The 112,194-nt window shown below is 63.6% G+C and carries 104 protein-coding genes and 2 tRNA genes (2 of these 106 running past the window's edge); 53 read left to right on the top strand and 53 right to left on the bottom strand.

Going from position 1 to position 112,194, the window contains the following annotated elements:
- Together ACFELO_RS13515 and ACFELO_RS13520 are read right to left on the bottom strand one after the other, a co-directional pair.
- Nucleotides 1-510, bottom strand: partial view of a parallel beta-helix domain-containing protein gene (locus tag ACFELO_RS13515; RefSeq protein ID WP_440958295.1) — the beginning only. The gene continues 723 nt to the left of window position 1, outside the view; the window shows 510 of its 1,233 coding nt (coding positions 1-510); its start codon is at nucleotides 508-510; the stop codon falls past the left edge of the window.
- Between the two features lie 20 nt (nucleotides 511-530).
- Nucleotides 531-2,957: a TonB-dependent receptor gene (locus ACFELO_RS13520; RefSeq protein WP_440958296.1), complete on the bottom strand. Its 2,427-nt coding sequence runs from the start codon at nucleotides 2,955-2,957 to the stop codon at nucleotides 531-533.
- A 130-nt stretch (nucleotides 2,958-3,087) separates the two neighbouring features.
- On the opposite strand from ACFELO_RS13520, the gene ACFELO_RS13525 reads away from it, so the two are divergent.
- Nucleotides 3,088-3,777 carry a TetR/AcrR family transcriptional regulator gene (locus ACFELO_RS13525; RefSeq protein ID WP_440958297.1) on the top strand — a complete coding sequence of 230 codons (690 nt, stop codon included), beginning with the start codon at nucleotides 3,088-3,090 and terminating at the stop codon, nucleotides 3,775-3,777.
- Between the two features lie 7 nt (nucleotides 3,778-3,784).
- Here the strand turns inward: ACFELO_RS13525 and ACFELO_RS13530 are convergent, their stop codons facing one another.
- Entirely contained in the window at nucleotides 3,785-4,450 is a 666-nt protein-coding gene (locus ACFELO_RS13530) for a hypothetical protein (protein WP_440958298.1), read from the bottom strand.
- 147 nt (nucleotides 4,451-4,597) lie between these two features.
- The gene (locus ACFELO_RS13535) at nucleotides 4,598-5,350 is read right to left on the bottom strand and encodes an SDR family NAD(P)-dependent oxidoreductase (RefSeq protein WP_440958299.1); all 753 of its coding nucleotides are present in this window, start codon (nucleotides 5,348-5,350) and stop codon (nucleotides 4,598-4,600) included.
- Between the two features lie 107 nt (nucleotides 5,351-5,457).
- On the opposite strand from ACFELO_RS13535, the gene ACFELO_RS13540 reads away from it, so the two are divergent.
- Nucleotides 5,458-6,369 carry a LysR family transcriptional regulator gene (locus tag ACFELO_RS13540; RefSeq protein WP_440958300.1) on the top strand — a complete coding sequence of 304 codons (912 nt, stop codon included), beginning with the start codon at nucleotides 5,458-5,460 and terminating at the stop codon, nucleotides 6,367-6,369.
- Nucleotides 6,370-6,518: 149 nt separating this feature from the next.
- The gene (locus tag ACFELO_RS13545; protein ID WP_440958301.1) at nucleotides 6,519-6,959 is read left to right on the top strand and encodes a hypothetical protein; all 441 of its coding nucleotides are present in this window, start codon (nucleotides 6,519-6,521) and stop codon (nucleotides 6,957-6,959) included.
- A 103-nt stretch (nucleotides 6,960-7,062) separates the two neighbouring features.
- Here ACFELO_RS13545 and acs read toward each other — a convergent pair whose 3' ends face one another.
- Nucleotides 7,063-9,015, bottom strand: coding sequence for an acetate--CoA ligase (gene acs, locus ACFELO_RS13550; RefSeq protein WP_440958302.1), 1,953 nt, complete (start codon nucleotides 9,013-9,015; stop codon nucleotides 7,063-7,065).
- Between the two features lie 151 nt (nucleotides 9,016-9,166).
- Between acs and ACFELO_RS13555 the strand changes: the two genes are divergently transcribed.
- Both ACFELO_RS13555 and ACFELO_RS13560 read left to right on the top strand, forming a co-directional pair.
- Entirely contained in the window at nucleotides 9,167-9,904 is a 738-nt protein-coding gene (locus ACFELO_RS13555) for a creatininase family protein (protein ID WP_440958303.1), read from the top strand.
- Nucleotides 9,905-10,001: 97 nt separating this feature from the next.
- The gene (locus tag ACFELO_RS13560; protein ID WP_440958304.1) at nucleotides 10,002-10,547 is read left to right on the top strand and encodes a hypothetical protein; all 546 of its coding nucleotides are present in this window, start codon (nucleotides 10,002-10,004) and stop codon (nucleotides 10,545-10,547) included.
- A 14-nt stretch (nucleotides 10,548-10,561) separates the two neighbouring features.
- On the opposite strand, the gene ACFELO_RS13565 is transcribed toward ACFELO_RS13560, so the two are convergent.
- Genes ACFELO_RS13565 through tsaD form a run of 4 tightly spaced genes read right to left on the bottom strand, consistent with a single transcriptional unit; the run spans nucleotide 10,562 to nucleotide 13,334 of the window.
- Nucleotides 10,562-10,912, bottom strand: a complete 351-nt coding sequence (locus tag ACFELO_RS13565) for a Rieske (2Fe-2S) protein (protein WP_440958305.1) — start codon at nucleotides 10,910-10,912, stop codon at nucleotides 10,562-10,564.
- Nucleotides 10,913-11,203 (bottom strand): YciI family protein, encoded by a 291-nt coding sequence (locus tag ACFELO_RS13570; protein WP_440958306.1) that lies wholly within the window; start codon nucleotides 11,201-11,203, stop codon nucleotides 10,913-10,915.
- A 14-nt stretch (nucleotides 11,204-11,217) separates the two neighbouring features.
- Nucleotides 11,218-12,219 carry an NAD(P)H-dependent glycerol-3-phosphate dehydrogenase gene (locus tag ACFELO_RS13575; protein WP_440958307.1) on the bottom strand — a complete coding sequence of 334 codons (1,002 nt, stop codon included), beginning with the start codon at nucleotides 12,217-12,219 and terminating at the stop codon, nucleotides 11,218-11,220.
- A gap of 20 nt (nucleotides 12,220-12,239) precedes the next feature.
- Nucleotides 12,240-13,334, bottom strand: coding sequence for a tRNA (adenosine(37)-N6)-threonylcarbamoyltransferase complex transferase subunit TsaD (tsaD, locus tag ACFELO_RS13580; RefSeq protein ID WP_440959924.1), 1,095 nt, complete (start codon nucleotides 13,332-13,334; stop codon nucleotides 12,240-12,242).
- 145 nt (nucleotides 13,335-13,479) lie between these two features.
- Here tsaD and hemC point away from each other — a divergent pair, with 145 nt between their 5' ends.
- The 6 genes from hemC to ACFELO_RS13610 all read left to right on the top strand — a co-directional run bounded on the left by hemC (nucleotide 13,480) and on the right by ACFELO_RS13610 (nucleotide 18,829).
- Nucleotides 13,480-14,442 (top strand): hydroxymethylbilane synthase, encoded by a 963-nt coding sequence (gene hemC / locus ACFELO_RS13585; RefSeq protein ID WP_440958308.1) that lies wholly within the window; start codon nucleotides 13,480-13,482, stop codon nucleotides 14,440-14,442.
- Between the two features lie 3 nt (nucleotides 14,443-14,445).
- Complete coding sequence (locus ACFELO_RS13590; RefSeq protein WP_440958309.1) at nucleotides 14,446-15,171, top strand: uroporphyrinogen-III synthase; 726 nt, start codon at nucleotides 14,446-14,448, stop codon at nucleotides 15,169-15,171.
- 69 nt (nucleotides 15,172-15,240) lie between these two features.
- On the top strand, nucleotides 15,241-16,503 hold the full coding sequence (locus ACFELO_RS13595; RefSeq protein WP_440958310.1) for a hypothetical protein: 1,263 nt from the start codon (nucleotides 15,241-15,243) through the stop codon (nucleotides 16,501-16,503).
- A gap of 3 nt (nucleotides 16,504-16,506) precedes the next feature.
- A complete protein-coding gene (locus ACFELO_RS13600; RefSeq protein WP_440958311.1) occupies nucleotides 16,507-17,970 on the top strand; it encodes a heme biosynthesis protein HemY in 1,464 nt (487 codons plus the stop codon).
- A gap of 15 nt (nucleotides 17,971-17,985) precedes the next feature.
- Nucleotides 17,986-18,654 (top strand): uridine kinase, encoded by a 669-nt coding sequence (udk, locus tag ACFELO_RS13605; RefSeq protein ID WP_440958312.1) that lies wholly within the window; start codon nucleotides 17,986-17,988, stop codon nucleotides 18,652-18,654.
- Between the two features lie 99 nt (nucleotides 18,655-18,753).
- Nucleotides 18,754-18,829, top strand: a tRNA-Thr gene (locus ACFELO_RS13610).
- Between the two features lie 223 nt (nucleotides 18,830-19,052).
- On the opposite strand, the gene ACFELO_RS13615 is transcribed toward ACFELO_RS13610, so the two are convergent.
- On the bottom strand, nucleotides 19,053-21,113 hold the full coding sequence (locus tag ACFELO_RS13615; protein ID WP_440958313.1) for a response regulator: 2,061 nt from the start codon (nucleotides 21,111-21,113) through the stop codon (nucleotides 19,053-19,055).
- A 194-nt stretch (nucleotides 21,114-21,307) separates the two neighbouring features.
- Between ACFELO_RS13615 and ACFELO_RS13620 the strand changes: the two genes are divergently transcribed.
- The 6 genes from ACFELO_RS13620 (at nucleotide 21,308) to ACFELO_RS13645 (ending at nucleotide 26,828) form a co-directional block, all read left to right on the top strand.
- A complete protein-coding gene (locus ACFELO_RS13620; protein WP_440958314.1) occupies nucleotides 21,308-22,069 on the top strand; it encodes a cysteine hydrolase in 762 nt (253 codons plus the stop codon).
- A gap of 118 nt (nucleotides 22,070-22,187) precedes the next feature.
- A complete protein-coding gene (locus ACFELO_RS13625; protein WP_440959925.1) occupies nucleotides 22,188-22,598 on the top strand; it encodes a nuclear transport factor 2 family protein in 411 nt (136 codons plus the stop codon).
- A 29-nt stretch (nucleotides 22,599-22,627) separates the two neighbouring features.
- Nucleotides 22,628-23,290 (top strand): hypothetical protein, encoded by a 663-nt coding sequence (locus ACFELO_RS13630; protein WP_440958315.1) that lies wholly within the window; start codon nucleotides 22,628-22,630, stop codon nucleotides 23,288-23,290.
- A gap of 20 nt (nucleotides 23,291-23,310) precedes the next feature.
- Entirely contained in the window at nucleotides 23,311-24,660 is a 1,350-nt protein-coding gene (locus tag ACFELO_RS13635) for a dihydrolipoyl dehydrogenase family protein (RefSeq protein ID WP_440958316.1), read from the top strand.
- A gap of 24 nt (nucleotides 24,661-24,684) precedes the next feature.
- A complete protein-coding gene (locus ACFELO_RS13640; RefSeq protein ID WP_440958317.1) occupies nucleotides 24,685-26,211 on the top strand; it encodes a PAS domain-containing sensor histidine kinase in 1,527 nt (508 codons plus the stop codon).
- Nucleotides 26,208-26,828 (top strand): response regulator transcription factor, encoded by a 621-nt coding sequence (locus ACFELO_RS13645; RefSeq protein WP_440958318.1) that lies wholly within the window; start codon nucleotides 26,208-26,210, stop codon nucleotides 26,826-26,828. Before ACFELO_RS13640 ends, ACFELO_RS13645 begins: the two co-directional genes overlap by 4 nt.
- A 1-nt stretch (nucleotide 26,829) precedes the next feature.
- Here the strand turns inward: ACFELO_RS13645 and ACFELO_RS13650 are convergent, their stop codons facing one another.
- The 7 genes from ACFELO_RS13650 to ACFELO_RS13680 all read right to left on the bottom strand — a co-directional run bounded on the left by ACFELO_RS13650 (nucleotide 26,830) and on the right by ACFELO_RS13680 (nucleotide 31,348).
- Nucleotides 26,830-27,249, bottom strand: a complete 420-nt coding sequence (locus ACFELO_RS13650) for a DUF1330 domain-containing protein (RefSeq protein ID WP_440958319.1) — start codon at nucleotides 27,247-27,249, stop codon at nucleotides 26,830-26,832.
- A gap of 61 nt (nucleotides 27,250-27,310) precedes the next feature.
- Nucleotides 27,311-28,066 carry an SDR family NAD(P)-dependent oxidoreductase gene (locus ACFELO_RS13655; RefSeq protein WP_440958320.1) on the bottom strand — a complete coding sequence of 252 codons (756 nt, stop codon included), beginning with the start codon at nucleotides 28,064-28,066 and terminating at the stop codon, nucleotides 27,311-27,313.
- A 54-nt stretch (nucleotides 28,067-28,120) separates the two neighbouring features.
- Nucleotides 28,121-28,564 carry a response regulator gene (locus tag ACFELO_RS13660; RefSeq protein ID WP_440958321.1) on the bottom strand — a complete coding sequence of 148 codons (444 nt, stop codon included), beginning with the start codon at nucleotides 28,562-28,564 and terminating at the stop codon, nucleotides 28,121-28,123.
- A gap of 50 nt (nucleotides 28,565-28,614) precedes the next feature.
- Nucleotides 28,615-29,547 carry a bifunctional methylenetetrahydrofolate dehydrogenase/methenyltetrahydrofolate cyclohydrolase FolD gene (folD, locus tag ACFELO_RS13665; RefSeq protein ID WP_440958322.1) on the bottom strand — a complete coding sequence of 311 codons (933 nt, stop codon included), beginning with the start codon at nucleotides 29,545-29,547 and terminating at the stop codon, nucleotides 28,615-28,617.
- Nucleotides 29,544-29,864: a DUF167 domain-containing protein gene (locus tag ACFELO_RS13670; RefSeq protein ID WP_440958323.1), complete on the bottom strand. Its 321-nt coding sequence runs from the start codon at nucleotides 29,862-29,864 to the stop codon at nucleotides 29,544-29,546. Before ACFELO_RS13670 ends, folD begins: the two co-directional genes overlap by 4 nt.
- Before the next feature lie 4 nt (nucleotides 29,865-29,868).
- Complete coding sequence (locus ACFELO_RS13675; protein ID WP_440958324.1) at nucleotides 29,869-30,189, bottom strand: YggT family protein; 321 nt, start codon at nucleotides 30,187-30,189, stop codon at nucleotides 29,869-29,871.
- A gap of 82 nt (nucleotides 30,190-30,271) precedes the next feature.
- Nucleotides 30,272-31,348, bottom strand: coding sequence for a sensor histidine kinase (locus tag ACFELO_RS13680; RefSeq protein ID WP_440958325.1), 1,077 nt, complete (start codon nucleotides 31,346-31,348; stop codon nucleotides 30,272-30,274).
- A 139-nt stretch (nucleotides 31,349-31,487) separates the two neighbouring features.
- Here ACFELO_RS13680 and ACFELO_RS13685 point away from each other — a divergent pair.
- Nucleotides 31,488-31,563 (top strand) — tRNA-Ala (locus ACFELO_RS13685).
- A 76-nt stretch (nucleotides 31,564-31,639) separates the two neighbouring features.
- On the opposite strand, the gene ACFELO_RS13690 is transcribed toward ACFELO_RS13685, so the two are convergent.
- A complete protein-coding gene (locus ACFELO_RS13690; protein ID WP_440958326.1) occupies nucleotides 31,640-32,458 on the bottom strand; it encodes a MipA/OmpV family protein in 819 nt (272 codons plus the stop codon).
- Between the two features lie 101 nt (nucleotides 32,459-32,559).
- On the opposite strand from ACFELO_RS13690, the gene ACFELO_RS13695 reads away from it, so the two are divergent.
- Complete coding sequence (locus ACFELO_RS13695; protein WP_440958327.1) at nucleotides 32,560-33,042, top strand: hypothetical protein; 483 nt, start codon at nucleotides 32,560-32,562, stop codon at nucleotides 33,040-33,042.
- A 13-nt stretch (nucleotides 33,043-33,055) separates the two neighbouring features.
- Here ACFELO_RS13695 and ACFELO_RS13700 read toward each other — a convergent pair whose 3' ends face one another.
- Nucleotides 33,056-33,352 (bottom strand): 4a-hydroxytetrahydrobiopterin dehydratase, encoded by a 297-nt coding sequence (locus ACFELO_RS13700; RefSeq protein ID WP_440958328.1) that lies wholly within the window; start codon nucleotides 33,350-33,352, stop codon nucleotides 33,056-33,058.
- Between the two features lie 136 nt (nucleotides 33,353-33,488).
- Between ACFELO_RS13700 and ACFELO_RS13705 the strand changes: the two genes are divergently transcribed.
- Entirely contained in the window at nucleotides 33,489-33,761 is a 273-nt protein-coding gene (locus ACFELO_RS13705) for a histidine kinase (protein ID WP_440958329.1), read from the top strand.
- Here the strand turns inward: ACFELO_RS13705 and queG are convergent.
- The 3 genes from queG to ACFELO_RS13720 are packed head-to-tail and all read right to left on the bottom strand — an operon-like array spanning nucleotide 33,758 to nucleotide 36,568.
- Entirely contained in the window at nucleotides 33,758-34,876 is a 1,119-nt protein-coding gene (gene queG, locus ACFELO_RS13710) for a tRNA epoxyqueuosine(34) reductase QueG (protein ID WP_440958330.1), read from the bottom strand. The genes ACFELO_RS13705 and queG overlap by 4 nt on opposite strands.
- A gap of 2 nt (nucleotides 34,877-34,878) precedes the next feature.
- Nucleotides 34,879-35,556 carry an FtsZ-binding protein FzlA gene (fzlA, locus tag ACFELO_RS13715; protein WP_440958331.1) on the bottom strand — a complete coding sequence of 226 codons (678 nt, stop codon included), beginning with the start codon at nucleotides 35,554-35,556 and terminating at the stop codon, nucleotides 34,879-34,881.
- Between the two features lie 31 nt (nucleotides 35,557-35,587).
- Complete coding sequence (locus ACFELO_RS13720) at nucleotides 35,588-36,568, bottom strand: cation diffusion facilitator family transporter (protein ID WP_440958332.1); 981 nt, start codon at nucleotides 36,566-36,568, stop codon at nucleotides 35,588-35,590.
- Between the two features lie 100 nt (nucleotides 36,569-36,668).
- Between ACFELO_RS13720 and ACFELO_RS13725 the strand changes: the two genes are divergently transcribed.
- Nucleotides 36,669-37,469 (top strand): undecaprenyl-diphosphate phosphatase, encoded by an 801-nt coding sequence (locus ACFELO_RS13725; protein ID WP_440958333.1) that lies wholly within the window; start codon nucleotides 36,669-36,671, stop codon nucleotides 37,467-37,469.
- 3 nt (nucleotides 37,470-37,472) lie between these two features.
- Here the strand turns inward: ACFELO_RS13725 and ACFELO_RS13730 are convergent, their stop codons facing one another.
- On the bottom strand, nucleotides 37,473-38,183 hold the full coding sequence (locus ACFELO_RS13730; RefSeq protein WP_440958334.1) for a LolA family protein: 711 nt from the start codon (nucleotides 38,181-38,183) through the stop codon (nucleotides 37,473-37,475).
- A 105-nt stretch (nucleotides 38,184-38,288) separates the two neighbouring features.
- Between ACFELO_RS13730 and ACFELO_RS13735 the strand changes: the two genes are divergently transcribed.
- The 6 genes from ACFELO_RS13735 to ACFELO_RS13760 all read left to right on the top strand — a co-directional run bounded on the left by ACFELO_RS13735 (nucleotide 38,289) and on the right by ACFELO_RS13760 (nucleotide 42,089).
- Nucleotides 38,289-39,116, top strand: a complete 828-nt coding sequence (locus ACFELO_RS13735) for a thioesterase family protein (RefSeq protein ID WP_440958335.1) — start codon at nucleotides 38,289-38,291, stop codon at nucleotides 39,114-39,116.
- A gap of 127 nt (nucleotides 39,117-39,243) precedes the next feature.
- The gene (locus ACFELO_RS13740; RefSeq protein ID WP_440958336.1) at nucleotides 39,244-39,732 is read left to right on the top strand and encodes a DUF2244 domain-containing protein; all 489 of its coding nucleotides are present in this window, start codon (nucleotides 39,244-39,246) and stop codon (nucleotides 39,730-39,732) included.
- A gap of 22 nt (nucleotides 39,733-39,754) precedes the next feature.
- Nucleotides 39,755-40,627, top strand: coding sequence for a methylated-DNA--[protein]-cysteine S-methyltransferase (locus ACFELO_RS13745; protein ID WP_440958337.1), 873 nt, complete (start codon nucleotides 39,755-39,757; stop codon nucleotides 40,625-40,627).
- A gap of 10 nt (nucleotides 40,628-40,637) precedes the next feature.
- Entirely contained in the window at nucleotides 40,638-41,195 is a 558-nt protein-coding gene (locus ACFELO_RS13750) for a hypothetical protein (RefSeq protein ID WP_440958338.1), read from the top strand.
- Nucleotides 41,196-41,216: 21 nt separating this feature from the next.
- Entirely contained in the window at nucleotides 41,217-41,681 is a 465-nt protein-coding gene (locus ACFELO_RS13755) for a VOC family protein (RefSeq protein ID WP_440958339.1), read from the top strand.
- Between the two features lie 102 nt (nucleotides 41,682-41,783).
- Entirely contained in the window at nucleotides 41,784-42,089 is a 306-nt protein-coding gene (locus ACFELO_RS13760) for a hypothetical protein (protein WP_440958340.1), read from the top strand.
- A 2-nt stretch (nucleotides 42,090-42,091) separates the two neighbouring features.
- On the opposite strand, the gene ACFELO_RS13765 is transcribed toward ACFELO_RS13760, so the two are convergent.
- From ACFELO_RS13765 to ACFELO_RS13790, 6 genes are all read right to left on the bottom strand, one after another.
- Nucleotides 42,092-43,132 (bottom strand): hypothetical protein, encoded by a 1,041-nt coding sequence (locus ACFELO_RS13765; protein WP_440958341.1) that lies wholly within the window; start codon nucleotides 43,130-43,132, stop codon nucleotides 42,092-42,094.
- Nucleotides 43,125-43,943 carry a 4-hydroxy-tetrahydrodipicolinate reductase gene (gene dapB / locus ACFELO_RS13770; RefSeq protein WP_440958342.1) on the bottom strand — a complete coding sequence of 273 codons (819 nt, stop codon included), beginning with the start codon at nucleotides 43,941-43,943 and terminating at the stop codon, nucleotides 43,125-43,127. Before dapB ends, ACFELO_RS13765 begins: the two co-directional genes overlap by 8 nt.
- A gap of 79 nt (nucleotides 43,944-44,022) precedes the next feature.
- Nucleotides 44,023-45,210: a molecular chaperone DnaJ gene (gene dnaJ, locus ACFELO_RS13775; RefSeq protein WP_440958343.1), complete on the bottom strand. Its 1,188-nt coding sequence runs from the start codon at nucleotides 45,208-45,210 to the stop codon at nucleotides 44,023-44,025.
- Nucleotides 45,211-45,302: 92 nt separating this feature from the next.
- Nucleotides 45,303-47,216 (bottom strand): molecular chaperone DnaK, encoded by a 1,914-nt coding sequence (dnaK, locus tag ACFELO_RS13780; RefSeq protein WP_440958344.1) that lies wholly within the window; start codon nucleotides 47,214-47,216, stop codon nucleotides 45,303-45,305.
- Nucleotides 47,217-47,577: 361 nt separating this feature from the next.
- Nucleotides 47,578-48,003, bottom strand: a complete 426-nt coding sequence (locus tag ACFELO_RS13785; protein ID WP_440958345.1) for a hypothetical protein — start codon at nucleotides 48,001-48,003, stop codon at nucleotides 47,578-47,580.
- Between the two features lie 67 nt (nucleotides 48,004-48,070).
- Nucleotides 48,071-49,570 carry an FMN-binding glutamate synthase family protein gene (locus tag ACFELO_RS13790; protein WP_440958346.1) on the bottom strand — a complete coding sequence of 500 codons (1,500 nt, stop codon included), beginning with the start codon at nucleotides 49,568-49,570 and terminating at the stop codon, nucleotides 48,071-48,073.
- Between the two features lie 93 nt (nucleotides 49,571-49,663).
- Between ACFELO_RS13790 and ACFELO_RS13795 the strand changes: the two genes are divergently transcribed.
- From ACFELO_RS13795 to ACFELO_RS13805, 3 genes are all read left to right on the top strand, one after another.
- Complete coding sequence (locus ACFELO_RS13795) at nucleotides 49,664-50,284, top strand: alpha-ketoglutarate-dependent dioxygenase AlkB (RefSeq protein ID WP_440958347.1); 621 nt, start codon at nucleotides 49,664-49,666, stop codon at nucleotides 50,282-50,284.
- A 114-nt stretch (nucleotides 50,285-50,398) separates the two neighbouring features.
- A complete protein-coding gene (locus ACFELO_RS13800; RefSeq protein WP_440958348.1) occupies nucleotides 50,399-50,767 on the top strand; it encodes a YMGG-like glycine zipper-containing protein in 369 nt (122 codons plus the stop codon).
- Between the two features lie 136 nt (nucleotides 50,768-50,903).
- Nucleotides 50,904-51,629, top strand: coding sequence for a hypothetical protein (locus tag ACFELO_RS13805; RefSeq protein ID WP_440958349.1), 726 nt, complete (start codon nucleotides 50,904-50,906; stop codon nucleotides 51,627-51,629).
- 67 nt (nucleotides 51,630-51,696) lie between these two features.
- On the opposite strand, the gene grpE is transcribed toward ACFELO_RS13805, so the two are convergent.
- Complete coding sequence (gene grpE, locus ACFELO_RS13810) at nucleotides 51,697-52,311, bottom strand: nucleotide exchange factor GrpE (protein WP_440958350.1); 615 nt, start codon at nucleotides 52,309-52,311, stop codon at nucleotides 51,697-51,699.
- A gap of 61 nt (nucleotides 52,312-52,372) precedes the next feature.
- On the bottom strand, nucleotides 52,373-53,440 hold the full coding sequence (hrcA, locus tag ACFELO_RS13815) for a heat-inducible transcriptional repressor HrcA (protein ID WP_440958351.1): 1,068 nt from the start codon (nucleotides 53,438-53,440) through the stop codon (nucleotides 52,373-52,375).
- 122 nt (nucleotides 53,441-53,562) lie between these two features.
- Here hrcA and rph point away from each other — a divergent pair, with 122 nt between their 5' ends.
- A complete protein-coding gene (rph, locus tag ACFELO_RS13820) occupies nucleotides 53,563-54,279 on the top strand; it encodes a ribonuclease PH (protein ID WP_440958352.1) in 717 nt (238 codons plus the stop codon).
- Between the two features lie 22 nt (nucleotides 54,280-54,301).
- Here the strand turns inward: rph and ACFELO_RS13825 are convergent, their stop codons facing one another.
- Nucleotides 54,302-54,532, bottom strand: a complete 231-nt coding sequence (locus ACFELO_RS13825; RefSeq protein ID WP_009802488.1) for a helix-turn-helix domain-containing protein — start codon at nucleotides 54,530-54,532, stop codon at nucleotides 54,302-54,304.
- A gap of 18 nt (nucleotides 54,533-54,550) precedes the next feature.
- Complete coding sequence (locus ACFELO_RS13830) at nucleotides 54,551-55,102, bottom strand: DUF2975 domain-containing protein (RefSeq protein WP_440958353.1); 552 nt, start codon at nucleotides 55,100-55,102, stop codon at nucleotides 54,551-54,553.
- 437 nt (nucleotides 55,103-55,539) lie between these two features.
- Here ACFELO_RS13830 and rdgB point away from each other — a divergent pair, with 437 nt between their 5' ends.
- Nucleotides 55,540-56,145, top strand: coding sequence for an RdgB/HAM1 family non-canonical purine NTP pyrophosphatase (gene rdgB / locus ACFELO_RS13835; protein WP_440958354.1), 606 nt, complete (start codon nucleotides 55,540-55,542; stop codon nucleotides 56,143-56,145).
- Entirely contained in the window at nucleotides 56,142-57,302 is a 1,161-nt protein-coding gene (hemW, locus tag ACFELO_RS13840; protein WP_440958355.1) for a radical SAM family heme chaperone HemW, read from the top strand. The genes rdgB and hemW overlap by 4 nt, the downstream gene beginning before the upstream one ends.
- Here the strand turns inward: hemW and ACFELO_RS13845 are convergent.
- Nucleotides 57,299-58,747, bottom strand: a complete 1,449-nt coding sequence (locus ACFELO_RS13845) for a penicillin-binding protein activator (RefSeq protein WP_440958356.1) — start codon at nucleotides 58,745-58,747, stop codon at nucleotides 57,299-57,301. The two genes, hemW and ACFELO_RS13845, sit on opposite strands and share 4 nt — an antisense overlap.
- 111 nt (nucleotides 58,748-58,858) lie before the next feature.
- Between ACFELO_RS13845 and ACFELO_RS13850 the strand changes: the two genes are divergently transcribed.
- The 5 genes from ACFELO_RS13850 to ACFELO_RS13870 all read left to right on the top strand — a co-directional run bounded on the left by ACFELO_RS13850 (nucleotide 58,859) and on the right by ACFELO_RS13870 (nucleotide 64,969).
- Entirely contained in the window at nucleotides 58,859-59,245 is a 387-nt protein-coding gene (locus ACFELO_RS13850) for a YraN family protein (RefSeq protein ID WP_440958357.1), read from the top strand.
- 100 nt (nucleotides 59,246-59,345) lie between these two features.
- A complete protein-coding gene (locus tag ACFELO_RS13855; RefSeq protein WP_440958358.1) occupies nucleotides 59,346-59,954 on the top strand; it encodes a BON domain-containing protein in 609 nt (202 codons plus the stop codon).
- 199 nt (nucleotides 59,955-60,153) lie between these two features.
- Nucleotides 60,154-61,707, top strand: coding sequence for a YifB family Mg chelatase-like AAA ATPase (locus tag ACFELO_RS13860; RefSeq protein ID WP_440958359.1), 1,554 nt, complete (start codon nucleotides 60,154-60,156; stop codon nucleotides 61,705-61,707).
- A 23-nt stretch (nucleotides 61,708-61,730) separates the two neighbouring features.
- On the top strand, nucleotides 61,731-63,578 hold the full coding sequence (locus ACFELO_RS13865; protein ID WP_440958360.1) for a response regulator: 1,848 nt from the start codon (nucleotides 61,731-61,733) through the stop codon (nucleotides 63,576-63,578).
- A 17-nt stretch (nucleotides 63,579-63,595) separates the two neighbouring features.
- A complete protein-coding gene (locus ACFELO_RS13870; protein ID WP_440958361.1) occupies nucleotides 63,596-64,969 on the top strand; it encodes an AmpG family muropeptide MFS transporter in 1,374 nt (457 codons plus the stop codon).
- Here the strand turns inward: ACFELO_RS13870 and ACFELO_RS13875 are convergent, their stop codons facing one another.
- The gene (locus ACFELO_RS13875; RefSeq protein ID WP_440958362.1) at nucleotides 64,970-67,258 is read right to left on the bottom strand and encodes an NADP-dependent malic enzyme; all 2,289 of its coding nucleotides are present in this window, start codon (nucleotides 67,256-67,258) and stop codon (nucleotides 64,970-64,972) included.
- Nucleotides 67,259-67,379: 121 nt separating this feature from the next.
- On the opposite strand from ACFELO_RS13875, the gene mutS reads away from it, so the two are divergent.
- From mutS to ACFELO_RS13900, 5 genes are all read left to right on the top strand, one after another.
- Nucleotides 67,380-70,067 carry a DNA mismatch repair protein MutS gene (gene mutS, locus ACFELO_RS13880; RefSeq protein ID WP_440958363.1) on the top strand — a complete coding sequence of 896 codons (2,688 nt, stop codon included), beginning with the start codon at nucleotides 67,380-67,382 and terminating at the stop codon, nucleotides 70,065-70,067.
- A gap of 37 nt (nucleotides 70,068-70,104) precedes the next feature.
- Entirely contained in the window at nucleotides 70,105-72,921 is a 2,817-nt protein-coding gene (locus tag ACFELO_RS13885; protein WP_440958364.1) for a [protein-PII] uridylyltransferase, read from the top strand.
- A gap of 3 nt (nucleotides 72,922-72,924) precedes the next feature.
- Entirely contained in the window at nucleotides 72,925-74,541 is a 1,617-nt protein-coding gene (gene murJ, locus ACFELO_RS13890; RefSeq protein WP_440958365.1) for a murein biosynthesis integral membrane protein MurJ, read from the top strand.
- A gap of 61 nt (nucleotides 74,542-74,602) precedes the next feature.
- Nucleotides 74,603-75,646 carry a tryptophan--tRNA ligase gene (trpS, locus tag ACFELO_RS13895; RefSeq protein WP_440958366.1) on the top strand — a complete coding sequence of 348 codons (1,044 nt, stop codon included), beginning with the start codon at nucleotides 74,603-74,605 and terminating at the stop codon, nucleotides 75,644-75,646.
- A 106-nt stretch (nucleotides 75,647-75,752) separates the two neighbouring features.
- Entirely contained in the window at nucleotides 75,753-76,325 is a 573-nt protein-coding gene (locus ACFELO_RS13900; RefSeq protein ID WP_440958367.1) for a copper chaperone PCu(A)C, read from the top strand.
- 58 nt (nucleotides 76,326-76,383) lie between these two features.
- Here the strand turns inward: ACFELO_RS13900 and ACFELO_RS13905 are convergent, their stop codons facing one another.
- Together ACFELO_RS13905 and lepA are read right to left on the bottom strand one after the other, a co-directional pair.
- On the bottom strand, nucleotides 76,384-78,294 hold the full coding sequence (locus tag ACFELO_RS13905; protein WP_440958368.1) for a GmrSD restriction endonuclease domain-containing protein: 1,911 nt from the start codon (nucleotides 78,292-78,294) through the stop codon (nucleotides 76,384-76,386).
- Between the two features lie 142 nt (nucleotides 78,295-78,436).
- Nucleotides 78,437-80,245 (bottom strand): translation elongation factor 4, encoded by a 1,809-nt coding sequence (lepA, locus tag ACFELO_RS13910; RefSeq protein ID WP_440958369.1) that lies wholly within the window; start codon nucleotides 80,243-80,245, stop codon nucleotides 78,437-78,439.
- A 163-nt stretch (nucleotides 80,246-80,408) separates the two neighbouring features.
- On the opposite strand from lepA, the gene ACFELO_RS13915 reads away from it, so the two are divergent.
- Both ACFELO_RS13915 and ACFELO_RS13920 read left to right on the top strand, forming a co-directional pair.
- Nucleotides 80,409-81,032 carry a DUF1134 domain-containing protein gene (locus ACFELO_RS13915; RefSeq protein ID WP_440958370.1) on the top strand — a complete coding sequence of 208 codons (624 nt, stop codon included), beginning with the start codon at nucleotides 80,409-80,411 and terminating at the stop codon, nucleotides 81,030-81,032.
- A gap of 102 nt (nucleotides 81,033-81,134) precedes the next feature.
- Nucleotides 81,135-82,469 (top strand): hypothetical protein, encoded by a 1,335-nt coding sequence (locus ACFELO_RS13920; protein WP_440958371.1) that lies wholly within the window; start codon nucleotides 81,135-81,137, stop codon nucleotides 82,467-82,469.
- A gap of 311 nt (nucleotides 82,470-82,780) precedes the next feature.
- On the opposite strand, the gene gyrB is transcribed toward ACFELO_RS13920, so the two are convergent.
- Both gyrB and ACFELO_RS13930 read right to left on the bottom strand, forming a co-directional pair.
- Nucleotides 82,781-85,183, bottom strand: coding sequence for a DNA topoisomerase (ATP-hydrolyzing) subunit B (gene gyrB / locus ACFELO_RS13925; RefSeq protein WP_440958372.1), 2,403 nt, complete (start codon nucleotides 85,181-85,183; stop codon nucleotides 82,781-82,783).
- 76 nt (nucleotides 85,184-85,259) lie between these two features.
- The gene (locus ACFELO_RS13930) at nucleotides 85,260-85,892 is read right to left on the bottom strand and encodes a LysE family translocator (protein ID WP_440958373.1); all 633 of its coding nucleotides are present in this window, start codon (nucleotides 85,890-85,892) and stop codon (nucleotides 85,260-85,262) included.
- A 179-nt stretch (nucleotides 85,893-86,071) separates the two neighbouring features.
- Between ACFELO_RS13930 and ACFELO_RS13935 the strand changes: the two genes are divergently transcribed.
- Nucleotides 86,072-87,253, top strand: coding sequence for an acyl-CoA dehydrogenase family protein (locus tag ACFELO_RS13935; RefSeq protein WP_440958374.1), 1,182 nt, complete (start codon nucleotides 86,072-86,074; stop codon nucleotides 87,251-87,253).
- Between the two features lie 129 nt (nucleotides 87,254-87,382).
- Here the strand turns inward: ACFELO_RS13935 and ACFELO_RS13940 are convergent, their stop codons facing one another.
- Together ACFELO_RS13940 and ACFELO_RS13945 are read right to left on the bottom strand one after the other, a co-directional pair.
- Nucleotides 87,383-87,850: a low molecular weight protein-tyrosine-phosphatase gene (locus tag ACFELO_RS13940; protein ID WP_440958375.1), complete on the bottom strand. Its 468-nt coding sequence runs from the start codon at nucleotides 87,848-87,850 to the stop codon at nucleotides 87,383-87,385.
- A gap of 93 nt (nucleotides 87,851-87,943) precedes the next feature.
- The gene (locus ACFELO_RS13945; RefSeq protein WP_440958376.1) at nucleotides 87,944-88,870 is read right to left on the bottom strand and encodes an acyl-CoA desaturase; all 927 of its coding nucleotides are present in this window, start codon (nucleotides 88,868-88,870) and stop codon (nucleotides 87,944-87,946) included.
- A gap of 265 nt (nucleotides 88,871-89,135) precedes the next feature.
- Here ACFELO_RS13945 and ACFELO_RS13950 point away from each other — a divergent pair, with 265 nt between their 5' ends.
- Nucleotides 89,136-89,960 (top strand): enoyl-ACP reductase FabI, encoded by an 825-nt coding sequence (locus ACFELO_RS13950; RefSeq protein ID WP_440958377.1) that lies wholly within the window; start codon nucleotides 89,136-89,138, stop codon nucleotides 89,958-89,960.
- Between the two features lie 3 nt (nucleotides 89,961-89,963).
- Here the strand turns inward: ACFELO_RS13950 and ACFELO_RS13955 are convergent, their stop codons facing one another.
- Both ACFELO_RS13955 and ACFELO_RS13960 read right to left on the bottom strand, forming a co-directional pair.
- Complete coding sequence (locus tag ACFELO_RS13955; RefSeq protein WP_440958378.1) at nucleotides 89,964-91,520, bottom strand: sulfotransferase; 1,557 nt, start codon at nucleotides 91,518-91,520, stop codon at nucleotides 89,964-89,966.
- 148 nt (nucleotides 91,521-91,668) lie between these two features.
- Entirely contained in the window at nucleotides 91,669-92,832 is a 1,164-nt protein-coding gene (locus tag ACFELO_RS13960; protein WP_440958379.1) for an acyltransferase family protein, read from the bottom strand.
- Between the two features lie 185 nt (nucleotides 92,833-93,017).
- Between ACFELO_RS13960 and ACFELO_RS13965 the strand changes: the two genes are divergently transcribed.
- Together ACFELO_RS13965 and ACFELO_RS13970 are read left to right on the top strand one after the other, a co-directional pair.
- Nucleotides 93,018-93,839 (top strand): LytR/AlgR family response regulator transcription factor, encoded by an 822-nt coding sequence (locus ACFELO_RS13965; protein ID WP_440958380.1) that lies wholly within the window; start codon nucleotides 93,018-93,020, stop codon nucleotides 93,837-93,839.
- Between the two features lie 105 nt (nucleotides 93,840-93,944).
- Complete coding sequence (locus ACFELO_RS13970; RefSeq protein WP_440958381.1) at nucleotides 93,945-95,486, top strand: porin; 1,542 nt, start codon at nucleotides 93,945-93,947, stop codon at nucleotides 95,484-95,486.
- A gap of 75 nt (nucleotides 95,487-95,561) precedes the next feature.
- On the opposite strand, the gene ACFELO_RS13975 is transcribed toward ACFELO_RS13970, so the two are convergent.
- On the bottom strand, nucleotides 95,562-98,012 hold the full coding sequence (locus tag ACFELO_RS13975; protein WP_440958382.1) for a S9 family peptidase: 2,451 nt from the start codon (nucleotides 98,010-98,012) through the stop codon (nucleotides 95,562-95,564).
- A gap of 180 nt (nucleotides 98,013-98,192) precedes the next feature.
- On the opposite strand from ACFELO_RS13975, the gene ACFELO_RS13980 reads away from it, so the two are divergent.
- Together ACFELO_RS13980 and ACFELO_RS13985 are read left to right on the top strand one after the other, a co-directional pair.
- Complete coding sequence (locus tag ACFELO_RS13980; protein ID WP_440958383.1) at nucleotides 98,193-98,510, top strand: metalloregulator ArsR/SmtB family transcription factor; 318 nt, start codon at nucleotides 98,193-98,195, stop codon at nucleotides 98,508-98,510.
- Complete coding sequence (locus tag ACFELO_RS13985; RefSeq protein WP_440958384.1) at nucleotides 98,507-99,493, top strand: acyl-CoA desaturase; 987 nt, start codon at nucleotides 98,507-98,509, stop codon at nucleotides 99,491-99,493. Before ACFELO_RS13980 ends, ACFELO_RS13985 begins: the two co-directional genes overlap by 4 nt.
- Before the next feature lie 64 nt (nucleotides 99,494-99,557).
- Here ACFELO_RS13985 and pnp read toward each other — a convergent pair whose 3' ends face one another.
- The 6 genes from pnp to ACFELO_RS14015 form a co-directional block, all read right to left on the bottom strand.
- Entirely contained in the window at nucleotides 99,558-101,687 is a 2,130-nt protein-coding gene (gene pnp, locus ACFELO_RS13990) for a polyribonucleotide nucleotidyltransferase (protein ID WP_440958385.1), read from the bottom strand.
- A 105-nt stretch (nucleotides 101,688-101,792) separates the two neighbouring features.
- A complete protein-coding gene (gene rpsO / locus ACFELO_RS13995) occupies nucleotides 101,793-102,062 on the bottom strand; it encodes a 30S ribosomal protein S15 (protein ID WP_009802454.1) in 270 nt (89 codons plus the stop codon).
- 14 nt (nucleotides 102,063-102,076) lie between these two features.
- Nucleotides 102,077-103,030, bottom strand: coding sequence for a tRNA pseudouridine(55) synthase TruB (truB, locus tag ACFELO_RS14000; RefSeq protein WP_440958386.1), 954 nt, complete (start codon nucleotides 103,028-103,030; stop codon nucleotides 102,077-102,079).
- Entirely contained in the window at nucleotides 103,030-103,452 is a 423-nt protein-coding gene (rbfA, locus tag ACFELO_RS14005; protein ID WP_440958387.1) for a 30S ribosome-binding factor RbfA, read from the bottom strand. Before rbfA ends, truB begins: the two co-directional genes overlap by 1 nt.
- A gap of 72 nt (nucleotides 103,453-103,524) precedes the next feature.
- A complete protein-coding gene (locus tag ACFELO_RS14010) occupies nucleotides 103,525-103,986 on the bottom strand; it encodes a DMT family transporter (RefSeq protein WP_440958388.1) in 462 nt (153 codons plus the stop codon).
- A 21-nt stretch (nucleotides 103,987-104,007) separates the two neighbouring features.
- Nucleotides 104,008-105,462 (bottom strand): TrkH family potassium uptake protein, encoded by a 1,455-nt coding sequence (locus ACFELO_RS14015; RefSeq protein ID WP_440958389.1) that lies wholly within the window; start codon nucleotides 105,460-105,462, stop codon nucleotides 104,008-104,010.
- Between the two features lie 174 nt (nucleotides 105,463-105,636).
- Between ACFELO_RS14015 and ACFELO_RS14020 the strand changes: the two genes are divergently transcribed.
- Nucleotides 105,637-106,278: a TetR/AcrR family transcriptional regulator gene (locus ACFELO_RS14020; RefSeq protein WP_440958390.1), complete on the top strand. Its 642-nt coding sequence runs from the start codon at nucleotides 105,637-105,639 to the stop codon at nucleotides 106,276-106,278.
- Entirely contained in the window at nucleotides 106,275-107,108 is an 834-nt protein-coding gene (locus ACFELO_RS14025) for a phytanoyl-CoA dioxygenase family protein (protein ID WP_440958391.1), read from the top strand. The genes ACFELO_RS14020 and ACFELO_RS14025 overlap by 4 nt, the downstream gene beginning before the upstream one ends.
- 69 nt (nucleotides 107,109-107,177) lie before the next feature.
- Here the strand turns inward: ACFELO_RS14025 and infB are convergent, their stop codons facing one another.
- From infB to nusA, 3 genes are all read right to left on the bottom strand, one after another.
- Nucleotides 107,178-109,781, bottom strand: a complete 2,604-nt coding sequence (infB, locus tag ACFELO_RS14030) for a translation initiation factor IF-2 (protein ID WP_440958392.1) — start codon at nucleotides 109,779-109,781, stop codon at nucleotides 107,178-107,180.
- A gap of 137 nt (nucleotides 109,782-109,918) precedes the next feature.
- Complete coding sequence (locus ACFELO_RS14035; RefSeq protein WP_440958393.1) at nucleotides 109,919-110,560, bottom strand: RNA-binding protein; 642 nt, start codon at nucleotides 110,558-110,560, stop codon at nucleotides 109,919-109,921.
- A protein-coding gene (nusA, locus tag ACFELO_RS14040) for a transcription termination factor NusA (protein WP_440958394.1) crosses the window boundary here: on the bottom strand, nucleotides 110,557-112,194 show its 3' portion. 99 nt of this gene lie beyond the right edge of the window; 1,638 of the gene's 1,737 nt are visible here — the last part of the coding sequence; its start codon lies beyond the right edge, outside the window; the stop codon is at nucleotides 110,557-110,559. Before nusA ends, ACFELO_RS14035 begins: the two co-directional genes overlap by 4 nt.

Genomic DNA, 112,194 nt, shown 5'->3' on the forward strand with positions numbered 1-112,194 from the left:
GGCGTCCGACGCGCCGATCGCCACGGCGCCGTCAATCAGCACATTGGTGGACTGGACCGGATAGAGACCATATGCGCCATTGTCCGTGGACGGACCATTAGTCCATTCGGTGCGCACATTGCGGATCACGACATCGGTAGAATCGGAGATTTTCACCGAATCCCCGACCGTGTCCTCAAAGCCGATATTCTCGAGCGTGAAGCCCTGAACCCCGGACACCAGAAGGCCTTCGGCGCCCTGGCGCTGTTCGGCGAAGGACAGCACGGTGTGGTTCATTCCCGCACCGCGAATGGTGACATTGTCCACCGTCAGCGACAGGCCACGTTCGATGATGAACTCACCCTCGGGGATCTCGATGACATCGCCGGGCTGGGCATCCAGAAGCGCGTTCATCAGAACGGTCTGATACTCCCGGTCAAAACCGGAGACATCCCGGCTCTCTTCAGGCGCGCCGCAGGCCGCCAGCGTCAGAAGGCTGGCGCCGATCAGCGCCGTCTTGATCTGTTTCATGGGTTTCTCCTCCCCGGGGATCAGTACCGGACCCGCAGGTCCACGCCCCACATACGCGGCGGGGTGATCTGGGCGTGCACGGTGCCGAACGTATCCGCCGTCAGCGTGCCCACACCGTCGATATATTGCTCATCAAAGACATTGTTGACGTAGGCGCCAAGCTGGAACCGGTCTTCGCTGTCACGCCAGTACGCGCGCAGATCAAGGCGCTGTGTGGCCTCGCCATTCTGCACGCCGCCGATCACGGCGCAGCCCAGTTGCTGGCGGCTTTCATCATTGCAGCGACGCTCGCTGGTATAGGCGTACGCGCCCAGAAGCTCGAATTCGGAGCCGTTGGGCAAGGCCCAGGTCTGGCTGGCGCCGGTCGAGATCGACCATTCCGGCGTCCCCGTGGGCTGACCGGACAGATCCGTGCCCGAGCGGGTGATCCGCTCATCAAAGGTCACGTCGATATACTGAAGGTTCAGATAGGCCTCGAACCCCGGCAGCGGCGCCCAGTCCACCTGGAAGTCCATGCCCGTTCCGGTCTCGTCAGACGTCTCCACCACATATTGGGGAACGCCCGAACCGCCCACATTGGCGACAAGACGAACCGCCTGCTTGTCCTTGTAAAGATAGTGGAAGACCGATGCGGCGATGCGCATGGTGTTGTCCGGAGCGGTCCATTTCAGACCGGCTTCGAAATTGTCCACATCCTCGTTCTCGAACCGGGAGCCGACCTCGACAGAATTGTAGCCGCCCGCCTTGTAGCCCTGGGTGTAGGAGGCGAAGAGCAGAAGATTGTCCATGGCCCGGTAGTTCGCCACCAGACGCGGGCTGATATCGTTCCAGCTGTCAGAGCGCTCGCACAGAACGCCTTCCGCCACGGTGACGCCGTTATCACAGGCGAGCCCCGCAGCGCCGGACAGGTCAAACACCACGTCAAAGCCGAAATCGGCCGGGCTGACGCCCGCCAGCGCCAGAACGCCCAGCGCATCAAGCTCGGCCAGCGCCTGATCCAGCTCTGGCGCGCTGCGCGGACCATTGAGCCAGCTGAAAGTTTTCTCGTCACGCGTATAGCGTGCGCCGCCGATCAGCGAGAACCGGTCAGTGATGCGCCATTCCACGTCGGCGAAGGCCGCAAAGGCGGAGAAGTCGCCGCGATTGTGCATGGACTCATCCCAGCTCAGCCCCAGAAGGCGTTGCGGCAGATTGTAGGGGATCAGGAGACCATACTGCAGGTCGGTGAACGGCGTGCCCGCGCCCAGATTGAACAACACGGTCTCGATGGAATCCGTGAAGGCGTCGGTTTCGCTCACCTGGGTGGCGTTCTCGTCGTAATAGCTCACCCCTGCGACCCAATCGAGGCGGTCATTCGCGCCGGACAGGCGGAACTCCTGATACCAGCTCTGGTTCTGCTCGATATTGTTGGTGTCGAAATACAGATCGATCCGGTTGGTGCCGTCCTCGTCCTGACGGTTGGAGGTCTCGAAATACCGGAAGGCCGAGATCGACTGCAGGGTGAAGGACCCGAAATCATGGGTGACGTGCAAGGACGCCTCATCCAGGTCGCGCTGTTCGAGATTGCTCGTCACATCATTGTAGATGGGCGTATCGAACGGGTTGAGCAGGGTAGAGGTGTCCACCGGCACGCCCGGGCGCGCCGGCGCCGCGGGCAGCGGCGTGATGCCGATGGCCGGACGGGCATCTTCATCCAGCTTCTCGCGCGTGTAGCGGAAAACCACATCGGTCAGCGCCGTGGGCTCCCAGCCCACCGCCGCGCGCACCGCCCAATTGTCCTGACGGTCATAATCCTCGCCTGTCCCCGCATCGATCAGAAGACCGTCGCGCTGGTTCACCACCATGTTCAGGCGCAGGGCGAAGGTCTCGGCGAAGGGAATGTTCACCAGCCCTTCAAAGCGACGCAGATTGTTCTCGCCCACACGCAGGGCCAGCTCGGCTTCGACCTCATCGATATTGGGATCGTTGGAAGTGACCGAGATGGCGCCCGCCGCCGAGTTGCGGCCAAAGAGCGTGCCTTGCGGCCCCTTGATCACCTCGACCCGTGACACGTCGTTAAACGCCAGAAGCGAAGCGCCCGAGCGGGCCGCATAAATGCCGTCCACATAGACGCCAACCGCCGGATCGGTGCCCACGCCGAAATCGGAAGTGGATACGCCGCGGATCGAGAATCGCGGCTGGGTCGGGCTTCCGCCGCTGACATCCAGACCTGGCACAAACTGATCCAGATCGCTCAGGCTGGTCGCCGCAATGGCGTCGATATTGTCCGCGGTGACCACTTCGATGGCCAGCGGAACGTCCTGAATGCTTTGGGTGCGTCGCTGTGCGGTGACCGTGATCGTGTCCACGCCCGTATTGGCCACGCCTTCCTGTGCAGACGCGGGCGCCAGCGGAGCCGCCAACGCCAGTACGCCTGCAGATACGCCGATAAAAAGCGCCTGTTTCATGATGATGTCTCCCCCAGAGACCGGCGGGGATGTTTCCCTCATCCCGGTTTTAGAAACAGAATACTATTCTCATTTTGCAAATTCGATCAAGCCGCTCTAGTTAGACCCCCACGTAATCAAGGATCACCCTGTGCCCGGAACACCCGCCAACGACGCCCTGCCCCGCCAATCGCGCCTGCGTGACAAGCCGCAGCAACGCAGGGCCCGCCAACGGCTGGACGCCATCCTGAATGCGGCTGAAATGCTGGTTGAGGACATGGAGGCGGAAGCGATCACCACCAATATGATCGCCGACCGCGCGGGTGTCCCGGTCAGTTCAGTTTATCGCTATTTCAAGAATGTCTCGGCGGTGTTCGCCTATCTGTTCGAGGATCTCAATGAAGAGATCATCGCCGTGATCGAGGAATGCCTGGCCAAATCCCAGCCCGGCTGGGATGACTGGCGCGAGGTGACCGGCATGATCATCATGCGCCTGCATCTGTTCCTGATGGAGAACCCCGGCTACTGGAAACTGCTGCTGGTCATGCAGACCAGCCATGAGCTGCGCGAAGCCAAATCCGTCATGATCAGTCAGGTCGCCGACATGCTGAGTGCGCGCTGGCGAGACGGGCTGGACGGCTTTGCCGGCGGCGATCCGGACCTTGTCGCCCGGTTCACGGTCGAGATCTTCATGTCGATCGAGACCCGCTGTGCGCAGATCCGCGACCCCAAGCTTCTCAGCGAAATGTTTGCTGAGCTTGTCAAGGCGCTCGAGGCCTATCTGTCGCTCTACCTCAACAAGGTTCCACCCGCAGACGCCGGAAGCGAGACTGCGGGCTGAGGCCTTGCTAGCCTGACGCCAGCACCAGAAGCACGTAGAAGACAAAGGGCAGCGCCAGAAAGGCCGGGATCACCAGGACGGAGAACCCGAACAGCGCCACCAGCACGCCCAGCAAGAGCGCCAGATTGAGCAGCAGCATTGGCACGCCGCGGTGCGGGTCGCGCCCCGCTTCTCTCAAGAGACCGCCCAGCACCGGCACATGCAGAAGCGCACGGCCGAAGCCCATCACGGCGGCGTCCAGCCATTCGCCCGGTCGCACATGCAGGACCGCCGAGCGGGTGGGACGACGCGCTGCGACCATGACGCCCGCCATCACGAGGCCGCCCAGACCGACCGCCAACGCGGTGAGCCAGCCTTCTCCCGCCTGCGTGAGGAACACCACTGCCAGCACCGACAGCACCACCGTCAAAGGCGCCATGGCCCGCTGCACCCAGCGCGCGGGGCCCCAGACGGGCAGAACTTCACCGGCCTGACCACTCATGGAATTGGCCACAAAGCCCAGCCCGGCGATGTAGTGAAACATCACCAGCGGCAGGGACACCGCCACCAGCGAGGCCGTGAGCGGGGAGTCGGTGATGCCGGGTTTGTCGCCCGGAAAGGCCAGGAACAAACCGGCCCAGAGCACGAAAGGCAGCAGCATGAAGCCGCCGATCCAGTAGGGGAGGTGTCGCATGGGATCGTCCAACATCTGTTCTTGTGTGGCGATGTATCTAGACGGCGCACGCGCGCGCGGGGATGCGACCCCCGCGCGCTTAAAATTTATAGGGATATGGCAGGTAGGGTTTTAAGCGCTGCTGCGCGCCCGCCCCAGGTCCGCCTCCTAGAGCAACATGCCGCCAGAGGCTTCGATCCGGACGCCAGTGATCCAGCGCGCCGCATCCGAGCACAGGAAGGCGACTACGCCGCCAATATCCTCGGGCAATCCCACCCGGCCCAGCGCCGTATGCTCGGCGATGGCGCTGTTCATCTGCGGGGTGTCGCGCACGACACCGCCATTGAAATCGGTTTCGATGGCGCCCGGCGCCAGCACGTTGACCCGAATGCCGCGTGAGCCGAGAGCTTGCGCCATGTATCGGGTCAACACCTCAACCCCGCCCTTCATCGTGGCGTAGGCGTCATAGCCGGGGAAGCTGAAGCGGGTCAGTCCGCTTGAGATATTGACCACGCCGCCGCCATTATTCAGCAGCTCCAGCGCGCCCTGGGTCAGGAAGAACGCCGATCTCAGATGCACATTCAGCATCGTGTCGAACTCTTCCAGCGTGGTTTCCTGGAAAGGCTTGTTCAGTCCCACCCCGGCATTGTTGATGAGATAGTCAAAGCGTTCGGCGCCGAATTGCGAATGCAGGGCCGCGCGAACCGTCTCGAAGAAGGCCGGGAACGACTCCGCCTTCGCCACATCCAGCCGAAGGGCGTGCGCGCGTTGGCCCATGGCCATGATCTCGGCGACCACATCTTCTGCGGCTTTGGTGTTACTGACATAGGTCAGAAGAACGTCATGGCCTGACTGCGCCAGTTTCAGCGCCATGTCCCGACCCAGACCCCGGCTGCCGCCGGTTACAAGTGCGATGCTCATTGGTGTGCTCCTGAAAAGCGTTGCGAGGGCTCCGATGTAAATCGGTCGACTTTTCAGAAACAGACGGGCAATCTCGCCATCAATCGTCGAAAAAAGCGAACAATGGCATGGATACGATCCGCCAGTATCAGATCTTCATCCAGATTCTTGAGAGCGGGAATTTCACCCGCGCTGCGGAGACGCTGGGCCTGCCGCGCTCCACGGTCTCAACCACCTTGCGCACGCTCGAGGACCGGCTGGGCGAGCAATTGCTTCACCGCACCACACGGCAGGTCAGCGCCACGCCGCAAGGCGAACAATTCCTGCAGCTCGCCCGCGATGTGGTGGAGAACGCCCAAGCGGCGGAAACCCTGTTTCAGGGGGGTGGCGGTCCCGTCAGAGGTCGTCTCAGGGTCAACATGACCAGCCAGCTCGCCGCCCGGATCGTGATCCCGAACCTGCATACGTTTCAGGCCGCCCATCCTGCGCTTGAGCTTGAGCTCAGCGCCAGTGATCGCCTGATTGATCCGGTGCTGGAGGGGGTGGATCTCGTGGTGCGCGCGGCGGAGCTGACCGATTCAGACCTGATCTGCCGCAAGATCGGCGACATCCCGATGGCGAGCTGCGCCTCTCGCGCCTATCTCGACCAGCGCGGCGCGCCCCGGACCCCGGACGATCTCGATCAGCATGTCATCGTGGGCTATGGCCCGACGGGTCACCCCGATGCCCGGCTCTGGGAAGGGATCGGCCCGAGCGGCCCGATCTCCCGCACATTGAGAAGCCTGATCTCGGTGGACAATACCGAAGCCTATACCGCCGCCGCACAGGCCGCGCTCGGCATTGTTCAGATCCCGCGCATCCATCTTGTGGCGCACACTCGGGACGGTCCCGGCCAGCTGGTAGAGGTTTTGCCGGACTTTCCCCCGCCGCCCATGCCGCTTTCGTTTGTCTATCCCAGACGTCGTCGCGCCTCACCCCGGCTCAATGTCTTCATGGACTGGCTGGACGCTCTGGTGCGGTCCGAGGAGTTCGTCATCTGAACGTAGAAGCCGGCGGCCAAGCAACCGCAGAATATTATATTTTTATGACGAACCGTTCCCAAGATCATCTGGCACTAGTATGAGCTGACAACAAAGAGCCCGTGGCGCAGCCGCCGTATCGGGCCAGAATGATTGCTTTGGGGGGCGACATGATCATCATCGGACCGATTACACTCTTCTTCATTCTCTTTCTCGTGCTGATCCTTGCCGGACGGGGCGCGTTCGAGAAAAAGATCCGCCTGGAATTTGATGCATTTGAATCGCGCTACATGCGCGAGAATAACAAACCCCTGCCCTATTCCTTCGCGGAATTCTGGCAGTTCACCTCAAAATACATGGGACGGTTCCGGGTCATGCGGGCGCTGGCTGCGCTCTTTTTCCTGAGCCCCCTGGTGTTTTTCTGGCTGTCACACGAAGCCGGCAAGGGCTGGGATCGCAACGAGACGCTGGAGATGATCTACATGGCTCTGGCCTTCATCTTTCTGGCCCTGGGGTTCGTGGGCTCGTTCTGGGTCGACCGCAAATACGGCAAGCGCAAATTCGAGCAGCTGATCGCAAACTTTGAAGCCACGGTCCTCAACAAGGGCTAAGCCGAGCCTGCCTGTGCGCGTCTTCACGCGCGACGCCCGGACCACAAACGAGAACGGCGGCAGGGGGGGCCCTGCCGCCGTTCCTGCTTCAGAAAAGCCTGAATCAGTCCTGACGGACCGCCAGCTTGTGGCCTTCGATCAGATCGTCCACGACGCCCGGCTCGGCGAGCGTTGAGGTATCGCCGAGCTTGTCATATTCGCCCTCAGCGATCTTCCTGAGGATACGGCGCATGATCTTGCCCGAACGGGTCTTCGGAAGCCCCGGCGCAAACTGGATGACATCCGGCGTCGCCACGGGGCCGATCTCCTGACGCACATGCGCCTTGAGGGTTTTCTCGGTCTCTCCGGTCGGCTCCAGTCCCGCCACCAGCGTGACATAGCAATAGATGCCCTGTCCCTTGAGATCATGGGGATAGCCAACCACGGCGGCCTCGGCGACAAGCTCATGAGCGACCAGCGCGCTCTCGATCTCGGCTGTGCCCAGACGGTGACCGGACACGTTCAGAACGTCATCCACCCGGCCCGTGATCCACCAGTATCCGTCCGCATCCCGGCGCGCGCCATCGCCCGTGAAATAGGTGTTCTCATAGGTGGAGAAATAGGTCTCCACAAAGCGCTCATGGTCGCCATAGACCGTGCGCATCATGCCCGGCCAGCTACCCAACAGCACCAGATTGCCTTCCTGGGCGCCATCGTCGGGCAGGCGATTGCCTTCCGCATCCATCAGCGCAGGCTGCACCCCGAACATCGGGAAGCTCGCAGAGCCCGGCTTGAGGTCATGGGCGCCCGGCAGCGGCGTGATCAGATGGCCGCCGGTTTCGGTCTGCCACCAGGTGTCCACGATCGGGCAGCGCTTGTCGCCGACCACCTCGTGATACCAGCGCCAGGCCTCGGGATTGATCGGCTCGCCCACCGAGCCCAGAAGGCGCAGGGAGGAGCGGTCATGCTTGCTGACCGGCTCGTCGCCTTCACGCATCAGCGCGCGAATGGCGGTGGGGGCGGTGTAGATGGTCGTCACCTTGTGCTTGGCGACGATGCGCCAGCAGCGGTCCGGCCCCGGCCAGGTCGGCACGCCCTCATACATGACCGAGGTCGCGCCATTCGCCAGCGGGCCATAGACGATATAGGTGTGCCCGGTCACCCAGCCGACATCGGCGGTGCACCAGAACACATCGTCCTCACGATGATCGAACGTGTATTCGTGGGTCATGGATGCCCAGACGAGATAACCGCCCGTGGTGTGCAGCACGCCCTTGGGTTTGCCGGTCGAGCCTGAAGTGTAGAGGATGAACAGCGGGTCCTCCGCCTTCATCGGTTCAGGCTCGCACTTGGCGTCCACTTCCAGCGCCAGATCATGGTGCCAGAAATCGCGCCCCTCCACCCACGGCACCTGGGCGCCGGTATGGCGGATGCACAGCACCGCCTTCACGCCCGGCGCATGCTTGAGCGCTTCATCCACATTGGCTTTCAGCGGCACGCCCTTATTGCCGCGAACGCCCTGATCGGCGGTGACGACAAACTCGGACTGGCAGTCATTGATCCGGCCAGCCAGCGCTTCGGGGCTGAAGCCCCCGAACACCACCGAATGCACCGCGCCGATGCGCGTGCAGGCCAGCATGGCGTAGGCCGCTTCGGGGATCATCGGCATGTAGAGCGTGACGCGGTCGCCCTTCTTCACCCCGATCTTTTTGAGCTCGTTGGCGAAGCGGCACACATGGTTGTGCAGCTGGGCGTAGGTGATCGAATGGTGGAAGGCCGGGTTATCGCCTTCCCAGATCAGCGCGACCTTGTTGGCGCGCTTGGGCAGGTGCCGGTCAATGCAGTTATAGCTGACATTGAGGACGCCATCCTCGAACCAGCGAATATGCAGATCATCCTTGGCGAACGAGACATCCGAAATCTTCGTCGGCTCGGTGAACCAGTCGATGCGCTTGGCCTCATCAGCCCAGAACCCGTCCGGATCCTTGATGGAGCGCTCATACATCTGCTTGTAACGCTCAAGAGTGATCTTGGCGTCGGCGAAGCTCTGCGGAACCGGAATCACGGTCTCGGACATGGTCGCTTTCCTCCCTCGGGATTATTCTTTGGTCTAGATGTGCGTCACCCGTCCGGCCATCGCAAGGCAGACGAACGTGTTACGCCCTCTTGTGAAGCGCGGCGGTCTGGTATCCAGTCTCGCCACATCATTGATGGTTGGAGTGACTTTCATGCTGCTGCACACCGCCTCCTGGCCTGAGGTTGAAGCCTATCTCAAGACCAGCAAGGGCATCATCATTCCTATTGGCTCGACCGAGCAGCATGGCCCGAACGGCCTTGTCGGCACCGACGCCATCTGCCCCGAGGTGATCGCCCGTGAGGCCGGCGCCGAAGCCGGCATTCTGGTGGGCCCGACCTTCAATGTGGGCGTCGCCCAGCACCATCTGGGCTTTCCCGGCTCGATGACCCTGCGGCCGACCACCATGATCGCGGCGATCAATGACTGGATCGACTCCCTCGCCCGGCACGGCTTTGAGAAAATCTACTTCCTCAATGGTCATGGCGGAAATATCGCCACGATCGCAGCGGCGTTTGCGGAGAGCTATTCCAACTGGTCGTTCGACGCTGAAGCCTGCCCGTATGAGCTCAAGCAGATGAACTGGTGGGAATTGCCCGGCGTCATGGATGTGTGCCGCTCGCTCTTCCCGGTGGGCGAAGGCAGCCACGCGACCGCCTCTGAAGTGGCCGTGACCTATTACGCCTATCCCGAGCACGTCAAAACCGTCGAGATGAGCCCCAAGATCGCCCCGAACGGGCGCTTCACCGATGCGGACAATTACCGCAAGACCTTCCCCGATGGCCGGATTGGCTCGGACCCGTCCCAGGCGACGCCGGAAAAGGGCGAGACGATTGTCGCCGCCGCAAGGAAAGCGCTGATCAGCGACGTGAAGACCTTCTTCAGCCGCTAGAGCTTGAAGCTTCAGCGACAGGTCGCAATTGCACTCCCGCAGTCTGAAGGGCTGGGCTAGATTTCAGCCTAGCCCTTTTCATTTCCGGAGACGTCTCATGTCCCTGATGCGTTGTCTCAGCCTGTCTGCCCTCACCCTGATGGTCGCCGCCTGTGGCGAGCCCAGCGAGCCGGACCTGTCACCCTATGCCGGTCAGCCGCGTGAGCAGACTGCAGAAGAGAGCGAGCTCGCCCCCCAGGCCAGCGAAGACGAAATCGCGCTGCGTCCTACCGACCTGAAAGCCCGCGAAGTGTGCAACGCCGTGGACGGCGAATTCGCGACGCTGCTGGATCCGGGCACGGCCTTTGCGGCCCGCGGCGGGGATGGCCGGGTCTATGTGGGCTGGAATTATGACGGCGCCCGCGAACAGCACGTGATCTACACGCCGGATGTGCCGCTGGACGACCGCTTGCCGTATGATCTGGCGGTCGGGGATTTCCAGCGCTGGAACATGGAACGCGACGCGCCGAACCGCGACCTCACTGGCGCGGACCGTAAACGCGATGGCGGTCTGTGCGTGCTTCAGACCGAAGCGAGCATCATCGAACCGCTGATCAATGCCTGGCGCACGCTGGAGCCTGCTCTGGGCAATACGTCTGACTGAAAGGGTGGGCGGCCTCAGGCCGCCACCACCTGACCGTTCTCGACCTTCACCGGCACGGGCTTGAGCACGGACTTGCCCGCCGGGCCGCCCACGCAGGCGCCGCTTTTGAGATCAAAGCTCGCTCCGTGAAACGGGCAGACGAGATACTGGCCTTCGCTGACCAGCGTTTTGCCCGAGGGCAGCGAGAAGGGCCGGCCCGCATGCGGGCAGACATTGAGATACGCCGTCACTGTCTTGCCCGAGCGCAGCACCACAATGGGCGTCGGGTCGAAATCCGCCGGCAATCCGCCCGGATCAGGGATATCGGCGAGGGTCTTGAGCACCGTGCCCGGCGCCGGCATGACGGTTTCGGTCTCGTCTGACATCTAGAGCCCCTCCGGCGCCTTCACGGTCCATTTGAAGGGGATCCAGAACACGTCCGAGAACAAATCCGCCTTCGCATAGGGATCCGTCGCAAGAATCTCGCGCAGGCCCTCTTCATCCGCGGCTTCAATGATCAGAAGCGAGCCCACCGGATCGCCTTCACCGCCCAGAAGCGGCCCCGCCATCTTCACCGGCGAGGCCTCGTCAGACGCCCACAAAAGGTGTTCGGAACGGTGTTTCAGGCGCACATCCAGCGCGCCCTGACGGTCGGTGCAAGTGACGGCAAACAGCATGGGATATCCTGGTCTTAGTAGGTTTCAGGGCCGAACGGACGGGTCAAGAGCGCGGCGATCGCATCATCCACGCTCATCCGGCCCGCCAGCACCGCATCCACAGCGGCGCAGATCGGCATTTCGACATTATGTTTCTTGGCCAGCGCGACAACGGCGGGGGCGGTCGCCACGCCTTCGGTCACGGCCTTGCGCGCACCCAGAACGCTCTCAAGCGTCTGACCCTGCCCCAGCGCCAGACCGCAGGACATGTTGCGCGATTGCGGGGAGGAGCAGGTGAGCACCAGATCACCGAGCCCGCAGAGGCCGGTCAGGGTTTCGCGTTTCGCGCCCAGCGCCAGACCGAGCCGGGTCATCTCGGCGAAGCCGCGCGAGATCAGCGCCGCATGGGCGGATTTTCCAAGTTCACGCCCCTCCACGATCCCGGCGGCGATGGCGAGCACATTCTTGATCGAGCCGCCCACTTCGGCGCCCACAAGGTCGCTCGACCAATAGGGCCGGAAGGTTTTCGATCCGACCGCCTCCATCAGCGCCTCACCCATCTCCCGGTCCTCGCAAGCCAGCGTCACGGCGGTGGGCAGGCCCTTGGCCACGTCGATGGCGAAGCTGGGACCGGACAGGACAGCGGGGACCGCATGCGGCACGGTCTCGCGCAGGACATCCGTCATCAGAGCGAGGCTCTCGCGCTCAAATCCCTTGGCGCACAGCAAGACCGGCGCGCCCTTGGCGATATGGGGGGCGAATTGTTTGAGGATGGAGCGCGCATGCTGGGCGGGCGCCACCATCAGGAAAGCGTCGCAGCCTGAAAGATCGGACGGGTCAGAGCTGGCGGTTATGCCTGAGTTCAGCGGGGCTCCGGGCAGGAAAACCGTGTTTTCGTGCTGGGTGTTGATCGCCTCAACCACCTCGGCCTCATAGGCCCAGAGCGTCACCTTGCGGCCGGCCTGCGCGGCGGACTGGGCCAAAGCCGTCCCCCAGGCGCCCGCGCCGATCACGCCAATCTTTTGATACTCGACCATACTTCCCCCTTGTGCCGGGCCTAAGCCTTCGGCCCCTTGCGCCCCGACCCGCTGGCGGGATCGTGAGCGGCGGCGTCCTGATCCAGCGGCCAGCGCGGCCGGGCAGCGGCGTCCAGCGCGTCGGTCTGCCCCAGCACCAGACGTTCCACGCCCGCGAGCGCAATCATCGCGGCGTTATCGGTGCAGTATTTCAACGGCGGCGCAATCAGTTCAAATCCGTGGCTGTGCGCTTCGGTCTGAAGCGCTTCGCGCACAGCCGTATTCGCAGCGACCCCGCCCGCCGCGACCAGCGGCAGAGGCCCTTCAAGATCAGCAAAGCGCCCCTTGAAAATCTCCATCGCCCGCCCGGCGCGTTGCGCCAGATGCCGCGCAATCGCGCTTTGCATGGAGGCGGCGAGATCGGCGCGATCCTGATCAGAGGGCGCCTCAAGGCCGTCCCAATGGCGGCGCGCGGCGGTTTTCAGACCCGCAAACGAGAAATTGCATGACTTGTCCCGCGCCAGCATCAAGGGCAGCGCGAAGCGTTTGGGGTCTTCAGCGTCCTGCGCATAGCGCTCGACCGCAGGGCCGCCCGGAAAGCCCAGCCCCATGACCTTGGCCGTCTTGTCAAAGGCCTCACCCGCCGCATCGTCGATGGTGGAGCCCAGACGGGTCATCTGACCGACGCCTTCCACAATCACCAGCTGGGTATGCCCGCCTGAGACCAGCAGCAGCAGATAGGGAAAGGCGAGATCATGCGTAAGGCGCGGCGACAGGGCGTGCCCTTCAAGATGGTTCACCGCCACCAGCGGAATGTCCGCCCCCATGGCGATGCCCTTGGCGGTCATCAGCGCCGCCATCACCCCGCCGATCAGACCCGGACCCGCGGTTGCGGCGACCGCATCCAGATCAGACGGTTTCAACCCGGCTTCGCTCAGAACACCCTCGGCCAGCATATCCATGCGTTCGGCATGGGCGCGGGCGGCAATCTCGGGCACCACGCCGCCGAAAGGCGCATGGGCGCTGTTCTGACCCATCACCGCTTCGGCCAGAATCTCCACCCGCCCGTCGCCATGGCGACGCAGCACGGCGGCTGCAGTATCATCGCAGCTCGATTCTAGGCCGAGCACAGTCAGAGCGCCCTGCGGCGCCGCGCCCGGTTGCGGGTGGACTTGATCATGGGATAACGCCATGACCTTGCAGTACCCTCGCTGGCGTTTCGGCGCAATCATCAGCCTCTGCTGGCGAGACCCTGGAAACGCGTGAAGGAGTGCGTCTGTCGTGAACCTGTTCAATATGCCGATTGCGACCCGCACCTCGCCGCTGGCCATGGCGCAGAGCCTTGATGTGCAGGCGCGTCTGGCGAAAGCCCATGGCGAAAACGATCCCGAAGAGAGTTTCCCGATCCTCGGCATGACCACCACAGGCGACCGGATCACCGACCGGGCGCTGCTGCTGGCGGGCGGCAAGGGCCTGTTTACGAAAGAGCTTGAGCGCGCATTGCTGGATGGCGACGCCCGCTTCGCCGTGCACTCCATGAAAGACGTGCCGACCACTCTGCCTGACGGTCTGGAAATCGCGTGCGTGCTCGAGCGCGAGGATCCGCGCGATGTGCTTCTGACCCGTGACGGCATCAGCCGGATCGAGGATCTGCCTCAGGGCGCGACGCTGGGCACCGCTTCGATCCGTCGCCAGGCGCAGGCGCTGGCGTTGCGCCCTGATCTCAACATTGTGCTCTTGCGCGGCAATGTGGATACGCGCCTTGAGAAGCTCAATTCCGGCGAGGTGGACGCGACCTTCCTGGCGCGCGCAGGCCTTCGCCGTCTGGGGCGCGAACAGGCCGAACTGCCGCCGCTGGAACTGACCGCCGTCATCCCCGCCCCGGCACAGGGCGCAGTGGGCATCGAGATTCGCTCGGACGACGCTGAAGCCCGCCGTGCGCTCGAACCGCTCAATCACCTGCCCACCCGCATCGCCATCGCCGCCGAGCGCGGCTTCCTGCAAGCGCTGGATGGCTCTTGCCGCACGCCCATCGCCGCCCACGCCACTCTTGAGGGCGCGGAAATCCATCTGCGCGGCGAGGCGCTGATGCCGGACGGCTCCAAACGCTGGGCCAATGAGACCCGCGCACAATTGCCGGAACTCGACCCCGATGCGGCGCGTCTTCTGGGGTATGAACTGGGCCTTGAAGTGAAACGGGCTGGCGGTGATACGCTGGCGCGCATCGTGGCTGAAACCGGGTGATTCATGTCCGCCTCCGACCGCTCTCGCGTGATCGTCACCCGCTCTGAACCCGGCGCGACACGCAGCTGTCAGGCGCTGGAAGAGCGCGGCTTTGAAGCGGTCAACGCCGCCACGGCGGTGCTGACGTCACAGGCGATCACGCTGGACCTCCAAGGCGTCAGCCTGATCGCCGTCACCAGCCCGTTTGGAGCAAGCTGTCTCGCCAAGGCGACGCCTGAGCGCCGCGTGCCCGTCATCGCTGTCGGCGACGTCACAGCCGCCCGCCTGCGCGACGCCGGCTTTGAGAAGGTCAACAGCGCCAGCGGCGACGCCCGCGATCTTCTGGCGATGATCCGGGAACGCGCACCCGAGGGCGAGGTTCTGCATGTGCGCGGCGTGGACCAGACCGGCGATCTGCGAGCGGAACTGAGCGCCAAAGGCATCCGCGCCCGCTCTGAAATCCTATATGCCGCCGAATCGGTTCCGACCTTGCCCGACACAGTCTGGACCGCCCTGTCAGAGGGCGCGCCCGTGCTGATCCATTCCGCCAAGGGCGCGGAGCGCTTTGCCGCGCTCGCACAGGCTCAGGGCCATCTGGACGCACTCCTGCATGCGCGCGTCATTGCAATCTCGAGCGCCGCCGCCGAACCTTTGAAGTCTCTGGGCGTTGCAAAGCTGAAAATCGCCAAACGCCCCGATGAGGCGGCGCTGTTTGACGCACTGGAAAACCGCCCTCCAGCGCGTGCTTGAGGTGGCGCTGCGCTGCAACGCAGCCTAGACTCGCAAACATCTCCAATGGCCCTGCGCCCCGAGGACAGTATGAGCGCCGACACCCCCCGCCCTGACGCCGCCGAACCCGTGGACGCCGAGTTCGAACCTGCGCCGGATAGCAGCGGCGCAGGCGCAAAATCGAAGTCAAAGAAGTCCAAGCTCTCCAAGGCCAGCAAAGGCGGCGCGCCCGTGCTCGCCTTTCTGGGCCTGACCGTTCTGGCGGCCAGTGTGGGCGGCGGCGCGGGCTGGCTGATCGGGCGCTATGCGCCCACCGGCGAATCCTCTGGCATGGCCCAGCTGGAAAGCCGGATCGAGGCGCTTGAAGCTTTCGGCGTCACCGACGAACAGCTTGATGTGCTGCAGTCCCGTCTTGAGGTCGTCGAGGAAGAAAGCGCCGGCGCCCCGCTGCGCACGGAGGCCTTTGAGCAGCTGATCCGCGATGTGGCGGAGCTGCGCGCCGATCTTGAGGCGCTCGATGGCGCACAAGGCGGTAGCGCAGACGGCGCGGCCTTCGCCAGCCAGCTGTCCGCCCTTGAGCGGCGGCTGGAGACCGTGGCCGACGACGTCGAAACTGCGCTCGCGACCGCCGAGACCACGCAATCGGCGCTCCAGCAGATGCGCAATCAGCCCGCCTCAACTTCAGGCGAGGCCGGCGGCAATCTTCCCGCAAACGCCCTCACCGCCCTGCGCGCCGACATTACAGGCCTTCAGGCCGATGTGCGCGCCCTGCAATCAGGCTCCGGCGATCTTGATGCCCTTTCGGCGCGTCTTGCGGCTTTGGAAGCAACGGTTTCCGGCCTTGACGCCACGGGCGCCAGCACGGCGTCACCGACCGCCTCCGCCAGTCTGGCGCGACAGGCGCTCGCCTTCTCTGATCTCGCGCAAGCGGCGGCCCATTCCCAGCCTTTCGCCATGGAATACGCCATGCTGGCCCAGGTCTGGCCCAATCGCCGCCAGCTTGACGCCCTCATCGCGCCTGCCCGCACCGGCGCGCCGACGCTGGATGATCTCTCTGACAGCTTCCCCGCGCAAAGCGTGCGCGAAGCGCTGGGCCAGACCCAGCGTCTGTGGGGGGTGATCGAGATGCGCCGCACCGGCGATGATCAAGGGGTCGCCGATCAGATTCTCACCTTCATCGAACAGGGCGAGCTGAACGCCGCAATCGCTCTGGCTGAAGGCCTTGAGGCGGAAGCGGGCGCCGCGGTCGAACCCTGGCTGGTCGAGGCGCGCAAACGCGAGGCGCTCGACGCCGCGCTTGAAGACATGCGCGATACGCTGGCCCGCCAGGCCGACGCCGCCGGGGAGCGCTAGACCATGATCCGCCTGATCCTCGCCGTCGCCGCCTGTGTCATCACCGCCATTGTGGCCGTCTTCCTGGCGCTCAATCCCGGACTTGTCACCGTCGAGTTCCTCGGCCAGACGCTGGAGGCGCCCTTCGCGCTCGCCATGGGCGCGCTGATCCTCGCCGCTTTCGTGCTGGTCGTCGCCTGGTGGGTGATCGCCAAGCTCTGGTCTGCGCCAGACGCCTGGAAACGCTTCAGTTTGCGACGTCGCCGCGATCAGGGCTTTGATGCGCTCGAACGCGCCCTCATCGCCTCCGCCGCGGGTCAGGGCGATCTTGCCGTGCGCCAGGCCGCGCGTGCTGAAGCCCTTCTGGACCGGCCTGCCCTGTCACGCCTTCTGGCGGCCCGCGCCGCCGAAGCGGCGGGCGATCTTGAAAGCGCGCAGATCCATTACGAAGCCATGCTGGCGGACGCCAAGACCCGGCTGGTCGCCCAGCGCGGGCTTGTGGGCATCGCCCAGTCCCGGTCTGATTCCCAGACGCTTCTGACCCATGCCTCTGACGCCTTTGAGCAGGCCGGTCGCGCCCGCTGGGCGTTTGACGCGCTCTTTGAAGCCCAGGTGAACGCCGCCCTGTGGGCGAAGGCGGAAGCCACCCTGACCGAGGGCGAACGTCGCGGTCATGTGGACCGGCTCGCCGCCGGGCGCATGCGCGCCGTTCTTCTGACCGCTGAAGCACGGCGTCTGGAAAGCACGGACCCGGAAACCGCAGCGAAACTGGCGGATCGCGCCGCAACCGCCTCGCCCGGCTTCGCCCCCGCGGCGGAGCTGGCCGGACGCCTGCTGGCGGAGCAGCGCCGCCATCGCCGGGCCGTCGATATTCTCGAAGACGCCTGGAAGCACGCGCCTCACCCCGCCCTCGCCCGCGCTTTCGCCAGTCTGCGCCGGTCCGACACCAAGGCCAAGCGCGCCGAACGTCTGCGCGCCCTGGCGGCGCTCAATCCCGATCATCGCGAAAGCCGGCTCCTGCTGGCGGAGACCGCGCTGGATCAGGGCAATCGCGAAGCCGCCCATGCCGCACTGAAGCCGGTGCTGGAAACAAGCCCGGTTTCGGCCCGCGCCTGCGCGCTGGCCGCCCGTCTGGCGCGGCTCGAAGAGAACCCCGAAGAGGCCCAGCGCTGGATGGCGCGCGCCTCGCACGCGCCCGCTGAGGCGGACTGGTCTGATATTGATGAAGGCGGTCAGGCGTTTAACTATACCGACGCAGACTGGAAACGCATGGTGGAGAGCTGGGGCCGCGACGCCGTGCTGATCCACCCGCGTCATGAGCGGTATGAAGTCGCCGCCGCCGCCGCGCCTGAAACCATGCTGATAGATGCGCGCCCCACTGCAGAGCGTTCCGCCAAGCGCAGTGAAGCAGGCGACAAACAGGGCCCGAACTTTTATGTACCCGGGCCGGCGCCGGACGATCCGGGCGCCGCTGATCCCGACACCTAGACCTGTTCGCGCCCCATGACCGCATCTGATCCAGCTCGCCCCCGTCTCATTATCGGCGTCACCGGCGGCTCCGCCTCCGGCAAGACCGAGATCGCCCGGTCGGCGGCGCGCGCCGCCGCGCCCCTGAGCGCGCTCGTCCTGTCTGAAGACGATTACTATGCGGACCACGGCTCAAAGCCCGATTTTGACCCGTCAGACTTCAACTTCGACCATCCCCAGTCGCGCGATCACGGCCTACTGGCCAAGCATCTCGCCACGCTGAAGGCCGGCAAGACCATCAAGGGCCCGATCTACGATTTCACCATCCACCGCCGCCGCAGCGATACCCGCACCATCGCGCCGGCCGATGTGATCATCGTGGAAGGCATCCATCTGTTCTGTGACGAGCGGGTGCGCGATTGCCTGGATCTGAAGGTCTATGTCTCAGCGCCCGACGATATCCGGCTTGCCCGGCGTCTCTTGCGCGATGTGAACGAGCGCGGACGCACCTCCCATTCGGTGGTGCACCAGTATTTGCGCACCGTGCGGCCCATGCACCATGAATGGACCTCGCCCAACAAGGAATACGCCGACATCCTGATCCGCAATGATGCGGCCGCGGCGCGCCCGGCGGACCATCTGAGCAGCTTCTTTGACGCGCTGGCCGCGCCGATTGTCGACCGGATCAAGGCATACAAGGCCTAGCGGGCCTGGCGCAGACGAGCTGGCAAAACCGGCTTGCCCCCATCGCCGTTCAAGGCTAGTTTCCGCGCCCTCCGAGGCAGGCTTTCGCCTGCTCCGAGCGCCGCTTTAGCTCAGCTGGTAGAGCAACGCATTCGTAATGCGTAGGTCGCGTGTTCGAGTCACGCAAGCGGCACCATTTTTCTCTTATTTCTGTTCTCCCTCGCTCCGCTCGGTCGATCCTCGCTGACGCTGCGGGCGGCCTTTGGCCTTGCGGACCCTAGGTCCGGACGCCTGTTCTCCCTCGCTCCGCTCAGGTGGTCCTCGCTGAAGCTGCGGACGGCTGTTCGCCTTGCGGACCTGTTGGGTTCGGTTGGGTCGGACGTTCTGGGAATGTCGCCGCGATCCCGGATTGGCAGGCGTTACACGCCAGCGCGCAAAGCGGAATTGGCCAGCGTGCGCGCACACGTCTCCAGAAGCTCACTCTCATCAATAGGCTTGGCGATATAGTCGTCCATGCCCATGGCCAGAAAGCGCGCGCGTTCTCCGGCGCCCGCATGAGCGGTAACGGCGACGACAGGCGTTGTTGCGCCGGCCTCGTTGAGCGCGCGCAAGCGTTTGAGCGTTTCCTCGCCGGACATCACCGGCATGCTGGCGTCCAGCAGCACCAGATCATACGCCCCCTCCTCGAAGAGGGTGAGGGCCTGTGCGCCGGACTCCGCTTCGGTGACATCCGCGCCTTCAGGCTCAAGCATGTAGCGCGCCACCATGCGATTGATGGCGTTATCGTCGACCAGAAGCACGCGCGTTCCGGACAGCCGCGCCTCTGACCCCGCCTCTTCCCGGGCGACAGGGGCGGGATCGGCCGCCATGTCGGGCAGATTCGCCACGATCGTAAGCGTGAAGCGGGAGCCTTCGCCCAGAACGCTCTCCACCGTCACATCCCCGCCCATCCGACGCGCCAGTTCGCGGCTGATCACCAGCCCCAGGCCAGACCCGCCCTGCCCGGACGCCGCCCCGGGGGCGTCGCCCTGCTCATAGCGATGAAACAGCCGGTCGAGCTGCTGCTGCGTCATGCCGGGGCCGGTATCGCTGACAACCACGCGCAGCGTGCAGGCGGCCTCATTCAGGCGCATCGTCTCCGCGCGAATGCTGACCCCGCCTTCATCAGTGAACTTGATGGCGTTGGAGAGGAGGTTGGAGACGCATTGACGGAACCGGGTCGCGTCAAACTCGAGCGCATCGGGAAGCTCCGATATCGTTTCGTCCAGCCGGAGCCCCTTCTCCTCGGCATTGGCGCGGAACAACAGGCAGACCTCGTTGAGCAAACGGGACGGATCGGTGGTTTCAGACCAGAGCTGGAACCGGCCAGCCTCCAGCTTGGACAGGTCCAGAAGGTCGTTCAACAGGTTCAGCAATTGTTCGCCTGCGGCGTTCAGCAGATCAACATGACTGCCAAGCGGCGGCTCAAGCTGCGCATCCGAAAGCGCCCGCACCAGACCCAGCATGCCGTTCAGTGGCGTGCGCAGCTCATGGCTGACATTGGCGACGAATTCGCTTTTGGCGGCATTCGCGCGTTCCGCCACCGCCTGCGCCGCCCGGGCCTCCTCGGCGAGGACCCGCGCGTTCAGGACAAGCTCGGCGGCGACCATGTAATTGGCGAACGCATAGACGAGCGAGGTTTCTTCCGGCGTCCAGAAGTGCGGGGCGCCCTTGATCACCATCGTCAGCACGCCGCACACCGTCTGCGCCTTGACGATGGGCGCAGCAAACAAGGCGCCGTCCTTCACGTCGTGCAGGCATCGGGCGAGTGTGCGCACTTCCGGTCCCGCGTGGTCCAGGTCTGGGGTTTCATAGAAGCCGCCCCGGCGGACTCCGGCCAACACGGTTGCATCCCGGCACTCAGAAAGCGTCGCTCTAGACGGATCCGCCTCACCGTCGAACCAACGGCCATGAAGCTGAAGCGATGTCTGGTCCTCATTCAGGATCCAGATACAGGCCTCACTGGCGCCCAGAGCCTCGCCCAGGCGCCGGACCACCTCGCGGGTCATGTTGTCGTAATCCCAGCCGCCCCGGATATGGTCCTGCGCAAAGGAGCGCTTGAGAATATTGAACTGGCGAGAGCGTTCGATCGTCTCCCTCAAAGTCTGTTCCGCAACCTCGCGCGCCCTGACCTCGCCATCAATCCGGCGCAGCAGCGGCAGCCAGCGGAAAAATCCCACGCTGACAAGGAACAGACCGAAGGCGTCGCCAATATAGGAAATGGCTTCAATGGCGTCATAGACCGGCTCGAGCTGGCCGGGCGCATAGGGCGTGAACCCATTGCTGGAGTCGATCAGAGCCGCCACGCCGATGACGATCAGCCCGCTGACGACGAACCGGCTGCCTTTGCGCAGACGCGCCGCGTCTCGCAAATTCAGATAGAGCACCAGACCAGCCGACAAGCTGGTCAGGGCGATCAGCAATTCAAAAAGACCGCTCAAGCCAAACCCCTTGTGAACCCGTTCATCAAACCATGTGAGGGTAAAGATCAGGTTGTCCCGATCGCCCGGAGTACGGGTTTCCCCTTAGGCACTAAAACGAATTATGTCCGCAGGCCCAGCTGCGTATCCCTAATCCCGGAGCCGACACCGCCCTCCCCCCGGCGCTCCTGGCTCAAAAGATAAAGGATACGACCATGCGTGCATTCAAAACCCTGTCCCGTTCCGTGCTTCTGGGCGCCGCCGCCGGCATTGCGCTGTTCAGCGGCCAGGCCCTGGCGCAACTGCCCGACCCGGGCATGCAGATCGAGCGCGGCGTCACCGCCCTTGTCGTCACCGACCCGCAGAACGACTTCCTCAGCCCGGACGGCGTCACCTGGGGCGTTGTCGGCCAGAACGTCACCGAGAACGGCACCGTCGAGAACATCGGCCGCCTGTTCGAGACCGCACACGAGGTCGGCATGCCGGTCTTCGTGTCGCCGCACTATTACTACGAGCACGACCATGAGTGGCGCTTTGAGGGCGCTCTGGAAGCACTGATGCACCAGATCGGCATGTTCGATCGCGCCGGCCCGCTGAACCTTGAGGGCTTTGAAGGTTCGGGCGCGGACTGGCTTGAGCAATACCGCCCGCATATCGAGCACGACCACACCGTCGTCACCTCGCCCCACAAGGTCTATGGCCCCGAAACCAACGATCTCGTCCTGCAGCTGCGCAAGCAGAATGTGGACCGCGTGATCCTGGCCGGCATGTCGGCGAACCTGTGCACCGAATCCCACATGCGCGAACTGATCGAGCAGGGCTTTGAAGTGCTGGTGGTCACCGACGCCACCGCCGCCGCTCAGGTGCCGGGCTATGACGGCTACGCCGCCGCCATGACCAATTTCCGCATGATCGCGAACCATGTGGGCGACACCGATGAAACCGTCGCCGCCATGACCGCGGCCTACAGCCGCTAAGCCGTTCCCGCTCCCGTGTTGTCTGCCCCTCCACACGGGTCGGGTTCCCTGAGGGTCCGGCGGTTCGCCCCCATCTCCGCCGGGCCCTCTTTTACCTGCAAGAACAACAAGAAAAATGATGACCCCGAAACTCGTCCCCCCGTTCACCGCCGAAACCGCCCGCGCCAAGGTCCAGTTCGCCGAAGACGCCTGGAACAGCCGCGACCCCGAACGTGTGGCCCTGGCCTATTCTGAAGAGTCCGACTGGCGCAATCGCGGCCAGTTCTTCAAGGGCCGCGACGCCATCAAGGCCTTCCTTCGCGACAAATGGTCGAGAGAGGCGGACTACAAACTCAAGAAGGACCTGTGGGCCTTCACCGACAACCGCATCTCGGTCGCCTTTTTCTATGAATGGCAGGATGCGGAGACCGGCCAATGGTTCCGCTCCCATGGCAATGAGCAATGGGAATTCGACCGCGACGGGCTGATGGCGCGCCGCGAATCCAGCGTCAACGACATTCCGATCAAGGAAGAGGAGCGGCGGCTCTAGCCGCAGCTGTCTCCGTCAGGGAGCCGATCATGCCCCGTCCCGCCCCGCCCGCCGACCTTCGGTTTGAACGCGCCTATCGGCGCTGGATGCTGATGCACGCCCTGACCCTGCCCGTCGCCCTGCTGGCCTACGCCCTGCTGGTCATCGCGTTACAGGCTCTGGGACAGGATGTGCGCACGGCGGTGCTGGGCGCAGCGGGCGCAGGCGCACTCATTCTGGCGCTGGCGGAGGGCGCGGTCTGGCTGGAAACCCATACCGGGCTCGACCGTCTCTTCCGGCGCGTCAACATGCGCGCCTCGATCGCCGCCGAACGTCTGGCGCGGGATGAGGACCAGTACGTCATCGAAGGCGTGAAGGACGTGGTGTTCGAATGGCGCCATGTGGAAGTCATCCAGCGCGACCGGGACTGGGCGGGCCTGTCGCTGGCCGCCCTGACCCTGATCAGCCTGGCCATCGGACTGGTGCTCAGCGCCGCCGTCATCCGGTTCTGGGGCTGGAGCTATGCCGCCCCGATGAGCCTTCTGACCCTCGTCTCGACCGCCGTCGGCTTCGCGCTGGCCCGGTCCGTCATGCGCTATCACTGCTTCACCGACCGCAATTTCGACCCCACCGACATTCTTCAGACCCGGCTTCTGGACCTGTTGTCAGAAGTCAAAGCCTTGCGTCGCGCCGGCGTGCGCAGCTCGGCCTGAACCTTATCCCGGAGCCCCCCATGACCCAACATTCCGATCTTCTCGTTCTGGGCACCGGCAATGCCGGCATGGCCGCAGCCGGCGTCGCCCAGCGCGCCGGCAAGTCTGTCACCCTAGTGGAATCAGGCGATGTGGGCGGCACCTGCGCCATTCGCGGCTGTGTGCCGAAGAAAGTTCTGGTCGCAGCCGCCGCCAATCTGGACGCCATTGCGCGCGCCAGCGATCACGCCATCTCGGTGGGCGAGGTGACGCTGGACTGGCCCGCCCTGATCAAGCGCGAGCGCACCTTCGTGGAAGGCGTGCCGGACATGTTCAGATCCTCGATCACCAATCGCGGCATGACGCTGGTTTCGGGCAAAGCCGTCTTCACCGGCCCGAACGCGGTGTCTGTGGATGGCGAAACCTATACCGCGGACAAGATCGTCATCGCCACGGGATCAAAACCTGCACAATTGCCGATAGAAGGCTGGGCGCTGACCGCCACCAGCGACGACCTTCTGACCCTGGAAAACCTGCCCGAAGAGGTCGTCTTTGTGGGCGGCGGCGTGATTGCGCTCGAGTTCGCCCATGTCATGGTGCGCGCAGGCGCCAAAGTCACCATTCTGGAAGCCGCCCCGCGCGTCCTGCCGCGTCTGGATCCGGACATGGTGGACACGCTGGTTGAGTATACCCGCTCGCTGGGCGTCGCCATCCATACCGGCGTCAGCGTCAAGGCCATCCGCGAGGATGGCGCGCGCCGCGCGGTCGAGGTTGTTCTCGAGGGCGAAACCCTGTCGCTCAGCGCGGATCTGGTGGTCAACGGCGCCGGTCGTCGCCCTGCTGTCGAGGATCTTGATCTGCAAGCCGGCGATATCCGGTCAGATCGCGGGCATATCGAGGTGGACGTAAACCTGCGCAGCCTGAGCAACCCGTCCGTCTATGTGGCGGGTGACGCGCTGGCCGCCTCCCCGCAACTGAGCCCGGTTGCAAGCTATGAAGGCCGGATCGCAGGCGAGAACGCCATCAACGACGCCCGGGAGAGCCCGGACTATTCCTCCATTCCGTCCGCCGTCTACACCGTACCCGCTATCGCCAGCGTGGGGCTGGATGAAGCGGGCGCGGAAGCGGCGGGGTTGGAACCCGTCGTCAAGGTCAATGACATGCGCGACTGGCGTTCGGCAAAGACCTATGCCGAACAGGTCGCCTTCGCCAAAGTGTTGATCGACCCCGAAACCGACCGCATTCTGGGCGCGCACCTGGCCGGGCATGGCGCAGAGGAAGTCATCCATCTGTTCACACTGGCGATGAAAACCCAACTGACCGCATCCGAGCTGGCGACCATGACCTACGCCTATCCCACCTTCTCCTCTGACCTTAAGTTTCTGGTGTGAGACGCATGAGACGGGGGCGCACACATGTCTGAGGTGGAGACCGGCGCGGGCGGCGATCCGGCGGACGTGTTCCGTCGGCAGCGCGACCTGATCCTGATGGCGTCGGGGGACGGCATTTACGGGATCAATTGCGACGGCATCTCCATGTTCGTGAACCCGGCGGCGGCGCGCATGTCGGGCTATACGGTCGAGGAAATGGTCGGCCTGAACCTGCATGAGCTGGTCCATCATTCCCATCCTGACGGATCGCACTTTCCCTGCACGGAGTGTCCCATTCACGAGGCGACCCGGGACGGCAAGGTGCACCGCATCTATGACGATGTGTTCTGGCGCAAGGACGGCACCAGTTTCCCGGTCGAGTATGTCTCCACCCCGATCTGGGATGGCGGCAAGATCGCCGGCGCCGTGGTGTCGTTTCGCGACATCACCGAGCGTAAACGCGCCGAGCAGGACCTGCGTGACAGCGAACAGCGCTATCGCGCCATGTTTGACGGCTCGAACGCTGCAGGCTTCCTGATCGACGCCGAGACTTGCTACGTGCTCGACGAGAACAAGCGAACCTGCGAGCTGTTCGGCTATGGCGAGGACCAGCTTCGTCAATTGCGCGCTGAAGACCTGTTCGTCGGCGCGCCCGGCGAGATCCCGGCTTTCTGGCGCACGGTTCAGCGCGAAGGCGCTGCAGAGACCGAAACCTCCTACGCCGTCACGGCGAGCGGCGACCGCATTCCCGTGCGCCTGTCCGCCAGTCGCATCCGCTATGCCGATCGCACGGGCCTTCTGGTTCTGGCCACGGATCTGCGGGTCCGTCGCGACATGGAAGCGCGCACCCGCGCCCTGCAGAGCGAGCTGCACCATGTCTCCCGCGTCAGCGCCATGGGTGAGATGGCCTCCGCCATGGCGCACGAGCTGAACCAGCCCTTGTCAGCCGTAATGAACTATCTGGGCGCGGCGCGGCGTCTGTCCAAAACCGAGTTTGAAGGCGAGTCCCGCACCATCCAGATGGTCGAGAAAGCCATGACCCAGGCGTCCCGGGCGGGTGAGATCATTCGCAGCCTGCGCACCTTCCTGGACAAGGGGGAGTCCGAAACCGAATTCGCCAGCCCCTATGACGTCATTCACGACACCCTGCCGCTGATCGAGCCGGCCGTCGCCGCGGCGGGCCTGTCCTTGTCCTGCGAACTTGACCCCGATGTTCCCCATACGCTGCTGCAGCGCGTGAACATCCAGCAAGTATTGCTGAACCTGATCCGCAACGCCGCCGAAGCCATGAGCGAACATACGGGCGGGGCCATCAATGTGGCGTGCTGGAGCAGTCAGGAGCAGATCTGGATCGAAGTGGCCGATCAGGGCCCCGGCCTGTCTGAAGCTCAGCAGGCGCGGCTGTTCCAACCCTTCAACACCAGTAAATCGGATGGCATGGGCGTCGGCCTGTCCATCTGCCATTCCATCATTTCAGATCATGACGGCGCGATCACCGCCGAGAACCGCCCGGGCGGCGGCGCGGTGTTCCGGTTCTGCCTGCCCGTCATCACGCCAGGAGACAAGGCATGAGTGATATCTCAACCATGGTGTATGTCGTCGACGACGATGCGGCGGCGCGGGAATCCCTTGAAGCCCTGCTTCTGTCCGCCGGGCATGATGTGGAGACGTTCGACAGCGGCGAGGCCTTCCTTGACGCCTATTCGCCGGACTGGGCGGGATGCGCGGTTCTGGATGTGCGCATGCCGGGCCTGTCCGGGCTGCAGGTTCAGGAAGAGCTGGCCAATCGCAAATCCAGCCTGCCGGTGATCATCGTCACCGGGCACGGCGACCTGCCCATGGCGGTCCGCGCCATGCAGGCGGGCGCGCTCGATTTCATCGAGAAGCCCTATGAGGAAGAACGCCTTTTTGAAAGCGTCGAGCTGGCGGTCCAGACCGGCCAGCAACAGGCCGAGGCCAGTCTGGCGCTGGCCGCGCTCAGGGAGCGTTTTGAAAACCTGACGCCGCGCGAGCATGAAGTCCTGGTCGAAGTGGCCTATGGCCACCCCAACAAGGTTGTCGCCCACAAGCTGGGCATCAGCGCCCGCACGGTGGAGATCCACCGTGCGCGCGTGGTGGAGAAGATGCAGGCGCGCAGCCTCTCCCACCTTGTGCGCATGGCGATGCAGCTCGGTCTGCTATCGGAATAGCTCAGCTGAACTCGGAATTGAGATCGAGCGGCGCGTGCCGGATCAGGCGACTGTCCAGAACGCCGGCCTGACGATGTGGAACCGCTTCGGTCTGATAGACCGGGTCCGTGACCATTTCGAGAAAGGCTGCAGCGTTCGGATAGGCCGCCACGAAAGACAGGTGCCAGCTTTCATCGGCAGGGCCGATCAGGGTCAGCTTGGGCGCGCCGCGCCAGACGATCGTCCCCCCGACACGCTTGAAGATCGGACCTGACGTCTGACCATAGGTCTTATAGGCCTCAAAGCCGCTGACCTGACGGCCATCGGGATAGGCGGCCGTCTCGCGAAGACGCAGCAGATTGAGCATCTGGATCGGTTCGTCGCGCGGCAACTCTTTGAAGAGTTTGAAAGCTTCGCGTTCGGGGTCGATATGGCCCGTCATGAATGTCCTCCCTGACTTGTTTTCAGGCAGGAAAGCGGCTCGGCGGCAAAAGCTCAAGCCCTTAAGGATCGATAATCTCGCCCGCCCAGTCAAAAACGCAGCCGCTGTGGTCAGGCGAAACCCTGTCGATGACCTCCAGCAGGCGTTCGGCGCTATAGGCGGGCGTGAACAGCTTGCCGTCCGGCACATTCGCCTGAAACGGCTCTGACAGAGCCGTGTCCACGGTGCCCGGATGCAAACCGATGCAGGCCGCATGGGGGCGTTTGCGCGCCAGCTCGATGGCGCAGGTTTTCAGGACCTGGTTGAGCGCCGCCTTGGAGGCGCGATAGCTGTGCCAGCCGCCCAACCGGTTGTCGGAAATGGAGCCGACGCGTGCAGACAAGGCGGCGAAAACGGCTTTCTCCGGCGTGTCCGGCTCGCCCCGCGCCAGCCGGTCGAGCGCATGACGGGCGATGAGGGCCGGGCCAATCGTGTTGGTCCTGAACACTTCCATCATGTGGTCGGGATCGATCTGGCGCCAGGACTTCTCCGGTCCGCGCCCCGCCTCGTCCACCAGCATGCCCGACGCGACAATCACCAGATGCAGGGGACCCTGCCGGGTCGCGTCCGCCAGCGCCGTTTCAACGCTCTGGGGATCGTTGAAATCCAGCGTCAGGGGGTGAGAGCCCGCAATCCGGGCGCCAGACCGGCTGGCCGCGAACACCGCGCCAGCTTGCGGATCCACGCACAGCGCTTGCGTCAGGGCGCGGCCAACACCGCCGGACGCGCCCACGATCAGGGCGCGATATCCGGACGGGAATGTCGACAGGTTTGCCATGGGCGCGCAGATAGGGCGTCACGCCGCCGCATCCAGCCCGCCAGGCTTCAGAACTCAGATTTCGATGGTGCCCGTCAGATCGTCAACGACAACGCCGTCATCGCGGCTGCTCGCCACGCTCTGCACCCAGAACAGGAGTTCCCGGCTTTTCTCGTCCAGGCCCTTCTGGAAATAATCGTTCTTGTCCAGAAACTTGACCTGACCGCCATCGCGTTCGGGATCAATACCCGCCGCGCCCGTCAGCACCAGGATCGGGGTGCCATTGGCCTGGCTTTCCAGAAGCCCGACCGTTTCACGCGGTTGCGTGGAATCCGGCAGTCTCAGATCGGTGATGATGAGGTCATAGGACTGGCGCGACAGCTTCTGACGCGCATCGTGAAGGGTGCGAACCACATGCAGGTCCATGTCATACCCGCCCGCATCGCACAGCGCGTGCTGAAGCAGCATCGCATCGGCGAAGTCATCTTCAATATGAAGAACAGACAGGGGTTGCGGCATGGTCCTCTCCCGACACGCGCTAAACTAGGGGATGTATGCTTAATCAGGTTTTAACCCGGCAAAACATCCGCGACCGCATCCGGCGTCTTTACGTTAGCACGCCGGGCGGCGGCCGCAACCGTATTGGCGAGCAACATGGCGATTGTCATCGGACCGACACCGCCCGGAACCGGCGTAATAAAACCTGCGGTTTCAATCGCCTGTTCAAAATCAACATCACCAACAAGTCGGCTCTTGCCGGCCTCGCCCTCGACCCGGTTGATGCCCACATCAATGACGCAGGCGCCCGGCTTGATCCAGTCGCCCTTGACCAGATTGGGGCGCCCGACCGCCGCCACGATGATGTCGGCTTGCCGACACACCGCCGGCAGATCCTGCGTGCGCGAATGCGCCAGCGTGACCGTGCAGTTTTCCGCCAGAAACAGAAGCGCCGCAGGCTTGCCCACCAGAATGGAGCGTCCGATCACCACAACGGATTTGCCCGAGAGATCTCCCAGCGCCTGTTTGGCGAGGAACACGCTGCCGGACGGCGTACAGGGCCGCATGCCGGGCGCGCCCAGCACCAGCGCGCCGGCGCTTTGGGCGGTCAGCCCGTCCACATCCTTGTCCGGCCGGATGGTCTGAACGACTTCGGTCTCATCCAGCCCCTTGGGCAGCGGCAGCTGGACCAGAATGCCGTCTACGCCGTCATCCTCATTGAGCGACCGGACCACCGCCAGCAGGTCAGACTGGCTGACATCGGCGGACAGGATATGTTCGACCGAGCGCATGCCCGCCGCTTCGGTCCGGCGCACCTTGTTGCGCACATAGACCTGGCTGGCGGGATCCTCGCCCACCAGCACGACGGCGAGGCAGGGCGCGCGGCCCAGTTGCGGTTCCAGCTCGCGCGCGCCTTTAGCGGCGGCGGCGTCAACGGCGGCGGCGGCGGCCTTGCCGTCAATCAGCTTGGCGGAGGCGGAGGAGGACGTGATGATATCGGTCATGGGCGGGGGTCTTGGAGCATGGTCGAGACCACGTCAAGCAGCTGTTTTGACTCATCGGTCCGCACCAGAAGGGTTTTCTCCCGCTGGGTCGAACCGGCGATAACGCTGACGCTGGATTTGGGCACGCCCAGCACCTTGGCGGTCAGGGCGCAAAGCTCTGTATTGGCGGCGCCCTTGTCGGGCGCCGCGCGGACTTTGGCCACCAGACGCACCCGTCCGTCCGCGCCTTCACGCCCGCCGTCAAAGCCCGCGCGTGACGCCTTGGGCTGAACCCTTACGAACAGGCGCAAACCCTCATCGACGAGCTGAGCCGGCATCGGGTCAGGCGAGTCGGGGGAAGATCTGTCCAATGATCAGCCAGTTGCGCACGAACATGATCAGCAGCAGCAGCAAGAGCGGCGACAGGTCGAGCCCGCCCAGCGGCGGCAGGACGTTCCGGATCGGACGCAAGAGCGGCTCGGTGATCGTATTGGTCAACCGCCAGATCGTACCCACCAGCTGGTTATGCGGATTGACGACATTGAAAGAGATCAGCCAGCTCAGGATCACGCCGACAAAGATGACATAGACCAGCAATTGCAGCGGGATCAGGAGGAACAGGTACACAAGGACCTGCGCCAGAGACATGGATTCCAGGGGCATGGGCGCTCTCTTTTGGGAACTCTTTTCACTGATGCTGGTCTAGCCCCCTCTGGGCGGGGCTGACAAGAAGCTTCGCTCAGGATCAGGGCGCAGCCGGAAGTGTCAGAACGAAGCGGGCGCCGGTGTCATAGCCGGTATCCAGCCAGATCCCCCCGCCCGTGGCCTCGATCACCTGCTTGCAAAGCGCCAGACCCAGACCCACCCCTTCAATGGGGCCCGTGGACATGCGGAACAGCACGTCGAAGATCATTTCATTCTGTCGCGGATCAATGCCGGGCCCGTCATCCTCAAAGACGATCTCCACCCAGCCCGCCCGGACGCCGCGCGCATAGAGGCGTATGGACGGCACGTCCTTGGAGAATTTGAGCGCATTGTCGATCAGATGGCTGAAGACCAGGGTCATCAAGCCTTCATCCGCCCAGACAGGCGGCATGGGCGCAACCTCGATCTGCGCGCCCAGGGTCTCGATCTCGACCTTCATCTCCTTGCGGATGGCCCGGATGACATCGGTCAGATCAAGGCGAACCGGCGCATGGTCCGCGCTGATGGCGCGGACATATTCCACCAGCGCGGTCGTCAGCTCCTGCATCCGGTCGACCGAGCCGTTCAGGCGCTCGAGATAGTCCCGACCGGACGGGCTGAGCGTCTCCGCCTCTTCCCGCGCAATCAGCCCGGCGAACACCGAGATATGCCGAAGTGGGGCGCGCAAGTCATGTGACGCCGCGGTTGCAAACCGCTGCAAGCCGGCATGGGTGTTGTCGAGCTTCTGCTGAAGCGCCTGATAGTCCTCGCGGCGGACCATGTTGACCGGGGTCAGGCGACGCTCCTGCGCCATGGCCAGCATCTGCGGCAACCAGTACCAGAGCAGCAACGCCCCACACAGACCGAAGGCCGCGCTTGTCAGATAGACCAGTCCGTCAATCCACGGGTGTGTGGCGTGAACCGAGACCAGTCGCGCCAGATGCGCAATGGCCGCCAGTATGGCGAGCACCGTGATGGAGCGGACCATCTTCAGACGCAGCAGCGACTTGTTGCTGCGCATCTGCCAGATCAGGGTGCCGGCGATCAGCGCGTAGGCGCCTGCGATAAGCCCATGGGACAACATCTGGAAGAGGATGCTTTGCGCGCCATCTCCCATGCCGAACAGATGGAGTTTCACCCCATCGGTATATCCTGTCCCCTCACCCATAGCGGACGTTGTATAACGACCAGCAGTTTACGCAAACGTCAATCATTGGTCGGTGGCGCGAAGCCTTGACAAGCGCGGGTGCGAACCGTACCTCCGCAAGCACTGGAACGGGGCCGTAGCTCAGTTGGGAGAGCGCGTCGTTCGCAATGACGAGGTCAGGGGTTCGATTCCCCTCGGCTCCACCAGATCCTCACCGATTTCAAAGCATTCACACGAAAACGCCGCCCTAAGGCGGCGCTCGTTTGTCGGCGTCGGTTTGGCCTAGAAGCGCCGTCCCAGCGCCAGACCGAGGAAGACCTGGTCCTCGCTGCCGCGCACTGACACGATGGGGCTGTCAGCGTAATCGCCCAGAAGGCGCGAATAGCCCGCAACACCCGTCACTGACCAGCTCTGGCTGACCGCTACATCCACAATGGCGGTGACGCCCACATCACGCACGCCGCCTTCGGCGGTGTAGAGCGCCAAGCCGGTCGCGGCGGCGTCGGCAGCGTCCACCGAGAACAGGGTGTCGGCATAGTCATCGGAAAAGCCGCTGACCGAGGCGGAGAGCGCCGCGAACACGCCGCGCGAGACCCTGACGCCATAATCGGCGGACGCGCTCCAGGCGAGCCCGTCGAAATTGCCCAGCGCATCCACGCCCAGATCGACGCCCAGCCCGAAGCGGTCACGCTCGGACAGAACGTTCTCCGCAAGCGTCAGGCGCGCATAGCCGCCGGTGATCAGGGAGGAGTCCACATCGCGCATGCGATCGACCACTTCGTCTTCCACATCATCGCGCCCGCCCGACCAGCGCACATAGGCGCCCAGCTCCCACGGGCCGCTTTCATAAAGGCTCGCCGCCAGACCGGGGCCTTGCGTGCGGAAGGACACGCCGCCCAGCTCGAACCGGGCCGCGCCGAACGGGATGACGCGATAGTCATCGGACCCGGCGTAATCGGGCAGCATGGCCGCACCTGCTGCGACATAATTACGCGGCATGGGGCTGGACTGGGAGCCCTCGGCCATCTGGGCCTCGGCAACGCCCAGCGGCGCCCCCAGAGCAGCGGTCAAAACCATAGTCGCGAGAAGAGAGTGTTTCATTCCATCCCCCTGAAGATCACGAGGCGGGGAGTTAGATCAGCCCCTGAAAAGGACAAGCCCGACCATACGATTTCTTTACCTAGACCGGGTATTCTGGACGCATGAAAACCTTGCGTCATATTCTCGGCCTTGCAGCCCTGTGCGTTTGTCTGAGCGCCTCCCCGGCCTTCGCCCTTGGCGGCGGCGGGGGTGGAGGCGGCGGTGGCGGCGGTCACGGCGCGCCTTCAGAACCCGCGCCCGAAGAATCGCTGGGCCGTTCGCTCAGCCATGCGACCAGCTATGTGCGCATGGAGCCCGTGCGCACCTCGGTGCAGGCGGACTATCGCATGCGGGGCCTGTTGCAGGTCGGTCTGGCGCTGGATGCGCCGCACAGCCGCACGCGTCAGGTCATCGCCGAACGCCAGATCTGGCTGCGCGACGCCTATTCCCAGGCCATGCTCCTGTATTCCGGCCGCATGTATCGCTGGGGTCAGATTCCCGATGCCGACGTGATCGCGCGTCTGCTGCAGGACGAGACCGATCGCGTGATCGGCCCGGGTCAGGCGACGGTCGTGCTCGACACCGTCATCATTCACGCCACCTGACCGCTTTCAGCCTCTAGCCCTTGTTCAGGACCGCGGCGCGCGCCTCGATGAATTGCGCCAGCTCGAGATCGAGATTGGTCACGCCGTCCGCGTCATGGGTCGACAGCGTCACATCCACAGTATTGTAGACGTTGAACCATTCAGGATGGTGATCCATCTGCTCGGCTTTCATGGCCACCTGGGTCATCAGGGCGAAAGCGCTCTTGAAGTCGTCAAACTTGAAGACCTTGCGCACCGCATCGCGGCTCTCGACCGCCTCCCAGCCTGAAACTTGGTCGATAAGAGCCTGTGCGCCGATTTTATCCGCCATGATGATCTCCCTGGGTTTCTGGCCTGCAAGCTGACGGCAAACCGCCTGATCTTCAAGGCCATCGCCCTGCGTTTACTAAAAATGAGGGGGTGTTGGTGCAGACTTCAGTCTCTGATTGCAAATCACGGAGGCGGATATGACCCGCTATCTGGTGTCTGAAGAAAATCCGTCCGGCCGCAAGCTGGAAGACATCCTGCTGGAACTGCGCGCCGACGTGCTGCTCCGCTGCACCAAGATCTCTCATGATCTGCGCCCTGAAGCGCTGCATGTGCTGGCCAATAACGTCAAAGTGCTCGAACACCTGACCGAGGCGATCGAGCTGGCGCAAGACAGCTCTCATCTGCTCAATCGCGCCTTCGGCCCCAGCCAGGCCGACAAGGGCGGCCCGCCGCGCATCGGTGACGCCTAGGCCGCCTCCCATTCCGCGCGAACATCCGGGTCGGTCTCTGCACCGGCCCGTTGCGCTTTCTCCACACTGAACCTGTCAGCATCGAGCTGGGCCAGCGCCCAGATCGCCGCGCCGCGCACCAGTTCTGACGGATCGTCCAGCAGCGCGCACGCCTGTTCGGCCAATGCCGTGTTCTGGCTGTTGCCCAGCGCAATCAGAACATTGCGCACAAACCGATCCCGCCCGACCCGCTTGATCGGCGAACCACGAAAAAACTCCCGGAACGCCGCGTCATCGAGCGTGGCCAGCTCTTTGAGTTTCGGCCCGGTCAGGGCTTCACGCGGGTGAAACGCCGCTTCAGAGCTCGCTTGCGCGAACTTGTTCCACGGGCACACGGCCAGACAATCATCACAGCCATAAATCCGATTGCCCATGGGCTTGCGAAACTCGAGCGGGATCGGGCCCTTGTTCTCGATGGTCAGATACGAGATGCAGCGCCGCGCATCGATCTGGTAAGGGGCCGGAAAGGCCTGGGTCGGGCAGATATCAAGACACGCCCGGCACGACCCGCAATGATCGGTTTCAGGCGCATCGGGTTCCAGCTCCGCCGCGGTCAGCATCACGCCCAGAAACAGCCAGCTGCCATGAGAGCGGCTGACCAGATTGGTGTGCTTGCCCTGCCAGCCGAGGCCGGATTTGTGCGCCAGCGGCTTTTCCATCAGGGGGGCGGTGTCGACAAACACCTTCACTTCCGAGCCGGTCTCACGGTGGAACGCGCCCGCAAAGCGCTTGAGGCGCTTTTTGAGGATGTCGTGATAATCCTTGTTCCGGGCATAGACGCTGATCGCGGCCTCATCGCGCCGCTCCAGAATCTCCAGCGGATCGTGCTCGGGCCCGTATTCAAGGCCCACAACGACCGCTGATTTCGCATCCGGCCACATGGCGGTGGGATGGGAGCGCCGCTCCAGCGTGTCTTCCATCCACGCCATATCGCCATGGCGTCCCTCGCCCACAAAGCGTTTGAGCCGTTCGCCCGCCTGCCAGGGTTCATCGGCGCGGGTGACGCGCACGACCGAGAAGCCGGCCTCCAGCGCCAGCGCCTTGACCCGCCCGGCCTGAGCTTCAGGCCCTGACATACCTAGAAATCCAGATCCTGATAGCCGTTCACGGGCGGGCAGCCCGGCAGGCGGTCGGCCAAGATGGCGCGGAAGGAGGGGCGGCATTTGATGCGCTGATACCAGGCCTTGGCGGCGGGGAAGTCATCCCAGGGCACATCGCCGAGATAATCCACGCAGGACAGGTGCGCGGCGGCCACGAGATCGGCCATCGTAAAGCGCGGCCCGGCCAGACCGTCGCGCTGATCCAGAAGCCCGCACATATAATCAAGATGCCAACGCAACATGTCGCGCCCGATGCGGATCGCCTCCATGTCCGGCGCGCCGAGGGACTGCACGCGCTTTTCGAGCTTTTCGTGCAGCAGGAAGGCGTTCACCTCGGCGTTGAACTTCACATCAAACCACGCCGCCAGACGCCGCGCCTCGGCGCGATCGGCCGGACCGCCCGGCAGCAGCGCCGGCTCGGGATGGGTTTCCTCAAGATATTCCAGGATTGCGCGGGTCTCGCACAGGGCCGTGCGGCCCTTCTCGGTCTCCTCGACCAGGACCGGCGGCATTCCTGTGGGATTGAGCGCGACAAGGTCGTCCGGCATATCCCAGAACCGCTGATACTCGACCTCGAAATCGAGCTTCTTCTCGGCAAGCGCGAGACGGACCTGTCGGGACCAGGGATCAAGGGGCCAATGGTGCAAGATACGCATGGCCCTATCCTAACCGCGTTCGGCGAACGGCTTAAGCCGGTTCATCTGCTGGACCTGCACTCGACGCTCCATCCTTGCCGAAATAGGCGTTGCCATGGGGCGCGGCGCGGCCTTTCGGGTCGGGGTGGATGAGCACATCCGCCGCCGGATAGGCCGCCATGACGCGCTTTTCAGCGGCGACGACAATCTCATGGGCCCTGGTCAGGCTCAGATCCGGGTCGAGCTCCATATGCATCTGGATGTGGATGAACGGACCCGAGGCGCGGGTGCGCAACTGGTGCACGCCCAGAACCCGCGGATCCTCTTCGGCCAGTGAGATGATCTGCTCGCGCTCCTCATCGGGAAGCTCGCGGTCCATCAGCGCTGAAATGGCGTCGCGCCCCACGGTGAACGCCGTCCAGAACAGCCAGAGCACCACGACAAAGCCCATGATCGGGTCGGCGCGCTCGATACCGATCAGCGCCAGCACAAGGCCGACGACCACCACCATGTTCGAGCTGAGGTCCGCAAAATAGTGCGCCCGGTCGCCCGTCACCGCCAGAGAGCCGGTCTGTTTCACCGCCCGCGTCTGGGCCCAGACCAACCCCAGGGTCAAAGTGATGGACAAGCCCATCACCGACAGGGCGATGGCGCCCGCATCCAGCGGCTGGGGATCGGTGAAGCGGTTCCAGGATTCATGAATGAGATAGCCCGCCGACAGCGCCACCAGCAGAGCCTGCAGGAGACTCGCCAGCGCTTCCGCCTTGCCATGGCCATAGCGGTGCTCGGCATCCGCCGGAGTGGAGGCGTAACGCACCGCGAAAAACGTCGTCAGAGACGCCACGAGATCGAGCGAGGAATCCGCCAGGGAGGCGAGCATTGCGACCGAGCCCGAGAGGATCCAGGCGATGAGCTTGGCGACCACGAGCGTCGCCGCGACCATGACCGACAGCCGCGTGACGCTTCCGGTGATCTTGCGGGCGTCGGCAGGAGCAAGCTTGCCCGGCCCTGCGTCCAGAGCGTCATGCGGCATGGCGGTTTTCCATTATGTGTTGTCCAAACAGCATAAGCCCTTGGCGAGCGGATCAATCGCGCGCACTCTGCCGCCGAACCACCCGGGGGAATGACACGCTATGGGCCTTCTTCATCTCATTATTCTGGCGATCGTCCAAGGGATCACCGAGTTTCTCCCCATCTCATCCTCCGCCCATCTCATCCTCGCGCCGCAGGTTCTGGGCGATGCGGATCAGGGCCCGCTGATCGACGTGATGGCGCATCTGGGTACGCTCTTCGCTGTGCTGGTGTATTTCCGCGCTGATGTGGTCAATGTGGTGACTGGCAAGCTGGCCCTTCTGAAGGGACAGATCACGCCCGGCGGCAAGCTGGCGCTTCTGATCGCCGTCGCCACCCCGCCCGTGCTGATCGCAGGGGGCGGGCTTTACATCTCCGGCATGGCGGACGCCTTGCGTTCGCCGCTGGTGATCGCCTGGGCGACGCTCATCCTCGCGGTTCCGCTCTGGCTCGCGGACCATTTCGGCAAGCAGACTGTCACCACCGAAACCCTGAGCTGGCGCGGCGCCATCCTGATCGGTCTGGCGCAAATGTTCGCGCTGGTCCCCGGCTCGTCACGCTCGGGCGTGACGATGACCGCCGCCCGCGCATTGGGCATGACCCGCAGCGAGGCGGCGCGTTTTTCCATGCTGATAGCCGTGCCGGTGATCGCCGCGTTCGGCCTTCTGGCGGTGATCGAGCTGGCGCGGGGCGCAGACAGCGCCCACTCGCTGACAGACGGCCTGATCGTGGCGATCCTGTCCTTCTTCGCCGCCCTCGCCTCCATCGCCGTGCTGATGCGCGTGGTGGACCGTCTGGGCTTCCTGCCCTTCGTAATCTACCGGCTGGGTCTGGCGGCGCTTCTGTTCTGGTGGGCGCTCTAGAACCTAGCGGCCGCGACGACGGCGGTCCCCGCCCATCACGTCCTCATCATCGAGGATGAACTGGCGCGGGCTGATGCGCACGCCGGTCTCGACCTCTGACAGGCTCACCTCGGTCATCCCGCCCATGGCGTCCACCGTGTACCAGCCCGCCAGCGTCATGGTTTCAGGCGCCGCGTCAGGCCGGGCATCCTCGAACACCAGCGTCAGACGGCCTTCGACAGCGTCCTCGGGGTCTTCCAGCGTCACATAGAGCCGACCGTCATAGCGGCCCGCATCCACGACCGCGCCGGAGCCCGCCAGATCAAGATCCGCATCCAGCAGGAAGCGCAGGGGCGTCTCGCCGATGGGCGCACGATCGATCGTTTCAAGATCAAAGTCGGCGACTGCCACGAATGAACCGTCCGCCACCATGAGCACCGGATTGGGAGCGTCATAGTCAAACCGCGCCTTGCCGGGGCGATCGATCTCGAGCAGGCCCGAAGCCTCGGAATTGTCAGCCGCGATCTGGATGAACCGGGCGCGCAGCGTATCAAGCCCTTCCAGCCAGGCCTGAGCGCGCTCGGCCCCGGCTTCAGGCGTGATCTGCCCCGGAGCCGGCTCGACGGCCTGAGCCTCGGGCAGCGGCTCGGGCGCTGCCTGTGCGGGCGCTTCGGATTGCTGGGCGCCGGAAAGCAGCGTCAGAGCGGCGGAGAGGAGAAAAGCTGTTGTGTTCATGGGTCCTGTTTAGTCCCTGATTTGGGCGTGAGAAAGGCCAACGCGTTCATCTTCGCGACAGGCTTCAGTGAGGCGCGCTTGCCCTTGAGGGACGGTTCGGGCTTCATGCCGCCCGATAAACTGCGTCAAAGGCCCATCAGTTCCATGTCCATCGCCCAGCTACTCGCCAATCATGACCCCTCCGCCACCCGCTTCACGCTGGATGTTCCCGATCAGTGGAAGCAAGGCCGGACCGTCTATGGCGGCCTGACGGCGGGTCTTTGCCTGCAAGCGGCCCTGCCCCATGCGAACGGGCGCCCGTTGCGTAGCGCGATGATCAGCTTTGTCGGACCCAGCGCAGGCGCGCTGACCGTGGACGCCGAAAAGCTGCGCGAAGGCCGCACCGCCTGCTCGGTGCGCACGCGCCTGTCCGGCGAAGCGGGGATTGGCGTGGAAAGCGTCTTCACCTTCGCCGGAGAACGGGAATCCGCCTATCTGATGGAGCCGCCGCTCATGCCCGAGCGCGCCGTGGCCCCCGATGACGCGACAGAAACCCTCACATTTCCCGTCGGCGCGCCGGTATTCACGCGCAATTTCGATTTCATCTGGGCGGGCGGCGGCGTGCCGTTCAGCCAGAGCGACAAGCCGGTCATCCGCATGTGGGCGCGCCATGCCGATCCTGACGCGCGGAACATGCCCATCGCGCTCCTGACGCTGGGCGATGCGCTCGCCCCGGCGCTGGCGCCGCTCCTGAGCGCGCCAACGCCGCTCTCCTCCATGACCTGGATGGTCGATATCCTGACCGATGAACCCAAAACCCGTGACGGCTGGTGGCTGCTGGAAAGCCGCGCCGATCATGTGCGCGGCGGCTTTTCCACTCAAGACATGAGCATCTGGAACACGGATGGCGCCTGCGTGGCCAAGGGCCGCCAGATGGTGACCGTCTTCGGCTGAGTTCGCCGAAAACTGGCCAAGTCCGCAGCTGCGGCCTATTTTGGCTGTCATGGAACGGCGTCGGCTGATTGAAACCTGGCCTGCAGACCATAGCGCCCCTCCGTTATCGGAGGGCGAGGCGCTCTATATGGATGCGCAGGTTCGCCCCAACCGCTCCCTGCCCAATCCCGGCTTCATCGCACTGATGATCGCCATGGGCGCGATCAGCTTTTCCGCCGGCATCGCCTTCATGGTCATGGGCGCCTGGCCGGTGATGGGCTTTTTCGGCCTCGACGTGCTGTTGATCTGGATCGGTTTCAAACTGTCCTATCGCGACGGGCGGCGCATGGAGTCCATCAAGATCACGCGCGACGAGATTCGCGTTATCCGCCGCTTCCCCACGGGCCACCTCATCCAGTTCATCCTGCCCAGCGCCTGGACCCGCGTCATTGTCGAGGGCGAGGGCGAACCGGATGTGCAGGCGCGGCTGACCGCCATGGGCAAAAGCCTGATCATTGGCAGCTGGCTGTCCCCGCGGGAGCGGGAAAGCCTCGCCGACGCCATCCGTGACGCCCTGGACAACGCCCGACGAGCGCGGGGGCCGCAGCTGGCGCAAGAATCAGGTGGCGGGGCCTGAGCGCCCGCGGCAGGGTGCGCCCATGACCGCTGAACTCGACACCCTCTCCCCGCCCGACCGGCTGAAAGTCCGCGCCGAGGACTATGACCGCATTGTCGCGGCGCTCGATTTCCTGTCGGAGAACTGGCGCGAGCAGCCTGATCTCGCCGCCGCCGCACAGGCCGCCGGGCTGTCGCCGCACCATTTCCAGCGCGTCTTCACCCGCTGGACCGGCGCCAGCCCCAAAAAACTGGTGCAGGCTTTGACCCATGCCAGCGCCCGCAAGCTGCTGGTGGACGGTGCGAGCGTTCTGGATGCGGCGCTGGAGAGCGGCCTCTCGGGCCCGTCGCGCCTGCATGACATCTTCATCGCCGAGGAAGCGGCGACGCCCGGCGAGGTGAAATCGGGCGGCTCCGGCCTCGATTTTCGCTACGGATATGCGCCCTCGCCCTTTGGCGTTGCGGTGTTCGTGATCGCGCCCCGCGGCCTGTCAGGCCTGGCCTTCTGCAGCCCCGGCGAGGAAGACGACGCCTTTCAGGACCTCGCCCGGCGCTTCCCCCAAGCGCGCTATGAGCGCGATGATGCGCTGGCGTCCGACTGGGCGGGGCGCGTTTTTGATGCAGCTGCAGGAGAAGCGACTGTGCCGCTGGCGCTTTATGGCGCGCCCTTCCGGCGTCAGGTCTGGCGAGCGCTGCTGACCATCCCGTCCGCCTGCACCGTCAGCTATGGCGACATCGCCAGAGCCGCCGGCAAAGCAGGGGCGGCGCGGGCGACCGGCGCAGCGGTCGGCGCAAACCCGATCAGCTGGCTGATCCCCTGTCACCGGGTACTGGCGGCGGATGGCCGACTGACCGGCTATCACTGGGGACTCGATCGTAAGCGCGCAATGCTCGCCTATGAGGCCGCGACGGGTTAAAAGCCGTCTCATGTTCGATCTGTCTCTTTTCATACTCGGGGGCGTCTTCGTCCTCTTCATCCTCGCCTGCCTTGCGCGCTGGTGGGTGTCCGTCCGCGGACTGACCACAGAAGCACATGCGGAATACCAGACCCGGCAGGCGGAGAAGCCGCGCACCATCAAGGGTGTGAGCGAAGCTGAGTTCGTCCGGCTTTACGTGTCCTGCTTCCAGCCGCGCTGGACGCTCTACGCCGCCGCCGCCGCCGGTTCGGCGATCCTGATCAGCCCGGTCGCCCTGCTGGCCGTGCCCGCGCTCTATGATGTGATCTGGCGCGCCAACGGCGCCCCCGAATGGGGCGGCCGGACGGGATATGTCTTCATGTTCGCGCTGTTCTTTGGTGTGGTTTTCATCTGGGCGGCCTTGGCTGCGGTAATCGCGCGCTTACATCATCTGCGAGCCCCGGAGCCGTTCAATCACGCGCTCGCCCGGGCGCGCGGCGAACCGATCGAGGACACCGGCTGGCGTCCGCGTCCCAAATGGGCGCGCAAGATCCAGATCGACGCCCCCGCGTCCGACACAGACAGCTAATCCTCTCACAAGGAGCGTTACATGCACTTCCTGCACACCATGGTGCGCGTCACCGATATCGACGCGTCGCTGAAATTCTATTGCGACGGGCTGGGCCTGAAAGAAGTGCGCCGCACCGAGAACGAGGCGGGTCGCTTCACCCTGGTCTTCCTGGCGAGCCGTGAAGACATCGCCAAGTCCGGCGTCATCGGGGACTCCAAGATCCTGCCCAAGGGCGCGCCGATGATCGAGCTGACCTATAACTGGGACCCGGAGACCTATGCCTCGGGCCGCAATTTCGGTCACATCGCCTATGAGGTGAAGGACATCTACGCCCTGTGCGGTCGTCTGGCCTCGATGGGCTATGTGATTCACCGCCCGCCCCGGGATGGGCGCATGGCGTTCGTCAAAAGCCCGGACGGCATCTCGGTCGAGCTATTGCAGGAAGGCGAAGCCCTGGAGCCTGCAGAGCCCTGGGCCAGCATGGAAAATACCGGCAGCTGGTAAAATAGCCTGCCCTCAAAGGCCCGCCCGCAAGGCGGGCCTTTTTGCAGGCCCCTTGACGAGAACAGATGTTCCGCTTATGTTCCTTCCTGTAAGGAGTGGAACATGGCGTATGCAACCAAATCTGCCGGATATGCCCGTAACGCTGGCAAGCGCTGGCGCGGCGAGGATGTGAAACTGCTCAAGGCTCTGGCCCGTCAGGGCGCCAGCCTGCGTCTGATCAGCCTGAAGCTGGGCCGTCCTGACAGCGCCATTCGCGCCAAGGCGACCACGCTGGGGCTGACGCTCAAGGCGCCTGCTCCCATGGTTGCGCCCCCGCCCAGCCGCACGCTGTCACGTCTGCGCACCCCGACTCAACGCACCGATTTTGAAAGCCTGACCCGACAACCGGACCTGTTCGGTCACGCCTGATCTTATGTGAAGCGGTTGAGCACCAGCTCCGCCGCAGCCGAGCCAAACCAGGCCAGCACCGGGATGAAGCCGTACAGCGCCAGACGCCGGGTCACGGGCGCGGAGATCGGCCAGACCGGCAGTTTTTCCAACCAGGTCTCATAGGCGATCAGCTCTGACACAGGCGCGCCCTTGGGAGCGCCCTTCAGAACCGCGTCACCGCTCGCGGTAATCTGTTCGCGAACCGCCTGCAGGGCGGCGTCCCGCACCAGCGCGCATTTGCGCACCACCGGGCCAATGGTGGAGGCGAAGGCATAACCCGATGCAATCAGGGCCAGCACGAGGGCCGTCGCTGAAATCGGAGCCGGCGTTGAATCCACAAACAAGAGCAGGATGACCGCCGTCATCACCAGCCAGGCCAGCGCGCCGCGCAGGGCCAGACGGCCAAAGATCTGATTGCGCTCGAGATGCGCCAGATCCACCTGAAGATGGTTCTCCACCAGCTGGCGCATCTCCCGGTCTTCATACCGCACCATATAGCCGCCGCGCGCGGCCAGACCGAACACCAGGGCGTTCATGATCGCAAAGAAGGGCGAAATGGTGCCCCAATACTGGTCCCAGGTAATTTCAGGCGGGTTGAGCAGCCACATATTCACCAGCAAGCCGCCAACTGCGCCCGCCAGAAACACAAGCAGAGACCGCCAGGCGTGCTGGCGGGTCGGCCCCTTCGCCATCGCCTCGACCTGACGGCCGCCCGCTTCATCCAGGACCGCCTTCAGCTGAGGCAGGGAGGCCTGCCATTGTCTTTGGGTAATCGCCGGCATGGTGGTGGCGACGCCTGTGATCATGCAGATGACCAATGCGGCCCAGGCGGCGCTGTTGAAGCGTACCCCCGCGCCTGCCTGTTCGATGACGGCTTGGCCAACCTCGACCGAGTACACAAGATAGACGGCATAGATCAGTGCGCTGATCAGAAGCCCGTTCAGAACCGGCGGCAGGGGCGACAGGCCATGCAGCCACACTTCGGGATAAGGGCTTCGCTCTGCGTCAGTCTGTTCAGTCACCCAGTATGTCCTGCATGGAGTAGAGGCCCGGAGCCTTGCCCTTGATCCAGCGCGCCGCCGCGAGCGCACCCTGGGCGAAGATAAACCGGTCATACGCCTTGTGGGAAATACTGACTTCTTCAAAGGCCGACAGGAAGCGCGCCTCGTGTTCGCCGACCACGCCGCCGCCGCGAATGGCGCTGAAGCCGATCGCGCCGACCGGGCGCGGACCGTCATGGCGCGGGCGGGTGTACTGGGCGACATCCTCCAGCTCCACGCCGCGCGCACGGGCTGCAGCTTCGCCCAGGCTCAAGGCCGTACCCGAGGGTGCATCCGCCTTGCGCTTGTGATGCGCTTCCACAATCTCGAGATCAAAGTGCTCGTCAGACAGCGCTTTGGCGGCCTGGGCCACCAGCCGCTCGACCAACGCCACGCCCAGCGAAAAATTGCTCGCCTGCAGAACCGGAATGGTTTCCGCCGCCTGTTCCAGCGCCGCCTGCTGGTCCTTTTCAAGACCCGTCACGCCGGTGACCAGGGCGCGATGACCCATGGCCGCCAGACGCGGCGCAATAGCGCTCGTCACCTTGGGTAGGGAGGCGTCGATCAGCACATCGGCCTGATCGGCCGCCTGTTCCAGCGCAACCACAGTTTCGATGCCAAGAAAACCTGAGCCGCACAACTCTCCGAGATCAGAGCCGAGATTGGCGGAATCCGAGCTTACCATGCCGCCGACCAGCGACAGATCGCTCGCCCGAATGACCTCGGTTGCGATCGCGCGACCCAAACGGCCCGAAATGCCCGTTACGGCGATATGAATGCTGGTTCCCGACATGACGCCCCTCACAACCTGACGCTTTGTCATCGCGCGTTTAGGTGAAAAAAGCGTAAGTCGAGCCGGTCAGGCCAGAGGCTCAGGCGTCGGGACGATGATCGTGCTCGTCATCCCCGCTGATATCATCCCAGAAGCGCTTCACCTTGTTGAAAAAGCCATCGCTTTCAGGATTACAGCCTGCGCCGGAAATCTCGCAGAACTCGCGCAGGATTTCTTTCTGACGGTCGGTCATCTTGCGCGGGGTCTCGACAAACAATTCCACATACATGTCGCCGCGGGCGCCGCCGCCATTGAGCTTGACCATGCCCTTGTTGCGCAAGCGCATGCGTTCGCCGGTCTGGGCGCCTTCAGGGATGCGGATCTTGACCTTGCCGCCATCAATAGTGGGCGCATCGATCTCGCCGCCCAGCGCCGCGGTCACCATGGAGACCGGCGCGCGGCAGTACAGATTGGGTCCGTCACGCTCAAACAGGCCATGATGACCGACCGAGACGAAGATATAAAGATCGCCCTTGGGCCCGCCGCGCGCGCCCGCTTCGCCTTCACCGGCGAGGCGGATGCGCATGCCGTCCTCGACGCCCGCCGGGATCTGCACGCGCAGATCACGTGTCTTGCGGACCCGGCCTGCGCCATCGCATTCCTGGCACGGCGTCTCGACATAGGAGCCGCGCCCGCCGCAAGTCGGACAGGTCTGTTCCATGGTGAAGAAGCCCTGGGTGCGCCGGATACGGCCCGCGCCCGCGCAGGTTTCACAGGTCGTCACGCCCGTGCCCGGCTCGGCCCCGTCGCCTTCACAGCGCTCACAGGTCACGGTGGTGGGAACGCGGATATTGGCGTCCTTGCCGTGATAGGCCTCCTCGAGGCTGATCTGCATGTCATAGCGCAGGTCAGAGCCGCGAGCCGGTCCGGACCGACGCCCGCCGCCGCTCCGACGCCCGCCGCCCATGCCGAAGGCATCGCCAAAGACCTGCTCGAAAATATCTGCAAAATCGGCCGCGCCCGCACCGCCGCCAAACGGGTGACCCCCGCCGCCACCGCCTTGCTGGAAGGCGGCATGGCCCATGCGGTCATAGGCGGCGCGCTTGTCCGCGTCCGAAAGAATGGCGTACGCCTCGCCGACTTCCTTGAACTTGGCTTCGGCTTCGGCGTCATCAGGGTTCTGGTCGGGATGGTATTTCATCGCCAGCTTGCGATAGGCGGATTTGATCGCCTTCGCGTCGGCATCCCTGGCGACGCCCAGAACCTCATAATAATCGCGTTTGCTCATGCGTGCGGTCCGGTGTTTGAAGTTTCAGCCCTGAAGCAACACGGCCCCGCCCCTGATGCGGGACGGGGCCGCGCGCCTCGTCTGGTAAAGCCTTAGGCGCTTTTCTTGTCGTCGTCGTCGTTCACTTCGGTGAACTCGGCGTCGACCACGCCTTCTTCAGCTTCGGAATCCGCTTTCGCAGCGGCTTCCCCGCCATCAGCTTGCTGCGCAGCGTACATCGCCTCGCCCAGCTTCATGGCGGCCTGCATCAGGGCTTGGGTCTTCTGCTGGATGGCTTCGGGGTCTTCACCCTCCTTGACGCCTTCCAGCTCCTTGATCGCATCCTCGATCGCGGCCTTGTCTTCGGCCGAGACCTTGTCGCCGAACTCCTCGACCTGTTTCTGGGTCTGGTGGATCAGCGCTTCAGCGTTGTTTTTCGCGTCAACAAGCTCACGGCGCTTCTTGTCCGCGTCGGCGTTGGCTTCCGCGTCCTTGACCATTTGCTCGATATCGCTGTCAGACAGACCGCCAGAGGCCTGGATACGGATCGCCTGTTCCTTGCCGGTGGCCTGGTCCTTGGCGGACACGTTCACAAGACCGTTGGCGTCGATGTCGAAGGTCACTTCGATCTGCGGCATGCCGCGCGGCGCCGGCGGAATGCCCACAAGGTCAAACTGGCCCAGCAGCTTGTTGTCCGCCGCCATTTCACGCTCGCCCTGGAAAACCCGGATCGTCACAGCGGTCTGATTGTCGTCCGCGGTGGAGAAGGTCTGGGACTTCTTGGTCGGGATCGTCGTGTTGCGGTCGATAAGACGGGTGAACACGCCGCCCAGGGTCTCGATGCCGAGGCTCAGCGGGGTCACGTCCAGCAGCAGCACGTCCTTGACGTCGCCCTGCAGCACGCCGGCCTGGATGGCGGCGCCCATGGCGACCACTTCATCCGGGTTCACGCCCTTGTGCGGCTCACGACCGAAGAAGCCTTTCACCGCTTCCTGGACCTTGGGCATGCGGGTCATGCCGCCGACCAGCACCACATCGTCGATTTCAGACGCAGAGATGCCCGCATCCTTGAGCGCGTTCTTGCACGGCTCGATGGTGCGCTTGATCAGGTCGTCCACAAGGCTTTCCAGCTTGGCGCGGGAGAGCTTCATGTTGAGGTGTTTCGGACCGGACGCATCCGCGGTGATGAAGGGCAGGTTCACTTCATAGGACGAGGCGGAAGACAGCTCTTTCTTGGCTTTCTCCGCTTCCTCTTTCAGACGCTGCAGGGCCAGCTTGTCCTTGCGCAGGTCGATCGAGGTTTCCTTTTTGAACTCGTCTGCGAGGTATTCGACGATACGCATGTCGAAGTCTTCGCCGCCCAGGAAGGTGTCGCCATTGGTGGCTTTCACTTCAAAGACGCCATCGCCGATTTCCAGCACGGACACGTCGAAGGTGCCGCCGCCCAGGTCATAGACCACGATGGTGCGGTTATCGCCCTTGTCGAGACCATAGGCGAGCGCTGCGGCCGTCGGCTCGTTGATAATGCGCAGAACTTCCAGACCCGCGATCTTGCCCGCATCCTTGGTCGCCTGACGCTGGGCGTCGTTGAAGTAGGCCGGCACGGTGATGACGGCTTTTTCAACTTTCGAGCCCAGATAGCTCTCGGCGGTTTCCTTCATTTTCTGAAGGATGAAGGCGGAAATTTCGCTCGGCGCGTACTTCTTGTCGCGGCCTTGCACCCACGCGTCGCCATTGGGGCCCTCGGTGATGGAATAGGGCACCATATCCACGTCTTTTTTCACGGTCGGATCATTCATGGTCCGGCCGATCAGGCGTTTGATGGCGAAGAAGGTGTGGTCCGGGTTGGTCACGGCCTGGCGCTTGGCGGGCTGGCCGATCAGGCGCTCGCCGTCTTCCGTGAAGGCGACGACGGACGGGGTGGTCCGCATGCCTTCGGCGTTCTCGATCACTTTCGCCTGATCACCGTCCATGACGGCGACGCAGGAGTTGGTGGTCCCAAGGTCGATCCCGATAACTTTGCTCATCGCGTGCGTCTCTCCTGTTTAGCGGCGGGGCGGGGCGGTGGTGAGAAGCCCGAAGCGCTTCCCTCTCGCCGGGAGCCGCCCCCCTATTGGCTCGCGTTCAAAATTTCAACAATTAGGTCTTCGAGCGACTGCTCTCCGATCCGTCAGATGGTCTTCACTTTCACGGCTTTGTGAAAAGCCATGCGTGTCATGGGGCGATTTAGGAAGGCGCGTGCCGGGACGCAAGGGCTGCTTACGCATTCAGGCGGTTATGCCGCCCTCTCCGATGCAGTTTCAGAGCAGAAATTCACGCCAGAACGACAAACCCGGCGATGCGCGCATCGCCGGGTTCAGTTCGCACCGGTCAAAGCCGGCAAACCGGTCAGGACCGGCAGGCGTTGAAATAGATGTTAAAGCGATTGCCCGGCCCGTCCGCGCCCAGCGCCACAATGGTGCTGGCGAGCAGTTCAAACAGGGTGCAGGGCTTGTCCTGGGTCACGCCATCGAGACTGACCAGAGCCTTGTCCGACCCCACCAGCATTGAGCCGCTGACATAGGCGGGGTCAGCCAGATCCCAGAGCTGGTAATTGACGACCTGCTGGCCCGGCGTATCGGTATGCGCGACCAGCTTTTCGGCCTCGTCCAGCAGGCCCTTGTTGAGGATCTGATAGATCGAAACCGACAGATCCCAGCCCAGAACATCCCCCGCGTCGCAGAAGAATTTATAGGTGTACCCGGCCGGGGATTTGAACGTGTCCCCGCCCGGATTCTGGGCATGGGCGGAAATCTGGATGTTGTAAGTGGGCACGGACGCCTCCTCAGGTTCATTGGATTTCCCCTGAGGATCACAGCGCCGCACCCATCACGCTATCGCGTCATTGTCGCGCTTCCACCTGCGGATAAGGCATGATCTCGTCCATGGGACGCGTGCGCCCGTCCGCCTCGACGATCCGCACATGCTTGCGCTTGAGCGCGCGCGGCTCAGGCACGCCGCACGAATGGGCGATCATCTCCACATCCTTGATCATCGCCTTGGCGTATTCCGCCGCCTTGACCGATTTCTCCTTGGGCTGGAGCCCGCGCTGGAGCGATTTCTTGTGGGTGGTGACGCCGGTCGGGCAGGTGTTCTTGTCGCATTTGAGCGACTGGATGCAGCCGATCGAGAACATGAAGCCACGTGCGGAGACCACTGCATCCGCCCCCACTGCCAGCGCCCAGGCGACGCCTGCGGGCGTGATCATCTTGCCCGACACGATCAGACGGATGCGATCCTTGAGCCCCTTGCGGATCAGGATATCGCAGACGAGCGGCAGGGCTTCACGGACCGTCAGACCCACATTATCCATCAACGGCATGGGCGCGGCGCCGGTGCCGCCATCGGCGGAATCGATCGTGATGAAGTCCGGCGCGCTCTCGATCCCGCGCTGATTGATCTCGTCGCACAGCTCTTCGAGCCAGCCATAGGCGCCGATCACCGTCTTGATGCCGGTCGGCTTGCCCGTGACCGTCCGCACATGCGCGACAAAATCCAGCAATGAGCTATTGTCGAAAATCTCCGGATGACGATTGGGAGAGATGGAATCCTGTCCCGCCTCGATGCCGCGGATCTTCGCAATCTCACGCGTCACTTTCTCGCCCGGCAACAGCCCGCCCTTGCCGGGCTTGGCGCCCTGGGCGAGCTTGACCTCGAACATGCGCACCTGCTCATGGGCGGCGATCTCGCGCAGTTTGTCGTCCGACATCAGCCCGGCCTTGTCACGCACGCCGTATTTCGCGGTGCCGATCTGGAAGACGATGTCGCCACCGCCTTCAAGATGCATGGGGCTCAGCCCGCCCTCGCCGGTATTCATCCATATCCCGGCCTTCGCCGCGCCCAGCGACAGAGCCCGCACTGCAGGCTTTGAGAGCGCGCCATAGCTCATCCCCGAAATATTGAACACGGACGGGGCGTGATAGGGCTTGTCGGCATAAGGGCCGAACTCGCACGGCTGGGTTTCGGCCACATCCTGCTCCAGCACCGGATAGGGGCAATTGACGAACAATACCGTGCCCGGCGGGGTCAGAAGCTTGGTGGAGCCAAACGGGATTATGTTCCCTGTGCCCCGGGACATGCGCGCCACCGCCTCGCGTTCGGCGCGGTTGAACGGCATCTCCTCGCGGTCGAGCGCGAACATATAGGCGCGAAAGAACTCACCCAGCCGGATGAAGAGCGAGCGAAAGCGCCCCACGACCGGATAATTGCGCCTTACCGCATCGGAGCTCTGCGTGCTGTCGATCAGCCAGAACAGGACGATCAGGGCGACAAACGCCCCGACCAGAACGATGAACAGCTGGGCCATCACGCCCAATACATCGAGCACCCAGGACGGAACCATGTCATATCCCCTATCGTTTGAGGCGTGAGCCTACCGGGTTCTTCTGTAAAGCTGAACTGCGCTAGCGGACATGTGACACCGTGTGATGACCCCATGATCGAGACAGCGGACGGCTTCAAACTGCTCAGTGCTTATTTTGACCGTGAGCAACAGGCGCAACTGGCCGAAGCGGTGCTGGAGCGGGTCGCCCGCTCGCCGCTTTATCAGCCCGCCATGCCGCGCACAGGAAAGCCCTTGAGCGTGCGCATGACCAATCTGGGCCCGCTGGGCTGGATGACCGACAAGACCGGCGGGTACCGCTACCAGGACCATCATCCTGTCACCGGCGAGCCCTGGCCGGACATGCCCGGCAAGCTTCTTGAGCTCTGGCGCTCGGTCTCGGGCTGGCCCGATCCGCCCCAGGCCTGCCTGGTGAACTGGTACGGCCCTGACGCGCGACTGGGCCTTCATGTGGATGCGGATGAAGATGCGAAAGACGCCCCTGTTGTGTCGGTCTCGCTCGGGGATAGTGCGCGCTTCCGCCTCGGCGGTCCTGACCGCAAGGACCCCACGCGCTCGCTGCGCCTCAACTCCGGCGATGTGGTGGTGCTGGGCGGCGCCAGCCGTCGCTTTCACCATGGCGTGGACCGGATTTATGCGGGCAGCTCCACCCTTCTGCCGGAGGACTGGCGTCCCGGTCGGCTCAACCTGACCTTGCGTCGGGTCCGGGCGTGAATTTTTCAAACTTTCACGCTCTGGCCATTTTTCCGCCGTGGTGTGAAACAAAACTCCGTCTGGATCGTTATCCACTGTGAGGGCGCGCTCTCGCGCCGAAAAGGGAGACTGGGCATGAAAAAGATTCTGATCGCGGCGATCGCCGCAGCGCCGCTGGCTCTGACCGCTTGCGCCACCAACCAGGGCGTCCAGGGCGCCGGCGTTGGTGCGGGCGTGGGCGCTGTTGCAGGCGCCATCATCGGCAACAATGTGGGCTCGGGCAATGCCGAGACCGGCGCGCTGATCGGCGCCGGCGTTGGCGCAGCCGCCGGCGCCGCCTATGGCTGCTCGCGTCCGGGTGGTTGCGGCTATAACGCCAACAACCCCAACCATTCCGAGCTGGTCTATGACCAGTATTCCAACCGGTATTATTATACCGATTATCGCACCGGCGAAACGTTCTGGCAGAACGGCGAGCCGCGCACCCGCGCGCCGCGTCGCTAATCGCGAACACAGATGAATGAACAGGGGCGGCCTTCCAGGCCGCCCTTTTTCTTACCCGGGATCGGGTAATATTTTATTCACTTTTCCCCTCAGGATTGATACTTTGCGCGCGTTTCAGCTCTGGGGGAGTTTTATAATGCGCTGCGCTCTGGTTCTCGCCACCACCTGTCTGCTCGCCGGTTGCAGCACGCTGAGCGACACGGTTGATGCTACGCCGCAATGGCGACCGCTCACCTTGTCGGCGGACACAGTCCGAAGCCTGCAGATCAGCCATTCCGGCGATGCGCCGCTCGAGGCTTCCGCCGTGCTCGCCGCGCGCGCCAGCGCGGCCCGCAATGACCGTCTGGATAAAACCACGGCCATGCTGCTGATCACCGAATCCGACCGGATGTGTGATGAGTACTTCGCCTCCATGACCACCACCGCGAACACCACCCGCGCCGCGCTCAGCCTTGCCGCGCTTGGCACCTCCACTGCGGCGGGTCTGTCCTCACCCCAGCGCAGCGCCAACCTGCTGGCGGGCATCTCGACCTTCTTTACCGGCACGCAAAGCACGCTCGAGGAGACCATCCTCGAAAGCCAGTCTACCCGGGCCCTGCAAAGCGCGGTTCGCTCAAAACGCACCGAAATGCGATCCGAACTCAGCCAGCGGATCCTCGCCACTGACGGTGAAGGCGCGCTGACCCTGATCTCGGCTCACATTCAGGATTATCATTCACGATGCGGACTGGCGTACGGGCTCGACGCCATTACGGAGGTTGTCACTGAATCCGTGAATGGCGCCGAAACCCGGGGCCAGGACGCCGCCGAACGCGCCGAAGGCAATATCCAGGCCCTCAGAGAGGAAAGCGCCAATCGATAGGTTTTCCTCAAACAGAAAGGGCGGCTCGCTGAGCCGCCCTTTTGTATTGGAGGTTCTGACCAGACGATCAGGCGCTCACATCCACGCCGCCGCCGGTGTCTCCATCGGCAGGCGGGGTGGCGGGGCCGGCGCTGACCACGACCATGGCGGCGCGCAGGGTGCGGTCGCCAATCTTGTAACCGGGCTGCATCACATGGGCGATGGCGCCCTTGGGCTGGTCCGCGGGGATTTGCGCGGCGGCCTGGTGCATGTTCGGATCGAGCGGGTCGCCCGGGGCGGGCTCGACCTTTTTCACGCCATGACGCTCAAGCGTGGCGTGCAGGCGACGCTCGGTCATCTCCACGCCTTCCAGCAGCGTCTTCAGCGCTTCACCGGCTTCCGCCTTGGCTTCATCGCTGATCGATTGCAGGGCGCGTGAGAGATTGTCGGCCACGTCCAGCATGTCACGGGCAAAGCCGCTGACCGCATAGGCGCGCGTGTCCTTCACCTCGCGCTCGGCGCGCTTCTTGGTGTTTTCCATCTCCGCCAGCGCGCGCAGCAGCTGATCGCGCAGCTTGCCAGCTTCCTCGGCCGGATCGGCCTCATCGCTCGCGGGCGCCGGTTGTTCGGTCTCGGAAGCCTGAGCCTCTTCAGCGTTCAGCTCAGCGTCTTCGGTTTCGGGGGTCTGGTTTTCGTTGCTCATGCGTGCGGTCATTCAAGGCTAGAGGGTTATCCGTCAACCCGGGGCAGCACCCGGAGCGGTCTTAGCGGGGGGCGGCCAGCAGGCGGCCGACCAATTGTGCGGTGTAGTCCACAATGGGGATGATGCGGGCATAGTTCAAACGCGTGGGGCCAATTACCCCGATTGCGCCGATGATCTGGTTCTCACGATTGCGGTAAGGCGCAACGATCACCGACGAGCCGGACAGGGAGAACAACGGGTTCTCGGACCCGATGAACAGGCGCACGCCCTGAGCCTGTCGCGCCTCGTCCAGCAAGGACAACAGGCCCTCCTGACGTTCGATATCGTCAAAGAGCATGCGGATGCGCTCAAGATCCTCGGCCGCTTGCACGCTTTCCAAAAGGCGCGACTGGCCGCGCACGATCAGGGTGCGCTGTTCAGGCCCCGCCCAGTCTGCAAGCCCCGCCTCCACCAGCGCGGACGCCGCGCTGTCGAGCTGGGCCTGCTTGGCGGAAATCTCTTCACGGATGGCGCTCAACGCTTCGTGCAGGGTCCGGCCGCGCAAACGCGCCGACAGATAATTGCCCGCTTCGATCAACGCCGCCGGCGGCAGGCCGGGCGGCGGCCGCATCAGGCGGTTCTCGACATTGCCGTCTTCGGTGACCAGCACAGCGAGCACTTCGGTCGGGGAGAGGTTGACGAACTCCACATGACGCAAGGGCGCATCATGGGCCGGGCTGGCCACAAGACCTGCGCCCCCCGCAAGACCGGACAGGAGGTTGGACGCTTCCGTCAGCACATCTTCAGGGCGTCGCCCCACAGCCGAGACCCGACTGTCAATCGCGTGACGGTCATCGGCCTCGAGATCGCCCAGCTGCAGCAATCCGTCCACGAACAGGCGCAAACCCGCATGGGTGGGCATGCGCCCCGCCGAGACATGAGGCGAGGCCAGAAGTCCCGCCGCCGTCAGATCCGCCAGCGTATTGCGGATCGAGGCGGGCGACAGATTGAGGCCCGAGGTTTTGGACAGCGTCCGCGACCCGACCGGCTCTCCGGTGTCGAGATAGGTCTCCACCAGATCGCGAAAGATCGAGCGGGAGCGTTCATCGAGCGCCATCAGGCTTGAGGGTGAGGACGTCGGATGGGTCATGACGCCTTCAGAGTTAGTGTCGCCCATCGTGGAGCGCAATCGCCAAAATCGGGTGCAAAGCGCTTTGCGCGGACCGCCGTGCTCGGTTAACACAAGAGCCAAATCAGAACCTGGAGAACACCATGCGCCCTGAAGGCCGCCAACCTGACGCCCTGCGTCCGCTCAGCTTTGAAATGGGCTGGTCCCCCTATGCCGAAGGCTCCTGCCTGATCAGCTTCGGCAACACCAAGGTGCTGTGCACGGCTTCGGTGGAGGACAATGTGCCGCCATGGCTGCGCGGTCAGGGCAAGGGCTGGGTGACGGGCGAATATTCCATGCTGCCCCGCGCCACCCACCAGCGCACCCGTCGTGAAGTGCAATCGGGCAAACCGTCCGGCCGCACCCAGGAAATCCAGCGCCTGATTGGTCGCTCCCTGCGCGCCGCCGTCGATCTCAAGGCGCTCGGCGAGCGTCAGATCGTGGTCGATTGCGATGTGCTGCAAGCCGATGGCGGCACCCGCACCGCATCCATCACCGGCGCCTGGCTCGCCCTGAAAGCGGCCGTTGCGTATCTGATGGAAGAAGGCGTGCTGAAGACCGATCCGGTCATCGCCCAGATCGCAGCGGTGTCTGCGGGCGTGGTGAACGGGGAATGCGTGCTCGATCTTGAATATGAAGAGGATCGCGTCGCGGAGACCGACGCCAACTTCGTCCTCACCTCCACCGGCGGTGTGATCGAGGTGCAGGCGACCGCGGAAGACGCGCCGATGACGCAAGAGCAGTTCGACCAGATCTTCGCGCTGGCGCGCAAGGGCGTGACCGATCTGTGCGCAGCACAGCTCAAGGCGCTCGGTCAGTAAGTGAGAGGTTCAGGCGGGCGGCCTAGTCGTCGTCCGCCTCGTCCTCATCGCCTTCTTCAAAGACAAGAAGGTCTGCGGGCTGGCAATCGAGCTCACGACAGAGCGCTTCCAGCGTCGAAAAACGAACAGCCTTGGCCTTGCCCGTTTTCAGGATCGACAGATTGGCCATGGTGATGCCGACACGATCGCAAAGCTCGGTCAGCGACATCCGACGGTCGAGCAGCATGCGGTCCAGGGTGACGCGAATGGGCATGAACGAATCCGCGCTCCCTTAAATCGTGAGTTTCTGTTCTTCACGCATGCGTGTGCCTTCGCGGAAAATCTCCGCCAACACAAGCATGGCAAGCACAGCAAACCAGGCGCCCAGATTCAGGCTGAATTCGGGAACGACCCGCGCGCCACCCTCGATCGGGCGGCCCAGCAGGGTGATCATCAGCGACAGCACGCCATGCGCGCCGTAATGCAGAAGCTGATAGATCGCGATGCCAATGGCGATCGCGCGCAAATGATTGGAGTTTTCCTCCACGAACGGATCGCCGGCGATCAGGGTCGCCATGATCCGGCGCAAGCGATCGACCACGAAGGTCACAGCCGCCAGCGCGGCGATCGCAAGGGGGAGCGCCAGCACCACATCCATCGCCAGGAACTGGCGGATGCTGAGCGGCAGATCCGAGCCGAAGCCCAGAAGGCGGTAGATACCGCCAAATACAATGACGACGATAATGAGACTGGCCAGTCCCAATACCGCCCAAAGCAGGTAATAGACGATGTCGAGGAGGATCTTCAGCAGTGAGGCCAGCGATCCCTGACCAAGCGTCTTCATGCGTCCCCCAGGGGTTTGTTCTTCGGGCCTTCGACCGGGTGGCGAGACGTCATCCGCGAGGGGAGGAACGGCGCGTCTCGTCTCACCCGGCCTAGGGTCCGGACTTTCATTAGCCGACCATCGAGGTGATCGCTGCGGCCATGCCGGCGAAAACACCTGCGACCAGAGCCAGATTGATCACCATCGCGATTGCGCTGTGACCGGCATTGTTTTTGGACCTGACCATCTCATACTCTCCTAAGTCTCTTGTTTGACCAACCAGTTTCCGAAGCCGTTCCGATCCTTGAGCGCCGGGGGTCTTCGGTGTGGCCGGGGTGTTTCCCCCTCGCCACGAGTATCTATGTAGACCACGCCCTATCGCTTCGCAACAAAAAAATATCGAAAATCGATATGAATTTTTCGAAAGGCGATATGCGCGAATGACAGGACAAGCCGAAATGACCCTTTTTTCGACCGCTCCCAAATGGGCTATCGCGAGCCATAACAAAGGCAAAATCAAAGAGATAGCCGAACTGATCGCGCCCTTCGGTCTGGCGGCGGAAGGGGCGGAATCCCTGGGCCTTCCGGAGCCTGAAGAGACTGAAAAAACTTTCACCGGCAATGCGCTTTTAAAAGCGCGGGCCAGTGCGGAGGCATGCGGACTGGTCTCACTGGCGGACGATTCCGGGCTGGAAGTGACCGCGCTGGATGGCGCGCCGGGCATCTACTCCGCTCGCTGGGCCGGTGAACCGCGCGATTTCTACGCCGCCATGGACAAGGTCCGCGCCGAACTCGAAGCGAAGAACGCCACCGATTATAGCGCCCGCTTTGTCTGCGCCCTGGCGCTTGCCCATCCGAACGGAGAAACCCGCGTCTATGAAGGCGAGGTTCGTGGCCAGCTGAGCTTCCCGCCGCGCGGTGACAAAGGCTTCGGCTATGACCCGATCTTCGTACCCGAAGGCTTTGAGCTGACCTTTGCGGAACTGGATCCGGCGATCAAACACGCCATGAGTCACCGCGCCCATGCCTTCAAACTGCTGGTCGAGGACATTTTCGGCGCATGACCGCCCGCCCCGCCCGTCTCGGTCTTTATATCCACTGGCCGTATTGCGCGCGCATTTGCCCGTATTGCGATTTCAACGTCTACAAGGCCGCCCATGCGCAGCCCGAGGCCTTGCTTGACGCGATGCTGGCTGATCTGGCGCTCTGGCGGGACAGGCTGGGCGCGCGGACAATCCACAGCGTGCATTTTGGCGGCGGCACGCCCTCGCTGATGGCGCCCGCCGCCATCGCCGCCCTTCTTGAAACCGCAGACAGGCTGTTTGGACTGGCGCCGGGCGCCGAGATCGGGCTTGAAGCCAATCCGATGGAGCATGAGCGCTTTGCGGGCATCGCCTCAGCCGGTGTCGAGCGCCTGTCGCTCGGGGTTCAGGCGCTCGATGATGACAGCCTCAAGCGGCTCGGGCGCGATCATGACGCCCGCACGGGGCTTGCGGCGCTCGAGAAAGCGCAAGCCTTGTTCAGGCGCGTCTCACTCGATCTCATCTACGCACGCGAGACCCAAACGCCCGAAAGCTGGCGCCGCGAGCTGGAAACCGCGCTCGGCTTCGGAACCGGGCACATGTCGCTCTATCAGCTGACCATCGAGCCGGGCACGGCGTTCGAGCGCAAGCTCAAGCGTGGCGCGCTCACCCCGCCTCCCGATGACGCGGCGGCGGACATGTACGCCCTGACACAAGAGGTGTGCGCCAGCGCGGGTCTTCCCTCTTACGAAATTTCCAACCACGCCCGCAGCGAAGCGGACCAGTCGGTGCATAACCGTTTGTACTGGGAGGGCGAGGACTGGATCGGCATCGGTCCCGGCGCCCATTCACGCGTCGGCGCGTTTGCAAAAGACGGACGCGCCGGCGGCGCTGCCCACCGTCGTCCGGAACTCTATATAGAGGGCGTCAAATCCGGGGATGGGCATGAGCGCGAAAGGCTCGACGCAGACGCCGAATTCATCGAACGCCTGTTGATGGGCATACGTCTGACCGAGGCCGGGCTGGATGTGGAGCGCCTTGCCGCCCTGACCGGACTGCGCCCGGATGCAGACGGTCTCGCCCGCATGCGCGCGCAGGAACTGGTCCTCGCGCGCGGATCAACGCTGGTGCTGACCGAACGGGGCCGCGCCTTCGCTGATCATGTGGCGGAAACGCTGATCCCGGACTTTGACGCCTAGAACGCCGGTTCGTTCACCGGGGCGCCAAGGTCAACATCATCACCCAGCTCAGGCGGGCCAAAGCGCTGCGGCGCCGGGTCGAGCACGCGGAAGCCGCCGCCCCGGATGGTGTAGACCGCCAGTCCGCGCTCGATCGTGCCGTCCGCGCGGAACCGGAACAGACCGTCGACGCCCATGAAGCCGTCCGGCGCGCCCAGACGATCCGGACCATAGCCGCCATCCGCCAGAAGGGCCGCCAGCGACGCCGCATCATAGCCCAGACCGGCAAGACGGGACGGCTCGGCGCCATAATAGCGCGCATACACCTCTTCAAACCGGCTGCGGGCTTCAGGATCAGGACCGGCGAACCATCCATTGGACAAAGCTGGTTCACGCACCAGCGAATTGTCGAGCCATTGGCCCGTGCCGATGAACTTCACCAGCAGCGGATCGATATCCTGATAAAGCAGAACCGGGGCCAGCATCCGCAGCTGATCGCCGCCTTCAGGGAGCAGCACCACCTGGAAGGGCGAACCGGGCGACGGGGTCCAGTTGGCGCCGCTCATGGTCGCAGCCTGGGCCGGATCAAGCTCTTCGACGCCATAGGAGGCCAGTCGCGCCGCCGCTTCGGTCATCGCCGACACGCCGCCATCATAGAACTGGCTGGTCACCAGACCCGTATTAAAGGTGCGATCGACCTGATAGGGCTCGGCGCCCTCACCGGCCGATTGCCAGACGCTGACGCTTTCAGACATCGGGAACTCGCCCAGCATGTCCTCGATCGTCTGGGCGTAGGCGGCCTGGGTGACCTGGCCATAGGCGCTGGCCGGACCGATAAAGGCGAAGCGGGTCGCACCCATCGCGCCCACATATTCGGTCACCCGCCGCACTTCCTCATCCGGCGGGAAGCTCAGCTGATAAACGCCCTCACCCGCGACCGCGCTCGACGAGGACAGGCTGAGCAGGGGGATGCCGGCGTCACGCGCCACATCGCCCGCCGCGGCGACGGCTTGCTGAAAGAGCGGGCCGATAATCAGCTCGGCGCCATCGGAGATCGCGGATTCTGCAGCGCGGCGCGCGGTTTCAGGCGTCCCGCCCGTATCCTTGGGCAAGAGCACCAGATTGGAGCCTGCGCGTTCGAACACGGCGAGCTCTGCGGCGCGCAGCAATTGGGCGGCCTCATTGCGGGCGGCGGCGGATGAGGCGCTGAACGGCAGAAGAAGCGCCACGCGCACCAGATCCGGCTCGCCTTCCAGAAAGGCCGGGGTGTAGCCACGATCGGCCAGTTCGACGGCCAGCGTCGCCGGTGCAGGCGGCGCGCCAACGACCGGACGGTCAGGCAATGTCTGGATCGGGGCGGAGGGCGTAGACGCGGTACAGGCGCTCAGCGCCATCGCGCCGCCCAGCGCCGCGATCCCGGCAAGGACTCGCGCCATGCCCGCTGCGGATGTAGTCTTTTCAACCATGACGGTCACCTTATCCCCCCGGCGAGCGCTGACGCGGCCCGCCCCTGTCGGTGCAGAAGCTAACCTTCGCCTGCTTCAGGGGCAAGCATGGGGACAGCGCAGGACCAGCCCGTGACACAGGCCCGCCGGCAAGCTGAACGTCTGGGTCGCCGGACTGAAACCCTGAGCGCGCTCTGGTTACGCCTGAAGGGCTGGAGAATCCTGGACGAACGGGCGCGGACGGGAGCTGGCGAACTGGACCTTGTGGCCCGGCGCGGCGGCGTGCTGGCCTTCATCGAGGTCAAGCGTCGCAAGACCAATGAGGCCGCCCGCTACGCCATCACGCCCCGACAGCAACACCGGCTGGTGCGCGCCGCCAGCCTCTGGCGAAGCCGACATGGCGCGCTGGCGCATCTGCAGCCGCGCTTTGATGTCATTGTCTGGAGCGAACGGGGATGGCCGCGTCATATTGAAGGCGCATTCAGCCTTGAGAGTCCCGATCTGGACGGTCTGATCTGACAGGCGGCGATGAGAGGCGGTAACGCCCTGTTTACCAAATTCTCACGCCCGCCCGTTACGCTCCGCCCGTGCCCGTTTCGCTGATGAAAGACCATGTGCCATGTCCGTGTTCCGCCTCGCGCTTGTGACGACCCTCGGCCTTGCCCTGACGAGCTGCGCTGCGTTCCAGCCCGGCCGGTCAGTCGGCCGACAGATTGATGACTTCAACGCCTCGGTGTCGCTCAAATCCTCCATGCTGCGCGCTGAGGGCTTTGCGCTCAACGGCGTGGATGTGGAGATCACCGAAGGCGTGGCGCTTTTGAGCGGAACCGCGCCGCGAGCGGAAGACCGGGTCTATGCCGAATGCCTCGCCTGGTCGGTGCAAAGCGTGCGCTCGGTGTCCAACCAGATCGATGTGGGCGGTCGTCGCGGCGTGGGCAACGCCGCGCGGGACGGCTGGATCACCCAGCAGATCCGGTCCCGGCTGGCGTCTGACAGCGCCATTCGCAGCCTCAATTTCAATATCGAGACCCATTCGGGCGTGGTCTATCTGCTCGGCTTCGCGCGCAGCGCGGCGGAAAGCGAACGCGCGGCGGCCCATGCCGCGCTCGTTGAGGGGGTGGAACGCGTGGTCGTCCTGACCCGTTCGCCCGATGAAGCGGTGGAACTGCCTGCGCGGGGCGCCCAACAGGCCGAGGCGTGTGATCTGGCGCCGGAAATTGCCGACTGACCGCGCCTGACATCTTAACATTCAAACGCATAGCGAACCTGAAAGCGTGCCGTTTACGCATAAATTCCCCTGTGGGTTGACGTAAATGCACCATGTATTCTATTAATGTTCTGGTTTTGATCAGTCCTGTTCCTGCGTTTGTGGATAACTCGCGTTAACCGTGTTCTGTGGCTGGTCGCGTTCATTGAATGAGGGCGCCATGGGCATTCGCACCTACTCCGCCGCCTTTGACGGCGCTCAGGCCCGACTGGTTGATGTTCAGGTTCAGATCGCGGGCGGCCTGCCCAATTTCATGATCGTCGGCCTGGCGGACAAGGCGGTGGCGGAAAGTCGCGAACGGGTGCGCGCCGCTTTCGCCGCGGTCGGTCTGTCCCTGCCCTCCAAGCGCCTGATCGTCAATCTGGCGCCCGCCGACCGCCCCAAGGAAGGCGCCCATTATGACCTGCCGATTGCGCTAGGCCTGATGGCGGCGATGGGCGTTCTGCCCACTGACATGCTGGCTGAACATCTGGTGATGGGGGAGTTGGGTCTGGATGGCGCGCTCGCACCCTCGCCCGGCGCCTTGCCCGCCGCCATGCTGGCCCAGGAACGTGATCTCGGTTTCATCTGTCCTGAAAGCTGCGGTCCCGAAGCGGCCTGGGCGGGCGGGGAATTGCCCATACTGGCGCCGGCCTCGCTCATCCAGCTGGTGAACCATTTCAAGGGGGGTCAGGTTCTGTCCCGACCCGCGCCCGGCGACCTGATCGAGGGCGGAGCCTGCAAGGACCTGCGTGATGTGCGGGGACAGGAAACCGCCAAACGGGCGCTGGAAGTCGCCGCGGCAGGCGGACACAACCTGCTGATGGTCGGCCCGCCCGGGGCGGGCAAATCCATGCTGGCGGCCCGTGCGCCGGGCCTGCTGCCGCCCCTCATGCCTCAGGAATTGCTCGAAGTGTCGATGGTGCAGTCTGTGGCGGGGCTTCTGGATCGCGGGCGCTTGTCGCGCAATCGCCCTTTCCGCGCGCCGCACCATTCCGCCTCCATGGCGGCCATGGTGGGCGGGGGGACTCGCATTCGCCCCGGTGAAGCGTCCCTGGCCCATCATGGCGTTCTGTTTCTGGATGAACTGCCCGAATTCCACCCCCAGGTGCTCGACAGTCTGCGTCAGCCGCTTGAAACCGGAGAAATCGCCGTGGCGCGCGCCAATGCCCGCGTCACCTTTCCGGCGCGCTTTCAGCTGATCGCCGCAATGAACCCCTGCCGGTGCGGTTGGGCGGGCGAGAACGGACAGGCCTGCGCCCGCGGCCCCAAATGCGCCCAGTCCTATCAGGCGCGGGTTTCCGGTCCGCTTCTGGACCGGATCGACCTTCAGATCGACATTCCGCCCGTCACCCCGGCCGATCTCGCCCTGCCGCCTGCGGCTGAAGGCACGGCCGAGGCGGCTGCACGCGTCGCCAGCGCGCGCGCCATCCAGATGGAGCGCGGCGCGCTCAACGCCCATCTCGCCGGGGAAGCCTTTGACCGCCATGCCAGCCCGGATGAACCGGGCCGCGCCCTCCTCTTGCGGGCCTGCGAAACACTGGGCCTGACCGCACGCGGCTATCATCGCATTTTACGGGTCGCCCGCACCCTGGCCGACCTTGACCAGTCTGAACAGGTGCGCCGCATTCATGTGGCCGAGGCGCTCAGCGCGCGCCGCGCCAGCAGTCAGGGTCAGGCCGTGTCGGTCCCGGCGGCCCTGAAACCGGGCCAAACCCTTTCGACGCTTCGTTAACGCGCGACGCGTAAACAGGGTTCATGGAGCGTGAATGGGATTCTGAGACCGAGCCGACAAGCTGCGCCCAACGCGCCCTCCTGGACGCGATGGCGGAGCTTGTGCTCGCACGCGATTCCTCAGGCCGGGTCACGGAAGTGAACGCCGCCTTCCTCAACGCCTTTGGCGGAGAGCGGCAGGACTGGATCGGCCGCTGGTTCGCCGTCGCGCCCGCCCCCAGCGTTACCGGCCAACCTCGCCGCTATGACGCCGCCATGCGCACCCGCGCTGGCGCCGCCTGGATCGAATGGTCCGAAACCACGCTCGAGGATGGCGGCACGATCGCCGTCGGCCGCGATGTCAGTGAGGAACGCCGCGAGCGCGCCGAAGCCAGCGAAGCTGCGCAGGGCAAGTCTGTCTTCTTCGCCTCTGTCACCCATGAATTGCGCACCCCCCTGTCCGGAGCGCTGGGCGCCGCCGCCCTCCTCAAGGATAGCGGGCTTCATCCCGATCAGGCCGCCTATCTCGAAGCGGTTCGCTCCAGCGCCCAGCATGCTCTCAACCTGATTGATGACATTCTCGACCTGTCCCGGCTGGAAGCGGGCCGGCTGACCCTGCGCGCCGAGCCTGTGGACTTGCGGGCGCTGATCGAGGACGCCTGCGAGATTCTCGCCACCCGCGCGGCGGAAAAAGGCCTGGCGCTCGCCCACGCCATCTCAGCGGACGTCCCCGCCGAAATCCGCGCCGACCCGGCGCGTCTGCGCCAGATCCTGTTCAATCTGGGCGGCAACGCGGTGAAGTTCACCGAAACCGGCGGGGTGCTGGTTCACGCCACCTATCATGACGGCGAGCTGAGCCTGACCTTCAAGGATACCGGCCCCGGCATCTCCAAGGCGGATCAGTCCAGCCTGTTCAAACATTTCGAGCGCGGCGCCGCCGAGCATAACGCCACCCCCGGCGCCGGGCTGGGCCTCGCTATGGTCAAACGCCTCGCCGAAGCCATGGAGGGCGAGGTCGGAGTCAGTTCCGAGCCGGGCAGGGGCGCGATTTTCTGGACACGATTCCCGGCCCCCGCGCTGGCGCCCCCGCCTGCCGAACGTCCTCTTTCAGGCTGCACCGTCATCGTCGCGTCCAGTTCCGAGATCCGGCTCGAAGCGCTCACCCTCAAGGCGCAGGCGCTGGGCGGGCAGACGCTGGAGACCCGCTCCACCTACGCCATCGCCGATCTGGTGCGCGGCAGCGTCGGTCCCACGACCCTGATTCTGGATGCAGACTGGTCGGATCTTGCGCCTGACATCAAAGAGGCCGCGCCGCATCTGCGCATTCTGGTGCTGGCCGAACCGCGCACCAAGGATCGCTTCACCCGCAAGGATCGTCAGCCCGGCATTGATGGCTGGCTGGTGTCCCCGGTGCGTCTCAGCTCCCTCGCCGCCTATGCCCAGGGGCTGGAGATCGAGGATGAGATCGCGCCCGAGCCGGTCAGTCATGGCCGGGCCTTGGAAGGGCTGAACATTCTCATCGCCGAGGATGACCCGGTGAACGCCATGATCGCCCGAACCGTGCTGACCAAGCTGGGCGCCGGGGTGGAGGTGGTCGACACCGGGCGCGCCGCGCTGGAAGCGGTGTCCGGCGGCCGCTTCGACGCCGCGCTTTTAGACATGCGCATGCCCGAAATGAGCGGGCTCGAGGCCGCCGCCGCCATTCGCAGCCTGAAAAGCCATGTTGCGGCCCTGCCCCTGATCGCGCTGACCGCGAACGCCACCGAGGATGACCGCGAAGCCTGCCTGACCGCTGGCATGGACGCCTTCCTGACCAAGCCCTTGCAGCCCCAGGCGCTGATCGAGACCCTCACCGGCTTGTGCGCCCCGCAAAACCGGGCCAGTTTCGGGTGATCTGACGAGGGAAAACCATGTCGCAGGACGTCACTCAGCCCCAGCGCAGCTGGCGGCAAACGGTCCGGGTGTATTTCACCCCGGTCATGCTTTCGATGATCGTGCTGGGCTTCGCCTCCGGCCTCCCGCTCTACATGGTGTTCCAGAAGCTCTCCTACTGGCTGCGCGACGCCGGGATCGAGCGCTCCACCATCGGCTTCTTCTACTGGGTGACTTTGTCCTACACCCTGAAATTCCTCTGGGCGCCGATCATTGACCGGGTGCAGATCCCTTTTCTCGCCAAACTACTGGGCCCCCGCCGCTCCTGGATCGTCACCGCCATTTCCGGCACGGTGATCGCACTGGTGATCATTTCCCAGACTGACCCGACGCAAGGCCTGGCGCCCGTGGCCATTGCTGCGTTCTTGCTGGCCTATTCCAGCGCCACGCTGGATGTGGCCATCGACGCCTGGCGGATCGAAAGCGCGCCCAATGACATGCAGGCGAACATGGCCGCCGCCTATTCGCTCGGCTACCGGGTCGCCTACATGACCTCGGGGCTGGGCCTCGCCATTTCCGAATGGGCGGACTGGAACTGGTCTTTCCTCGCCATGGCGGCGGCCATGGCGCTCTCGGCCGGGCTGGTCTTCGCGATGAAGGAACCCGCGACCGGGACCTATAAACACGCCCTGACCGGCTCCTTGCCGCAGAAAATCGTCAAGGCGGTCGTTGACCCGTTCAAACAATTCCTGGGTCGCCTGGGCTGGTGGCTCTTGCCGGTTCTGGCGCTGGTGACGCTCTACCGGATCAGTGACTTCACCATGGGGGTGATGGCGGCGCCGCTGTATTCCGACCTTGGATTTGCGCGAGACGCCGTGGGCGGCATTCAGGGCGGGCCGGGCCTGATCGCTACCATGACCGGGCTGTTTCTGGGCGGGATCGCCAGCATGCGCTTCGGCATGATGCGCGCACTGGTCATTGGCCTGGTGATCACGCTGATCACCAATGGCGCCTATGCCTGGCTGGCGGCCACGGCTGGCCCGGATGACCTGGGCAAGCTGACGATTGCGGTTGTGGGCGACAATCTGGCGGGCGGCTTCGTGACGACCGTGTTCATCGCCTACCTCTCAAGCCTTGTGGACCCCGAGAACGCGGCGACCCAGTACGCGCTTTTAAGTTCGTTCTACGCCTTGTTGCCCAAATTCATGGCGGGCTTTTCCGGCGTGCTGGCCGATCAGGTGGGTTGGGTGTGGTTCTTCATCCTGACCGCAGGCTGGACCGTCCCGGCAGCGTTCCTGCTGGCGCTGGTGCTGGGCTGGGGGCCGGCGGCGGCGAAAGGTCAGTTCAAATTCGCCGAACGCCGGACCACAGAAAACAGCACCGAAGAGCCTGAAGGCGGAAAGGCGGAGTAACTACTCCGCCGCCTTCTCCGCGCGTTCCTCAGACAGGTCGTGCGCCGCAAGCGCGGCGAGCGTGAGGATGTCGTTCACGCTGGCGCCCAGACGGGCGATCTGCACCGGTTTCTCAAGCCCGACCAGCATCGGACCCAGCACGGTGGCGCCGCCTGCGGCGCGCATCAGCTTGGTGGCGATGGAGGCCGAATGAATGGCCGGCATGACCAGCACGTTCGCGGGGCCGGACAAGCGCGAGAACGGATAGAGGCGACGGTGATCGGGGTCGAGCGCCACATCGGCGTTCATCTCGCCCTCGTATTCAAAGTCCACGCCCCGCTCATCAAGATAGCTGACCGCCTTCTGGATAGCGTCCGCCCGGTCGCCTGCCGGATTGCCGAAGGTCGAATAGGACAGGAAGGCCACGCGCGGGGTGACCCCAAAGCGTTTGGCCGCCGCTGCGGTCTCTACGGCAATGTCCGCCAGCGCTTCGGGGCTGGGGAATTCGGTGACGTTGGTGTCCGAGATAAAGAGCGTGCGGCCGCGAGACAGCACAAGGCTCATCCCCATCACGCGCTCATTCTCGGCGGTGTCGAGCACCAGCTTCACATCGCCCAGCGCCTGGGCGTAGTTGCGGGTCACGCCCGTCACCATGCCGTGTGCATCACCCAGCGCCACCATGCAGGCGGCGAAGACGTTCCGGTCATTGTTCACAAGACGCTGCACATCCCGACGCAGATAACCGCGGCGCTGCAGGCGCTTGAACAGGAAGTCGGCATAGTCGGCATTCTTGTCTGACAGGCGCGCATTGACGATGCGGATGGCGTCCGACTGAACGCCCAGAAGGCGCATATTGGCGTGCACGGTCTCTTCGCGACCAATGAGGATCGCTTCGCCGAGGCCCTGGTTCTGGAAGGCGTAGGCGGCGCGGATCACCGACGGCTCCTCACCCTCGGCGAAGACGATAGTCTTCTTGTCGCCTGCACGCACATCGTCGTGGATGGATTGCAAGATTGCGGCGGTCGGATCAAGACGACGCGCCAGAGCCGCCTTGTATTGCTCCATATCCGCAATGGGCTTGCGCGCTACGCCTGAATCCATCGCCGCCTGCGCCACATAGGGCGGCACATGGCTGATCAGGCGCGGATCGAACGGGGCGGGGATGATGTATTCCTTGCCGAAAGTCGGGCGCGCGCCGTGATAGGCGGCGGCCACTTCATCAGGCACATCCTCACGCGCGAGCTCGGCCAGCGCCTGGGCGGCGGCGATCTTCATGTCTTCATTGATGGTGCGCGCGCGCACATCCAGCGCGCCGCGGAAGATGTACGGGAAGCCCAGCACATTGTTGACCTGATTGGGATAATCAGACCGGCCGGTCGCCATGATGGCGTCCGAACGCGCTTCGCGCACTTCTTCAGGGGTGATTTCCGGGTCGGGGTTCGCCATGGCGAAAATGATCGGGTCAGCGGCCATGGAGCGGACCATTTCCTTGGTCACCGCGCCTTTGACAGACAGGCCGATAAAGCAGTCCGCGCCGCTCATCGCTTCTTCCAGCGTGCGCGCCTCGGTGTCGGCGGCGTGGGCGGACTTCCACTGGTTCATGCCGTGGTCGCGGCCCTTGAAGATGACGCCCTTGGAATCGCACAGTATGGCGTTGTCATGCTGCACGCCCATGGCCTTGATCAGCTCGAGCACCGCAATGCCCGCAGCGCCCGCGCCGTTCACCACGACCTTGAGCTTGGTGATGTCCTTGCCCGACAATTCGCAGGCGTTGATGATCCCGGCGGCGGAAATGATGGCGGTGCCATGCTGGTCATCATGGAAGACGGGAATATCGAGATATTCGCGCAGCTTCTCCTCGATGATGAAGCAATCTGGGCCCTTGATGTCCTCAAGATTGATGCCGCCGAAGCTGGCGCCGAAGCGGCGCACGCATTCGATGAAGGCTTCGGGATCGCTTTCATCCACCTCGATATCGATGGAATCCACGTCGGCGAAGCGCTTGAACAGGACCGACTTGCCTTCCATCACTGGCTTGGACGCCATGGCGCCCAGATCGCCAAGGCCCAGAATGGCGGTGCCGTTCGAGATCACCGCAACCATATTGCCCTTGGAGGTGTAATCGTAGGCGAGATCGGGATCTTCGGCGATCGCCTTCACCGGCGCCGCAACGCCCGGGCTATAGGCCAGCGAGAGGTCCCGCTGGGTCGCCATGGGCTTGGTGGCGGTCATCGCCAGTTTTCCGGGCTTGGGATAGCGGTGGAAGTTCAGGGCTTCTTCGTCATCGACGCGTGAACGGCGGTCAGTCATTTCGGGCTCGGAAAACGGAGTTATGGAAAGAATTCTGAAAGCACACTAGCCGGTTCGCGGCAGACAGCAAATCACGCGCTGTCACACTTGCGGCGAACGTTGGCGCGGTTAACTTGCGCGCATGACTCATCACGCCGATCCCGTCGCTCTGAACGCCCGCGCCTTCCCCACCTCCGAAGGCGGCACGCCCATGATGGTGCAGTTCCTGGAGCTGCGCGCCGAAGCGCCGCTGGACGCCTTGCTGTTCTATCGCATGGGCGATTTCTACGAGCTGTTCTTTGACGATGCGGTCCGCGCGTCTGAAGCGCTCGACATTGCGCTTACCAAGCGCGGCGAGCATCAGGGCGAGCCGGTGTCGATGTGCGGCGTGCCGGTGCACAACGCCCCGATCTATCTGTCGCGCCTGATCAAGGCGGGCTTCAAGGTCGCCGTCGGCGAACAGCTTGAAGACCCTGCCGAAGCCAAGAAACGCGGCGCAAAGTCCGTCGTCAGACGCGGCATCACCCGCATCGTCACCCCCGGCACGCTGACCGAGGATGACCTTCTGGACGCCCGCGCCGCCAACCGTATCGCGGCGATGGCGCGGCTGGCGACCGGCGAAGCCGCGCTGGCCTGGGCGGATGTGTCAGATGGCGAATTCGCCGCCATGAGCGTGGATGCGAGCGGGCTTGAGGCCGAGCTTGCCGCCCTCAACCCCTCTGAAATCCTGTGCGCGGATGACGACGCCAAACTCGCCGCCGAGCTGGCGCCCCATGCCGTGATCACACCACGAGCCAAGGCGAAGTTTGATTCTGGCGCGGGTGAACGCCGCCTCAAACAGCGTTTTGAGGTGCAAAGCCTTGATGGCTTTGGCGCCTTCTCCAAGGCCGAACTGTCAGCGCTCGGTTCGCTGCTTGATTATCTCGAACTCTCCCAAGCCGGCGCGCCCGCGCGCCTGCGTCCGCCGCAAAGCCTGCCGTCTGGCGCCGCCATGGTCATCGACCCTGCGGCCCGGTTGAGTCTCGAGATTGATCGCACCCTGCAAGGCGCGCGCAAGGGCTCGCTGATCGACGCGATTGATCGCACGCTCACCGCGCCGGGCGCTCGTTTGCTGGCGGATCGTCTGGCAAGACCGTCGATGAGCCTTAACGAGATCCATGACCGGCTCGATGCCGCGCAATACTTTCTCGATAACCGCAGTCTGCGTGAGCAGACGCGCGAGCGGCTGAAAGCGGCGGGCGACCCGGCGCGCTGCCTGTCCCGGCTTTTGCTCGGGCGCGGCGGTCCGCGCGATCTGGCCCAGCTATGCCGGGCCCTTAAGGAAGGCGAGAAGCTGATCGCAGGCTTCGCCAAGGACCCGCTGAACGCCCCGCCCGCCCTGATCGACCGGGCGCTCAACGCCCTGTCACTGGCGCAAAATCCAGAACTCGCGAGCCTTGTGCAGGAAACCAGTCAGGCGCTGGTCGCCGAGCCGCCGCTTCTGGCGCGCGATGGCGGCTTCATCGCGCCGGGCTGGATTCCGGCGCTGGATGAAACCCGCAGCCTGCGCGATGAATCGCGCCGCATCGTGGCGGGCTTGCAGGCGACCTATGCCGAGCGGTCCGGCGTCAGCGCGCTCAAGGTCAAGCACAACAATGTTCTGGGCTATTTCATCGAGGTGAGCGCGAAGAACGCCGACGCCCTGATGGGCGACGACGCCTTTATCCACCGTCAGACCATGGCGAACGCCGTGCGCTTCTCCACCCCCGAACTGGGCGAGCTGGAAGCGAAGATCGCCCAGGCGGGCGAACGGGCGCTGGCGCTGGAGCTTGAACTGTTTGAGGCGTTTCGCGCCCGTATCGAAGCGCTGGACGCCCCGATCCGGCGCGCATCGGAAGCGCTGGCGAGCCTTGATGTGGCCGCCGCCACGGCGCACTGGGCCGAAGAAACCGGCGCGGAGCGTCCGCAGGTGGAAGACAGCCTCGCCTTTGATATCGAGGGCGGACGTCACCCGGTCGTGGAACGGGCGCTCGAGCGGTCCGGCGAAGGCCGCTTCACCCCCAATGGCTGTCATCTGGATGGCGCGGGGGGCGAGCATCCGCGCCTGATGCTGGTCACCGGGCCGAACATGGCGGGTAAATCCACCTTCCTTCGGCAGAACGCACTGATGGCGATTCTGGCGCAAGCCGGGCTCTATGTGCCCGCCAGATCCGCGCGCATCGGCCTTGTGGACCGGCTGTTCTCGCGCGTTGGCGCCGCCGATGACCTGTCGCGCGGCCGCTCGACCTTCATGGCGGAGATGATCGAGACCGCCGCCATTCTCAATCAGGCCGGGCCGCGCGCGCTGGTGATCCTCGATGAGATCGGGCGCGGCACGGCGACCTTTGACGGCCTGTCCATCGCCTGGTCGGCGGTGGAGCATCTGCACGAGGTCAATCGCAGCCGGGCATTGTTCGCAACGCACTATCACGAGCTGACCCGGCTGGCGGACGAACTTGATGCGGCGGGCAATAGCTCGCTCAAGGCCAAGGAATGGAAGGGCGAGCTGATCTTCCTGCACGAAGTGCAGAAAGGGCCCGCCGACCGCTCCTACGGCGTTGAAGTCGCCAAGCGCGCGGGCCTGCCCAAGGCGGCGGTCAAACGCGCGCAGGAGATCCTTGACCGGCTCGAAAGCGATGATGCACCCGCCGCCGCGCTCGCGGATCTACCGCTGTTCTCGGCGCTGAGTGTTGAGCCGGAATTGAAGCCCAGCGAGGTTGAGGAGCGGCTCAAAGGCATTGATCCGGACAGCCTGACCCCGCGTGAGGCGTTGGACGTGCTGTATGCGCTTAAGGGCTTGAGCCAAAACTGAGGCTGACGCCGCCTTCGCACTCGCATAAAATCAAACCATGCGACCCACGACTCTCCCTGCGAGCCTTGATGGCCTGCGCCTGCGCGCCGAATTGTCCGCCGCCACCCGTGACGGCTGGGACAAACCCGCCAATCGCCAGCTCGCCATGACCCGGCTCAAGCGCTATCTCGAAAAGGGTCGGGCGCTGGCCGAGACGCGCCTGAATGGCGCGGAGGGCGGTCTGGAAGCGGCGCGCACCTGGTCGGGCGTCATGAACGCCGCGCTGCGGGCGCTGTTTGATTCCATCATTTCCGATCACACCGAAGACACGATCGAGGGCATCGCCCTGTGCGCGCTCGGCGGCTATGGCGCTGGCGAGCTGGCGCCCCAGTCTGATATCGATCTGGTTTTTCTGACCTCAGACAACCCGCCCGACTATGTGCAGGCGGTGATCGAGCAGACCCAGTACGCGATCTGGGATGCCGGGCTTCAGGTTGGCGGCGGCGCGGTGCGCACGCTCGATGAAGCCATCGCCTTGGCGAAAGAAGACCTGTCCGAACGCACCGCCCTGCTCGATCTGCGGTCCATTTCCGGCGATATCCGGCTGGTGCGCCAGATGCACACCCGGTTCGACGAAGACATCCGCATCAAGAACGACGCCGAGTTCGCCGCCGCCAAGCTGGCCGAGCGAGATGAGCGCGTGGACCGTCAGGGCGACAGCCGCTATGCGGTCGAACCCAATATCAAGGACGGCAAGGGCGCCCTGCGCGACCTTCAGACCCTGCGCTGGCTGGCCCAGATCCTTTATGGCGGCGATGCGCTGGAACGCTGGGTCGTGGCGGGCCTGTTCTCCATCGACGATGTGAAGCGCTATCTCAGCGCGGCGGATTTCTTCTGGACCGTCCGCTTCCATCTGCACGCGCTGGCGGGCCGCAAGGATGACCGTTTGACCTTTGACCTGCAGCCCGAAATCGCACGGCGCATGGGGTTTGAGGACACTGACGACCAGCTGGGCGTTGAAGCCTTCATGCGCAGCTATTTCCTCAAAGCCATCGATGTGGGCGCGCTGACGCGTCTGGTGTGCGCCAAACTCGAAGCGGATGAACTCAAGGACCCGCCCGGCGGGCGCTTCCTGCCCGCTGATGGCGTCGCGAACGAGGCCGAGCTGGCCGAGCGCGGCTTCATCCTGCACGCCGGACGGCTTGATTTTGCGGACCCGCAGGCGCCGGAAACCGATCCGGTGATGATGCTGCGCCTGTTTGAGAAAGCCGCCGCGCGCCATCTCGACCTGCACCCGGACGCCGTCGCCGCCATTAGCCGCGGCCTGCGTCAGATCGATAATCGCTTCCGTACCGATCCGCGCGCCGCGCGCAGCTTCTTTGCCGTGCTGATGGATGCCGATGATCCGCGCATCATCCTGCGCGCCATGACCGAAGCCGGACTCTTGGGCGCCTATATCCCCGAGTTTGGCGACATTGTCGCCCGCACCCAGTTCAACATGTATCACCGCTTCACGGTGGACGAGCATACGCTGAACGCTCTGGGCCTTCTGCGCCTGCTTGAACAGGGCAAGCTCAATGCCGACCATCCGCTGGCTTCAAAGCTGGCGCCGGAAATCCTTCACCGCCGGGCGCTGCATCTGGCGGTGCTGCTGCACGACACCGGCAAGGGCAAGGGCGATCAGTGCATTGAGGGCGGGGAGAACGCGCGTCAGGTCTGCCCGCGTCTGGGGCTGGATGACCACGAGACTGATTTGGTCGCCTGGCTGATCGAGAACCATCTTGAGATGAGCGATGTGGCCCAGCGCCGCGACCTCTCTGACCCGCGCACCGTGCTCGATTTCGCCGAGAAGGTCGGCACGATGGACCGGCTGAACCTTCTGACGGTCCTGACCGTGGTGGATATCCGCGCGGTGGGGCCGGGCGTGTGGAATGGCTGGAAAGCCCAGCTGCTGCGCGATCTGTATCAGGCCACGGCGGCCGTTCTCAAAGGCGGGGACCGCCGCGATGAGGCCGAAGCCCGCGCGCGTCTGGCCGAGCGGGCCGCGCTGGCGCGCAATCATTTTCACGAAGCGCTATCGCGGATCGATCCTGAATTCACCCGCATCTGGACCGAGGTTCTCGATCACTCCTACTGGCTGGCATTTGGCGAGGATGACCGTTTCCGTCACGCCGCTTTCGCCCGCGCCGCCTTTGAGCGCGGACAGGCGACCAGCGTGGGCGTGCGCACGGACAAGCGCCGTTCGGCCACCGAGGTGATGGTGCTGACGCCAGACCGCCACGGCCTGTTCGCCGATATTGCCGGCGCCCTGTCGCGCGAAGGCGCGAACGTGGTGGGCGCGCAGGTGACCACCACATCCGACGGCCGAGCCTTTGACGTGTTCTACATACAGGAACAGGGCGGCAAACCCTTTGGCTGGTCAGACAGCTATATTCAGGATCGCTTGCGCGACAGCGTGCAAGCGGCCGCCGAAGAGGGCCTGTCCGGCCAGGACGCCCGGCCCATGCTCAAACCCGTGCGTCGCCGCGAAGCGGCGTTCACCGTCACGCCGTCGGTCAATCTCGACCTTGAAGCCTCTGATGATGCGCTGGTGATCGAGGCGACCGGGCGGGACCGCCCCGGCCTGCTGCACGCTCTGGCGAAAACACTGTCCGACATCGGATTGTCGCTGGAGGCTGCGCGCATTGACGGCTATGGAGAGCGGGCCGTCGACACCTTCTATGTCACGGAAAACGGTCACAAACCCTCGGGCGACGCCCGGCTGGCGGGGATCAAGGTGCATCTGATGAACGTACTTGCCGGCGCCGAGGAAGCGGTCGCGGTTCACCGCGCCAAGCAGGGCCTTGTCTCCACACCTGCCAGCGCAGGGCGCTAGACCATGCGGCTCTTGCGCAATCTGGGCGTTGTCAGCGGTCTTACCCTCGCCTCGCGAGTCTTTGGCTTTCTGCGCGAAATCCTGACGGCGAAATATCTCGGCGCCAGCGGCGTGGCCGATACCTTCTTCCAGGCGTTGACCATCCCCAACACCTTCCGCCGCATCTTCGCCGAAGGCGCCTTCAACTCCGCCTTCGTGCCGCTTTACGCCCGCGAACTGGAGACCGCAGATCAGGCCGAGGCGGACCGCTTTGCGTCCGAAGCCCTGTCCGTGCTGCTGACCGCCACCCTGAGCGTGGTGGTGATCTTCCAGATCGCCGCCCCCTGGCTGGCCTATGTGTTCTTCCCCGGCTCCATCGGGGATCCGGATGCGATGGCCTTCGGCGCCCTGCTCTTGCAGATCACCATGCCCTACCTGTTCACCATGGCCTTCACCGCCCTGATTGGCGGCGCGCTGAACACCCATGGCCGCTTTGCGGCCGCTGCAGGCGCACCCATGCTGTTCAACGTGGTGCTGATCGTCATTCTGGCGCTCGATTACGCCGACGGCGCCCGACTGGCGGTCTGGCTGTCAGCCGGGGTTACGGCGTCCGGCGTCTTGCAGGCCCTGCTGCTCTGGATGGTCGCCAAAAAGAGCGGCCTGAAGATCACCTTCCGGCTTCCGCGTCTGACCCGCCGCGTCAAACGCCTGATCGCCCTGGGTGTTCCCGGCGCCCTCGCCGCAGGCGCGACCCAGATCAATGTGCTCGTCACCTCCTCCATCGCCATGCTGGAAGTGGGCGCACGCTCCTATCTTAATTACGCCGAGCGCCTGTATCAGCTGCCGCTGGGCGTGATCGGCATCGCCATGGGCGTGGCGCTTCTGCCCAATCTGACCCGCCGGGTCCGATCCGGGGACGAGGCGGGCGGCCAGTTCGCCATGAACCGCGCCATCGAATTGTCGCTGGCGCTGACCCTGCCCGCCGCGGTCGCCTTTCTCGCAGCGCCTGACAGCCTTGTGGAAGGGCTTTACGAACGCGGCGCCTTCACCGCCCAAAGCACCGCCAATACCGCCCTGGCGCTCTGCGCCTATGCGGTGGGCCTGCCGGCCTTCGTGCTGGTGAAAGTGCTGGCGCCGGGCTTCTTCGCGCGTGAGGAAACCCGCACCCCCATGATGTTCGCGCTCGCCTCGGTCGTGCTCAATCTGGTGCTGGCGCTGGCCTTGTTCTTTGGCGGGCTGGGCTTTCTGGGCCTCGCGCTCGCCACGTCAGCGGCGGGCTGGCTCAACGCGCTGCTGCTCGGCTTCACCCTGATCCGGCAAGGCCATCTGGTGTTTGACGCCCGGCTGAAACAGCGCCTGCCGCGTCTCGCCCTCGCCTCCTTCGCCATGGGGGCCAGCGTCTTCGCCCTGGCCAGCGCCCTGCCCATGATCACTCGTGCGGCAGCGCCTGTGATCGGGGCGGACGCCCTGTCCATTCTGGGGCTTCTGGTGCTGGTCGCCACGGGCGGCGGCGTCTACGCCATCGCCTGCGTCACCACGGGCGCCTTGCGCATTTCCGAGATCATGGAAGCGGTGCGTCCGGTGAAGGCCGCCCCTGCCGCCCGGACGCTCGAACAGTCCCAGGACGGCCCGGACGCTTGAGGCCCGGCCCCGCGCCCGCTAAGAGACAGGGCTTCAACCCTGTTCTCTAGCGGAAATTCCCATGACTGACGCGACGCCCGCCTATTCCGGCCCCGAACGCATTCTGTCCGGCATGCAGCCCACTGGCGGCCTGCATCTTGGCAATTATCTGGGCGCGCTGAAGAACTGGGTGCCCATGCAGGACAGCGGCAAGGAATGCTTTTTCTGCGCCGTGGACATGCACGCCATGACGATCGACTACGATCCCGCCGTGCTGCCCGACCGGGTGCGCGGCGTGGCCGCCGCCTATATCGCAGCGGGCGTCGATCCCAAGCGCAGCGCCATCTTCGCCCAATCCGCCGTGCCTGAACATGCCGAGCTGAACTGGGTGCTCCAGTGCGTGGCCCGCATGGGCTGGATGGAGCGCATGACCCAGTTCAAGGACAAGGCCGGGTCGGGCAAGGACGCCGAGCGCGCCAGCGTGGGCCTGTTCACCTATCCGGTGCTGATGGCCGCCGACATCCTGGTCTACAAGGCGACCCATGTGCCTGTGGGCGACGATCAGAAACAGCATCTGGAGCTGGCCCGCGACATCGCCGCCCGCTTCAACCGCGACTTTGGCGGCGACGAGATCATCCTGCCCCAGCCGGAACCCGTGATCCTGCCCACAGGCGCGCGGATCATGTCGCTCAAGGACGGCACGAAGAAGATGTCCAAGTCCGACCCCAGCGACAATGCCCGCATCAATCTGCACGATGATGCGGACACCATCGCGCGCAAGATCAAGAAGGCGAAAACCGATCCCGAGCCCCTGCCTGAAACCGCAGAGGGCCTCAATGATCGTCCGGAAGCGAAGAACCTTGTGGGCCTCTATGCAGCGCTGACCGGCCAGTCGGTGGCCGATGTGCTGGGCGAGTTCGGCGGCGAGGGCTTTGGCGTCTTCAAGCCCAAGCTGGCAGAAGCCGCGGTGGAATACATCGCCCCGGTGAGCGAGGAATATGCCCGCCTTCTCAACGACAAGAGCGAAATCGACGCCATCCTGAAAGACGGCGCCGAGCGCGCCCGCGCCGCCGCCCGCCCGGTGATCGACGAAGTGCGCAAGCTTGTGGGCTATTGGGGCGCGTAAACGCCGCACGCCGGGCGCTTGCGCGGCTTGAAAAAACTCGCCATGTCTAGGCGAACCGGGACCGGGCGGGGTGGATCACCTCGCCCGTCTCATATGGAGAGATGACATGTTCAAACGCGCCCTTCTTGCCCTGGCTCCGCTGAGCGTTCTGACGCTCGCCGCCTGCTCGCCCGCTGAAGAGGCGCCGGCCAGCACCGAGCCCGCCGAATACGCCGTGATCGAAGGCTGGGTGCGCGCGCCGCTGGGCGGGCGCGATGTGACCGCAGGCTTTGTCACCCTGACCGCCGGCGCGCCGGGCGGCCAGCTAGTGGGCGCCTTCACCGAAGAAGCCGACGCCATCGAGCTGCACACCATGGCCATGGATGGCGCAGTGATGCGCATGCGCCATGTGGACAGCCTCGACATCCCCGCAGGCGGCGCGATGAGCCTCGCGCCCGGCGGCGATCATCTGATGATCTTTGGCGTGAACCCTGAAGCCCTTGAAGACGGCGAAATGACCGTGACGCTGACCTTCGCCGACGGCGAAACCCTCACCGTCACCCTGCCTGTCCGCGACGCCGCCCCCGATCTCGACCCCGAAATGGGCGCCATGAGCCATGACGGTCACGAGATGGACGATGAGGGTGAAACCGGGGCCTCTGATCCTCAAACCCCCGAGCTCGAAGATCACGGCCACTAGCGCAATCATCGCGCTCCTGAACATAAAAGCCCCGGCCATCGGCCGGGGCTGTTGATTCTTATACTGCCTGCACTCTCGTTAATTCATGAAGGTGGTGTGCAATCAAACTTGCCCTATGCTCCCAGAATTCAGGTAAACCTGCCTGCCCTCGGAGCAATAACTCAAATCCTTTATCATCAATAAAGTGACTCCTTAATATTTTAGATTGCGACTCCGGGGTAACATTCGCATCTTCTAGAGCCCTGCCAGGTATCTTTGCGCTCCACTTTTGATTTGATACTTTTAACATTGGAGTTAAATTTGCAATAGAATTAACTGCACCACTTCTTTTATCATTCCAATAGTTCAGTATGCTTGAAGAAATATTATCCCTTATCCAAGCCTTAGGGAACAAGTGATGAACTTCAAAACTACCATCACTGGCAGATATCAAGTCAATCTTCTTAGAAACATCTAGAATATCCCGTATCGGATTCGTCAAAACAGGCAAAAGCAAGGCTTTCCCATAAGCACCAGCTGGTTTAGCATCTAATAATCCTTCCGCGATCGCTGAAATACTTTCAGGCCCGCCCACAATTTTATCTAATTCTTTCGCAGAGTAGGAAGACCATTCGCCAAAATTCGTATAGTCACTTCTTTTCTCAAGTATACCTATAAGAAAATTTTGGTCTGATGCCATTTTTGTTAGAAAGCCTTGATCGTACCTACTCCTTAAAGCATTTCTCCAAAAAAATGCTCTATAAAGAGCATTTAGATCGTCTAAAGACCACCTTCTAGCATCTATATCATTAGTCCATCTAAGCCCCACGTAGATGGCCGCACTAATTGGATAAGGGCAGCTAGCCATAGGGAATGGGCTAGACGCTACACAATCCTGAAATGCTCCAATATACTGCGCAAAATCTATTTCTTTAGACTGAATTTCTCTCCAATGCTCTTTGGGAGTTGCAAGTAAATCCCCAGATTTGACCGAAGTTATGCTTGCTTGCTTACCTCCTACTGGGCGCGCTTTCGGTGGATTCTTTTCAGCAATGTACGCAGAAGTTACAAACTGCGCTATTAGCTCCGGCCGGTCATTGGGGTCTGCCCAGCTTTCAGCTCCTGGTCTTTGCCCCAATTCCTTAATCCAATCTCTAAGATTAAATGGGTGGGGGAAATCGTTAATAGTGTCCGAATAGAGCCATGAGTGTATAAGATCGACAGTAGAAACTTTTGTTCCTGTCGTATTCAAAGTTTCGAAAATTTCGCAGATAGTACCAAGATCATACTTTTTTGGTACAGCATATACGGCAAGTGTACTATTAATTATCCCTTGAAATGCATCATCAACTATCGATATTCTTCGATCCAACTCTTCTTTTATCGGGAGAGCCCCGTTTGGATAATACTGAGCATCAGCGACCCATCGGGCGTAATTCTTCCACTGATCATCCAAGCTTTCAAATTGCGAAAAATCCATTTCGAAAGGAAATAGACCTTTTGAAATGGACTCCGCAAGAGTACTTAAACCGAATTTATCAATTTCTGATTTTTTCTTAAATATGATTCTCTCATTACCTTCAATATCATTGATATTTAAATAGAATTTACCAGAATACTTCCGTCTAGCATCATTTGCTGCCAATCCCCCAAAAGCCATAGCGATTGCAGTACATCGTTGGCGACCATCTAAAATGGCATAATTTTTATTTGTCCGGTCATCATTACTCCCAAAGTACACCTGAGATTCATCTCCAGAAATCAAAGTGTCTGGAATACTGACGTGCTCTAGTTCCAATCCGGAATTATCTGGTTGCTCCCATAATGTTAACATTCCAATCGGCCTTGAACTTATAATAGACGAAAGGAGTGCACCTATATCAGACACACTCCAGACGAAATCTCTTTGAAATTGAGGAACTAAATACTCACCTTCCCTTAATTTCATTAGAAGATCTGGTATTCTAACGCTTGAAACATAATCTGCCATGCTGCCCTCCCGTGTTCGAAACCAGAGTTATACATCTGTCGAGGGAAAACAATCTCCCTGTAGGAGAGCACGGTAAGCTTAGCATTCAAAAAAGCCCCGGCCATCGGCCGGGGCTTTTTTCGTTTCGCATAGCGCCCAGCGCTTAATCGTCATCCATCTTGAGGGCGGCGATAAAGGCTTCCTGCGGGATTTCGACATTGCCGTACTGGCGCATCTTCTTCTTGCCGGCCTTCTGCTTTTCCAGAAGCTTGCGTTTCCGGGTCGCGTCGCCGCCATAGCATTTGGCGGTCACGTCCTTGCGCATGGCCGAGAGGGTTTCGCGCGCGATCACGCGGCCGCCAATGGCGGCCTGGATCGGGATCTTGAACATGTGCCGGGGGATCAGCTCCTTGAGCTTCTCGCACATGGCGCGGCCGCGCATGTCGGCGCGCGAGCGGTGCACGATCATTGACAGCGCGTCCACCGGCTCTTCATTCACCAGGATCGACATCTTCACGAGGTCTTCCTCGCGGTGTTCGATGAACTGGTAATCAAAGCTGGCATAGCCCTTGGTGACCGATTTCAGGCGGTCATAGAAGTCAAACACCACCTCGTTGAGCGGCAGCTCATAGACCAGCATGGCGCGCGAGCCCGCATAGGTCAGCTCCAGCTGCACGCCGCGACGGTCCTGACACAGCTTCAGCACGCCGCCGAGATATTCGTCGGGCACCAGAATGGTCGCCTTGATCCAGGGCTCGGCGATGGAGGCGATCTTCACCGGATCGGGCATGTCGGCGGGGTTGTGCAGATCAAGCTCTGACCCGTCGGTCAATTGCATCTTGTAGACCACCGACGGCGCGGTGGTGATCAGATCCACATTGTATTCGCGTTCAAGCCGCTCGCGGATGACCTCAAGGTGCAACAGACCCAGGAAGCCGCAGCGGAAACCAAAGCCCAGCGCGGCGGAGGTTTCCATCTCGAAGCTGAAGGACGCGTCGTTGAGCGCCAGACGCTCCACGGCGTCGCGCAGGTCTTCAAAGTCCGCCGCATCCACCGGGAACAGGCCGCAGAACACCACCGGCACGGCGGGCTCAAAGCCCGGCAACATGGAGTCGGTGGGGCGTTTTTCCTCGGTGATGGTGTCGCCGACGCGCGCATCGCGCACCTGCTTGATCGAGGCGTTCAGGAAGCCGATCTCGCCCGGGCCCAGCGCATCGCGGTTTTCCTTGGCGGGGGTGAACACCCCGACGCCGTCCACGCCATAGCTGGCCTTGGCGCCCATCAGGCGCACACGCATGCCCTTCTTGAGCGTGCCCTCAATGATCCGCACCAGACAGATGACGCCCAGATACGGGTCGTACCAGCTGTCCACCAGGAGCGCTTTCAGGGGCGCAGCCGGATCGCCGGCTTTCGGCGCGGGCAGACGGGTGACGATGGCTTCGAGCACATTCTCGATGCCAAGGCCGGTCTTGGCGGAAATCTCGATGGCGTCAGAGGCGTCGATGCCGATCACGTCCTCGATTTGCGCCTTCACCCGGTCAGGCTCGGCCGCCGGCAGGTCGATCTTGTTGAGCACCGGCACGATCTCGAGATCCACATCGATGGCGGCGTACACGTTCGCCAGCGTCTGGGCCTCGACCCCCTGGGCCGCGTCCACCACCAGCAGCGCGCCCTCACAGGCGTACAGCGAGCGGGAGACTTCATAGGCGAAGTCCACATGGCCGGGCGTGTCGATCAGGTTCAGCGCGTAGGTCTGACCATCCTTGGCGGTATAGTCCAGACGCACGGTCTGGGCCTTGATGGTGATGCCGCGTTCGCGCTCAAGCTCCATATTGTCGAGCACCTGTTCCTTCATCTCGCGGTCGGTGAGACCGCCGGTGAACTGGATCAGGCGATCGGCCAGGGTCGATTTGCCGTGGTCGATGTGCGCAACGATGGAAAAATTTCGGATCAGGGACGGATCTGTGCTCATGCCGCGGGAGTTAGCATTGGGAAGGCCGCTCGCCAAGCAGATTGGCAGTAAGGACGGGTTCGGAGGCTCCCGTTAAGACAGTCTTCACCCTTTCGCCTCACCCCAGCCCCAATTCCCCCTCAGGGTCCGGGCGACGACAACAGGATACAAAGGCAGGATACCCATGTTCAAACGTTCCTCGCTTTCACTGATCACCACCACCGCTCTGGCGCTGGCCCTGGGCGCGTGCAGCACCAATGGCGGCCCCTCGACCCAGAGCGCCAACGCCGCGGCGCCGCAAAGCGACTACCAGTCCAATATCGACACCTATTCCAATGAGGAGCTGGTCGATGTGGTGGCCGACTTCTTTGGCGTCACCGCCGAAGCCGCCGCCTCGGTGCTGGAACGCACCTTCGCCGATCTGGGTCGCCCCGTGGGCTATATCGCGGGCGAAGAAGTCTCCGGCGCGGCGGGCGTAGGCCTGCGCTATGGCGAAGGCTATCTGACGCTCAAGGGCAGCACCGACCAGCAGAAGGTCTACTGGCAAGGCCCGACCGTGGGCTTTGACGCCGGGGGCAATGCCAGCCGCGTCTTCACCCTCGTCTATCGCCTGAACGACACCGACCGTCTCTATCAGCGCTTTCCCGGCGTTGAGGGCTCGGCCTATCTGGTGGCGGGCATGGGCGTGAACTATCAGCGCGCCGACGGCATCACCCTCGCGCCGATCCGCTCGGGCGTCGGCCTGCGCGCGGGCGCCAATGTGGGCTATCTGGCCTATTCGCGTCAGCGCAACTGGATCCCCTTCTAAGCGTAAAGACCCATTAACCATTGCTCGCCTCGCGCTTGAAAAGCGGCTAAACTCCTTTTGATCCGGCGCCTTGGGACCGCCGGGTCAAAGGGGGGCGTAGCAATGGACGGGTTTATGGGCGTTTCGGGATTTGTCACCGGGCTGGCGGTCGGATTGGCGCTGGCGCTTGTGGTGTTTGTCATCACCCAGTATGCGAGCCGCCTGGGCGCCGGCCTTTTACGCGGGCTCTCCTTCCCCTTCCGGCTGATCCTGCGCCTGTTTGGCCTGGGCAAGAAATCCGCCCCCAATCGCGCCAGCGAGATGGGACCGTCCGCCTGGGCGGCGGCGGTGTCGGGGCACAAGACCCTGCTCGAAGGCGCTCTGGGCGATGACTTTGCGCACGAGGAGAGCTTCATCTCCCGTCAGGGCCTGATCTTCAAATGGATGGCGGTTCGGGTGGGCTTCATGCGCATGCCTGAAGAAATGACCGATGCGCTGGCGAAAGATTACGCCGCGCTGGCGGACAAGTTTCTCGGCTCACAAGTGCCCATCGCGTCCGACCCGCGCGCCCTGTTTGAAGACGTGGAAGGCGCGGTGATCGCCCAGCAATTCGCCGATAGCGAGCACGGGCTTCTCTACATGCTCAACGAGACCCGCAAGCTGATGAACGCCAATGTGCGGCGCCTGTCGATCTGGCTGTCGTCCATCCTGTCCATCGTGCTGATCGCCAATATCGTGCTGAACGCCGTGGGTGTGGTGGACGCCTTTGGCCCGCTGCATGGCGATCTCTTTGGCGAGACGACCGCCGGCGCGCTCAATTCGCTGATGTTTGGCGCGGGATCGTGCATTCTGGCGGCGCTCATCATGTGGGCGCTCTATTACGCCGAATACGCGCCCTATCAGCGCAATACCGCGCGGGAGATGGCGAACTTCCTGACCCGCTATTGCGCGCGCCTCAATGACCATTACCGCACCGCGATTGGCCGGGCGAAATCGGTCACCGTGGGTGAAGAGCGCGACAGCAAACAGCTCTCCGCCGAGGCGCGTTTGTGGACGCTCAACATCAACTGGCTGGCTCTGCGCGTCTTCTTCATCGAGAGCTATGTGCGCAATGTGGTGTTCCAGATCACGCGGAACTCCAGCTATTACCTCCTGTTCGTGCCGGCCGCCTTCATTGCGGGCCTTCTGGCGCTGTTCAGCCTTGCCGCCGCGCTGGGCCTGTTCAACCCGTTCGCGACGATCATTGCGCTGGGCTGGGTCTTCCCCGTCCTCTTCATTCTGGTGGGCGCGCTCTACGCCTTCTTCCTCGGCAGCTCCATGCGCGCGCTTGAAGAGATCGACCAGGGCGAATGGATCAGCTTCCACACCCTCAAGCTCAACCAGGTGCTGGGCGAGGTGGTCGGCAAATACGCCGAGGATGTCGGCTATTGGAAAAACCGCGTGGGCGGCGGGTTGTAGCTCTTCATCTCGGTCCTGAAACCCCGACCAAGCCGGGGCCTCGTGCAGGAAAAGCGCTTTACGCGGAGGGAGGTCCCGGGTCTTCGCTCCGCTCGCCCGGGAATTCAGCTCTCATCATCCCCAATCCTGTCATCCCCCGCCTTGTGCGGGGGATCCATGCCGGTTGTTCTAATCACAGGTCACGGCATGGATTCACCGGATAAACCGGTGAATGACATGGGGTGAGGTTTGAAGAAATACCCCCCAAAACAAAAACCCCGGCCAGGCAGGCGCCGGGCCGGGGTTTTGATCAGATCGCAGAGCGCAGACGCCTAGGCATCCACCTCCGCTTCCAGGGCGAATTCCTGGATGAAGTCGCGGCGGGGTTCGACGACGTCGCCCATGAGCTTGGAGAAGAGGTCGTCGGCCACATCGGCCTCGGTGACCGAGACGCGCAGCAGCGAGCGGGCTTCGGGGTCGAGGGTGGTTTCCCACAGCTGGTCGGGGTTCATCTCGCCCAGACCCTTATAGCGCTGGATTTTCAGACCCTTGGCGCCGGCGGCCTGCACCGCGCTGACCAGCGCGTTCGGCGAGTGGATTTCCGTGTCCTCGGACTTGCGACGGAACCAGGCTGCACCCTGATAATCGCCCCGGATGGCCCAGGCCCGTTCTGACAGGCGCTTGGCGTCCGGGCTGGCGAGGATCTTGTCATCAAGCGTGATGGATTCCACCACGCCGCGCACTTCGCGTTTGAACACGATGCCGCCTTCAGGCAGCACCTGACCGACCCAGCCGTCTTCGCCTTCATCAGCTTGCCCGGCAAGGCGGCGAGCCGCAGCGTCGACCTGGTCTTGTGTGGCGTCCGGGTGCAGCGCGCCCTCAAGGGCGGCGGCTTCCAGCGCGAATTTCGGCGCGCGGGCGGACAGACGGTCCAGCGACAGGGCGATGCCGCGCGCGGCCTTCACCCGTTCAGCCAGATCCTGCCCGGTGATGTTTTCACCATTGGCCAGCTCCAGCACGGCTTCCGAGCTGCCTTCCTCGATCAGGAAGGCGTCCATTTCGGACTGGTCGGTGAGGTAGCGTTCGGACTTGCCGCGCATCACCTTGTAGAGCGGCGGTTGGGCGATATAGAGGTGGCCGCGTTCGATCAGCTCGGGCATCTGACGATAGAAGAAGGTCAGCAGGAGCGTTCGGATGTGCGCGCCGTCCACGTCAGCATCGGTCATGATGATGACCTTGTGGTAGCGCAGCTTTTCGTAATCGATCTGGTCGCGGCCAATGCCGGTGCCGAGCGCGGTGATCAGCGTGCCGACCTGGTCAGACGACAGCATCTTGTCAAAGCGCGCGCGTTCCACGTTGAGGATTTTACCCCGCAGCGGCAGCACGGCCTGATTCTCGCGGTGACGACCCTGCTTGGCGGACCCGCCTGCGGAATCACCCTCCACGATGAAGAGTTCCGATTTCGCCGGGTCCTTTTGCTGGCAGTCGGCCAGCTTGCCAGGCAGGGAGGTGATGTCGAGCGCGGATTTGCGCCGGGTCAGCTCGCGCGCCTTGCGCGCCGCTTCGCGGGCGGCGGCTGCTTCAACGATCTTGGAGACGATCTGCTTGGCTTCGGCCGGGTGTTCCTCAAACCATTCTGACAGCGTGTCATAGACCGCGCTCTCGACCGCCGGGCGGACTTCGGAGCTGACCAGCTTGTCTTTGGTTTGCGAGGAGAATTTCGGGTCCGGGACCTTCACCGACAGCACGCAGGTCAGGCCCTCGCGCGCGTCATCGCCGGTGATGGACACCTTGGATTTCGCCGCAATGCCGGAGCTGCCCGCATACTGGTTGATCACCCGGGTCAGTGCGCCACGGAAGCCCGCAAGGTGGGTGCCGCCATCACGCTGGGGGATGTTGTTGGTGAAGCACAGCACGTTCTCGTGATAGCTGTCATTCCACTCAAGCGCCGCCTCGACCGTCACGCCTTCACGCTCGCCGGTGATCAGCACCGGGTCGGGGAAGATCGGCGTCTTGGTGCGATCCAGGTGTTTGACGAAAGCGGCCACGCCGCCCTCATATTCCAGCACTTCTTCAAAGGGCTCGGCTTCGCGTTCGTCGCGCAGCACGATTTTCACGCCCGAATTGAGGAAGGCCAGCTCACGCAGGCGGTGCAGGAGCCGCGAGCGTTCGAACACGATATCGGAGAAGGTCTCTTCTGAGGGCATGAAGCGCACCTGGGTGCCCTTCTTGCCGCCTGCGTCGCCCACTTCGCGCAGATCCTGACCGTTCTCGGGATCGCCGCGACGGAAGCGCATGGTGTGCTCGCGGCCATTGCGCCAGATCGTCAGGTCGAGCCAGTCCGAAAGCGCGTTCACCACAGAGACGCCCACGCCGTGAAGGCCGCCGGACACCTTGTAGGAGTTCTGGTCGAATTTCCCGCCCGCGTGCAGCTGGGTCATGATGACCTGCGCCGCCGACACGCCTTCCTCGGCGTGAATCTGGGTGGGGATGCCGCGCCCGTCATCGGTCACGCTGGCCGAACCGTCCGCATGCAGGCAAACCGTGACCTGCGAGCAATGACCGGCGAGCGCCTCGTCGATGGCGTTATCCACCACCTCATAGACCATGTGGTGCAGACCCGAGCCGTCATCGGTATCGCCGATATACATGCCGGGGCGCTTGCGCACGGCGTCGAGCCCTTTGAGGACCTTGATCGACTCCGCGCCGTATTCCTGATTCGGTGTCTCTGACATGGCATTGTTTTACCGCGTTCGCGGCGTTGTCACCATGCTTGAAAACACTCTGGGTGTGGACTTTTCCGCCCCGGCGCTAGCGCACCAGCAACAGCACCGCCACAGCCGCCATGATCACCGCGGTGACGAGATCGGCCCAGCGCTTGACGCCCTTCGCCTTCAGCCAGTCGCGCGCCTTATGCGCCAGCCCCACATGGACCGTCGCGGTCAGCGCATACATGGCCAGCATGATCGAGACCATGATGGCGTAAGTGACCGGCGTCACCGCGCTGAGGTCGAAAAAGGCTGGCAGCAGAGACAGATAGAAGATGATGGGCTTGGGGTTGGTGAGCGGCATGGCCACACCCGCCGCATAGGTGGCGAGCAATCCGCGCTTGCTGACGGGCTTCATCATGGCGTCTGGCGTTGCAGGATGGCGCCAGCCCTGAAACGCGCCCCAGGCGAACCACAAAAGAATCGCCGCCCCGCCCAGCTTGGCGATCCAGAACAGGCCCTGATAGCCCGACGCCGCTTCCGCCGCCGCGCTCAAGCCCGTAATCGCCACGGTCAGCCAGAAAATATCGCCTGTGATGATGCCGCCGCCATAGACAAAACCATGCACCGGACCTGCATCCAGCGTCCGCGCCACCATGGCCACGTTTCCGGGCCCCGGCGTGAAGAACAGGATGAAAATGGCGCCCGCGAAAGCGGCGAGAGTGAGCGGTGTCATGGCGCTGCAGTTAGCGCGGGCAGAGTGGAAGAGAAAGGGCGAAATCAGAGCGCAATGCAGAGTCTTCCCCTCTCCCCTCGGGGAGGGGGGAGGGATAAGTCGACGCGTCCGTCTCAAACCGCTTGCCGTATACGTCAACCTTATTACGATAAGGGAAAAGACATATTCGGGAGGCCTTCATGACCCACGCACCCACATCCGCCCTCGCCCGGCCTTTTGACACGCCCGAGCGCAAGGCGTTCCGCGACAGCGTGGAAGGCTTCATCAATCGCGAGATAAGCCCCTATGGCGATCAATGGGATGAGGCGGGCGATTTTCCGTGGGACTTGCACGAAAAGGCGGGCGCATTGGGCCTCTTTGGCTTTGGCATTGACGAGGCCTATGGCGGCAACGGCTTTGAGGATGCGCTGATGCGCGTGGATGCCGGCATCGCCATGGGTTATGCGGGCGTGGGCGGGGTGAACGCGTCACTGGGCTCGCGCGGCATCATGACCGGCCCGATCCATTCCCTCGCCTCCGACGAGATCAAGCGCGAAGTCCTGCCCGACATCGTGGCGGGCCGCAAAGGCGGCGCGCTCGGCATGACCGAACCGTCGGGCGGGTCAGATCTGTCGCGCATCGTCACCAAAGCCCGCAAGCATGGCGACGATTGGGTGATCGACGGCGAGAAGACCTTCATCACCGGCGGGATGAAAGCGAGCTGGTATGTGGTCGGCGCCCGCACGGGCGGGGAAGGCTTTGGCGGCATTTCGCTGTTCGTCGTGCCCGCGGACGCGCCCGGTTTCACCCGCACCCCGATCACCAACAAGATGGGCTGGTGGTGTTCAGACACCGCCACCTTGCATTTTGACGGCTGCCGCATCCCCGAACGCTACCAGCTCGGTCAGGAAGGCCTGTGCCTTCTCGCGATCATGGACAATTTCAACTATGAGCGCCTGACCCTGTCGGCGGGCTGTCTGGGGATGGCCAAACGCTGTCTCGATGACGCGATCACATATGCCCAGCAGCGTGAGACCTTCGGCAAGCCGCTGATCAAGCATCAGGCCATCCGACACAAGATCGCCGACATGTCCGGCCGCATCGATGCGCTGGACGCCTATCTGCAAATGGTGGCCTGGCGGGTGAACCAAGCAACGGAAAACGGCGCCGCCATGCCCGCCGCCGAGCTCGCCAGGATCAAGGTGTTCGCGTCCAAGACCGCCGAATTCTGCGCCAGTGAAGCCATGCAGATCCTGGGCGGCGCGGGCTATCTGCGCGGCTGCGCGGTCGAGCGCATCTATCGCGAGGTGAAAGTCATGGCGATCGGCGGCGGCTCGGAAGAGATCATGCGCGATCTGGCCGTCAGGCAGATGGGGTTGTGAGGGGTTAATCGCTGAATTCCCGGGCGAGCAAAGCGAAGACCCGGGACCTTGTTCCGCATAAAGCGCCTTATCCTGATGGAGGCCCCGGCTCTACGCTGCGCTTGGCCGGGGTTTCAGCTCACCTTACCCTCACACCCTTGAAATCAGGCCCTGACAGCCCTTCTCGATGAGGTCGAGCATGCGCTCGAAATCCTTGTCCTCGCCGTAATAGGGATCGGGGATGGAGGTGCGGGCGAGGCCGACCGACCAGTCCATCAGCAGGGAAATCTTGGTTTCGGGCAGTTGCCGTCCGCTGCGCGCCTCGGCCAGCCAGCGCTTGTGGCCGTCATCCATGGCGATCAGATGATCAAAGCGGATGAAGTCCTCATCGGTGATCGCCCGCGCCGTGATGCCTGACAGGTCATAGCCGCGCGCCTGGGCGACCTTCACCGCCCGCGGATCGGGGCGTTCGCCCACATGCCAGTCTCCGGTGCCGGCGGAATCCAGCACCAGATCCTTGCCGGCTTTCTCCGCCATCGCCTTGGCGACAGCTTCCGCCGTGGGCGAGCGACAGATATTGCCGGTGCACACAAACAGGATCGACGTTTCGCGCGGCATCTTCCCCTCCTGACGCTGCGGACAGGTTTGACCCTAGCCCGCTTCGCTCAGCAGACCGCCTCTATCGTGAAGCTGGGGTTAACGATCGCTTTCTCAGGCCGCCGTGATGCGCGCCGGGACGCTGAATTGCGGTGCAATCTTCAGATTGCTGGCCCAGCGCAGCTTCTCGAACACCAGAAGCGTCGTGCCGTTGTAATCGATCAGGCGATTGAACAGACCCCGGCGCGGCAGGTGAAGCGCGCTGACCGGCTCGTCATGGTGGTGATCGTGAAACGCCTCGCCGCCCGTCAGGATCGCCAGAAGGTAATCCGCCCAGAGCGGGGTCTTGAGGTGACCAAAGACATTCACGCCCAGAATGGTGGCGTGGAACTGGATGGCGCGCGCGGTCACCGCCGACGCGTGCAGAATGAAGGTCAGCAGCAAGGAGCCGCCCATCGCCCAGACCGTCAGATAGATGACCGCGGGCAGCACCAGATGCACCAGAAGGGTGATCAGCGAATAGTGACGGTCAAGAATCTGCACCGTCTTGAGATCCTTCAGCCACATGGCGGTCGGACGCTGCAGATCATTGGGATCGCGGAAGATCAGCCAGCCCATCCACGCCCACAGCTTGCTTTCATGCGGGTTGTGCGGATCGCCGGGCTTGTCGGACAGGCGGTGATGCTGGGAGTGATAGTTCACCCAGTCCTTGAGTTTGCCCTGCATGGCGATGACGCAGTTGATCGCGGTGATCACCTGGGCGGGGGCTTTCAGCTCGCCGGCCTTGTGCTGCCAGACGCGATGGAGCACGCCGATGCCCATATTGCAGATCACCAGCGTGACGGCGCCCACGAACAGCGCCAGCACCGGATACCACCAGTGCAGCGTCAGCCCCTCAAGCGCGAGGCCGAGGGTAAAGGCGATGACGAGGCCCAGAACACCCAGGGCGGGGTAGATGATGGCGGCGAACACGCTCGCCCAATCCAGATTGCCAAAGCGCTTCGGAATAGCGACCGAGCGCGGCGTTGGAGTGGCTTTCATGCTTGTCCTCAACAGTCCTGACTTGCGACACACGCCCACCCGGCGTTTCGTCGCCGACCCCGTGAGTATTCTGACATGACGGCTAAAGTTTAACCAACGCCAAAACGCTGTGTCGGCTATCACGTCTCAGTCAATCTCGACACCCCGGCCCGGTCTGGGCTATCAGCGAGCCATGACACCGGGCGCAGCCAGCACCAGCGCTGCGCCGTCCATCCAGTTTGCGCCGGTTTGAACGGGCGCCCACAAGACCAAGAAGGGGACGGCCATGGCCGATAACGAGTTTCCGACCGGCACGCTGATGAAGGGCAAACGCGGCCTGATCATGGGCGTGGCCAACAAGAACTCCATCGCCTGGGGCATCGCCCAGCAACTGCATGCCCAGGGCGCCGAGCTGGCGTTCTCCTATCAGGATGAAGCGCTGGAAAAGCGCGTGCGTCCGCTGGTGGAGAGCCTCGGCGACGAGCCGTTCATGGTGACCGCCGACGTCACCAATGACGAGTCCATGGACGCCTGCTTCAAGGCGCTCGAAGCCAAATGGGGCAAGCTCGACTTCCTCGTCCACGCCATCGCCTTTGCGGGCAAGGACGAGCTGCAAGGCAGCTTCACCCACAACACCACACGTCTGGGTTTCCAGCGCGCCATGGACATTTCCGCGTTTTCCTTCGTGGACGCCGCCAAGCGCGCCAGCGCGCTGATGCCGTCCAGGGAAGAGGGCGGCGGCGCCATGGTCTCGCTCACCTATCTGGGGTCCGAGCGCGTTGTGCCCAACTACAATGTCATGGGCGTCGCCAAGGCTGCGCTTGAGGCCTCTACCCGCTATATCGCGCGTGATCTGGGCCCGCAGGGCATCCGTGTGAACGCCATCTCGGCCGGTCCCATGCGCACGCTCGCCATGGCCGGCATATCAGGCGGCCGCACGCTGATGAAGACCGGCAAGGACTGGTCCATGCTCAAGGAAGACACCACCATGGAAGGCGTGGCGGGCTCCGCGCTCTACCTGCTGAGTGATCTGGGCAAGTCGTGCACCGGCGAGGTTCTGCACGTGGACGCCGGCTTCCACGCCGTCGCCGTGCCTGATATCGACGAGTAAGGCCTAAAGGCCCTCGCCTTGCAGACCGGGCGCTTCGGCGCCCGGTTTCGCGCCCGCCTCGACAAACCGCGCATACCGGCCGATCGCGCGCGCCTCGATGGCGTTCCTGACCTTGGACCGGCTGAGGGTGAAGACCGGCTCATTGGGATCGGGCTCGCTCAGACAGCCCGGCTCAAAGCCAAGGCCCAATCGATCCAGCACGGGCTTCAGAACCCCTTCGGGGTCGGCCACCAGCGCTTCATAGCTCACATCGATCAGTTCATAGCCCGCTGCGCGCCAATAGGCGGCGACGGCGCTCGCGTGCCGGACAAAGCCCAGCGCATCCGCCCAGCGCGTCGAATAGCCGTGGCGGAAGCCGAAATCATTGGTGAACAGCGACGCCGCCGTATCCTCGACACTGCGAGAGCAATGCAGGAACACCGCGTCGGGAAAGAGCGCCCGGATAAACGCCACCCGCTCAAGGTTTGAGGGCAGCTTGTCCAGAATGAAGGGCGTCTGCGCCGCGCCCCGCTCCAGATACGCCGACCGCCAGCGGTCGCGCAGATCGGGCCAGACTGTGTCCCGGCTTGCCGGGTCGAGCGCGCAGAATTGATCGAAGGCTGACGCCATGTACTGACGCTCGCCATAGCCGGTGATCGCGGAATGACCGCGCAGGATCCTTTCAAGCAGCGTTGTGCCCGATCGGGGCGCGCCAATGATGAAGATCGGGCGCGGGCCGTCTGACCGCACAGAGCGAGGCAGATTCACCGACGTCTCCTGCAACGCTCGGGCGCGCTCCCAGGCCATCAGCACATGGCTCAGGGATACCGGCGCGCCGGCGCGGGCGAGCGTCCGGCGCTGGGTGTGATTGGCCCGTTCATAGGCCGCCCAGGCCTGAGCAAGCCGGCCCTGTGCCTCATGCACCCGCCCCAGCGCAAACCCCAAAGTGGCCGCCGCCGGATCGGACCGGGTAGCGAGCCCCGGTTCAAGCGCTTCAAACTGCGCAATCCGCTCAGCAGGGACAAGATCCGGCTCGGCTTCGGCCAGAATATCAAACGCCAGCACATGCCCGGCCGACAGCGCCAGTATGGCGTGCGCCAGACAGGCGGCCTGCTGTTTCTCGCCATGCACCAGGTGAAGCTGGGCGACCGCTTCCATCAGGTCGAGCTGGCCCGGATGATCACCCAGCGCCGCTTCGGCGACACGCTTCAAACCCGCCACATTCGACGAAGCGATGGACCAGCGGATCAGACGGGAAATCGCGCCCGGCGTGCGCAAGCCCTGATCATAGAGCTGCTGCATCAGGCGGGCGGCTAACTCCATCTGCTCACGTCGGGCCGCTTCCAGCGCCCAGACCTCGACCACAAGCCGGGCGTCATCTGGGGCCAACCGGGACCGCTCGCCCAGCGCCCATCCCAGAGACGGATAATCGCCCAGCGCGATGGCAGCAGCCCCAAAGACCTTGAACGCCTGAAGGCCGGGTTGAGGGTGAGTGATCAGAGGGCGCAGGCCGTCCAGAACGCGTTGATAGCGTCCCTCGTTAAAATCGCGCTCGATCGCACGCCAGAATTCTGCGCTCATCCCGTTCCTGATCCAGACCGTGTTCAGTCTGAATACGCGCGCGCATTCGCTGTCCGTCGGCCGATCCGGAAAATATCACACGTGAGACGGGATCGCCTACGCTCAAAAAAGCGAACGCCCTGCATGACCGTCATGCAGGGCGCGCAGATCAGAGCTTGAGCCCGAACAGGGGCCGCAAGGGTTTGATGCGCCTGATGATCTCGAACCCGGCAAAGGAACCCGCATAGGTGATCAGCGTCAAAAGGACGAACTCGGTCCAGACATCCAGGCCCATCCGGGTCAGGGCGTATCCAGCCGCCACGGTGATGGTCTGGTGCAGGATGTAGACCGGGAAGATCGCCTCGGTCAGATAGCGCCGCACCGGGCCGTCCGTATTCAGGAAGCGCCGGGCAAGGCCCAGCAGCGTCACGATCATCGACCACGCATACAGAACGCGTCCGGCGCGAGCGAGCCAGAGCGGGACGGCATGTTCTGCGACCTGATCCCAATACAGCGCCCAGACCGGGGTCAGCACAACGCCCAGCACGACCGTCAGGCCCAGCGCCAGCGGCAAGGCCCGGTCGACGCCGCGCCAGAAGCGCTCGGACTTGGCGGCGAAGAACCCGTACAGCACACAGGTGAAACTGTAGGCATGGTTCGCCCAGTCCCAGACCAGATTGTGCGTGACGTCAAAGTGCGGCGTCAGGAACACCCGGTAGACCATCATCGGGGCGAAACCGAGCCCGATGATCAAAAGCGGGCCGAAGCGGCTGTCCCAGATCCGGCCCAGCACCGCGCCGGGGCCCCGGCCAAACGCCTTGAGAAGCCCCATGAGCGGCGCCAGCACCAGCGCGTACACAAACAGATAGACCACGTACCACAGATGGTTCCAGGTCGGCACGGCGATTCCGGCGATCTCCCAATCGGTGATGTAGTGCGGCCAGAACGCCAGAATTCCGGGTTCGATCTCGCCCATTTCGCGCAGCTGGAAATAGGTCTGGGGCATGACCACCACGAGCATGCCGAACACGATGACGGGCAGCAGTCGCCAGGTCCTCTCGCCCGCAAATTTCCATCCGCCGGATTTGTCATACAGATAGCGGAACGCCACCCCGGAAATGAAGAACAGTAAAGCGAGCCGCCAAGGGTTCAGAAGGCTCATCAAAGGCTCGGCGCCCGAGCCGGCGTGAACGCTTTTCACATGCCATCCCCAGGGCACGTAGAACATGCCCACATGGTAAAGCACCAGAAGGCCGAACGCGATGATGCGCAGCCAATCGAGATCATGGCGACGGGTGGGGGCCGCCATCGCTCGAGGTCCGGTTTCAGTCATTTGTCGTCTCCCAATCGATCCGGCCAACCTTCTGACCCGCCGCATGTCCGACGCCCACCGGAGCGGGGCGAAAGACGGCCTGCGGGGACAGGCGTCTGCGGGTCGGGGATGAATTGCGGCCTTTCAGGGACGAATGACGCAGCCCCGCACTGGCTCGATGGCGTAGAGCTTGGCATGATCGTCCCATGCAAACCCCTGCTCTCGAACGCCGCGTCCTGCGCCAGACCCTGCTGGTCTTCGCCCTGGTCACCCTGGGCTTCTGGCTGGTGAACGGCCTGTCCCTGGCCGAGGAATGGCGTCGGGCGGGCGAAGGCGGGGGCTGGCTGCGCGCCCTGACGCTGGAAGCCACAAGCAATCTTGTGATCATCGCCCTGTTTGCGCCCGTCGCCTTGCTGGAGCGGCGCTTCCCGGTCTCGCTGGAGCGCTGGCGCACCGCCCTGCCCGTGCATGTTCTGGGCGCGCTTGCCTTTTCCCTTGTCCATGTGAGCGTCATGAACGGCTTGCGCACACTGCTCTGGCCGCCGCTGTTCGGTTTTGACTATGAAGGACTGGGCGGCGTTCTGGGCGAGTTCGGCTATGAATTCAGGAAGGACGCCCTGTCCTATGCGCTGATGCTGGCGATGCTGGCCCTGTTCCGCGAGCTTGAAGACGCCCGCCAGCGCCTGAAGGCGGCGCGCGAGGACGCCCGCACCGATCATGTGATCACCCTGCGCAGCGGCGGGCGCGAGATCCGCCTGCCCGCCAGCGAGATTCTCAGCGCCAGCGCCGCAGGGAATTATGTCGAGGTGCGCACCCGAGCGGGCGAGCATCTGGCGCGCATGACCCTGACCCGGCTGATCAGCCTGCTGCAATCTGCAGGGGCGGACCCGGTGCGCCTTCATCGCTCGCACATTGCCTGTCGCCCCGCCATTAGAGAGCTTGTCCCCACAGGCGATGGCGACGCGGAGGCGCGCCTGTCAGACGGACGCACCCTGCCCGTCAGCCGCGGCTATAGAGCCGCTGTCTGACCGCAGTAGCGGTGCGATCATATAACTTTTATTAACCGCACAAGGGCTAGGCCCTTCTTTTCAGAGCGCCGGGACAGCGCTCCTTTAATCCTTTGGGGACACCACATGAAATTCGCACTGATCGCGGGCGTGAGCCTGCTGTCGCTGGGTCTGGCCGCGCCGGCCCTGGCCGACGACGATTCGCGCATCGAAGAGCTGGAAGCGCGCGTTCAACAGCTTGAAGCCATGAACCGCCAGCTGCTCGAAGTCATGCAGGCTCAAGGCCTGCTGCCGCAAGTGGACGCGCCCGCAGCGCCCTCCATGGCGCACCCGGCGCCCGGCCATCATGGCGATGCGCCGATGCAGACCGCCCATCATGAGGGCGGCCATCATGACGCCGGTCATGGCGATCATCACGGCGATGATTTCCACCAGAACCTGGTCGGGATCAGCCCCGAATACGGCTATCAGATCCTGGATCACGCCGAAGGCGTGAACACCCGCCCGCTGACTGTGCTGCAGGCCGCCGCCAATGGCGATCTGAACCGCCGCGTCACGCTGAGCGGTGATGTGACCGCCCTGGCGAACTATCAGGAAAGCAATTCCAACACCAAGTTCGGCTGGCTGATGCGTCACCCGACCTCGTCCAACCAGATCGGCGAGACGGTGTCGGAGTTTGTGATCCACTCCGCCCAGCTGGCCGTCACCGGCCGGATGTCGGACTCGATCACGCTCTATTCAGAGCTTTTGTTTGACCCCGAGCAGAGCTTCGGCTCGGGCACGCTGACCGACATCAACCGCAACCAGATCCAGCTGCGCCGCGCCTTCGTGCTGTTCGGCGATCTCGAGCGCACCCCCTGGTACGCGGCCATCGGCAAGATGGACACGCCCTTCGGCTTGAATGACACCGTCAGCCCGTTCACCAACTCCACCAACTGGCATGCGTTCGCCGGTCTCGCGACGGGCGGTCTCGTGGGCTATTACAACAATGGCCTGCATGTGCGCGCCATGGCGATCCAGGGCGGTTCGCAATTCCGCGCCCACAACGCCCCGGTCGAGGACACCAATGTCCCCAGCCGCGTGAACAACTTCGCCGTGGATGTGAACTACACCGCCGATCTGGGCGAGGATCGCACGCTGATGGCGGGCGCGAGCTACACCGAAGCCACCGCCTATTGCCAGGCCTATCCGGTCTTCCACTTCAATCCGTGCAGCGACAACAATCCGGGCTGGGCGGTCTATGCCCGCGCGGATCTGGGCCGGATGGAGCTTCTGGGCGAGTACGCCAGAACCACCGAAGACTGGCCGGGCACGGCCTCGCCGGTTCCGATCTATTCCGCCTTTGAAGCCGTGGCGCCGGAATCCTTCACCCTGGGCGGCCGTTACTGGCTCGACATCAGCTCGACCGAGGACTTTGCGGTCTCGTTCGAATTCAGCCGCTTCATCTCCGGCGACGCTGGCGCGCCGTGGGAGAAACAGGACCAGTGGGTGCTGGGCGGTTCGTACTTCATCAGCCCGTCGGTCAATCTGTTCGGCGAGCTGATCCGCACCGAAGGCTGGGTACCGCTCAACTTCCTGTCCGGCGGCAATCTGCCGTCCGGCGAGAGCTGGTCGGAAAGCGATGCGAACACCAATGTGATCACCCTGGGTGTTCAGGCCAGCTTCTAGGCTGACGCCGCCAACGCCAAAAAAAGAAACCCCGCCGGATCGCTCCGGCGGGGTTTTTGCGTCAGGCCAAAGCGGTTATTCCGCTTCGCGCTCGCCCTGACCGGGCACGTGCGGGACCACCGGCTCTTCGGGCATCACATAGGTGTTCAGCCAGTCGATGGATTCCGCCAGCACATGCAGCACGCTTTCGCGCGCCCGATAGCCATGGCTTTCATAAGGCAGCATGACGAGACGGGCGGTGCCGCCATTGCCCTTGACCGCCGCGAACATGCGCTCTGACTGGATCGGGTAGGTGCCCGAATTATTGTCCATCTGGCCGTGGATCATGAGCATGGGCTCATCGATATCGTCCGCATGCATGAAGGGGGAGAGCCGGTAGTAAGACTCCGGCGCTTCCCAATAGGTGCGGCGTTCGGACTGGAAGCCGAACGGCGTCAGCGTGCGGTTATAGGCGCCTGAACGGGCGATGCCCGCGCGGAACAGGTCTGACCCCGCCAGAAGGTGCGCCGTCATGAACGCGCCATAGGAATGGCCCGCGATTGCGACCCGCTCGCCATCGCCATAGCCGCGCTCCACGCTGTCGCGAATGGCGGCCTCAGCGGACATGACCAGCTGGCTGACGAAGGTGTCGTTCACCGTTTCAGGATCATCGCCCACGATGGGCATGGTGGCGTCTTCCAACAGCGCATAGCCCTGGGTCACCATGAAGCGCGGGCTGGTGCCCGCCACCCGCGAGAAGCGGTATTGCGAGCCGCGCACCTGACCGGCGTCAGAGGCGGAATTGTACTCCAGCGGATAGGCCCAGATCAGAAGCGGCAGCTTATCGCCCTCTTCGTAATCGGCCGGCAGGTAGAGCGTGGCGGACAGCGGCACGCCATCCTCGCGCTCATAGGTGATCAGCTCCTTGCGGATGGCGTTGAGCTGGGGATAGGGGTTCTCGAACGCGGTGATCGCCCGCGCTTCATCCCCCTCGCGCAGATAGACGTTCGGCGGGGTTTGCGGGTCCTCATAAGAGGTCAGGAAGCGCGAGCCGTCATCAGACAGGATGTCGATGACCTCTTCATAATTCTCCCCCGAATTGCGCCACAGCTCGGTGATCTCGAAGGTGTCGAAATCCACGCGGCGCAGGAAGGGACGATCCCCGTCCGGGCTCGCGCCATCGCCGGTGAAATACATCGCGCCATCAATCACCGCCGCCACGGACTGGCCATAGGCGTTTCGGGTGCTCAGCGGCGAACCCGGATCGTCATAGCTGTTCTGGATCGAGCGCTCTTCCAGAAGGCGCGGCTCGGCCCCATCCGGCGCAAAGTCCACCAGCCAGGTGCGCACTTCACGGGTGTCGCGATCATACTCGCTCGCCATGCCGAACTGGCCTTCAGAGGTGAAGCGCGTGCCGTAATAGCGATCCTCGAAGCGGGCGATCTCGACCGGCTCGCCATCAAACGGCGCATTGAGCGCCCAGACGCTGTCGCGCTGATCGGTTTCAACCCGCGGATCGCCATTATCCAGCGCTTCGGCCCAGATCAGGCGCGCGGCGTCGGACGCCTGCCACTCGATGGAGCGACGGCCAGTGATGACGCCGCCGATCGGCACGCCGTCCGCAATGGGGTGATCGGCGATTTCCGCCACCAGATCACCGCCCGCGGTCCAGACTTCCGTGGTTTCGGCAAAGCGCGACCACGGCACATCATAGGAGAAGGGGGCGTTCAGCTCATCAACGAGCAGATACGCCCCGTCCGGAGACGGCTCGACGGAATAGTACAGGCCCGGCTCGCCAATGGGATGCGGGCGCGGGCGACGCGCTGTCACATCCACGGACACGATCTGGCTTTCCGCCAGCCAGGCGAACAGCGCCGCATCATCGGCATCGCCCAGAAGGTCCTGATAGGTGCGCACCGGCGCTTCATAGCCGTTCGCCTGCTGGATCACCGGACCGTTCGGCACGCGCGCGCGCTCGGGGCTCGGGCCGCGCTCGTCTGACACCAGCGTCACGAGAAGCGTCTCGTTGTCATTCATCCAGTCGAGCGCGGAGAACACCGCATTGACGCCCTCTGGGATGATCGCGCGGGCGCGACCGTTGGCGATGTCGGCCACCCAGACGCCGATGGAGTCCTCATCGGTGACGAGGAAGGCGACTTTCGAGCCGTCCGGCGACCAGCTGAAGCTCGACAGGCCCACATCATCGGGCGTTGCAATGTCGGTTTCTTCACCGGTTTCAAGATCGATCACCGACAGGCCGACCACCGAACGCGGGCCGTGGCGGCCATTGGTCTCGGCATCCAGACGCAAGCCGGCGAGACGCTCCATCGGGCGCGCCAGTTCAGAGACCGGCGGCAGGCCCTCGCGTTCGAGCAGCAGCAGATGGCGCTTGTTCGGCGACAGCGAGGTGAACGGTGAAGGCGGCGCGTCGACAATGTCGACAATGTCCTGCGGCGGCAGGCGATAGCCGTCCTGGGCGATGGCGGCTCCGGCGCTGACGCTCAGCACCAGAACGCCGCCCAGAGCGGCGCGAATAAGTGTGGACATAAAGCCCTCCCCTGACTTGCGATTTCGCATTCAGGTTAGAGTGTAACGGAGGATGGCCTGTCCGTAGAATGACGGATTGGTAAGGAGCAGGATATTCCCCCGCCCGTCAGCCGACCCCGAGCCTCGAAAAAGGGACAGGGGAGGATTGACTTTCATATTTTCCTATTTAGGAAAATAGCTATGGAACGCGCATTCAAAGCTCTCTCTTCAACTCCGCGCCGCCGGATTCTCAATCATCTCGCTGGTGGGCCGATGACGGTGAGCGAAATCGCCTCCCACTTCGACATGGCGATGCCCTCCATCTCCAAGCACATCGCGATCTTGCATGACGCCAAGCTGCTGCATCGCCAGAAGCGCGGTCAGGAGGTGATCTACTCAATCGCCGCCGACAATCTGGCCAACAGCCTGTACGCCTTCCTGACGCCATTCTGCCCCGAGGCGCGCGCCCTCGCCGCTGAGAGAAAGCTCAAACTCCGCGATGAAGAGGATGAAGCATGAGCGTAGTGCAGGGTGAAGCTGCGAGCGGAGCTTTCAAGGTCGGTTCGCTCTCAGGACTTGAAGAGGCGGACCCCAGTCGCGGACGGCTGGTCTGGGACGCTCCGAGATCAATCTGGAACATGTCCTTCCTGATCGGCGCCCTAGTGCTGGGGCCACTCTATTTCACCTGGGACGCCTTCGTCGTCTTTCTGGCCTTGTCCGGCTTCACGCTCTGTGTCGGACACTCTGTCGGCTTCCACCGCCGCCTGATCCATCAGACCTTCAAATGTCCGAAATGGCTTGAATATCTCATGGTCTATGTGGGCGTACTCGTCGGAATGGGCGGCCCTCTATGGACGGTGGGCCTGCACGACATCCGCGACTGGGCGCAAAGACAGAAAGATTGCCACTGGTTCCTGTCTCACAAGCGTTCGGTTCTGGTGGACGGATTTTACTACCTCAATTTCCGACTGATCTTTGACAAGCCGCCCAAGTTCGACGCCGGACCGGGGATCAGCGATGATCCGTTCTACCGGTTTCTCGAAAAGACATGGATGCTGCATCAGATTCCCGTCGCGATCATTCTGTTCTTGATCGGGGGCATGCCCTGGCTCGTATGGGGTGTGATCTGCCGGGTCGCCGTCTGCTTCACCATGCACTGGTATATTGCGCATGTCGCCCATCGTGACGGCCATCAGGACTGGCATGTCGAGGACGCCGCCGTGCAAGGGTACAATATCGGCTGGCTCGCCATCCCCACGATGGGCGAAAGCTGGCACTGCAATCACCATGCATTTCCCGCCTCCGCACGACATGGACTGTATCCGGGGCAATTTGATCCGGGGTTCCGCTTCATCCAGCTCTTACAAGTTATGGGACTAGCGACGGATATTCAGGTACCTGCAACCTTACCGCCACGCTCTGCGATCACACCCTTGAGCGAGCGCGCCCTGAGCATCGCAGCGCCGGGGCAGAAAGAACTCTCCCGCAAACAGGTTGGCTGAACAAAAAACCCCGCCGGATCGCTCCGGCGGGGTTTCTTTTGATCTCACGATCAGAAGGGGAGGATTAGTCCTCGCCGGCCTCTTCCGCGATCTCTTCGCCGGTCTCCTGGTCGACGACTTTCATCGACAGGCGCACCTTGCCGCGATCGTCAAAGCCCAGAAGCTTCACCCAGACTTCCTGGCCATCGCTGACCACGTCCTTGGGGTGACCCACGCGTTCGTTCTTCATTTGCGAGACGTGCACGAGGCCGTCACGCGGACCGAAGAAGTTCACGAAGGCGCCGAAATCGACGACTTTCACGACCTTGCCCTTGTAGATCTCGCCCACTTCCGGCTCAGCCGTCAGGCCCTTGATCCAGTCGAGCGCCGCCTTGATGGAGTCCGCAGACACAGACGAGACCTTGATCAGGCCTTCATCGTTGACGTCCACTTTCGCGCCGGTTTCCTCGACGATCTGGCGGATGACCTTGCCGCCAGACCCGATCACGTCACGGATCTTGTCGGTCGGGATCTGGATGGTCTCGATCTTCGGCGCGTGCTCGTTCAGAGCCTCGCGGGCGCCGGTCAGCGCCTTGTTCATCTCTTCAAGGATGTGCATGCGGCCGCCCTTCGCCTGGTTCAGCGCGGTCTGCATGATGTCCTTGGTGATGCCGGCGATCTTGATGTCCATCTGAAGGCTGGTGACGCCTTCTTCGGTGCCCGCCACCTTGAAGTCCATGTCCCCGAGGTGATCTTCGTCACCCAGAATGTCGGACAGAACGGCGACGCCTTCGGGATCCTTGATCAGGCCCATGGCGATGCCGGACACCGGACGGGTGATCGGAACACCCGCATCCATCAGCGCAAGAGAGCCGCCGCACACGGTCGCCATGGAGGACGAGCCGTTGGATTCGGTGATCTCGGACACCAGACGCACGGTGTAGGGGAAGGTTTCCGCGTTCGGCATCACAGCGTTCAGCGCGCGCCAGGCGAGCTTGCCGTGGCCGATTTCACGACGGCCCGGAGCCAGACGGAAGCTGGTCTCGCCGACGGAATAGGGCGGGAAGTTGTAGTGCAGCAGGAAGCGTTCCTTGTAGGTGCCGGTCAGAGCGTCGATGAACTGCTCGTCTTCGCCGGTGCCCAGGGTCACGACCGCCAGAGCCTGCGTTTCACCCCGGGTGAACAGCGCAGAACCGTGGGTGCGCGGCAGGACGGTGGCTTCGGACACGATCGGGCGAACCTGATCGAGCGAGCGGCCGTCAATGCGCTTGCCGGTCTTGATGATGCCGCCGCGCACGACGCTGGCTTCCACGCCCTTCAGAACGTCCTTGAGCACGACCATGTCGACGCCCTCGGGGTTCTCTTCGGACACGGCCAGAGCCGCAACGGCTTTCTCTTTCGCCGCAGAGACCGCAGCCTGACGCTCGGTCTTGTTGGTGATGGTGTAGGCTTTGGCGATCTCGTCGCCGACCAGACCCTTCACCTTGGCTTCCAGCTCGGAATGATCTTCCGGCTCGAATTCCCACGGATCTTTCGCGGCTTTCTCGGCCAGACGGATGATCATGTCGATCACCGGCTGGAAGGCGTCATGGCCCGCCATCACGGCGCCCAGCATGGTTTCTTCCGACAGCTCTTTGGCTTCGGATTCCACCATCATCACCGCGTCAGACGTACCGGCGACCACCAGGTCGAGCTCGGTGTCGTCCATCTCGGCGACGGTTGGGTTGATGATGTACTCGCCATCCTTGTAGCCCACGCGCGCGGCGCCGATCGGGCCCAGGAAGGGCAGACCGGACAGGCACAGGGCGGCGGAGGCGCCGATCATGCCGACCACATCGGGATCATTTTCCAGATCGTGGCTGAGCACGGTGATCATCACCTGGGTGTCGTTCTTGAAACCCTTGGGGAAGAGCGGGCGGATCGGACGGTCAATGAGGCGCGAGGTCAGCGTCTCTTTGTCGGTCGGACGACCTTCGCGCTTGAAATAGCCACCCGGGATCTTGCCGGCGGCAAAGTATTTTTCCTGGTAGTTGACGGTCAGCGGGAAGAAGTCCACGCCCGGCTTGACGTCTTTCATCGCGACCGCCGTCGCGAGGACGGTGGTTTCGCCATAGGTGGCGAGCACCGCGCCATTCGCCTGACGCGCCATGCGGCCGGTTTCGAGGGTCAGCGTACGGCCGGCCCATTCAATCGTTTCGGTTTGGATATCGAACATGTATCTCTCGTTCGTACGGTCGTAATTCGGCGTCGCCGGATTGCGAGCGCCGGATAAGGAAACGCCGGCTCACCCACTGGCGGCCGGCGTTCCTCTGGATTGCGCTTAGCGGCGCAGACCCAAGGCTTGAACAATCGCCTTGTAGCGGTCTTCGTCGATTTTCTTCAGATAATCGAGAAGACGCCGACGCTGGGACACCAGCTTCAGCAGGCCACGGCGAGAGTGGTTGTCTTTCTTGTGAGTCTTGAAGTGCTCGGTGAGGTTCGCGATACGCTCGGTCAGCACCGCAACTTGCACTTCAGCCGACCCGGTGTCGTTTTCGCCCCGGGCGTACTCCTTGATCAGTTCGGCTTTACGTTCTGCCGTAATCGACATCGTCTATCGGGCTCCTAATCCCATTGAAAGACACGAACAGGCGAGAGTTTGCCCGCGCGTGCTTCGCCGATCGCAATAGCCCGGTCCGTCCCCATCGCCACGACAGCCTTCGAGAAATCCTTCCCCGCAATGTCGCGAGGTTGGCGAAGGTCGCGCAGCTCTGAAGCTCGCCGGGGAGGCAGTACGATCGAGCGTCCTTGCCTCAACTGAAACGCCTCGTCCTCGGTCACGGCCGTCGCCGGGATGTCGTCCAGCGCGGTCTCGACCGGAAGCAGGGCCTCCAGCGCGTGGCCCTTATGGACCAAATCCTCAAATACGTCCAGCGAAACAGCCTGCGCCACGCTGAACGGTCCAACCTTGGTGCGGCGCAGCGCGGCCACATGACCTTCCGCCCCCAGGGTGGCGGCCAGATCGCGCGCGATCGAGCGCACATAGGCGCCCTTGCCGCACTTCATTTCAAGCACGGCGAGATCGGGGCTTGGCGCATCCAGCAGGCGCAGATCGTCAATGCGCACAGGGCGCGAGGCCAGCTCCACCTCTTCGCCCGCGCGCGCCAGATCATAGGCGCGCTCGCCATCGACCTTGATGGCGGAGAATTTCGGCGGCACCTGCTCGATTTCACCGATGAACTGACCCAGCGCCGCCTCGATGGCTTCACGGCTCGGGCGCACATCGCTCTCGCCCGTCACATCGCCCTCAGCATCAAGGGTGGTGGTCGACCGGCCCCAGCGCAGGGTGAATTTATAGGCTTTCGAGCTTTCCTGGGCGAAGGGTACGGTCTTGGTGGCTTCCCCGAAGGCGATCGGCAGAACGCCGGAGGCCAGCGGATCAAGCGTGCCGGCATGGCCGGCTTTCTGCGCATTCAGGAGCCAGCGCGTCCTGGACACCGCCTGGGTGGAGGTCATCTCCAGCGGTTTGTCCAGGATCAGCCAGCCATGGACTTTCTCGCCCTTCTTGCGACGGGCCATCAGTCCTCATCCTCGTCTTTGAGGTCACGCTTGACGGTCGGACGGTCCAGAAGCGCATCCACCTCACGCACATCATCGATACGATCATCGACGGCGAAGCGCAGCTTGGGGGTGAATTTGAGCTCGATCTGACGGCCCAGCTCGCGCTGGATGAAGCCGGCGCCATGATTGAGCGCATCGGCGGCCGCCTGACGATCCCCGCCTGCCAGAAGGTCCACATAGACCGTGGCGTGGCGCAGGTCCGGGCTGACCCGCGCTTCGGTGATGGTGACGGCGGCGGTGTTCACATGCGGATCATGGACGCGGCCTTCACGGATGATGTCCGACACAGCGCGACGCACGAGTTCGCCGGCGCGCAGCTGGCGTTGGGATTGGGCTTTCATGAAATCCTCTTGGGTCGCCTGGACACGGCCGGAGTCCAACCGGGACGCGTCGAGATTGCGAAGGGCGCTCGTGTACGGCGCCAGAGCCGGGATGGCAAGGGCGGGGCGGCGCTAGTGTTGGATCACCAGCCAGGCCCCGACCGACAGAAACGCCGCGCCCAGAAGGCGCATCAGCGTTACCGAGCGCTCCTCGATGCCGAACAGCCCGAAATGATCAATCGCCATGGCCGCAATCAGCTGGGACGCAAACAGCAGCGCGAAGAAAGACCCTGTGCCGATTTTCGGCGCCGCCCAGGCCGCTGTGGTGACGAAACAGGCGCCCAGCGCCCCGCCAATCACGAACAGATGCGGCGGCGTATTGAAGATCCGCTCAAGACTGGGCCAGCCCGCGCGATAGGCGACGACAGAAACCGTGGCCAGCATGATCAGGGACCCGGCGGTGAAGCTGACCAGCGCGGCGCGGATGGGCGAGCCCAGATGGGTGGAAAGTTGACCATTGAAGGCGGGCTGGGCGGCGACCATCGCGCCCGCGAGCAGCGTCAGCACGAAAGGAGCAACAGCGTTCAGCGACATGGGCGGTCCTTCAGGTTCGGCTCAGCGCATCCAGAAGCGGGGCGTGAAGACATAGAGCGCCACCAGGATTTCCAAACGTCCCAGCAGCATCTGCACGCATAACAGCCATTTGGCCGGATCGGGCAGCGTAGAAAAATTCCCCGCCGGCCCAATCACATCCCCCAGACCCGGACCCACATTGGCGATGGCGGTGGCGGACGCAGTGACCGCCGTGAGAAAATCAAGCCCGAAAGCGGACAGCGCCACCGCGCCCAGCGCAAAACTCGCCACATAAAGCCCCGCAAACAGCGCCACCGAGGCGCTGTCCGCCGCCGTCAGACGCCGCCCGGCATGGCGGGCCACGGTGATGGCGTGCGGCGAAGACGCCGCCTGCAGGCTCGCCCAGGTGGATTTGAGCATGATCTGGATGCGAAACACCTTGAACCCGCCCGAAGTGGACCCCGCACACCCGCCCAGAAAGGTGAGCATGAAGATCGTCGCCATGGCGAGCGGCCCCCAGAGCTGGTAATCGCCCGCCGCATAGCCGGTCGTGGTCAGGACCGACACCGTATTGAAGATAGCCAGACGCACCGCGTCCGGATGCTCGGGCGGACCGCCCAGCTCGGCGGCGTACAAGAGCAGGCTCGCCAGCGCCACGATCACCAGAAGCCCGACAATCTCCTCAAAGGCGCCCGGACGTCGACCTTCATGACGGCTGACCGCGCGCACATAAGCGAGAAACGGGATCGCGCCCGCGAGCATGAAGATGATCGCCACCCATTGCGCGCCCGCCGAGAACCCGCCCATGGACTGGTCAGTGGTGGAATACCCCCCGGTCGAGACGGTCGTCAGCGCATGCAATATGGCGTCAAAGCCATCCATGCCGGTGAAGACATAGCCTAGCGCGCACAGGCAGGTGAGCCCCAGATAAAGTCCGGCGATCACGCCCGCCAGATGCCCGGGACGGGCAATGAGTTTTTCCGGAGAGCGATCCGAGGATTCCAGATGAAACAGCTGCATCCCGCCTGACCGCAGCAAGGGCAGCACGGCGATGGACAGGCCAATAATCCCGATGCCGCCGATCCATTGCAGCAAGGCGCGCCAGACCAGAAGCGTCGGCGGCTGGGCCTCCAGATTGCTGATCACGGTCGATCCCGTGGTGGTCAAACCGGACACCGTCTCGAAAATGGCGTCGGTGATGCTCAGACCCACCGCATCCTCGTGCAGCGGTATGGCCATCAGCAGCGGCAAGCCGAACCAGGCGCCCAGCGTCAGGATCACTGCGCCGCGAAAGCCAAGATGCGCGCGCTCGCCCAGCCCCACCAGCGTCAGCACGCCGCCGATAAAGCCTGAAATCAGCACGCAGGCGCCAAAGCCCTCGCCCGCCCCGTCATGGACCAGAAGGTGAGAGGCCAGCATGTGAAGAAAAGCCAGTACGGCCAGACCCAGACACAGCACGCCCCAGATCAGGGCGACATTGCGAATATGAGTCATCATCCGCGCACCTCCAGAGCCTGTCCGGAAACGCCCGGGGATCGGCCATGTGCGATAAGGCGGCGTCTGTATACCTGTGTCCGGACAGGTTCAAGCCTGACCTGAAGCACGCGCCGTGTTGCAAGAGGGGCTTGCACCTGAATTGAATTCAATTCAGGTTGTGATCAGGAGATGCCCATGACCTCGACCCTGCCCCGCGCGACAGACGCGCCCAATGACAATACCGCGCCAACGCTTCGCGGTCGAAAGACGCGGGAAAAGCTGATTGATGCGGCACGCGGCGCACTGATCGAAGGCGCAGGCGAGGCTGAGATCACCGATATCGCCAGCCGGGCCGGTGTGTCCGCCGGGCTGGCCTATCACCATTTCGGCTCCAAGGACGGGTTGGTCTCCGCTGTCGTGGAAGACTTCTATGCCCGCTATGTCCAGATCGCCAATACGCGCTTTCGCGGCGAGACCTGGGCGCAGCGCGAAGTCCAGCGTGTGCAGGCGGTGATCCGCTTTCTGATCGACGAGCCTTTTACGCGCACCCTGTTCGGCCCGCTGGGGCGCTCAAGCGCCGTGGTTCACGCGGAATCGCACTGCATGGCGGACCTTGTGGCGCGCGGCGCTCGCAATATCGCCCAGGGCCAGGCGGACGGGGATTTACCCCGTCAGGCCGATCCGAACATTGCCGCCGCCTTCGTGCTGGGCGGCCTGCGCCAGAGCGTGACGCTGGCCCTGCTGGAGGATCCCGCCCCGGACGCTGAACAGCTGGCCCGCGCCATCTGGATCCTGATCGCCCAGAGTCTGGGCCTGAGAGAAGGGAGCAAGTCATGACCCCCATTCTGACCAAACCCTCGGACCTGTTCACACAGGATCTGGCAGGCACGCACAAACGCTCGGAAACCACCAGCACCGCACCGTCGGCCGACACGCTCGCCAGTTATGACGCCAATGGCTATGTCATCCTGAAGGGGTTGCTGTCAGAGGACATCCGGCTCGGCGCTGAACGCGCCCTGCGCGATCTTCTGGGCCCGACCGGGCGCAATAATTTTGAAGGGTTCAGCACCCAGCGCGCCTATGCGCTTCTCGCCAAAACCCGGGCGCTGGATCCGCTCATCGCCCATCCGCAAATTCTGGGACTGCTCAGAGCGCGCCTGCATGCCCAGCCCCTGCTCTCGGCCTGCCTCGCCATCAATATCGGGCCCGGCGAGACGCCGCAAATGCCCCATGCCGATGACGGCTTCTATCCCGATATGCGCCCGGACGCCCGTCATGGCTTGTCGGTGATCTGGGCGTTCGACCCATTCACCCGGGACAATGGCGCCACCCGCGCCTGGCCGGGGTCTCACCTCTGGCCCGCCGATCGCGAACCCGAAGACACCGATGTCTGGCATCCCGCCGTCATGGAGCCCGGCGATGCGCTCGTCTTTCATGGCGGGCTCTGGCATGCGGGCGGAGAGAACTGCACGCAGGCGGGCCGTCTGGCCCTGACTGCGCAATACTGCGCGCCCTGGCTGCGCACGCAGGAAAATATGAGCCTGGCCGTGCCGCCGGACGTGGTCCGCACGCTCAGGGCGCCGCTGCCCTCGCTTCTGGGCTATCAGATCCATCCGCCCTTCATGGGCCATGTGAACGGCATGCATCCCAACCGGCTTCTGGACTGAACCCACGGGCGCGCAAACAAAAAGGGCGGCTCGATGAGCCGCCCTTTTCATTTGGGATGAAATCCGGACTTACAGCGTGCGCTGGATTTCCTGGACTTCGAAACACTCGATCACATCGTTGACCTGAATGTCGTGATAATTCTCGAACGCCATGCCGCACTCGGTGCCGGCGCGCACTTCGGGGACTTCGTCCTTGAAGCGCTTGAGCGTGGACAGATTGCCTTCGTGGATCACGGTGTCGTCGCGCAGCAGACGCACGCCACAGCCGCGCTTCACCACGCCTTCGGTCACGCGGCAACCCGCAACGCGGCCCACCTTGGTGATGTTGAAGACTTCCAGGATTTGCGCGTAACCAATGAAGGTTTCGCGTTTCTCCGGAGCGAGCATGCCCTCGAGCGTGTTCTTCACGTCGTCGATCAGGTCGTAGATCACCGAGTAGTAGCGGATCTCCACGCCTTCGCGCTCGGCCAGATCGCGCGCCTGCTTGTTGGCGCGGACGTTGAACGCGAAGATCGGCGAACCCGAGGCTTGCGCCAGCAGGACATCGCTTTCGGACACGCCGCCAGCGGCGGAGTGGATGATCTTGGCCTGGACTTCCTCGTTGCCGACTTTTTCCAGGGCGCCAATGATCGCTTCCGCAGAACCTTGCACGTCCGCCTTGACCAGAAGCGGCAGCTCCTGAACCTCGTTGGATTTGAGCTTGGCCATCATCTGCTCAAGCGAGGCGCCGCCGCCCGTCCGGGCCGCCGCCGCCTTGTCGCGCTTGACCCGCTCGCGGTATTCCACCAGCTCGCGGGCGCGGGCTTCGGAATCCACCACGGCGAAGACTTCGCCCGGCTCCGGCGCGCCGTCCAGGCCGAGAATCTCGGCCGGCAGGGACGGGCCCGCCTCTTTCATCTGCTGGCCGCGCTCGTTCACAAGCGCCCGCACCTTGCCCCATTGCGCGCCCGCCACGACGATATCGCCGCGCTTCAGCGTGCCGCGCTTCACAAGGCAGGTCGCGACCGGGCCACGGCCCTTGTCGACCTGGGATTCAATCACCACGCCTTCCGCAGAGCGGTTGGGGTTGGCTTTCAGCTCCAGCATTTCCGCTTGCAGGTTGATGGCGTCGGTCAGCTCATCAAGACCCATCTTCTTCAGCGCAGACACCGGAACGGCCTGAACATCGCCGCCCATATCTTCCACGAACACTTCGTACTGAAGCAGTTCCTGGAGCACTTTCTGCGGATCGGAGTCCGGCTTGTCGATCTTGTTGACCGCCACGATCATCGGCACGTTCGCCGCCTTGGCGTGGCTGATCGCCTCGATGGTCTGCGGCATGACGCCGTCATCGGCCGCCACCACCAGGATCACGATGTCGGTCGCCTGTGCGCCGCGAGAGCGCATGGAGGAGAACGCGGCGTGGCCCGGGGTGTCGAGGAAGGTGATCTTCTCGCCCGATTTCAATTCCACCTGATAGGCGCCGATATGCTGGGTGATGCCGCCGGCTTCGCCTGCAGCCACGTCGGTTGAGCGCAGGGCGTCCAGCAGCGAGGTCTTGCCGTGGTCAACGTGACCCATGACGGTGACGACCGGAGGACGCGGCAGCTTGCTCTCTTCGGAATCCGCCTCGGAAATGAAGCCGGTTTCGACGTCGGATTCAGACACGCGTTTGATGGTGTGGCCGAATTCCTCGACAATCAGCTCGGCGATGTCGGCGTCCAGCATGTCGTTGGCGCGCACCATCTGACCTTGGGTCATCAAGTACTTCACCACGTCCGCGGCGCGCTCGGCCATACGCTGGGCGAGATCCTGCACGGAGATCGCTTCAGGCACGATCACCTCGCGGGACACCTTGTCACGCTGCTGGCCGCCTTGCATGCGACGCTGCTTTTCACGTTCGCGGGCCCGGCGCATGGACGCCAGCGAACGCTGACGGCCTTCATCATCCTCAACGAGGTTCTGAATGGTCAGCTTGCCCTGGCGACGCTTGGGCTCCTTGGTGCGCGACGGCTGGGCTTTGTCCCCGCCCGGCGCGACCTTCTTGGATTTCACGCGGCCGCCCATGGATTCAAGGATGTTGCGGTTGTCGTCAGACTCCTCGCGCTCACCCTTGTCCTTGCTCTTGTCCGCCTTGCGGGACGGCGCTTTCACGGACGGCTCTTCCGCCGTATCCGCAGCCGCAGCCGGCGCAGCCTTCTTGGACTTCTTGGCCTGCTCGGCAGCCAGGCGCGCAGCTTCCGCTTCCGCAATGGCGCGACGCTCTTCGTCCTCACGACGCAGGCGCTCTTCTTCCTCGCGCTTGCGCATGTCCTCAAGCGCACGGCGCTCTTCGTCTTCACGCGCCTGACGCGCCTGCTCTTCGGCTTTCTGCTTGGCGGCGCGCTCTTCCTGTTCGGCGCGCGCACGCAGAATGGCCTGCTGGCGTTTGATCAGTTCTTCTTCAGACAGGCCCAGCTGCTTGGCCTTGGCGGCCAGCGCAGCGCGCGCCTTGTCCTTCTGGGTCTGAGGCGCGCCGGATTTGCCCGTCGCGGCGTCCTTGCCGGCAGGCCCGCCCGGGCGCTTGCGCTTCTTCTCGACAACGACAGACTTCTGACGTCCGCGCGCAAAGCTTTGCTGCACGGTCCCAGAGGAACGTCCACCGAGGGAGAGAGGCTTGCGGCCCGAGTTGTTGCGTTCGTCAGCGTCGCTCATAAGCGTCCTTGCCGCGGCTTTACATATCTTCGGGCGGAGCCCCGCCGCCGCGTGCGCGAGGGTCCGTCATCTGTTCAGGTCGCCTCCGGGAAGCCCCGGCCTGAAGGCCCGCTAAACTAGCCAGCTTCCAAGGCGTTTCAACTCTTCTGTGCGTCTGTCGCCGCAGGATCGAGGTTAACGAAGCCTGCAAGCTTGAACGCCAAGGCGGAAAACCCCGCCGCTTCAGGTCCATCGGCCAGAACCGCATGAACCGCATTCCCGACGCCAAGGGCCCCGCTCAGGGTCTCGGCGTCAAAACATCCCAGCACCGGCGCCGTGCATTCCACGGCCTTGGCCAGGTGATCCAGCTTCTTGCGCCCGTCAGGCGCGGCGTCGCTGGCTTCAATTCTCCACGCCGGCTCCGGGTCCGATTGCAACGCCATGCGAACAGCGTCCGAACCCAGCTCCACACGTCCGGCCCGGCGCGCCAGACCCAGAAGGCTCAGAAGACGCGCCTTGATCAGCGCCTCGAACTGGTCCGCCAGGTCTTCCGGGGCCTCGACCGGCTGCTCGAAGGCCCGGTTGAACAGGCGCTTCTTCACAGCCTTGTCCACCAGAGCCCTGTCAGCACTGACCCAGCCGCCCCGACCGGGAAGGCGCGCGGCCACATCCGGGGTCACGCGCCCCTCCGGGCTCAGCGCGACACGGAGGAGGTCTTCCTCCCCCTTCACCTCACCGGTGGCGACGCAACGGCGTTCGCGCACCGGTTTGGCCCGGCCATGGCGCGCTCCGCGGCTCACGACTGCTCGTCTTCCTCCGTCGCATCCGCATCCAGCAGATCGGCCAGGTCCACGCCCAGCTTCTCGGCTTCTGCTTCAAGATCGGAGAGGTCGATGTCTTCCAGATCGACATCGGAAGCCGCTTCGTCAAGGGCCTCGTCCTCAACCTCTTCCACCTCGGCCTCGGGCTGGGGCAGATCATCTTCGGAAATCCAGCCTGCGATCACGCGCGCGCGCATGATCAGCATTTCGGCGTCTTCCGGAGACATGTCAGCGCCTTCGAGAATGCCCGGCTCACGCACGCGCTCGCCATCGCGGGTCTCGTACCAGCCGCGCAGATCGTCCGGGGTCAGGCCCGCCAGATCCTCGATGGTGCAGACTTCGTTCTCGCCGAACTTGACCGCCATGGGCAGGTCCACGCCTTCCACGTCGAGCACGGCGTCTTCCACGCCCAGCTCCTTGCGGCGGGCATCCTGTTCAGCGGCGCGCTTTTCGAGGAATTCGCGGGCGCGGGTCTGGATTTCCTGAGCGGTGTCGTCGTCGAAGCCTTCAATGACGGCGATCTCGTCGAGTTCGACGAAAGCGATGTCTTCAACTTCAGCGAAGCCTTCAGTGGCCAGAAGCTGGGCGATGACCTCGTCCACATCCAGCGCATTCATGAAGGTCGAGGTGCGCTCGGAGAATTCTTTCTGGCGACGCTCGGACTCTTCTTCCTCGGTCAGGATGTCGATGGCCCAGCCGGTCAGCTGGCTGGCCAGACGCACATTCTGGCCGCGACGGCCGATGGCGAGGGACAGCTGATCGTCCGGCACGACGACTTCGATACGCTCGGCTTCATCATCCAGCACCACCTTGGCGACTTCGGCCGGCTGCAGCGCGTTGACGATGAAGGTCGCCGGATCGGGATTCCACGGAATGATGTCGATCTTCTCGCCAGCCAGCTCGTTGACGACCGCCTGAACCCGGCTGCCGCGCATACCCACGCAGGCGCCGACGGGATCAATGGAGCTGTCGTTGGAGATGACGGCGATTTTGGCGCGCGAACCCGGATCGCGTGCAACGCGCGGGATCTCGATGACGCCTTCGTAGACTTCCGGCACTTCCTGGGCGAACAGGGCGGCCATGAAGTCGGGATGGGCGCGCGACAGGAAGATCTGCGGGCCGCGGGTCTCTTCACGCACGTCATAGATATAGGCGCGCACGCGGTCATTGACCTGCAGGCTTTCACGCGGAATGCCGTCGGAGCGGCGGATAATGCCTTCGGCCTTGCCCAGGTCGATGATGACATTGCCGTATTCGACGCGCTTGACGATGCCGTTGACGATCTCGCCGATGCGGTCCTTGTACTCGTTGAACTGGCGCTTGCGCTCGGCTTCACGGACCTTCTGGGTGATCACCTGCTTGGCGGTCTGGGAGGCCACGCGGCCAAACTCGATCGGCGGCAGTTCTTCTTCGTAGAAGGACCCGATCTGAGCTTCCGGATCGCGCTTTTTCGCTTCGTCCAGCGTGATCTGGTGCGCTTCGTTCTCGATCTCCTCGACCACACTGGTGCGGCTGGTCAGACGCATCTCGCCGGTCTTGGGATTGATCTTGCAGTGGATGTCCAGCTCGGCGCCATAGCGCGAGCGGGCGGCCTTCTGGATCGCCTCTTCAAT

This window comes from Oceanicaulis sp. LC35 (genome assembly GCF_052055585.1).
Classification (GTDB): Bacteria; Pseudomonadota; Alphaproteobacteria; order Caulobacterales; family Maricaulaceae; genus Oceanicaulis.

Excerpts from the sequence above, each read along its gene's own strand:
- ACFELO_RS14010 (WP_440958388.1), bottom strand. The coding sequence starts at position 103,986 with ATGTCGCTGAACGCTGTTGCTCCTTTCGTGCTGACGCTGCTCGCGGGC.
- rdgB (WP_440958354.1), top strand. The coding sequence starts at position 55,540 with ATGACCCTTTTTTCGACCGCTCCCAAATGGGCTATCGCGAGCCATAAC.
- ACFELO_RS13855 (WP_440958358.1), top strand. The coding sequence starts at position 59,346 with ATGTCCGTGTTCCGCCTCGCGCTTGTGACGACCCTCGGCCTTGCCCTG.
- ACFELO_RS13760 (WP_440958340.1), top strand. The coding sequence starts at position 41,784 with ATGGCGTATGCAACCAAATCTGCCGGATATGCCCGTAACGCTGGCAAG.
- ACFELO_RS13555 (WP_440958303.1), top strand. The coding sequence starts at position 9,167 with ATGCTGCTGCACACCGCCTCCTGGCCTGAGGTTGAAGCCTATCTCAAG.
- ACFELO_RS13540 (WP_440958300.1), top strand. The coding sequence starts at position 5,458 with ATGGATACGATCCGCCAGTATCAGATCTTCATCCAGATTCTTGAGAGC.
- ACFELO_RS13720 (WP_440958332.1), bottom strand. The coding sequence starts at position 36,568 with ATGCCGCATGACGCTCTGGACGCAGGGCCGGGCAAGCTTGCTCCTGCC.
- ACFELO_RS13530 (WP_440958298.1), bottom strand. The coding sequence starts at position 4,450 with ATGCGACACCTCCCCTACTGGATCGGCGGCTTCATGCTGCTGCCTTTC.
- ACFELO_RS13860 (WP_440958359.1), top strand. The coding sequence starts at position 60,154 with ATGGGCATTCGCACCTACTCCGCCGCCTTTGACGGCGCTCAGGCCCGA.
- ACFELO_RS13875 (WP_440958362.1), bottom strand. The coding sequence starts at position 67,258 with ATGACTGACCGCCGTTCACGCGTCGATGACGAAGAAGCCCTGAACTTC.
- ACFELO_RS13915 (WP_440958370.1), top strand. The coding sequence starts at position 80,409 with ATGTTCAAACGTTCCTCGCTTTCACTGATCACCACCACCGCTCTGGCG.
- mutS (WP_440958363.1), top strand. The coding sequence starts at position 67,380 with ATGACTCATCACGCCGATCCCGTCGCTCTGAACGCCCGCGCCTTCCCC.
- murJ (WP_440958365.1), top strand. The coding sequence starts at position 72,925 with ATGCGGCTCTTGCGCAATCTGGGCGTTGTCAGCGGTCTTACCCTCGCC.
- pnp (WP_440958385.1), bottom strand. The coding sequence starts at position 101,687 with ATGTTCGATATCCAAACCGAAACGATTGAATGGGCCGGCCGTACGCTG.
- ACFELO_RS13650 (WP_440958319.1), bottom strand. The coding sequence starts at position 27,249 with ATGACGGGCCATATCGACCCCGAACGCGAAGCTTTCAAACTCTTCAAA.
- ACFELO_RS13575 (WP_440958307.1), bottom strand. The coding sequence starts at position 12,219 with ATGGTCGAGTATCAAAAGATTGGCGTGATCGGCGCGGGCGCCTGGGGG.
- ACFELO_RS13795 (WP_440958347.1), top strand. The coding sequence starts at position 49,664 with ATGATCGAGACAGCGGACGGCTTCAAACTGCTCAGTGCTTATTTTGAC.
- ACFELO_RS13950 (WP_440958377.1), top strand. The coding sequence starts at position 89,136 with ATGGCCGATAACGAGTTTCCGACCGGCACGCTGATGAAGGGCAAACGC.
- ACFELO_RS13825 (WP_009802488.1), bottom strand. The coding sequence starts at position 54,532 with ATGCCCATTCGCGTCACCCTGGACCGCATGCTGCTCGACCGTCGGATG.
- ACFELO_RS13885 (WP_440958364.1), top strand. The coding sequence starts at position 70,105 with ATGCGACCCACGACTCTCCCTGCGAGCCTTGATGGCCTGCGCCTGCGC.
- ACFELO_RS13625 (WP_440959925.1), top strand. The coding sequence starts at position 22,188 with ATGACCCCGAAACTCGTCCCCCCGTTCACCGCCGAAACCGCCCGCGCC.
- ACFELO_RS13740 (WP_440958336.1), top strand. The coding sequence starts at position 39,244 with ATGGATGCGCAGGTTCGCCCCAACCGCTCCCTGCCCAATCCCGGCTTC.
- fzlA (WP_440958331.1), bottom strand. The coding sequence starts at position 35,556 with ATGCGTATCTTGCACCATTGGCCCCTTGATCCCTGGTCCCGACAGGTC.
- ACFELO_RS13805 (WP_440958349.1), top strand. The coding sequence starts at position 50,904 with ATGCGCTGCGCTCTGGTTCTCGCCACCACCTGTCTGCTCGCCGGTTGC.
- folD (WP_440958322.1), bottom strand. The coding sequence starts at position 29,547 with ATGACCGATATCATCACGTCCTCCTCCGCCTCCGCCAAGCTGATTGAC.
- ACFELO_RS13560 (WP_440958304.1), top strand. The coding sequence starts at position 10,002 with ATGTCCCTGATGCGTTGTCTCAGCCTGTCTGCCCTCACCCTGATGGTC.
- ACFELO_RS14025 (WP_440958391.1), top strand. The coding sequence starts at position 106,275 with ATGACCCCCATTCTGACCAAACCCTCGGACCTGTTCACACAGGATCTG.
- ACFELO_RS13945 (WP_440958376.1), bottom strand. The coding sequence starts at position 88,870 with ATGAAAGCCACTCCAACGCCGCGCTCGGTCGCTATTCCGAAGCGCTTT.
- udk (WP_440958312.1), top strand. The coding sequence starts at position 17,986 with ATGACCGCATCTGATCCAGCTCGCCCCCGTCTCATTATCGGCGTCACC.
- ACFELO_RS13905 (WP_440958368.1), bottom strand. The coding sequence starts at position 78,294 with ATGGCAGATTATGTTTCAAGCGTTAGAATACCAGATCTTCTAATGAAA.
- ACFELO_RS13965 (WP_440958380.1), top strand. The coding sequence starts at position 93,018 with ATGCAAACCCCTGCTCTCGAACGCCGCGTCCTGCGCCAGACCCTGCTG.
- ACFELO_RS13595 (WP_440958310.1), top strand. The coding sequence starts at position 15,241 with ATGAGCGCCGACACCCCCCGCCCTGACGCCGCCGAACCCGTGGACGCC.
- ACFELO_RS13695 (WP_440958327.1), top strand. The coding sequence starts at position 32,560 with ATGAAAACCTTGCGTCATATTCTCGGCCTTGCAGCCCTGTGCGTTTGT.
- ACFELO_RS13630 (WP_440958315.1), top strand. The coding sequence starts at position 22,628 with ATGCCCCGTCCCGCCCCGCCCGCCGACCTTCGGTTTGAACGCGCCTAT.
- ACFELO_RS13600 (WP_440958311.1), top strand. The coding sequence starts at position 16,507 with ATGATCCGCCTGATCCTCGCCGTCGCCGCCTGTGTCATCACCGCCATT.
- gyrB (WP_440958372.1), bottom strand. The coding sequence starts at position 85,183 with ATGTCAGAGACACCGAATCAGGAATACGGCGCGGAGTCGATCAAGGTC.
- infB (WP_440958392.1), bottom strand. The coding sequence starts at position 109,781 with ATGAGCGACGCTGACGAACGCAACAACTCGGGCCGCAAGCCTCTCTCC.
- ACFELO_RS13660 (WP_440958321.1), bottom strand. The coding sequence starts at position 28,564 with ATGCCGCAACCCCTGTCTGTTCTTCATATTGAAGATGACTTCGCCGAT.
- queG (WP_440958330.1), bottom strand. The coding sequence starts at position 34,876 with ATGTCAGGGCCTGAAGCTCAGGCCGGGCGGGTCAAGGCGCTGGCGCTG.
- ACFELO_RS13930 (WP_440958373.1), bottom strand. The coding sequence starts at position 85,892 with ATGACACCGCTCACTCTCGCCGCTTTCGCGGGCGCCATTTTCATCCTG.
- hemW (WP_440958355.1), top strand. The coding sequence starts at position 56,142 with ATGACCGCCCGCCCCGCCCGTCTCGGTCTTTATATCCACTGGCCGTAT.
- ACFELO_RS13700 (WP_440958328.1), bottom strand. The coding sequence starts at position 33,352 with ATGGCGGATAAAATCGGCGCACAGGCTCTTATCGACCAAGTTTCAGGC.
- dnaJ (WP_440958343.1), bottom strand. The coding sequence starts at position 45,210 with ATGAGCAAACGCGATTATTATGAGGTTCTGGGCGTCGCCAGGGATGCC.
- ACFELO_RS13675 (WP_440958324.1), bottom strand. The coding sequence starts at position 30,189 with ATGCCCCTGGAATCCATGTCTCTGGCGCAGGTCCTTGTGTACCTGTTC.
- rph (WP_440958352.1), top strand. The coding sequence starts at position 53,563 with ATGCGCCCTGAAGGCCGCCAACCTGACGCCCTGCGTCCGCTCAGCTTT.
- ACFELO_RS13830 (WP_440958353.1), bottom strand. The coding sequence starts at position 55,102 with ATGAAGACGCTTGGTCAGGGATCGCTGGCCTCACTGCTGAAGATCCTC.
- ACFELO_RS13955 (WP_440958378.1), bottom strand. The coding sequence starts at position 91,520 with ATGAGCGCAGAATTCTGGCGTGCGATCGAGCGCGATTTTAACGAGGGA.
- ACFELO_RS13730 (WP_440958334.1), bottom strand. The coding sequence starts at position 38,183 with ATGAACACAACAGCTTTTCTCCTCTCCGCCGCTCTGACGCTGCTTTCC.
- ACFELO_RS13800 (WP_440958348.1), top strand. The coding sequence starts at position 50,399 with ATGAAAAAGATTCTGATCGCGGCGATCGCCGCAGCGCCGCTGGCTCTG.
- ACFELO_RS13635 (WP_440958316.1), top strand. The coding sequence starts at position 23,311 with ATGACCCAACATTCCGATCTTCTCGTTCTGGGCACCGGCAATGCCGGC.
- ACFELO_RS13520 (WP_440958296.1), bottom strand. The coding sequence starts at position 2,957 with ATGAAACAGGCGCTTTTTATCGGCGTATCTGCAGGCGTACTGGCGTTG.
- ACFELO_RS13670 (WP_440958323.1), bottom strand. The coding sequence starts at position 29,864 with ATGCCGGCTCAGCTCGTCGATGAGGGTTTGCGCCTGTTCGTAAGGGTT.
- ACFELO_RS13655 (WP_440958320.1), bottom strand. The coding sequence starts at position 28,066 with ATGGCAAACCTGTCGACATTCCCGTCCGGATATCGCGCCCTGATCGTG.
- ACFELO_RS13750 (WP_440958338.1), top strand. The coding sequence starts at position 40,638 with ATGTTCGATCTGTCTCTTTTCATACTCGGGGGCGTCTTCGTCCTCTTC.
- ACFELO_RS13590 (WP_440958309.1), top strand. The coding sequence starts at position 14,446 with ATGTCCGCCTCCGACCGCTCTCGCGTGATCGTCACCCGCTCTGAACCC.
- ACFELO_RS13745 (WP_440958337.1), top strand. The coding sequence starts at position 39,755 with ATGACCGCTGAACTCGACACCCTCTCCCCGCCCGACCGGCTGAAAGTC.
- ACFELO_RS14015 (WP_440958389.1), bottom strand. The coding sequence starts at position 105,462 with ATGATGACTCATATTCGCAATGTCGCCCTGATCTGGGGCGTGCTGTGT.
- ACFELO_RS13975 (WP_440958382.1), bottom strand. The coding sequence starts at position 98,012 with ATGTCCACACTTATTCGCGCCGCTCTGGGCGGCGTTCTGGTGCTGAGC.
- hrcA (WP_440958351.1), bottom strand. The coding sequence starts at position 53,440 with ATGACCCATCCGACGTCCTCACCCTCAAGCCTGATGGCGCTCGATGAA.
- lepA (WP_440958369.1), bottom strand. The coding sequence starts at position 80,245 with ATGAGCACAGATCCGTCCCTGATCCGAAATTTTTCCATCGTTGCGCAC.
- ACFELO_RS13935 (WP_440958374.1), top strand. The coding sequence starts at position 86,072 with ATGACCCACGCACCCACATCCGCCCTCGCCCGGCCTTTTGACACGCCC.
- ACFELO_RS13565 (WP_440958305.1), bottom strand. The coding sequence starts at position 10,912 with ATGTCAGACGAGACCGAAACCGTCATGCCGGCGCCGGGCACGGTGCTC.
- ACFELO_RS13985 (WP_440958384.1), top strand. The coding sequence starts at position 98,507 with ATGAGCGTAGTGCAGGGTGAAGCTGCGAGCGGAGCTTTCAAGGTCGGT.
- ACFELO_RS13535 (WP_440958299.1), bottom strand. The coding sequence starts at position 5,350 with ATGAGCATCGCACTTGTAACCGGCGGCAGCCGGGGTCTGGGTCGGGAC.
- ACFELO_RS13705 (WP_440958329.1), top strand. The coding sequence starts at position 33,489 with ATGACCCGCTATCTGGTGTCTGAAGAAAATCCGTCCGGCCGCAAGCTG.
- ACFELO_RS13920 (WP_440958371.1), top strand. The coding sequence starts at position 81,135 with ATGGACGGGTTTATGGGCGTTTCGGGATTTGTCACCGGGCTGGCGGTC.
- ACFELO_RS13790 (WP_440958346.1), bottom strand. The coding sequence starts at position 49,570 with ATGGTTCCGTCCTGGGTGCTCGATGTATTGGGCGTGATGGCCCAGCTG.
- ACFELO_RS13640 (WP_440958317.1), top strand. The coding sequence starts at position 24,685 with ATGTCTGAGGTGGAGACCGGCGCGGGCGGCGATCCGGCGGACGTGTTC.
- ACFELO_RS13545 (WP_440958301.1), top strand. The coding sequence starts at position 6,519 with ATGATCATCATCGGACCGATTACACTCTTCTTCATTCTCTTTCTCGTG.
- ACFELO_RS13960 (WP_440958379.1), bottom strand. The coding sequence starts at position 92,832 with ATGACTGAAACCGGACCTCGAGCGATGGCGGCCCCCACCCGTCGCCAT.
- ACFELO_RS13970 (WP_440958381.1), top strand. The coding sequence starts at position 93,945 with ATGAAATTCGCACTGATCGCGGGCGTGAGCCTGCTGTCGCTGGGTCTG.
- ACFELO_RS13690 (WP_440958326.1), bottom strand. The coding sequence starts at position 32,458 with ATGAAACACTCTCTTCTCGCGACTATGGTTTTGACCGCTGCTCTGGGG.
- truB (WP_440958386.1), bottom strand. The coding sequence starts at position 103,030 with ATGGCCCGTCGCAAGAAGGGCGAGAAAGTCCATGGCTGGCTGATCCTG.
- ACFELO_RS13570 (WP_440958306.1), bottom strand. The coding sequence starts at position 11,203 with ATGCTGTTTGCCGTCACTTGCACCGACCGTCAGGGCGCGCTGGATGTG.
- ACFELO_RS13980 (WP_440958383.1), top strand. The coding sequence starts at position 98,193 with ATGGAACGCGCATTCAAAGCTCTCTCTTCAACTCCGCGCCGCCGGATT.
- ACFELO_RS13900 (WP_440958367.1), top strand. The coding sequence starts at position 75,753 with ATGTTCAAACGCGCCCTTCTTGCCCTGGCTCCGCTGAGCGTTCTGACG.
- ACFELO_RS13755 (WP_440958339.1), top strand. The coding sequence starts at position 41,217 with ATGCACTTCCTGCACACCATGGTGCGCGTCACCGATATCGACGCGTCG.
- ACFELO_RS13620 (WP_440958314.1), top strand. The coding sequence starts at position 21,308 with ATGCGTGCATTCAAAACCCTGTCCCGTTCCGTGCTTCTGGGCGCCGCC.
- ACFELO_RS14020 (WP_440958390.1), top strand. The coding sequence starts at position 105,637 with ATGACCTCGACCCTGCCCCGCGCGACAGACGCGCCCAATGACAATACC.
- ACFELO_RS13845 (WP_440958356.1), bottom strand. The coding sequence starts at position 58,747 with ATGGTTGAAAAGACTACATCCGCAGCGGGCATGGCGCGAGTCCTTGCC.
- ACFELO_RS13940 (WP_440958375.1), bottom strand. The coding sequence starts at position 87,850 with ATGCCGCGCGAAACGTCGATCCTGTTTGTGTGCACCGGCAATATCTGT.
- rpsO (WP_009802454.1), bottom strand. The coding sequence starts at position 102,062 with ATGTCGATTACGGCAGAACGTAAAGCCGAACTGATCAAGGAGTACGCC.
- ACFELO_RS13865 (WP_440958360.1), top strand. The coding sequence starts at position 61,731 with ATGGAGCGTGAATGGGATTCTGAGACCGAGCCGACAAGCTGCGCCCAA.
- trpS (WP_440958366.1), top strand. The coding sequence starts at position 74,603 with ATGACTGACGCGACGCCCGCCTATTCCGGCCCCGAACGCATTCTGTCC.
- ACFELO_RS13735 (WP_440958335.1), top strand. The coding sequence starts at position 38,289 with ATGCCGCCCGATAAACTGCGTCAAAGGCCCATCAGTTCCATGTCCATC.
- acs (WP_440958302.1), bottom strand. The coding sequence starts at position 9,015 with ATGTCCGAGACCGTGATTCCGGTTCCGCAGAGCTTCGCCGACGCCAAG.
- ACFELO_RS13645 (WP_440958318.1), top strand. The coding sequence starts at position 26,208 with ATGAGTGATATCTCAACCATGGTGTATGTCGTCGACGACGATGCGGCG.
- dnaK (WP_440958344.1), bottom strand. The coding sequence starts at position 47,216 with ATGAGCAAAGTTATCGGGATCGACCTTGGGACCACCAACTCCTGCGTC.
- ACFELO_RS13725 (WP_440958333.1), top strand. The coding sequence starts at position 36,669 with ATGGGCCTTCTTCATCTCATTATTCTGGCGATCGTCCAAGGGATCACC.
- grpE (WP_440958350.1), bottom strand. The coding sequence starts at position 52,311 with ATGAGCAACGAAAACCAGACCCCCGAAACCGAAGACGCTGAGCTGAAC.
- ACFELO_RS13870 (WP_440958361.1), top strand. The coding sequence starts at position 63,596 with ATGTCGCAGGACGTCACTCAGCCCCAGCGCAGCTGGCGGCAAACGGTC.
- dapB (WP_440958342.1), bottom strand. The coding sequence starts at position 43,943 with ATGTCGGGAACCAGCATTCATATCGCCGTAACGGGCATTTCGGGCCGT.